Annotated in this window: 106 protein-coding genes and 1 pseudogene; 8 read left to right on the top strand and 99 right to left on the bottom strand. The window is 29.0% G+C overall.

The features are described 5' to 3' along the window. Positions 1 to 198: 198 nt before the first annotated feature. The 8 genes from ACTNAO_RS05150 to cdaA all read right to left on the bottom strand — a co-directional run bounded on the left by ACTNAO_RS05150 (position 199) and on the right by cdaA (position 9,940). Positions 199 to 942, bottom strand: a complete 744-nt coding sequence (locus ACTNAO_RS05150; protein ID WP_441026940.1) for an AIM24 family protein — start codon at positions 940 to 942, stop codon at positions 199 to 201. Between the two features lie 12 nt (positions 943 to 954). Continuing rightward, entirely contained in the window at positions 955 to 3,168 is a 2,214-nt protein-coding gene (locus ACTNAO_RS05145; protein ID WP_441026938.1) for a sensor histidine kinase, read from the bottom strand. Then, on the bottom strand, positions 3,143 to 3,853 hold the full coding sequence (locus tag ACTNAO_RS05140; protein WP_441026936.1) for a response regulator transcription factor: 711 nt from the start codon (positions 3,851 to 3,853) through the stop codon (positions 3,143 to 3,145). Before ACTNAO_RS05140 ends, ACTNAO_RS05145 begins: the two co-directional genes overlap by 26 nt. 217 nt (positions 3,854 to 4,070) lie before the next feature. Then, entirely contained in the window at positions 4,071 to 5,138 is a 1,068-nt protein-coding gene (buk, locus tag ACTNAO_RS05135) for a butyrate kinase (RefSeq protein ID WP_441026934.1), read from the bottom strand. Positions 5,139 to 5,167: 29 nt separating this feature from the next. Beyond that, the gene (gene ptb, locus ACTNAO_RS05130; RefSeq protein WP_441026932.1) at positions 5,168 to 6,079 is read right to left on the bottom strand and encodes a phosphate butyryltransferase; all 912 of its coding nucleotides are present in this window, start codon (positions 6,077 to 6,079) and stop codon (positions 5,168 to 5,170) included. A 181-nt stretch (positions 6,080 to 6,260) separates the two neighbouring features. Further along, positions 6,261 to 7,862: an NAD(P)/FAD-dependent oxidoreductase gene (locus ACTNAO_RS05125; protein ID WP_441026930.1), complete on the bottom strand. Its 1,602-nt coding sequence runs from the start codon at positions 7,860 to 7,862 to the stop codon at positions 6,261 to 6,263. Between the two features lie 27 nt (positions 7,863 to 7,889). Then, a complete protein-coding gene (locus ACTNAO_RS05120) occupies positions 7,890 to 9,116 on the bottom strand; it encodes a CdaR family protein (RefSeq protein ID WP_441026928.1) in 1,227 nt (408 codons plus the stop codon). Next, entirely contained in the window at positions 9,086 to 9,940 is an 855-nt protein-coding gene (gene cdaA, locus ACTNAO_RS05115; RefSeq protein ID WP_441026926.1) for a diadenylate cyclase CdaA, read from the bottom strand. The genes ACTNAO_RS05120 and cdaA overlap by 31 nt, the downstream gene beginning before the upstream one ends. A gap of 204 nt (positions 9,941 to 10,144) precedes the next feature. Here cdaA and ACTNAO_RS05110 point away from each other — a divergent pair, with 204 nt between their 5' ends. Both ACTNAO_RS05110 and ACTNAO_RS05105 read left to right on the top strand, forming a co-directional pair. Further along, positions 10,145 to 11,128, top strand: a complete 984-nt coding sequence (locus ACTNAO_RS05110) for a hypothetical protein (RefSeq protein WP_441026925.1) — start codon at positions 10,145 to 10,147, stop codon at positions 11,126 to 11,128. 72 nt (positions 11,129 to 11,200) lie between these two features. After that, on the top strand, positions 11,201 to 11,764 hold the full coding sequence (locus ACTNAO_RS05105) for a cell wall hydrolase (protein ID WP_441026923.1): 564 nt from the start codon (positions 11,201 to 11,203) through the stop codon (positions 11,762 to 11,764). Positions 11,765 to 12,058: 294 nt separating this feature from the next. On the opposite strand, the gene iadA is transcribed toward ACTNAO_RS05105, so the two are convergent. Then, the gene (gene iadA / locus ACTNAO_RS05100) at positions 12,059 to 13,195 is read right to left on the bottom strand and encodes a beta-aspartyl-peptidase (protein ID WP_441026921.1); all 1,137 of its coding nucleotides are present in this window, start codon (positions 13,193 to 13,195) and stop codon (positions 12,059 to 12,061) included. A 17-nt stretch (positions 13,196 to 13,212) separates the two neighbouring features. Next, complete coding sequence (locus tag ACTNAO_RS05095; RefSeq protein WP_441026919.1) at positions 13,213 to 14,499, bottom strand: tetratricopeptide repeat protein; 1,287 nt, start codon at positions 14,497 to 14,499, stop codon at positions 13,213 to 13,215. A 164-nt stretch (positions 14,500 to 14,663) separates the two neighbouring features. Between ACTNAO_RS05095 and ACTNAO_RS05090 the strand changes: the two genes are divergently transcribed. After that, positions 14,664 to 15,533: a DegV family protein gene (locus ACTNAO_RS05090; protein WP_441026917.1), complete on the top strand. Its 870-nt coding sequence runs from the start codon at positions 14,664 to 14,666 to the stop codon at positions 15,531 to 15,533. Positions 15,534 to 15,562: 29 nt separating this feature from the next. Here ACTNAO_RS05090 and ACTNAO_RS05085 read toward each other — a convergent pair whose 3' ends face one another. From ACTNAO_RS05085 to cwlD, 8 genes are all read right to left on the bottom strand, one after another. Then, positions 15,563 to 16,597, bottom strand: a complete 1,035-nt coding sequence (locus ACTNAO_RS05085; protein ID WP_441026915.1) for a ribonucleotide-diphosphate reductase subunit beta — start codon at positions 16,595 to 16,597, stop codon at positions 15,563 to 15,565. 10 nt (positions 16,598 to 16,607) lie between these two features. Then, a complete protein-coding gene (locus tag ACTNAO_RS05080) occupies positions 16,608 to 18,839 on the bottom strand; it encodes a ribonucleoside-diphosphate reductase subunit alpha (protein WP_441026913.1) in 2,232 nt (743 codons plus the stop codon). Positions 18,840 to 18,988: 149 nt separating this feature from the next. Beyond that, positions 18,989 to 20,338, bottom strand: a complete 1,350-nt coding sequence (locus tag ACTNAO_RS05075) for a sensor histidine kinase (protein WP_441026911.1) — start codon at positions 20,336 to 20,338, stop codon at positions 18,989 to 18,991. Then, the gene (locus tag ACTNAO_RS05070) at positions 20,316 to 20,999 is read right to left on the bottom strand and encodes a response regulator transcription factor (RefSeq protein ID WP_441026909.1); all 684 of its coding nucleotides are present in this window, start codon (positions 20,997 to 20,999) and stop codon (positions 20,316 to 20,318) included. Before ACTNAO_RS05070 ends, ACTNAO_RS05075 begins: the two co-directional genes overlap by 23 nt. 155 nt (positions 21,000 to 21,154) lie before the next feature. Further along, positions 21,155 to 21,865 carry a tetratricopeptide repeat protein gene (locus ACTNAO_RS05065; RefSeq protein WP_441026907.1) on the bottom strand — a complete coding sequence of 237 codons (711 nt, stop codon included), beginning with the start codon at positions 21,863 to 21,865 and terminating at the stop codon, positions 21,155 to 21,157. Positions 21,866 to 21,881: 16 nt separating this feature from the next. Then, positions 21,882 to 22,439, bottom strand: a complete 558-nt coding sequence (locus ACTNAO_RS05060; protein ID WP_441026905.1) for a Fe-S-containing hydro-lyase — start codon at positions 22,437 to 22,439, stop codon at positions 21,882 to 21,884. An 11-nt stretch (positions 22,440 to 22,450) separates the two neighbouring features. Then, positions 22,451 to 23,293 carry a fumarate hydratase gene (locus ACTNAO_RS05055; protein ID WP_441026903.1) on the bottom strand — a complete coding sequence of 281 codons (843 nt, stop codon included), beginning with the start codon at positions 23,291 to 23,293 and terminating at the stop codon, positions 22,451 to 22,453. Between the two features lie 262 nt (positions 23,294 to 23,555). Then, complete coding sequence (gene cwlD / locus ACTNAO_RS05050) at positions 23,556 to 24,209, bottom strand: N-acetylmuramoyl-L-alanine amidase CwlD (protein ID WP_441026946.1); 654 nt, start codon at positions 24,207 to 24,209, stop codon at positions 23,556 to 23,558. Positions 24,210 to 24,378: 169 nt separating this feature from the next. Between cwlD and ACTNAO_RS05045 the strand changes: the two genes are divergently transcribed. Further along, complete coding sequence (locus tag ACTNAO_RS05045; RefSeq protein WP_441026901.1) at positions 24,379 to 24,702, top strand: hypothetical protein; 324 nt, start codon at positions 24,379 to 24,381, stop codon at positions 24,700 to 24,702. 135 nt (positions 24,703 to 24,837) lie between these two features. On the opposite strand, the gene ACTNAO_RS05040 is transcribed toward ACTNAO_RS05045, so the two are convergent. The 4 genes from ACTNAO_RS05040 to ACTNAO_RS05025 all read right to left on the bottom strand — a co-directional run bounded on the left by ACTNAO_RS05040 (position 24,838) and on the right by ACTNAO_RS05025 (position 28,648). Then, positions 24,838 to 25,911 (bottom strand): 4Fe-4S dicluster domain-containing protein, encoded by a 1,074-nt coding sequence (locus ACTNAO_RS05040; protein ID WP_441026899.1) that lies wholly within the window; start codon positions 25,909 to 25,911, stop codon positions 24,838 to 24,840. Positions 25,912 to 25,936: 25 nt separating this feature from the next. Then, on the bottom strand, positions 25,937 to 26,296 hold the full coding sequence (locus ACTNAO_RS05035) for a hypothetical protein (protein WP_441026897.1): 360 nt from the start codon (positions 26,294 to 26,296) through the stop codon (positions 25,937 to 25,939). Further along, the gene (gene yjeM, locus ACTNAO_RS05030; protein WP_441026895.1) at positions 26,286 to 27,605 is read right to left on the bottom strand and encodes a glutamate/gamma-aminobutyrate family transporter YjeM; all 1,320 of its coding nucleotides are present in this window, start codon (positions 27,603 to 27,605) and stop codon (positions 26,286 to 26,288) included. Before yjeM ends, ACTNAO_RS05035 begins: the two co-directional genes overlap by 11 nt. 119 nt (positions 27,606 to 27,724) lie before the next feature. Continuing rightward, on the bottom strand, positions 27,725 to 28,648 hold the full coding sequence (locus tag ACTNAO_RS05025) for an exonuclease domain-containing protein (protein WP_441026893.1): 924 nt from the start codon (positions 28,646 to 28,648) through the stop codon (positions 27,725 to 27,727). A gap of 171 nt (positions 28,649 to 28,819) precedes the next feature. On the opposite strand from ACTNAO_RS05025, the gene ACTNAO_RS05020 reads away from it, so the two are divergent. After that, positions 28,820 to 29,134 carry a YbjQ family protein gene (locus ACTNAO_RS05020; protein WP_441026891.1) on the top strand — a complete coding sequence of 105 codons (315 nt, stop codon included), beginning with the start codon at positions 28,820 to 28,822 and terminating at the stop codon, positions 29,132 to 29,134. A gap of 11 nt (positions 29,135 to 29,145) precedes the next feature. Beyond that, complete coding sequence (locus ACTNAO_RS05015; RefSeq protein ID WP_441026889.1) at positions 29,146 to 29,289, top strand: hypothetical protein; 144 nt, start codon at positions 29,146 to 29,148, stop codon at positions 29,287 to 29,289. Between the two features lie 79 nt (positions 29,290 to 29,368). On the opposite strand, the gene argC is transcribed toward ACTNAO_RS05015, so the two are convergent. The 19 genes from argC to ACTNAO_RS04920 all read right to left on the bottom strand — a co-directional run bounded on the left by argC (position 29,369) and on the right by ACTNAO_RS04920 (position 49,692). Further along, on the bottom strand, positions 29,369 to 30,316 hold the full coding sequence (gene argC / locus ACTNAO_RS05010; RefSeq protein WP_441026887.1) for an N-acetyl-gamma-glutamyl-phosphate reductase: 948 nt from the start codon (positions 30,314 to 30,316) through the stop codon (positions 29,369 to 29,371). 99 nt (positions 30,317 to 30,415) lie between these two features. Then, positions 30,416 to 30,565, bottom strand: coding sequence for a FeoB-associated Cys-rich membrane protein (locus ACTNAO_RS05005; protein WP_441026885.1), 150 nt, complete (start codon positions 30,563 to 30,565; stop codon positions 30,416 to 30,418). A gap of 12 nt (positions 30,566 to 30,577) precedes the next feature. Beyond that, on the bottom strand, positions 30,578 to 32,941 hold the full coding sequence (gene feoB, locus ACTNAO_RS05000) for a ferrous iron transport protein B (RefSeq protein WP_441026883.1): 2,364 nt from the start codon (positions 32,939 to 32,941) through the stop codon (positions 30,578 to 30,580). 158 nt (positions 32,942 to 33,099) lie between these two features. Continuing rightward, a complete protein-coding gene (locus ACTNAO_RS04995; protein WP_441026881.1) occupies positions 33,100 to 33,717 on the bottom strand; it encodes a TetR/AcrR family transcriptional regulator in 618 nt (205 codons plus the stop codon). 14 nt (positions 33,718 to 33,731) lie between these two features. Next, positions 33,732 to 34,517 carry an ABC transporter permease subunit gene (locus ACTNAO_RS04990; RefSeq protein ID WP_441026879.1) on the bottom strand — a complete coding sequence of 262 codons (786 nt, stop codon included), beginning with the start codon at positions 34,515 to 34,517 and terminating at the stop codon, positions 33,732 to 33,734. Between the two features lies 1 nt (position 34,518). After that, positions 34,519 to 35,400, bottom strand: a complete 882-nt coding sequence (locus ACTNAO_RS04985; protein WP_441026876.1) for an ATP-binding cassette domain-containing protein — start codon at positions 35,398 to 35,400, stop codon at positions 34,519 to 34,521. Between the two features lie 222 nt (positions 35,401 to 35,622). After that, on the bottom strand, positions 35,623 to 36,117 hold the full coding sequence (locus tag ACTNAO_RS04980) for a GNAT family N-acetyltransferase (protein WP_441026874.1): 495 nt from the start codon (positions 36,115 to 36,117) through the stop codon (positions 35,623 to 35,625). A gap of 127 nt (positions 36,118 to 36,244) precedes the next feature. Further along, positions 36,245 to 37,717 (bottom strand): protein adenylyltransferase SelO, encoded by a 1,473-nt coding sequence (locus ACTNAO_RS04975; RefSeq protein ID WP_441026872.1) that lies wholly within the window; start codon positions 37,715 to 37,717, stop codon positions 36,245 to 36,247. 257 nt (positions 37,718 to 37,974) lie between these two features. Further along, positions 37,975 to 39,171: a metallophosphoesterase gene (locus ACTNAO_RS04970; RefSeq protein ID WP_441026870.1), complete on the bottom strand. Its 1,197-nt coding sequence runs from the start codon at positions 39,169 to 39,171 to the stop codon at positions 37,975 to 37,977. A 16-nt stretch (positions 39,172 to 39,187) separates the two neighbouring features. Next, entirely contained in the window at positions 39,188 to 40,990 is a 1,803-nt protein-coding gene (locus tag ACTNAO_RS04965) for a DUF975 family protein (protein WP_441026868.1), read from the bottom strand. Positions 40,991 to 41,073: 83 nt separating this feature from the next. After that, complete coding sequence (locus tag ACTNAO_RS04960) at positions 41,074 to 42,225, bottom strand: DHHW family protein (protein WP_441026866.1); 1,152 nt, start codon at positions 42,223 to 42,225, stop codon at positions 41,074 to 41,076. 10 nt (positions 42,226 to 42,235) lie between these two features. Further along, the gene (locus ACTNAO_RS04955; RefSeq protein ID WP_441026864.1) at positions 42,236 to 43,639 is read right to left on the bottom strand and encodes an MBOAT family O-acyltransferase; all 1,404 of its coding nucleotides are present in this window, start codon (positions 43,637 to 43,639) and stop codon (positions 42,236 to 42,238) included. 15 nt (positions 43,640 to 43,654) lie between these two features. Beyond that, on the bottom strand, positions 43,655 to 44,131 hold the full coding sequence (locus ACTNAO_RS04950) for a DUF4358 domain-containing protein (RefSeq protein WP_441026862.1): 477 nt from the start codon (positions 44,129 to 44,131) through the stop codon (positions 43,655 to 43,657). After that, a complete protein-coding gene (locus tag ACTNAO_RS04945; RefSeq protein ID WP_441026860.1) occupies positions 44,124 to 45,062 on the bottom strand; it encodes a GDSL-type esterase/lipase family protein in 939 nt (312 codons plus the stop codon). Before ACTNAO_RS04945 ends, ACTNAO_RS04950 begins: the two co-directional genes overlap by 8 nt. A 125-nt stretch (positions 45,063 to 45,187) precedes the next feature. Continuing rightward, positions 45,188 to 45,436, bottom strand: a complete 249-nt coding sequence (locus ACTNAO_RS04940; protein ID WP_441026858.1) for a hypothetical protein — start codon at positions 45,434 to 45,436, stop codon at positions 45,188 to 45,190. A gap of 58 nt (positions 45,437 to 45,494) precedes the next feature. Further along, positions 45,495 to 46,016, bottom strand: a complete 522-nt coding sequence (locus ACTNAO_RS04935; RefSeq protein WP_441026856.1) for an ABC transporter permease — start codon at positions 46,014 to 46,016, stop codon at positions 45,495 to 45,497. 400 nt (positions 46,017 to 46,416) lie between these two features. Then, the gene (locus ACTNAO_RS04930; protein ID WP_441026855.1) at positions 46,417 to 47,376 is read right to left on the bottom strand and encodes a helix-turn-helix transcriptional regulator; all 960 of its coding nucleotides are present in this window, start codon (positions 47,374 to 47,376) and stop codon (positions 46,417 to 46,419) included. Positions 47,377 to 48,198: 822 nt separating this feature from the next. Then, positions 48,199 to 48,720 (bottom strand): hypothetical protein, encoded by a 522-nt coding sequence (locus tag ACTNAO_RS04925; RefSeq protein ID WP_441026853.1) that lies wholly within the window; start codon positions 48,718 to 48,720, stop codon positions 48,199 to 48,201. Positions 48,721 to 48,837: 117 nt separating this feature from the next. Next, complete coding sequence (locus ACTNAO_RS04920) at positions 48,838 to 49,692, bottom strand: AraC family transcriptional regulator (protein WP_441026851.1); 855 nt, start codon at positions 49,690 to 49,692, stop codon at positions 48,838 to 48,840. A gap of 117 nt (positions 49,693 to 49,809) precedes the next feature. Here ACTNAO_RS04920 and dapF point away from each other — a divergent pair, with 117 nt between their 5' ends. Then, positions 49,810 to 50,679 (top strand): diaminopimelate epimerase, encoded by an 870-nt coding sequence (dapF, locus tag ACTNAO_RS04915; protein WP_441026849.1) that lies wholly within the window; start codon positions 49,810 to 49,812, stop codon positions 50,677 to 50,679. 28 nt (positions 50,680 to 50,707) lie between these two features. Here the strand turns inward: dapF and trpS are convergent, their stop codons facing one another. From trpS to ACTNAO_RS04885, 6 genes are all read right to left on the bottom strand, one after another. Continuing rightward, on the bottom strand, positions 50,708 to 51,766 hold the full coding sequence (gene trpS / locus ACTNAO_RS04910; protein WP_441026847.1) for a tryptophan--tRNA ligase: 1,059 nt from the start codon (positions 51,764 to 51,766) through the stop codon (positions 50,708 to 50,710). Between the two features lie 68 nt (positions 51,767 to 51,834). Continuing rightward, entirely contained in the window at positions 51,835 to 52,059 is a 225-nt protein-coding gene (locus tag ACTNAO_RS04905; protein ID WP_441026845.1) for a hypothetical protein, read from the bottom strand. Positions 52,060 to 52,180: 121 nt separating this feature from the next. Then, positions 52,181 to 53,803 carry a phosphoenolpyruvate--protein phosphotransferase gene (ptsP, locus tag ACTNAO_RS04900; RefSeq protein ID WP_441026843.1) on the bottom strand — a complete coding sequence of 541 codons (1,623 nt, stop codon included), beginning with the start codon at positions 53,801 to 53,803 and terminating at the stop codon, positions 52,181 to 52,183. Positions 53,804 to 53,964: 161 nt separating this feature from the next. After that, entirely contained in the window at positions 53,965 to 55,851 is a 1,887-nt protein-coding gene (locus ACTNAO_RS04895) for a PTS fructose transporter subunit IIABC (protein WP_441026842.1), read from the bottom strand. Positions 55,852 to 55,900: 49 nt separating this feature from the next. Beyond that, positions 55,901 to 56,806: a 1-phosphofructokinase gene (pfkB, locus tag ACTNAO_RS04890; RefSeq protein ID WP_441026841.1), complete on the bottom strand. Its 906-nt coding sequence runs from the start codon at positions 56,804 to 56,806 to the stop codon at positions 55,901 to 55,903. After that, the gene (locus ACTNAO_RS04885) at positions 56,784 to 57,560 is read right to left on the bottom strand and encodes a DeoR/GlpR family DNA-binding transcription regulator (RefSeq protein ID WP_441026839.1); all 777 of its coding nucleotides are present in this window, start codon (positions 57,558 to 57,560) and stop codon (positions 56,784 to 56,786) included. Before ACTNAO_RS04885 ends, pfkB begins: the two co-directional genes overlap by 23 nt. Positions 57,561 to 57,825: 265 nt before the next feature. On the opposite strand from ACTNAO_RS04885, the gene ACTNAO_RS04880 reads away from it, so the two are divergent. Continuing rightward, on the top strand, positions 57,826 to 59,325 hold the full coding sequence (locus ACTNAO_RS04880; RefSeq protein WP_441026837.1) for an aminotransferase class I/II-fold pyridoxal phosphate-dependent enzyme: 1,500 nt from the start codon (positions 57,826 to 57,828) through the stop codon (positions 59,323 to 59,325). 51 nt (positions 59,326 to 59,376) lie between these two features. On the opposite strand, the gene ACTNAO_RS04875 is transcribed toward ACTNAO_RS04880, so the two are convergent. The 52 genes and pseudogenes from ACTNAO_RS04875 to ACTNAO_RS04620 form a co-directional block, all read right to left on the bottom strand. After that, entirely contained in the window at positions 59,377 to 60,843 is a 1,467-nt protein-coding gene (locus ACTNAO_RS04875) for a sodium-dependent transporter (protein WP_441026836.1), read from the bottom strand. Between the two features lie 23 nt (positions 60,844 to 60,866). Further along, complete coding sequence (locus tag ACTNAO_RS04870) at positions 60,867 to 61,433, bottom strand: phosphatase PAP2 family protein (protein ID WP_441026834.1); 567 nt, start codon at positions 61,431 to 61,433, stop codon at positions 60,867 to 60,869. A gap of 129 nt (positions 61,434 to 61,562) precedes the next feature. Continuing rightward, a complete protein-coding gene (locus tag ACTNAO_RS04865; protein WP_441026833.1) occupies positions 61,563 to 63,314 on the bottom strand; it encodes a methyl-accepting chemotaxis protein in 1,752 nt (583 codons plus the stop codon). A gap of 10 nt (positions 63,315 to 63,324) precedes the next feature. After that, positions 63,325 to 64,569, bottom strand: a complete 1,245-nt coding sequence (locus ACTNAO_RS04860; RefSeq protein WP_441026831.1) for an extracellular solute-binding protein — start codon at positions 64,567 to 64,569, stop codon at positions 63,325 to 63,327. Positions 64,570 to 64,858: 289 nt separating this feature from the next. Further along, positions 64,859 to 66,049 carry an iron-containing alcohol dehydrogenase gene (locus ACTNAO_RS04855; protein ID WP_441026944.1) on the bottom strand — a complete coding sequence of 397 codons (1,191 nt, stop codon included), beginning with the start codon at positions 66,047 to 66,049 and terminating at the stop codon, positions 64,859 to 64,861. A 33-nt stretch (positions 66,050 to 66,082) separates the two neighbouring features. Further along, positions 66,083 to 67,504, bottom strand: a pseudogene (locus ACTNAO_RS04850) (APC family permease); the annotation flags it as partial. Between the two features lie 121 nt (positions 67,505 to 67,625). Further along, entirely contained in the window at positions 67,626 to 68,222 is a 597-nt protein-coding gene (locus ACTNAO_RS04845; RefSeq protein WP_441026829.1) for an AAA family ATPase, read from the bottom strand. Between the two features lie 20 nt (positions 68,223 to 68,242). Next, entirely contained in the window at positions 68,243 to 69,460 is a 1,218-nt protein-coding gene (locus tag ACTNAO_RS04840) for an aspartate aminotransferase family protein (protein WP_441026827.1), read from the bottom strand. A 280-nt stretch (positions 69,461 to 69,740) separates the two neighbouring features. Next, positions 69,741 to 70,295: a helix-turn-helix domain-containing protein gene (locus ACTNAO_RS04835; RefSeq protein ID WP_441026826.1), complete on the bottom strand. Its 555-nt coding sequence runs from the start codon at positions 70,293 to 70,295 to the stop codon at positions 69,741 to 69,743. A gap of 99 nt (positions 70,296 to 70,394) precedes the next feature. After that, the gene (locus ACTNAO_RS04830; RefSeq protein WP_441026824.1) at positions 70,395 to 71,216 is read right to left on the bottom strand and encodes a methyl-accepting chemotaxis protein; all 822 of its coding nucleotides are present in this window, start codon (positions 71,214 to 71,216) and stop codon (positions 70,395 to 70,397) included. A gap of 171 nt (positions 71,217 to 71,387) precedes the next feature. Further along, positions 71,388 to 71,753, bottom strand: coding sequence for a cupin domain-containing protein (locus ACTNAO_RS04825; protein ID WP_441026822.1), 366 nt, complete (start codon positions 71,751 to 71,753; stop codon positions 71,388 to 71,390). Between the two features lie 203 nt (positions 71,754 to 71,956). Next, positions 71,957 to 72,079, bottom strand: a complete 123-nt coding sequence (locus ACTNAO_RS04820) for a hypothetical protein (protein WP_441046079.1) — start codon at positions 72,077 to 72,079, stop codon at positions 71,957 to 71,959. A 619-nt stretch (positions 72,080 to 72,698) separates the two neighbouring features. Further along, a complete protein-coding gene (locus ACTNAO_RS04815; protein ID WP_441026818.1) occupies positions 72,699 to 73,190 on the bottom strand; it encodes a hypothetical protein in 492 nt (163 codons plus the stop codon). Between the two features lie 7 nt (positions 73,191 to 73,197). Further along, on the bottom strand, positions 73,198 to 73,611 hold the full coding sequence (locus ACTNAO_RS04810; RefSeq protein ID WP_441026816.1) for a hypothetical protein: 414 nt from the start codon (positions 73,609 to 73,611) through the stop codon (positions 73,198 to 73,200). Positions 73,612 to 74,105: 494 nt separating this feature from the next. Beyond that, positions 74,106 to 74,498 carry a 30S ribosomal protein S9 gene (gene rpsI / locus ACTNAO_RS04805; protein WP_441026815.1) on the bottom strand — a complete coding sequence of 131 codons (393 nt, stop codon included), beginning with the start codon at positions 74,496 to 74,498 and terminating at the stop codon, positions 74,106 to 74,108. Positions 74,499 to 74,523: 25 nt separating this feature from the next. Further along, positions 74,524 to 74,958, bottom strand: a complete 435-nt coding sequence (gene rplM, locus ACTNAO_RS04800; protein WP_441026813.1) for a 50S ribosomal protein L13 — start codon at positions 74,956 to 74,958, stop codon at positions 74,524 to 74,526. 180 nt (positions 74,959 to 75,138) lie between these two features. Next, positions 75,139 to 75,885, bottom strand: a complete 747-nt coding sequence (gene truA / locus ACTNAO_RS04795) for a tRNA pseudouridine(38-40) synthase TruA (protein WP_441026811.1) — start codon at positions 75,883 to 75,885, stop codon at positions 75,139 to 75,141. Between the two features lie 22 nt (positions 75,886 to 75,907). Further along, a complete protein-coding gene (locus ACTNAO_RS04790; protein WP_441026809.1) occupies positions 75,908 to 76,705 on the bottom strand; it encodes an energy-coupling factor transporter transmembrane component T family protein in 798 nt (265 codons plus the stop codon). Between the two features lie 4 nt (positions 76,706 to 76,709). Beyond that, positions 76,710 to 77,579: an energy-coupling factor transporter ATPase gene (locus ACTNAO_RS04785; RefSeq protein WP_441026808.1), complete on the bottom strand. Its 870-nt coding sequence runs from the start codon at positions 77,577 to 77,579 to the stop codon at positions 76,710 to 76,712. Beyond that, positions 77,564 to 78,454 (bottom strand): energy-coupling factor transporter ATPase, encoded by an 891-nt coding sequence (locus ACTNAO_RS04780; protein ID WP_441026806.1) that lies wholly within the window; start codon positions 78,452 to 78,454, stop codon positions 77,564 to 77,566. The genes ACTNAO_RS04785 and ACTNAO_RS04780 overlap by 16 nt, the downstream gene beginning before the upstream one ends. 150 nt (positions 78,455 to 78,604) lie before the next feature. After that, the gene (gene rplQ / locus ACTNAO_RS04775; RefSeq protein ID WP_441026804.1) at positions 78,605 to 78,946 is read right to left on the bottom strand and encodes a 50S ribosomal protein L17; all 342 of its coding nucleotides are present in this window, start codon (positions 78,944 to 78,946) and stop codon (positions 78,605 to 78,607) included. 12 nt (positions 78,947 to 78,958) lie between these two features. Then, the gene (locus ACTNAO_RS04770; protein ID WP_441026802.1) at positions 78,959 to 79,906 is read right to left on the bottom strand and encodes a DNA-directed RNA polymerase subunit alpha; all 948 of its coding nucleotides are present in this window, start codon (positions 79,904 to 79,906) and stop codon (positions 78,959 to 78,961) included. Positions 79,907 to 79,969: 63 nt separating this feature from the next. Continuing rightward, positions 79,970 to 80,590, bottom strand: coding sequence for a 30S ribosomal protein S4 (gene rpsD / locus ACTNAO_RS04765; protein ID WP_441026800.1), 621 nt, complete (start codon positions 80,588 to 80,590; stop codon positions 79,970 to 79,972). Positions 80,591 to 80,616: 26 nt separating this feature from the next. Beyond that, positions 80,617 to 81,012 carry a 30S ribosomal protein S11 gene (rpsK, locus tag ACTNAO_RS04760; protein WP_441026798.1) on the bottom strand — a complete coding sequence of 132 codons (396 nt, stop codon included), beginning with the start codon at positions 81,010 to 81,012 and terminating at the stop codon, positions 80,617 to 80,619. Between the two features lie 17 nt (positions 81,013 to 81,029). Further along, the gene (gene rpsM, locus ACTNAO_RS04755) at positions 81,030 to 81,395 is read right to left on the bottom strand and encodes a 30S ribosomal protein S13 (protein ID WP_441026797.1); all 366 of its coding nucleotides are present in this window, start codon (positions 81,393 to 81,395) and stop codon (positions 81,030 to 81,032) included. 228 nt (positions 81,396 to 81,623) lie between these two features. Then, positions 81,624 to 81,737 (bottom strand): 50S ribosomal protein L36, encoded by a 114-nt coding sequence (rpmJ, locus tag ACTNAO_RS04750; protein WP_003156543.1) that lies wholly within the window; start codon positions 81,735 to 81,737, stop codon positions 81,624 to 81,626. Positions 81,738 to 81,770: 33 nt separating this feature from the next. Next, positions 81,771 to 81,989, bottom strand: a complete 219-nt coding sequence (infA, locus tag ACTNAO_RS04745) for a translation initiation factor IF-1 (RefSeq protein WP_310939275.1) — start codon at positions 81,987 to 81,989, stop codon at positions 81,771 to 81,773. A gap of 7 nt (positions 81,990 to 81,996) precedes the next feature. Further along, positions 81,997 to 82,278: a hypothetical protein gene (locus tag ACTNAO_RS04740; protein WP_441026942.1), complete on the bottom strand. Its 282-nt coding sequence runs from the start codon at positions 82,276 to 82,278 to the stop codon at positions 81,997 to 81,999. A 217-nt stretch (positions 82,279 to 82,495) separates the two neighbouring features. Further along, positions 82,496 to 83,140: an adenylate kinase gene (locus ACTNAO_RS04735; RefSeq protein ID WP_441026793.1), complete on the bottom strand. Its 645-nt coding sequence runs from the start codon at positions 83,138 to 83,140 to the stop codon at positions 82,496 to 82,498. Between the two features lie 27 nt (positions 83,141 to 83,167). Beyond that, positions 83,168 to 84,445 (bottom strand): preprotein translocase subunit SecY, encoded by a 1,278-nt coding sequence (gene secY, locus ACTNAO_RS04730; RefSeq protein WP_441026792.1) that lies wholly within the window; start codon positions 84,443 to 84,445, stop codon positions 83,168 to 83,170. Between the two features lies 1 nt (position 84,446). After that, positions 84,447 to 84,887: a 50S ribosomal protein L15 gene (rplO, locus tag ACTNAO_RS04725; RefSeq protein ID WP_441026791.1), complete on the bottom strand. Its 441-nt coding sequence runs from the start codon at positions 84,885 to 84,887 to the stop codon at positions 84,447 to 84,449. 22 nt (positions 84,888 to 84,909) lie between these two features. Next, positions 84,910 to 85,089, bottom strand: a complete 180-nt coding sequence (gene rpmD / locus ACTNAO_RS04720; protein WP_441026789.1) for a 50S ribosomal protein L30 — start codon at positions 85,087 to 85,089, stop codon at positions 84,910 to 84,912. A gap of 11 nt (positions 85,090 to 85,100) precedes the next feature. Next, positions 85,101 to 85,598, bottom strand: coding sequence for a 30S ribosomal protein S5 (gene rpsE, locus ACTNAO_RS04715; RefSeq protein WP_441026788.1), 498 nt, complete (start codon positions 85,596 to 85,598; stop codon positions 85,101 to 85,103). A gap of 19 nt (positions 85,599 to 85,617) precedes the next feature. Continuing rightward, entirely contained in the window at positions 85,618 to 85,977 is a 360-nt protein-coding gene (gene rplR / locus ACTNAO_RS04710) for a 50S ribosomal protein L18 (RefSeq protein WP_441026787.1), read from the bottom strand. 19 nt (positions 85,978 to 85,996) lie between these two features. Next, on the bottom strand, positions 85,997 to 86,539 hold the full coding sequence (gene rplF / locus ACTNAO_RS04705; protein ID WP_441026785.1) for a 50S ribosomal protein L6: 543 nt from the start codon (positions 86,537 to 86,539) through the stop codon (positions 85,997 to 85,999). 54 nt (positions 86,540 to 86,593) lie between these two features. Next, the gene (gene rpsH, locus ACTNAO_RS04700) at positions 86,594 to 86,992 is read right to left on the bottom strand and encodes a 30S ribosomal protein S8 (protein WP_441026783.1); all 399 of its coding nucleotides are present in this window, start codon (positions 86,990 to 86,992) and stop codon (positions 86,594 to 86,596) included. A 30-nt stretch (positions 86,993 to 87,022) separates the two neighbouring features. Then, positions 87,023 to 87,208, bottom strand: coding sequence for a type Z 30S ribosomal protein S14 (locus ACTNAO_RS04695; RefSeq protein ID WP_441026781.1), 186 nt, complete (start codon positions 87,206 to 87,208; stop codon positions 87,023 to 87,025). 14 nt (positions 87,209 to 87,222) lie between these two features. Further along, on the bottom strand, positions 87,223 to 87,765 hold the full coding sequence (rplE, locus tag ACTNAO_RS04690) for a 50S ribosomal protein L5 (RefSeq protein ID WP_441026780.1): 543 nt from the start codon (positions 87,763 to 87,765) through the stop codon (positions 87,223 to 87,225). Positions 87,766 to 87,790: 25 nt separating this feature from the next. Then, positions 87,791 to 88,105 carry a 50S ribosomal protein L24 gene (gene rplX, locus ACTNAO_RS04685; RefSeq protein ID WP_441026778.1) on the bottom strand — a complete coding sequence of 105 codons (315 nt, stop codon included), beginning with the start codon at positions 88,103 to 88,105 and terminating at the stop codon, positions 87,791 to 87,793. A gap of 17 nt (positions 88,106 to 88,122) precedes the next feature. Continuing rightward, on the bottom strand, positions 88,123 to 88,491 hold the full coding sequence (gene rplN / locus ACTNAO_RS04680; protein ID WP_441026777.1) for a 50S ribosomal protein L14: 369 nt from the start codon (positions 88,489 to 88,491) through the stop codon (positions 88,123 to 88,125). A gap of 28 nt (positions 88,492 to 88,519) precedes the next feature. Continuing rightward, the gene (gene rpsQ, locus ACTNAO_RS04675; protein ID WP_441026775.1) at positions 88,520 to 88,774 is read right to left on the bottom strand and encodes a 30S ribosomal protein S17; all 255 of its coding nucleotides are present in this window, start codon (positions 88,772 to 88,774) and stop codon (positions 88,520 to 88,522) included. Positions 88,775 to 88,799: 25 nt separating this feature from the next. Next, entirely contained in the window at positions 88,800 to 89,009 is a 210-nt protein-coding gene (gene rpmC, locus ACTNAO_RS04670) for a 50S ribosomal protein L29 (protein ID WP_441026774.1), read from the bottom strand. Then, positions 89,009 to 89,443 (bottom strand): 50S ribosomal protein L16, encoded by a 435-nt coding sequence (rplP, locus tag ACTNAO_RS04665; RefSeq protein ID WP_441026773.1) that lies wholly within the window; start codon positions 89,441 to 89,443, stop codon positions 89,009 to 89,011. Before rplP ends, rpmC begins: the two co-directional genes overlap by 1 nt. Positions 89,444 to 89,467: 24 nt before the next feature. Then, positions 89,468 to 90,136, bottom strand: coding sequence for a 30S ribosomal protein S3 (gene rpsC / locus ACTNAO_RS04660; protein WP_441026772.1), 669 nt, complete (start codon positions 90,134 to 90,136; stop codon positions 89,468 to 89,470). A gap of 19 nt (positions 90,137 to 90,155) precedes the next feature. After that, a complete protein-coding gene (gene rplV / locus ACTNAO_RS04655; protein WP_441026771.1) occupies positions 90,156 to 90,491 on the bottom strand; it encodes a 50S ribosomal protein L22 in 336 nt (111 codons plus the stop codon). Positions 90,492 to 90,518: 27 nt separating this feature from the next. Beyond that, entirely contained in the window at positions 90,519 to 90,788 is a 270-nt protein-coding gene (gene rpsS / locus ACTNAO_RS04650) for a 30S ribosomal protein S19 (protein WP_441026770.1), read from the bottom strand. A gap of 63 nt (positions 90,789 to 90,851) precedes the next feature. Then, positions 90,852 to 91,685, bottom strand: coding sequence for a 50S ribosomal protein L2 (rplB, locus tag ACTNAO_RS04645; RefSeq protein WP_441026769.1), 834 nt, complete (start codon positions 91,683 to 91,685; stop codon positions 90,852 to 90,854). A 54-nt stretch (positions 91,686 to 91,739) separates the two neighbouring features. Continuing rightward, positions 91,740 to 92,039 carry a 50S ribosomal protein L23 gene (gene rplW / locus ACTNAO_RS04640; protein ID WP_441026767.1) on the bottom strand — a complete coding sequence of 100 codons (300 nt, stop codon included), beginning with the start codon at positions 92,037 to 92,039 and terminating at the stop codon, positions 91,740 to 91,742. Then, a complete protein-coding gene (rplD, locus tag ACTNAO_RS04635; protein WP_441026765.1) occupies positions 92,039 to 92,659 on the bottom strand; it encodes a 50S ribosomal protein L4 in 621 nt (206 codons plus the stop codon). Before rplD ends, rplW begins: the two co-directional genes overlap by 1 nt. 25 nt (positions 92,660 to 92,684) lie before the next feature. Then, positions 92,685 to 93,314: a 50S ribosomal protein L3 gene (rplC, locus tag ACTNAO_RS04630; protein ID WP_441026763.1), complete on the bottom strand. Its 630-nt coding sequence runs from the start codon at positions 93,312 to 93,314 to the stop codon at positions 92,685 to 92,687. 76 nt (positions 93,315 to 93,390) lie between these two features. After that, on the bottom strand, positions 93,391 to 93,699 hold the full coding sequence (rpsJ, locus tag ACTNAO_RS04625; protein WP_441026761.1) for a 30S ribosomal protein S10: 309 nt from the start codon (positions 93,697 to 93,699) through the stop codon (positions 93,391 to 93,393). Between the two features lie 372 nt (positions 93,700 to 94,071). Further along, a partial coding sequence (locus ACTNAO_RS04620) for an EF-Tu/IF-2/RF-3 family GTPase (protein WP_441048053.1) occupies positions 94,072 to 94,839 on the bottom strand: 768 nt, incomplete at its 5' end.

Here is a 94,839-nt window from a genome sequence, read left to right as displayed (position 1 = left end):
AATACTGATACATTTAAAAGTTCTGCAAATTCTTTTGGTTTATAATTTTTACTCAAATATAATCACCCCTAAATATATTATATTACATTTGATTATATTTGAATATATTTTCAATAACTATTAATAATCTCCTTAAATTACATTAAGTTCATTATAACCCAAAACTTTATTAGTTTACAACTTTATAATGATAAAGTGCTAAATTGATTTATAAACTTCTTTTGTAGGGAGCACCCATATTTCACCACTTCCTGAAAATACATTAAGCATTTTAGGATTTTCTTCATCTAGGCTATTCTTTGAAATTTCTGTAGAATATTCAATGGAGCTATTTCTTAGAACAACTAAACTTCCATCTGTTTTTAAGGTATTATTTGAAAGATTACACTTGAAAATTTCATGTTCAGGAACTGGCAATTCTAAAATTACTATGCCTGATCCTAATAGTTTATATACTTTCATTGAATTTTCTATACTTTCTTGAATTTCTATACTTCCCTCTGAACATACAAAATTATCACTAGCTACCACTATTTCTTCTTCTTCTAATTCTATTAGTGCATAATTCTTAAAATCAGGTTTCAAAAATATTTCTCCAGTACCTTCATATAAGGGTTTTATTATATCTTCATCCTCTTCTAAAAGCTTTCCTGTAAAAAATTTTTTACTAAAAGTCATAGGCTTAGCTTTTTTGTTAATAACTGAAATATCCCCAAAAAAGTAACTTATTTTATTATTTTCTATAGCCACTATACTGTCTTCTAAAATTATTCTAACTTGCCTAAGCCTTATGTTTTTTTCATTTATTTCTTGAGCCTTTATTAATGAAGCAGTATTTATACCACCATCTAGTTTTTCGAATTCTAATATTTGAAATTTTGCATCATTAGTCATTTGAGCTATCATAGTAAGCTTATTAGTTGTTTCTATATTACTTTTCACCATATCCCCCCACTATTTTCTAAATACAACAATAGCCTTAAAAAGATCTCCATCAATCTTAATATAAAACTTGCCATTTTGTATTTCTGTAAAACTTTTGACTATAGCAAGCCCTAGTCCTGATCCTTCTGTATTTCTTGATTCATCGCCTCTTACAAACCTTTCTGTAATTTCGCTTTCGGAAAAATTCATTTCTGATATAGATGTATTTTTCATGATTATTTCTACTCTATCAAAATAATTGTTTATATCAACATAAACCCTGGAATTTGGCATAGAATATTTGACTGCATTTCCTATTAAATTTGCAAATATTCTGTATGTTTTTTCTCCATCTATATTTATCATTATTCTTCCTTTGGGAAAATTATTTTTTATTGTAAGATTTGCTTTTTTTAAGCTATCTTCGTATTCTATTTCTGTTTGCTTTATTAATCCTATTATATCAATATTCATTTTATTAAGCTTTATATCTCCACTTGTGGCTTTACTTACATCAAATAAATCTTCTATAAGTTCTTTTAATCTTCTTGATTTTTTTTCTATAGTATCAATATATTTTTCTTGCTCTTCTAATGTAGGGTTTCCATACTTTAAAAGATCTGTATAAGTAATTATTGATGTAAGTGGAGTTTTTAAGTCATGAGATACATTTGAAATAAGTTCAGTTTTCATTCTTTCACTATGAACTTCTTTAGAAACTGCTTTTTTAAGCCCTATCTGTATTCTTTTTAATTCTTCTTTTAGGGGATTAAATATTCCTAAATCTTCATTTATGTTAACATTTAAATTGCCCTGTGCTATATGATTTGTTGCCTGTAACAAAACTTTATATTTATTTTTTAAATCTAAAATGTAATTTCTAAGAAGTATAAATACTACTATACTATATAAAAAAGCAGCTCCAATTCCAAAATACCATATCATAGATATTGCTGACAATACAATAAAGTTTATAAATACAAGTTTAAAAACACCTTTATCTAATTTATCATTAAAATCTAAACTTGAAATATTATTAAACAATTTTTTAAAGCCATTTTTTATACTTCTTCCTAAAATAAAAATTATGGAGTTTTCTTTAAAATATTTTATGAATCCAACCTTAAATATATGTTTTATGTATGTTATTCCTGTAAAAATAAAATTATATGCAAAGAATAAAAATACAACATCACATATTCCAATTACCACTGTTGCTGACTTTTGGTTAATATTATAGCTGTTTAGTAAGTATCTATAGGCATCACCATTAATAGAAACAGTCATTGTTGTATAAAAAAGCATACATACTATAAGAGTACCAAGAATAGCAATAATACAATTAATTTCTAATGGAACATTAAAAAGCATTCTTCCCTGAGTAACTTTTTTAGAATATTTGTAAGGTACTAATATTGATATAATCATAACTGCTATAATTATTGCACCCATTATAACAATAAGATTTTCATCATTGCCACTCATTGAATATTCTTCATTTGTAATAAACTTACTTATATTGTCATTGTACTTAAGTTCTTTTTTTACTCCATAAATAAACACCATATTTTTAATAGGTTTTATTTTAATTTTATCATTTTCTGAAACGTCCTGTGGAAAATAATTATAATATTTTTCATTTACTACATTATACAAATTGTACCTATTATTAAAAAAACATCCCCAATTTCCAATATAATTATCACTTATAATATTACCATCATTACCATACTCCACTATTTCATACCAATCATAATCTTTACTTAATTCTTGGATATTATTTTCTTTATAATAATTATACATATCATCTTGACAGTTACTTAGTATCTTATTGTAATTTTCGTCTAAAACAGTATAATCTATATTTTTGTAGTTTTTAGTTATATTCTTTTCCCATGAATCTATACTACTTTTTAATTCTTCTTCAGCCTGTTTGTTATATTCAGAATTAGATGAATATGATTCTATAAAAATATCTGAGTAATTGTTTATTTCAGGATTTTGCTCCATAACACATTTTTTATATAAAACATTAGAATATTCATTTAATATTCCAATATTTGATATGTTATATGAATATATTTCTGTATTATCCTTCTTTAAAATCTGCTTTATACTACCATAACCTGAGAATGTAACAATAGCTAATACAATTACTATTATTCCTGCTAGTAAATTTCTTAAATAACTATAATCATTTTCAGGTTCTAAATCATTTTTAAATTCTTTCGATTTTATATCCAATGCCCCACACCACCTTTAAATACTTTGGTTTCTTAGCATCAACCTCTATTTTTTCTCTTATATGGCGCACATGCACCATTACAGTATCTGTATTTATAGCTTCTTCATTCCATACCTTTTCATATATTTCATCAGCTGAAAAAACTCTTCCAGGGTTCTCCATAAGAAGTTTCAATATTTTAAATTCGATTGGTGTTATTTTTATTGGATTTCCATCTACTATAACTTCTTTTGTTACAAGATTAAGTTCTAAACCTCCAACAGATATTAATTCACTATTATTGTCCTCTCTAATGCCATTTTTCAAATTTAGAAATTTAGCATATCTTCTTATATGAGAATTAACTCTTGCGATTAATTCCATTGGATTAAATGGTTTTGTAACATAATCGTCTGCTCCAATATTAAGCCCAGTAATCTTGTCAATTTCTTCTGACTTAGCAGTAAGCATTATAACTGGAAATTCATATTTTTTTCTAAGTTCCATAACCATTTTGTCGCCACTCATTAAAGGCATCATAATGTCAACTAATGCTAGATGTATCTCTTCTTTTTCTATAATTTCTAAACCTTCTATTCCGTTTGAAGCCTTTAATACTCTATATCCTTGATTTTTCAAATATATCTCTAAAGCATCAGCTATCTCTTTTTCATCCTCTACTATTAGAACATTATACACATTCACTTTTCTGTCTCCTTAATATAAATTTTATAATTACTATAATATCATATATTCTTTCTTTTAAATAAATTATAAATTAAGCATATTAAGAATTAATTTATGTATTTCTTAAAAATTTCTAAATTTAATTAATTATTATATAATCTAATTAATTAAGAATTTAACAAAAAAGCCTGGTGCAAAAACATTTAGTTTAGCACCAGACTTACAAAAAACAATATTAATATTCTTTAGCCTTTTCTTCTCCATTAAGAACTCTTATTGCACCTTGAGCTAAAGCAAGAAGCTCATCTTCTCCACCATAAACCTTAAAGTCTGCAATCCATCCAGTTCTTTCTTTTAATGCATTATCAACAACATCAGAATAAGCAATTCCACCTGTTAAGATAATTTTATCAACCTTTCCTTTAAGAACAGTTGCCATAGCTCCAATATCCTTAGCTACTTGATATATAAATGCATCAAAAATTTCTTTAGCTTTTTTATCTCCATCAGCCATAAGCTTTAATACATCTCTCATATCATTAGTATGTGCATAAGCATTTAATCCACCATTACCAACTAATTTGCTGAAAACTTCTTTTTCTGTGTATTTGCCACTAAAACACATTTTAACTAAATCACCTGCTGGAACTCCTCCAGCTCTTTCTGGTGAAAATGCTCCATCACCATCTAATGCATTATTAACATCAACAACCTTACCATGATCATGAGCACCAACAGAAACTCCTCCACCCATGTGTACTACAATAAGGTTTAAATTTTCATATCCCTTTCCAGATTCTTTTCCATATCTCTTAGCAACAGCTTTTTGATTTAATGCATGGAATTTACTCTTTCTTGGAATTTCTGGCATTCCTGAATATCTTGCAATATTAGTTAATTCATCAACAACAACTGGATCTACTATAAATGATGGTACATTTAATTCATCTCCAATTTCCTTTGCAAGTATTCCACCTAAGTTTGAAGCATGTTGTCCTTGTACTCCAACTTTTAAATCTTCTACTAATTTATCTGATACAGCATATGTTCCACCAGGAATTGGTTTAAGCATTCCACCTCTACCTACTACAACATCTAATGTATTTATATCAAAATTCTTTTCCTTTAATACATTTAAGATAACTTCTTTTCTAAATTGTCTTTGATCATATATTGTTGCATATTTAGCAATTTCTTCAGTTGAATGTCTTAAAGTTTCTTCTAAAATTTCTTTTTCGTCTTCATATACTCCTATTTTTGTAGAAGTAGAACCTGGGTTTATTATTAATATTTTATAAGCCATAATATAAATCCTCCAAAATTAAATACTTATTATTTTCTTGCTTCAGCAACCACTGCAGCTAATGCTAATGAGTTAACCTTTGTTTCAAAGCTATCTGCTCTTGATGTTAAAATAACTGGTGCAGATGTTCCAACTAATATACCACCATTTCTAGAATCTGTAGTCTTAGTTAAGCACTTGTACATAATATTACCTGCATCAATATTTGGAAGCATTATTATATCTGCTTTTCCTGCAACTTCATTATTCTTGATTCCCTTATGCTTAGCAGCTTCTTCTGATAATGCAATATCAAGAGAGAATGGTCCATCAACTACGCAACCTTTTATTTGACCTCTATCACTCATTTTAGATAAAAGTGCAGCATCTAATGTTGCAGGCATATTAGGGTTTACAACTTCAACAGCACATACTGGTGCAACTTTAGGGCATTCAATACCACATGCTTTAGCAACAGTTACTGCATTGTTTATTATTTGAACTTTTTCTTTTAATTCAGGATAAGTATTAAAAGCAACATCTGTTAAGAATATTAATCTGTCAATCTTTTCTATGTCAAATACAGCAACGTGAGACATAACCTTTCCTGTTCTTAAACCTACTTCCTTGTTTAATACACTTCTTAAAAATGTAGCTGTGTCAACTAATCCTTTCATTAACATATCAGCTTTTCTGTCATGTACTAATTCAACAGCTTTTAATGCAGCTTTCTTAGTATCTGGTTCATGAACTATTTCATAATCAGATAAGTTCATTCCAATTCCTTTTGCAACTTCAGCTATTTTAGCTTCATCACCAACAAGTATAGCATCAGCTATTCCTCTTTCCTTAGCTTCTCTAATAGCTTCTAAAACTGGTTCATCCTGTGCAACTGCAACTGCAACTTTCTTTCTTCTACATTCCTTTACTTTTGATAATAAGTCATCAAAACTCTTACTCATCCTTTAAGCACCTCTTAAAAATTTATTTTATTTAATAGTTGTTAAATTTATAACAAATATAATTATATTTATCGCATTACTTCCTTATTATTGTAACAGAATTATCACTAATAAAAGTATTTTTCAGAATATTCTATACAATTTAATTATACATAAAATTTAAATATATTAAAATATAATTTTAAGGTCTTGCATATTTTTTCATAATACTTTCTGCAACCTTTATTCCATCTACAGCAGCTGATATTATACCTCCAGCAAAACCAGCTCCTTCTCCTGTTGGATAAAGACCAGATGCACTTATACTTTCTAGTTCTCTAGTTCTAGTTATTTTTACTGGTGCAGATGTTCTTGTTTCAACACCTGTAAGTACTGCATCATCCATTCCATAGCCTTTAATTTTTTGATCAAACTTTTGTATTCCTTCTTTTAACGCAAAACATACAGACTGTGGTAAACATTCTTTTAATTCTTTAAATTCATATCCAGGTTTATAGGATGGTTTAACACATCCAAGCTTATTTGACTTTCTATCGTGCATGAAATCTCCTAAAAGCTGAACAGGTGCTACATAATTACCACCACCTAGATTATATGCAAGTTCTTCATACTTTCTTTGAAATTCCATTCCCTTAATAGGTGTACTACCATCAAAATCCTTTTCTGATACTGTAACAACTAAAGCTGAATTTGAATTTTCATCATTTCTTGAATGATAACTCATTCCATTAGTTACAAGTCTATTTTTTTCAGATGCTGCACCCACTACAACTCCACCAGGGCACATACAAAATGAATATATACCTCTTTTTAGTTCTTGAGACTGATATGCAAGATTATAGCTAGCTGCCTTAAGCCTAGGATGATCTGCAAATTTGCCATATTGGCTTTCATTTATAAATCCACGTAAATGTTCTATTCGTACACCAATTGCAAAATCTTTTGGTTCCATAAATATACTATTTGAAAGAAGCATTTCATATGTATCTCTTGAACTATGTCCTATAGCAAGTATTAGTGTTTCGCAAGGTATCTTGTTATTATTTATACTTATTTCTTTTATTTTTCCATCCTTTATATAAATATTATCAAGCTTTGAATTAAAATAAACTTCACCACCTAAAGCTTTTATTTTTTCTCTTATATTTTTCACCACATCTTTTAATATATCTGTTCCCACATGAGGCTTTCCCTCATATATTATTTCTTTAGGTGCACCTTCTTTTACTAATTCCTTCAATACATAAGAACATCTTTTATCTTTTATTCTTGTTGTAAGTTTTCCATCAGAAAAAGCTCCAGCTCCACCTTCTCCAAATTGAACATTAGATTCTGGATTTAAATCTGATATACCATTCCAAAAATCCTGTACTGTTTTTGTCCTTGAATCTACATCTTGACCTCTTTCAAAAACAATTGGCCTATAACCATTTTGTGCAAGAGACAACGCAGCAAAAAGACCTGCAGGCCCAAGTCCAATAACTATAGGCCTAACATTAATCTTTTCCTTTCCAAAAACAAATTCTTCTTTATTATTGTCTTTTTCTAAAAATACATCTTTATCCTTTATCTTTGATAATACTTTCTTTTCATCACATAAATTAACTTCTACAGAATAATTAAACTTTATATTATCCTTTTTTCTTGCATCAATACTTTCTCTTAATATTTTAAAACTATTTATAGAATCCTTAGAAATTCTAAGTTTTTTGCAAATCTTTGTTTTTATATCACTTAAAGGTTCATCTAACTCTAAATTAATATTGTTAATTTTTAATGTCATAAGGGCCTCCTTTGTAAAAATATCACGTTAACTTATTGCTTTAACTTTCACAGAAATTTTTCCAGAATTAGAAACAATAGATGCATTATTTGATGTATTTAACTTAGCTGTCCAAGTAATATCATAATCACCTTCTGCAGATATTTCTTCTAATGATGCTGTAACTGAAATATTGCTACTAGTTATATTTTGAATTTCATCCTCAGTTCCTGAAATTACTATATCACATGTATTTTGCATTTCATATTTAAATTTTGATGTATCCATTCCTACAAAGTTTATCTTTACTCCATAAATAGTCTTATTTACTATTTTAGAATCTTTTATGTTAAGTGTTACTGTTACTTTATTGCTGCCATTTTGTATAGTTATGCCTTCTGGTATTTCTAATTGCGCTTCAATCTTTTGGCTTGCATTTATATTGTCTAAATTTATTTCAGAAGTATTTATAAAGTTAACTTTGTCTATTTTATCAGTATTACCACTTATGGTAATTTTACTTAAAGAAAGTTCACTACTTTGAAGGGTTAATCCTTCTTTTAAATTTCCAACAAAAGCTGCCTTAATTGGTACTTCTTTGCCTTTAACTACTTCTATTTCAAGGGTTGCAGAAGACTCACTTAATTCTAAATCATTAATCTCATTGCCCTTATCATCTAAAATTACTATATCATAATCCTGCTTTATATTTTGAGATACATTATCTATTTTTCCCTTTATTACAGCCTTACTAGCCTTTTCTACTAATGATTTTGGTCCTGATATATTAATAGATAAAGGTTCTATACTTAATGATTTTTCAGAAAAACCACTTTGATAATTTACGTCCACCATTGATTCAAGATTAATTTCTTTTTCAACACATGCTTCTATTTTTACTTTTACTGCAAGGGATTTTGTATTTTTAATATTTATTCCTTCAGGATAATCAACAACTTCTACTGGTATTGTATTTTCTCCTTGCTTTAGTGCATATTGTGATAAATCTACCTTTAACTTAAAATCATCTTTTGTAATTGTATATATCTGATTTGAAGGTCCTGATATATTAACATCGACAGTGTATTCTTCATCATCTACTAAAGATAAATTAGAATTTGTTAATGATTCAACATTAACAAATTCAACTGGAACATTTTTTATTGTAGATTCCTTTACTGGATTTTCCACATTATTTATGTATAACCATAAAGCAAAGGATAAAATAACACACACTAATTGTACTATGATTTTTTTATTTGATTTTTTATCCATAGTTTCACCTTTTCCTCTAATGACTTAACTTTTTTCGAATCTCTATTATCCATTATTCTTGTTAGTATATTTTTCAATTTTTGCTTATCGTAATTTCTTGTAAGTTTTCCATTAACAGCAAGTGATATGACTCCTGTTTCCTCTGATACAATTATAACAAGTGCATCTGAATTTTCTGAGATTCCAAGACCTGCTCTATGTCTTGTTCCAAGTTTTTTGTTTATTTTTGTGTTATTTGTTAAAGGCAACACACACCCCGATGCATGTATTCTTCCTTTTCTTATTATAGTTGCACCATCATGAAGGGGAGTATTTACAACAAAAATATTTTCTAATAAACTAGCAGATACCTTTGCATCAATAATTGTACCTGTACTAAGAATATCTGAAAGTCCAGTTCCCTGTTCCATTACAATCAAGGCTCCTGTCTTAGTTGCTGCTAAATTATCAACTGCTGTAGTAATTTCCTCTATAACTTCATTTCTGTTTTCTATTGGACGAGAAGAATGAATATCCTCAAAGGCACTTCTTCCTAAGTGTTCTAATGCCCTTCTTATTTCTGGCTGAAAGATAATAACCACAGAAAGTACTCCTATTGTAAGAGTCTTATTTAGTATAAAATTAAGCATATTTAACTTTAATATATCACTAATAGGAATTAATATAACTATTAAAACAAGACCTTTTAATAATTGTTCAGCTCTTGTTTCTTCTATAAGAACATATGCTTTATAAAAAATAAATGAAACAACTAAAATATCAAGAATAGAATTTATAGACATATTCTTTAATATATTAACTGTTAATTTATAAAAATTTTCCATCTTGAACCTCCTTCTCATCTAATTTTACTAACAATAATTATTAATAATTATATTATACCCCAAACACTTGAAAGTTTTAATTACAACTCTTAACTTTTTATTAATTTTCAATAAAGTTAATATACTTTAATAAAAGATATTATAATAAAAAACTTTTAATAATATACTCTAATAAATAATTTTTATATTTAAGGAGCATACTTTATGAATTTTGAAAAAATTAAAATAAATAAAACTTCATTTTTCATCTTCTTATTATCCTTTATTATTTTTTTATCCTATTTGATTATTTATAAATTGTCACCTGATAATAAAGATTTGAAAAACTTAAATGATATATGTAAAGTCATAGAAAAAAGTAACTATAATTTAAAAGATGCCATTAAAGACAATACTATTGATATTTCATGTGCAAACAATATTTTATGTGATAATCTTGTAATTTTAAATAGCTCTTTAGATGATTTAAATAGATTATCCTTAGAATCTTCAACTAACGATGATTTAAAAAATCAATTAACAGATACATTAAAATCAAATATAAAACTATTTGAACTAGCAAAAGAAATACTATCAAATGATTCTTCTAAAGACATCAGAAAAATCTTTAATGAATATAAATTAGAATTAGATGCTTTAAAAGAAAAATATGAGTCTTTAAAAAATTCCAAACTAAAAATTACTTTTCCAACAAAAGCAACTGATTTTTTTGATTGTGTAACTAATTATGCTAATACACTAATAAAAATTTCCAGAGATACTGATATATCTTTTGAACAAAAAAGATTATTTTGCCTTACTTTAAAAAAAACAATTGATTCCTTAGATTGTATATCAGATAATTTAGAACCAGTCATTACTGATATATATGCAAATAATAGATCTTTAGATTCATTAGCAAGTGACATTCAAAATAAAAAAAGCACATTAAATACAATAAAAAATGAAAGTTTTAAACTATCTATTCCAGAAGATTGCACTAAATATTATGAAAAACTCCAAGAAACTATAAATTCTTATGACAGTTATATATCTTCTCTTAGCAGTGCGTTTCTTATTCATAAGGCCTCCGTTAATAAATTTGACATGAGTGACATAAATTCAAATTATAAGGATGCTCTATCCAAATATAACGACTATAAAAATGTTTTTGCAGAATTTAAAGAAGATATAAATAGTATAACTTAATAAAATTTTATGTATAAAATAATTAATTGGTGGCACACTATTCTTTGACTGGGTTATAAAAGGAGGTTTTTTATGAAAAAAGTTTTTTTATTTTTCTTAACCCTTTCAATGATTTTTTCTGTTCCTTATACAGCCAATTGTAAAGAAATAGATATATTTAATAAGGATTATCCTTCCTTTACTAAATTTTCTTTTTCTAAAAGTACAAATGAATTAAACAATGAAGGTGAATATATAGAAGTATTTAATTATAATGAAAAAAAATTGTTAATAACCCAGTCAGATATAGACTTAATGGCAAAATTAGTATATGCAGAAAGTAGGGGTGAACCCTTTGATGGTAAGGTAGGTGTTGTTTCTGTAGTTCTTAACAGAGTGTTAGATGATAGTTTTCCCAATAGCATAAAGGACGTTATTTTTGAACCTAATGCTTTTTCATGTGTTAAAAACAAAAATATAAATGCATATCCTGATGAAAGTTGCTACAACGCTGTTTATTCTGCAATAAAAGGCAACGACCCTACTAATAAGGCTTTATTTTTCTATAATCCTAATTTAGCAACATCATCATGGATGATAAATACAGAAAAGCATAATAAAATTTCTATTGGTAATCATGTATTTTTCAGCAAATAATATATAAAAGTAAAAAAGGCAAATTTTTATTTTTGCCTTTTTTACTACCTTTTTCTACCCATTTAAATTTTACACCATAGTATAAAACCCATAAATCATAATACCTCATATACTCAATAAACATATCTTTTAAAATTAAACTAAAAATAGTCCTCATATTATTCTCAATACACAAGTAACATTTAGCATTATTAAAAGTTATTTTCTTAAGTACGAATACATAATATTCCAAATAGCATTTTTTGTCAATTGTTTTTAAGTTCTTTAGCAGAAGATTAACAATTTATTAATATTTTACCTTATTTTTTCTCCTTTACAAAAAACATTATCTATTTCTAAGGTTTCTTTATTTACAATAACAAAATCCGCATCATATCCCTGTTTTATATAGCCCTTAAATTCTAATTTTAATCTATCTGCAACATTAGAAGTTATGACTTTTATAACATCTTGAAGTTTAAATTTTTTATTTTTAACACACTTAATCACCTCTTCATATAAAGAAAACACACTACACCTTCCAACTTCAAGTAGTGTACCATCTTCATTAAATGATGGTATACTTCCATTACCGTCTGATGAAAAAGTAATATTTTCTATAGGCATGCCTTTTTTCAGATATATTTCAAGGGCATCACTTGCAAAAATTTCTTCATCTGTAAGGTTATTTATATCAGCACTTGTAGTAAGATCAATATATCCTCCAGCCTTTACATATTTTAGTCCTTCATAAAACAATGTTCTATTTCTGTTTATATGGGTTGGTAGAATATTTTCAAAGGGGATATCTGTTTCATCAATAGTTTTAAAAAGTAAATCTAATTTACCTTTGCCATCGCCAACATGTACATTACATATTCCAGCCTTTTTAGATAATAACCCTGCAACTCTTGTATCTGAAATACATCTAACAAATTCATTAAATGAAGGATTAGAACTTCTATTGTCAGAAATTGCAATTTCTCCAGTTCCAATAATATTATCAATCATCATTAAATCACTTTGAATATCTGAAGTTAATGTTGAAACAGGTATATGATATGATCCTGTATAAACATAACAATTTAGCCCTTCTTCCCTTAAAGCTTTTGATTTTGCTACAAGCCCTTTCATAGATCTTCCTATGCCATCTGTTCCAAGGCACCCTACAACAGTTGTTATACCAGCTTCTGATAATTCCTTAAAAGTTATTTCTGGTGTTCTTGTAGCAAATCCTCCTTCACCACCACCACCTAATATATGAACATGTGAGTCAATAAATCCTGGCAAAAGAATTTTCCCAGTTCCATCTATTTCATTAATATTAATATCTTTAGAATTTAAATCAAGATTATTATAAAGACCTTCTATTTTACCAAAGGCAAATAAAAGGTCTTTTTTTCCTAAATATTCTGGATTGTATATTTCTATATTTCTTATAATGTTTAACAAAATATCACACCCTAATATTAATTAAGTAGACTTTTGATATTTTCATTATTATACATAGATTCTGAATGGTTATTATTAAGCTCATTTGCATACATTTTAGCCTTAGATAAATCTTCACTTTTGTATAACATAGCTAAACCATATAAGACTTCACCAATATAATCACCATTTTTATATTTATTATAATATTCTTCATAAAGCTTAATAGCTTGATTATTATTTCCTTTTTTATCATTTATAGCACCATCAAAGAATAAAACCTCTGATGCAAGATAAGTTGTTTGTGAATATTTATACGCCTTTTCTATTTGTATAAGGGCATTATCATAATCCTTTGTATTATAATATTTCATAGCACTATTATAAAAATATTCACAGCCTTCCTTAATTAAAAGTTCTTGTGCTATTTTAGTAACAGCTTGCTCCTTACCTGATAGTTCATTAATATTAAGCTTATTAACTAAATTATAAAGTTCATCATAATTTTTAGAATCAATGCAACTTTGAATTTTCTCTACGTCTACCTTAATATTATTATCCCCATTTTCATCCTCATTATTCTTAGAATTTGTTACCTCTTCCTGTTCACTTTCAATATTTTCTTCATTACTAATTAAATTCTCATTTTCATTATTGTTAGTAGACAAAACATCTGTATCATTTGAATTAATAAATTTATTGATTATTTTATATCCACCAAATAATACTACAAAAATTGCCACAGCACATACTAAACCCATCAAAACTTTCATGGTATTTTCTGATGTACTCTTTAAAATTTCTAGTTTAGAATCAGAATATTTTTCAAATTCCTTTGCAATTTTCTTCCCTTGAGGATTATTCTTATCTATTGATAATGCCTTTGTTAAAGAAACTCCAGCATTTTCATAATCACCTTTTCTTAAATAGCATACTGAAAGCGCTAAATTTACTTTTATTGCATTAAAGTCACTTTCCTTACACATATTAAGTTTCTTTTCAGCCTCATTAATTGAAAGTCTAGTTAAAAGTACTTCTGCTTCTTTATATAATTTAATTTTATCTTTATCTCTTTTGCTATCTTCAATATAGTTTTTTGCAATGTCATCATCATTAAAATCAGCATTAATTTTCCATGTTGCTACTGCTCCTTTAAGATCTCCTTTTAAATACAATAAAAGACCTTTAAGGTTCAATGCTGCTGAATTTTTCAAATCCTCTGCAATGCTTTCTTCACATTTCTTTAAAGCTTTATCTATTTCGCCATTCTGATAAAATTTTGTTGCCATAATATATTTTTTATTCTTATTTCTCTTTTTACTCATATTCACCCTTGTCCTATAATTATTATCTTTGATACATTTATATTTATTATGCAATAATATTAATATTTTATCAATAATTTCTTTACTTTTTTTACCATATACTTTTTATAATTGCAACTTCTATGATATAATTATATAGTAACTTAAAAAAGAGAGGTTTATTTATGAAAGATTATATAATAATAGTTGATTCTGCTTCAGATATACCAAAAAATTTGCGCCATGAATATAATATTGAAGTTTTAGGTTTAAAATGTATTTTAAATAACAAGGAATATATAGAAGATGATAATATGGAACTTTCTTATGATGAATTTTATAAAGCTATACGTGAAGGTGCCATGCCTACTACATCTCAAGTTAATTTAAATACTTATTACGAAGTTTTTGAAAAACATGCAAAGGAAGGCAAAACAGTAATATATCCTGCTTTTTCTTCAGCCTTAAGCGGTTGCTATAATGCATCTCTTTTAGCAAGAGAAGATGTCTTAGAAAAATATCCAGAAGCTGATATAAGAATTTTTGACACAAAATGTGCATCCCTTGGATATGGCCTTTTAATTATAAAGGCTATGGAATATGCCAAAAAAGGAGCTTCCTGTGATGAAGTTTATAACTTTTTAACAGAAACTGCACCTAATATAAATCATATTGTTTTACTTGATGATTTATCATACTTAAAAAGAGGTGGAAGATTATCAGGAACTGCTGCTGTACTTGGAAGCCTTCTTATGATAAAACCCCTTGTCAAAATGAATGAAAATGGTGAGCTTATAAATTACTCAAAAGTTAAAGGAAGAAAAAAAGGTATTAACACACTTTTTGAAGAATTTGAAAATAAAGCAGTTGACATAAATAATCAAAAGGTTGTTGCAATATGTCACTCTGATTGTTTAGATGATGCTCAAAAACTTGCAAAAATGATTACAGACAAATACAATTTAAAGGTAATAATAGGATCTATAGGTTGCGTAATTGGAAGTCATACAGGTGCTTCTACTATGGCATTATTTTTTGTGGGTAACGGAAGATAGTAAAAGGTTGCATTAATTTGCAACCTTTTTTATAAATCATCAATTAAAGTTGATGCTTTTGCATAAGCAGTTGATTTTGCTTCAAAAAAATCAGTTTTTACAAGATTAGCATCACCAAATATATCTACCCATTTTGCAGGATTTTCATCTGAAATATCATAAAGTTTTGGCAAACCTATAGCACTTAGTCTTAAATTTCCTAAATACTTTATATAATCTTCTATAAGCTTTTTGTTTATTCCTTGAATGTTATCGCCTATAACATAGTGTCCCCATTCTATTTCATTTTCAACTCCCTGTTTCATCATAGATATAAGTTCATTTTTCATATTATCTGTAAAAAGCTCTGGCTCTTCATTTTGTAATTCTTTAATAATATTTCTAAAAAGCCAAAGATGAGTATTTTCATCTCTATTTATATATCTAATCTCCTGTGCAGAACCTGGCATTTTACCATTACGCTCTAAATTATAGAAAAACATAAATCCAGAATAAAAATATATACCTTCTAAAATGTAATTTGCCATTATAGTTTTTAATAAATTCTTTTTAGTTGGATTATTAATGAAATTATTATATAAATCGCCTATAAATTTATTTCTTTGAAGCAAAATTTTATCATCACGCCACTGATATAAAATATTATTTCTTTCTTCAGGTGAACATATACTGTCAAGCATATAACTGTAACTTTGAGAGTGTACTGCTTCCTGAAATGCTTGAATAGTAAGACATAAATTAACTTCACTTGCTGTTATATAGTTAGAAATATTTCCAATATTAGCAGTTTGAACCGAATCTAGAAATATAAGAAATGATAATATTTTATCATAAGCTGTTTTTTCTTCTTTTGATAATTTATTATAATCTTTTAAATCCTGTGACAAATTAATTTCTTCAGGAATCCAGAAATTATTCATTCCCTGCCTATACCAATCACTTACCCATGAATATTTCATATTGTTAAAATCATTAAGATTTGTTGTATTTCCATTAATCATTCTTCTTTTATTTACTTCAACATCACCATTTTCATTAAAGAGTGGTTTTCTTTTTATGTCCATATAATACCTCCTATGACGAACAACTATCACATTCATTTACTGTAAGTGATTTGCTTCTAACATAATATATTGATTTAACATTGCTTTTACATGCTTTTATATAAAGATTCATTATTTGCCTCATGGTATACTCAGTAGTTATATAAAGATTAAAAGATTGTCCTTGATCTATATGCCTTTGTCTTATACCATTTATTTCAACACATAGTGACTGATCAATATTATATGCTGAATTGTAATACCAAAAATTTTCAAAAGAAAGATTAGGTGCTGTTTTAGGAATTATACTTCCTTTCTTCTCTTCAAGATAAAATCTTGACATAATTGGATCAATACCTTCACTTGTTCCAGCAATAGTAGCTGTAGATCCATTTGGTGCTACCGCCATTAAATAGCCATTTCTCATACCATATTTTTTTACATCTTCACTAAGCTTTTGCCACTTTTTAGAATTATAGTTTCTAAACTTAAAATAATCACCATTTTCCCAATCTGATCCTTCAAATTCGTTATACTTTCCTTTTTCTTTTGCTATATTCATACTTGCTTTAATAGCATAATAATTTATTTTTTCATATACTTTATCTGCAAAATTTTTATGTGATTCTGCATTCCAATGTATTTTATTATTTGCAAGCATATGATGATAGCCACTTGTTCCAAGTCCAATACCTCTATATCTTTTATTAGTCACCTCTGCATAAGGAACAGAATAGTAATTTAAATCAATAACATTATCCATAGCTCTAATTTGTGTTTCAATAATATAGTCTAATTCTTCATCATCTAATACATTTATATTTCCCAAAACTATAGATGATAAATTACACACAACAAAATCTCCCGCTTTTGTTTTTTCTATTATTATTTTATCTCCGTTTTCATCTAAAACTTCATTTTGCATTATTTCAATTGAGCTCATATTTTGCATTATTTCAGTACATAAATTAGATGAATAAATCATACCTTTATGTTTATTAGGATTCATTTTATTTGCTACATCTCTATAAAAAGCAAATGGAGTTCCTGTTTCTGCTGCACTTTTTATTATTAATCTTACTATATCTCGTATTGTTATAGTCCTTTTTTCTATTCTTTCATCATTAACACAATCGTAATATCTCTTTTCCCATTCTGAGCCATAATAATCTTCTAAAGAATATCCCTTTATAAGCTTTATTTCATGGGGACACATCATATACCATATAGCATCTAAATTTTCTTCTGCAAGCTTCCAAAATAAATCCGGATAACATATTCCAGGAAATACATCATGGGCCTTCTTTCTATCATCACCATTATTAGTTCTTATTTGAAGAAATTCAGGAACATCTTTATGCCATGCATCAAGCCATATAGCAACAGATCCGCTTCTTACTCCAAGTTGATCTACAGCAATTGCAGTATCATTAAATAATTTTACCCATGGAATTATACCTCCAGATGCTCCCTTAAATCCTCTTATTGGAGAACCTAAAGCTCTTACCTTTCCTATATATATTCCCATGCCTCCACCAAATTTAGACACCTTCGCAAAATTATCTAATGACTTATATATACCATTTAAACTATCTGAAACAGTATCTATAAAACAAGAACTTAATTGATAAAATGGCTTTCTTGCATTTGAAATTGTAGGTGTAGCCATAGTAGCCTTAAGAGAGCTTAATACATCATAAAACCTTTTAGCCCACATTACCCTTTTGTGCTTCTTTTCTGGAATTGCAAGATGCATTGCTATTCCCATGAACATTTGCTGAGGAAGTTCTAAAATCTCTCTATTGTAATTTTGAACTAGGTATCTATCCTTTAGAAGTTTTATACCACTATATGTAAAAATAAAGTCTCTTTCTGGTTTTAACTCTTTTTCAAGCTCTAATATATCTTCTTTTGTATAGTTTTTTAATATGTATTCACCATACAACCCCTGACTTGTTAAATCTTGTATAAAACCATAAAAATTTTCATATAAATTTTGATCTTTTGGCAAGTTTCTATTTTTTCTAACATCACTATATAAATTATGCACAAATAATTTTGATGAAACATATTGCCATTTTGGTTCTTCAGCAGTTGTTAATTCTAATGCAACTTGTATAACTGCATTAATAAGTTCTGCTTCAGTCATATTATTTCGTACAATATGGTCTGCTTCTTTTATTAATTTTTCCTTAATATAAATTCCTTCATTATCCTTAATAGCTTCTATTCCAATATTACATATTTTATCTAAAGCATTCATAAATATCCTCCACAACATATAGTATATTCTAAGCTTTAAAATGCATATAAATACAACATTTAGTTTTGTACTAATAAGTATATTATATTTTTTATTATAAAACAATATATTTTAAGGAACAATATCAGTTAATTAATTATTATTATCCATTAGTTTTCTTCTAATGGTAAATAAATATATATTTTAAACATATCTCCTTCCCTTTTTATTCTTATATCACCCTGGTGTAATTCTACTATGCTCTTTGTAATTGCAAGGCCTAATCCTGATCCCTCTACTTTTGAATTTCTAGATTTATCACCTCTTGCAAATCTTTCAAAGATTTCATCATTATCAAAATCCATATAATAATTAGCTATATTTTTAAATGATATTTCTATCATTTTATTTTTACAATTTACTTCAATATATATGCGCGTATTTTTTAAAGAATACTTTAAAGCATTAATAACTACATTTTCAATTGCTCTAGATATCATCTTTCCATCTAGCATCATGTATATTTCTTCTTTAAAACTTTCTACATTAAAATTAATATTTTTTTCTTCATATAAACAAGAATATTCACCTATAGCCTGGTGAATTAAAGACATAATATCAATTCTTTCTTTATGCAATTCAATTTTTCCACTATTTATTTTAGACATTTCAAATAAATCATCAATTAAAACCTTAAGTTTTTTAGATTTTGAATCTAATATTTTTAAATATTCCTCTCTCTCTTCTTCAGTTATAGCTTTATCACTTAATATATTTACATAATTAATTATTGATGTAAGTGGAGTTCTAAGATCATGTGACACATTTGATATAAGTTCTGTTTTTAATCTCTCATTTTTTAATGTTTCATCTACTGCATTTTCATAACCAATTTTAATGGCAGAAATATTTTCTATTAATTGTACAACTTCATCACTTGTTTGAGAATTAATATCTTCCTTCAAACTGGAGCTTTCTATATTTGGAATTTTTTCATTAACTTTACTAATTTCAATATTCTTTTTTATAACATAAATAACAGCTATTGTTGGAACAATAAGTACAATTAGTATTCCCTTAATTGGATAAAGATAAAAGAATCTTGATAAAATATTATTACTAGAACTTTTCATTGCAATTACATAAAGATATATAATAAAAATAATTGTGTCTATAAGTATAACATTAAAGAGCATTTTCTTTGTATGCTTAAATTTAAGTCCATTTTTCCAAACATAAATAAAACTAAAAAGAAAATTTCCTCTTATCACTATATTTTTTTTATATTTAAAAAGGACTACAATAATTTTTACAAAAATTACGGCTGCTACCAAAGAAAATATAATTTCATACGTACGATACCAATCTTCACCCTTATAACCAAAAAACTCATTAGAATACTTCATATCTTCTGTAACATTAAAAATTAAGCACAGTATAAAAATAACCAAGTAAATTATTTCAATAAGCCATATATTATTAAAATACTTGTGTATTTTATCCATCAATTTTGTAGCCAATTCCCCACACCACCTTAATATACTCAGGTTCCTTAGTATTAAGTTCTATTTTTTCTCTTATTCTTCTAATATGTACTGTTACTGTATTTTCACTTTTATAAAAAGGTTCTTCCCATACATTTTCATAAATTTCTTTAATTGAAAAAATTCTTCCTGGATTGCTTACAAAAAGATGTAATATTTTATATTCTGTAGCTGTAACTTTAACATTTTCGCCTCTTACTGTTACTTTTTTATTAAAAGTATCTATAACAAGATCTCTTATTCTAATACATTCCTTATTTTCTACCTCTAATGGCTTTTCATATCTTCTAAGTTGTGATTTTACTCTTGCTACTAATTCTAAATGGTTGAAAGGCTTAGTAACATAATCATCAGCCCCCACATTAAGACCTAATATTTTATCTGAATCTTCACCTTTTGCAGAAAGCATTATTATAGGTATATTTTTACTTTCTCTTATTTTTAAACAAGTTCTTATTCCATCTAATCTTGGCATCATAATATCTAATAATATTAAATGTATTTGCCTTGATTCTAAAATTTCTAAAGCCTCTATACCATCAGAAGCTTGAATAACTTTAAGTCCTTCTCCCCTTAAGTAGATCTCTATAGCATCTCTTATTTCCTTTTCATCATCAACTATCAAAATATTATACATACAAATCTACCTCTCTTTTGCTAATAATAAAAATAGGCTATTTCAAAATAAATTACTAATTTTGAAATAGCCTTATAAATAATTTTTTGCTACATTAATAGACATAATTATTACTACGAATATTAGTGCAATAAAATGTATTTTTCATGTATATATTACTTTATAACATCTTGAAATTTTTTATCTCCACTTATAGGATCAAAATCCTGCTCATTTCTTGCATTTTCCTTTAAAGCATTTTTATCTGCATCAGTTGGTGCAGCTGAAAGGGCAAGATTTAAGTTATTTACAGCATCATCTACAGCTCCTTTTCTACCATAAATAGATGCTTTTCCATAATAACTCCACATATATTTTTCAACTTCAAGTGCCTTATCATACCATTGTAAAGCTTCATCAAATTTTTCATTTAATTCATATAATAGTGCCTTATTGAATCTTCCATATCCATAATCAGCCTTTATTCCAAGCGCCTTGTCAATATCTGCCATGCCAGCATCAAAATTACCAGCATAACCTTCTGATATTCCTTTTAATGTATATCCCTTATAACTATCACTAAATTCATTTATTAAATCATCAGCGGCCTTAATGGCTTCATCATACTGACCACTATGAAATAAATTATATGCATTATTATAAAGTTCTTCTTCTCTTTGTTTCTTTTGTCTTTCTTCTTCAGCTATTCTTGCTTCTTCCTCTTCTTTTGCAATTCTTTCTTGTTCCTGCTGCTCCTCTTGTGCTTTTAAATCTGCTGCCTTTTTATTGTCAATGGCAGTTTTACCTATTACTAATACTGCAATCACCACTAATATTGCTAAAATAAAAGTTTTAACCTTAGGTGACCCTGGAAGTTTAATTCTCATAACTTAAAAAACCTCTCTATTTATAATTTTCTAAATAATCTTTTTTACCTGTTTCGTATAAATTATTACCATTAGAATCTATAATAACAACTAATGGCATATCACAAACTTCAATTCTTCTTATAGCTTCTGCTCCTAAATCTTCATATGCAATAACTTCTGATTTCACTATACTTTTGCCTATTAGGGCTGCTGCACCGCCAATTGCTCCAAAGTATATTGCTTTATTTCTTACAATTGCATCAATTACTTCTTGATTTCTTGCACCTTTTCCTATCATTCCCTTTAAGCCTAAATCTAAAAGTCTAGGAGCATATGGATCCATTCTATAACTAGTAGTTGGCCCTGCTGAACCTATTACTTGTCCTGGTTTTGCTGGACTTGGGCCTACATAATATATAACTTGATCTTTTATTTCTAGTGGTAATTTTTCATTTTTATCTAAAAGTTCTATTAATCTTTTATGGGCTGCATCTCTTCCTGTATATAAAACTCCTGATAATAACACAGTATCACCAGATTTTAATTTTTTAACTTTATCTTCTGTTAAAGGTGTTGTAAGTTTAATTTCCATAAGTATACCCCCTATAATATTCTTTCCTTATGTCTAGTTGCATGGCAATTAATATTAACAGCAACTGGCAATCCTGCAATGTGTGTAGGATAAGTTTCAATATTTAATCCAAGGGCAGTAGTTTTACCACCAAATCCTTGTGGTCCTATTCCAAGTTCATTTATTTTTTGCAATAATTCTTCTTCAAGATTTTTATAAAATTCTTGTTTGTTGCTTGTATTAATAGGTCTAAGAAGCGCCTTCTTAGCTAAATATGCTGCTTTATCAAAAGTACCTCCTATTCCTACTCCCACTACCATTGGTGGACATGGATTAGGTCCTGCAAGCTTTACTGTTTCAATTATAAATTTTTTAACTCCTTCAAGTCCATCTGCTGGTTTAAGCATTCCTATTCTACTCATATTTTCTGAGCCAAATCCCTTAGGTGCTAATGTAATTTTTACTCTATCTCCTGCAACTATATCATAATAAATAATAGCTGGTGTATTATCTTTTGTATTTACTCTATCTATTGGATCCTTAACAACTGATTTTCTTAAATAACCTTCTGTATATCCCCTTCTAACACCTTCATTAATTGCATCTTCTAAAAGGCCACCTGTTATATGCACATCTTGACCTATTTCTAAAAATACACAAGCCATTCCTGTGTCTTGACACATTGGCATCTTCTCTTTCTCGGCAATTTCATCATTTAGTAATATTTTATCTAAAACATCTTCTGCTATTTTATAAGGTTCTTCTTCCTTTGATTTTTTAAGAGCCTCTTTTATATCGTTTCCAATGTAATAATTAGCTTCAATGCATAAATCCCTAACTGCATTTTCAATTTCTTTTACTTGTATTTCTCTCACTTAAAAAACCTCCAAGTATTATGTTAAGCATATTTAATTATGCTATACTTATAGTTTAAAATTTTTAAGTAATTTTTACAAGTAAAATTGTAAATTTTATCATACTTTTTTGTTAAGTAATTTATTCTCATATTTGGCTTAATTACTCAATGTAATCTTATACACTATTGCCTTATCATATTGGTGGGTACTAAAAGCCCCACCTTTGTAGTTATAATTTTGTTTTAGTAAAATACTAATTAAACCCATTTTTAAAATAAAATTATATTTCAAAGCCAAAATATTCATTAATTCCATTAACTATACCTTGAACAATTTTGTCTTGATAGTCATCATCTTTTAATTTTTGTTCCTCATTATAATTAGATATAAAGCCACATTCAAGTATAATTGCAGGTGCTTCATAACCATCTCTTAAAATTTTATATTGCTTTTTAGCAGCTTTAGGCACTCTTTTGTTGCCATTATCAATAACATCTTTTAAAGAATTTTGAATACACAAAGCAAATCTTTCACTATCTTTATAATCTGAATACCATGCTTGAGCACCAAAACACTTAGTATTTTGAAATTTATTTTGATGAATAGATATAAATGCATCACATTTAGTTTCCTTTTTCATATTGCATCGTGCTTCTAAGTCTGCTTTTTTATTAGGTTTTAATTCAGTGTCATCTTCACGAGTCATATATACCTTATATCCTTTATCTTGAAGCTTGTTTTTGAGTTTAAGACTTATACTTAAATTAATTTCTTTTTCATTTGTGCCAGATTTAGATTTTGCACCACCATCTGAACCACCATGACCTGGATCTATTAAAATTATTTTTTTATACGAATCACTATTTTCCTCTGCAAATGCCAATTTTGCATTTAATACAATAAATAAAATCATAGATAATAATATTTCTAACATAATAAAACTAATAATTTTGTTTTTATTTTTTAATAACACATATACCACATCCATAAAATTAGTCATAAATATTATGCATTATTTATTATTATTTTATACTTAATTATTTCTTTATTTTATATTTTAATGTATAATTTTATTAAATAAGTATAAAGGAGGAAATGCTATAATGAATAATAATCAATATGGTAATAACCCAAATAATTATCAAAATAATCAATTTAACACTCAAAATAATGGATATAATAATTATAATGTTCCACAATCAGCAGATCCAAAACCTTTAATTTTTGGAATATTGGCATTTTTAGGTATACTTATACCACTAGCTGGTTATGGCTTTGGAATAGCTGCCTTAGTAATATCAATAAAAGGTAAAAAAAATCCATATAATAAGTACAATACTGCAGGAATAGTTCTTTCTATTATTGCATTAATTATTTCTGTAATAAATCATATAATTGGTGCTATGATGATAGCTAACATTCTTTAATATTGCCAATATAACAAAATGTATTGCTATTTACACATGCAAATAGCAATACATCTTAATCTTTCATATGAAATGTTTTAACCGTCATTATATTTTTTAATTCCCTTTCTACTATATGAACTAAATTCAACAAATTTATCCTACACTTTGGATTATCCTCATTGTGTTTTTAGATGCTCTGCAAAAATAAGAACATGTACCACACATAATACAATTATCTATACTATATCTTTTTAAATCTTCTGCATTTCCACTATCAATAGCCTTTATTATTTCATGTACATCAACACCCATAGGGCATTTTCTAGTGCATCCACCACATCCTTTGCATTTTTCATCATCATTAAATATAGCTGCCTCTCCAAAAGCAATAAAATTATCTTCTAATGATATTTTTGTATTTAGTGATGCATCATGCGATTCCATAGCACCCATTCCTATATATATTTTTTCAGAGCTTTCATATGAAATATTAGTTTTTGATAATATTTCACCTACAGTTTGTCCAATTTCTACTTTAGCAACTTCACCCATTCCATTATTTAAATTACCTACAGTTATATATCTAGTTTTATTACTTTTTTCCTTATAAAATGCTTCATAAATTGAATATACTGTTTGAATGTTCATAACAAGTATGCCTTTATCTGCTGGTACTTCATCTTTACCTATATCTATTCCTAAAAGATATTTTATTAATATTTTTTCTGCCCCCATAGGATATTTTGAAGGTATATTTTCTTTTGATGCAATTATTACATTATTAAAATTAATGCACTTTTGTAAAACTTCAATTCCTTCTTTTACTTCTTTAATAAGATTTTTTAAAATATAGCTATCATGCAATAAACCTGGATCACAAGCTACTGCATTTACAATTAGGTATTTTTCATTTGCATTAGATTCTAATACACTTTTTATTTTATTAATTTCTGGGAATCCAGAACCACTAAGACCTCTTATATCTTTTGATGAAATTTTATCTAATATTTGTGCAGATGAATATTTATTTATATCAAACGAAATTTCTTTATCATCTTTAGTGGAACAATCAATGAACCTTTCATCATAATTTTCTAAAACTTTACCAAGCTTTGCTTTTGGATATTTTAATTTTATCTTTTTATTTGCTTTTAAATAATCTTTTTGAATTTTCTTTAATTGTTTATTCTTTCTTATAAATTTTTTTGAAATCAGTAGTTTACCCATAATAATTACCCCTTTCTAATATAAATTAATTTAAATATATTTTCATAAAATTTTTTGTATGTTCTTTTAATAATTTTTCATAATTATACTTATCTCTTACTGTATGTAACATAAAAAATGGTGAATATAATTCCATTGCCATAACAACTGCATTATTTCTTTTTATAATATTAGCTTCCATAAGATTTTCAAATACTTTTGCTTGATTATTAATTGGCATATCAATAAATAATTCTTTATAAATTTTACTTATTTCTGGATTTTTAAATTGTTCTATAATAAGCATCTGCCTAAACTTTACTACCCATTCATCCTCTGTTTGAAATTTAAACATAGACATGCACATATTTACAAAATTATCTTTTTCACATCTACTATAATCCACAAAAATAAGCAAAGGTTTTATTTTTAAAGATTATAAAAGGCTTATGTATTAAATCGTTTTTCTTAAAAAATATAAAAGAAGTTGCTAAGAACACAGTAGGAATAGTCATTGCTACATTACTCATCAAAATTAAATAATCCAAAAAAACCGCTGCAGTATCTCCACCAAATGAAGCAACAATAATTATAAGAACAACTAATACACACTGTATCCACATAGCATAAACAGGCATTTCATTTTCATTAGTCACTGTTAATTTATCTGGCCATATTTCCTTTGGTGTTCCTTCTATTAATTGCTTAAGTGGCGAATATATTAAAGTAAAAAATGCTCCAATTAAAGCTAAAAACATTGCTAGTCCAATGTACCTTGCAAACCATGTTCCAATAATAAGCGAAACTTCATTTGATGCTCCAAATACATTTCCAAGCTGTACTCCTAAATTCCTTATGACAACATAAGATACATTTGCCATACCCACATCCTTGGAACTTAAAACACTATCCCAATTAGTACATAATCCAACCATTAGAATTCCTATGGAATATCCAACAGCAATAACTAATGCAGATATTTTTATTCCTAGCGGGAAATTATGTTGTGAATTTTCAGTTTTATCAACAAGACCACCTACAGTTTCTAAGCCACCATAGGCAAATATTGCATAAACTAGAAATGCAAATATAGAGAGTAATGAGGTATATGAGATATTAGGAGAATTAAAGAATGACCTAAAGCTCATATTTTCCATAGGCTTAAATCCATTTAATAAAAACACTGTTAATGCCCCAACAATTAACACTACATTTGCACTTGTAACAAAGAATCCACCAACAGATGCAATTTTTGAAATACTCTTTAATCCTTGCATAGATAAGTATGTAATTGCAATAACAAGCATAGCTCCAAGAACGGCTAATGTTTTAGGAGCATTTAAACCCAAAAGACTCCATTCACTAGTTTTATCACTTCCAAAAATCAAATTAGATAATGGAATCCAAATTGATAATGATACAGAAACCATCCAAACTATGTAAGAAGAAAACCACATAAATGTTCCAACAAATGCAAACTTAGGATTCATGGATTTTTCCATCCATGCATATATTCCTTTTTCTTCTTTAAAGGCAGCTCCATATTCTGCCATCATAAATGCATAAGGAATAAAAAATCCAATTGCTCCAAATAAGTACCATGGAATTGCTGAATATCCCATTAAATAAAATGCTCTAGGTATATTATTAAAACCAAAAACAGAAGTAAATATCATTAAAATTAGCGCTGTTAATGTCATTTTTTTACTTTTCATATATTGTGCCTCACTATTTCATAATATTATTTATGATTATTGTGCACAATTTTATATAATATATTCAAAAAAGCTGTCATAATAATACATCCTTCATCAAATAGACAAAGGATGTATCATTATGGTAATCTTATTTTTTGTAAAAATTCGTCTTCATTTATTAACTTTATATTTTGTCCTCTTTCATTAAGAATAGTTGTACGCCTTAGCTTTGTGCTCATTTCATTTAAGTCAAGATTTAACCCTTTCATGTTAGTTACAAGAATAGTGGTCTTTTTAGTTACTGAACTTCCTACAATGCCACTTGCTTTTCTAACCATCATTATTGCTTCATCTCTTGACATACAAGAAAGCTTTCCTGTAAATACCACTACTTCATCCTTAAATGCACTTCCATTGATTTTGTAAGAATCTTCTGCATTATTCTTAAAAATCTTATTAGAGGTTTTATATATTCTACCCTTTGATGATGAAGGTTTATATCCTTGATTATTTACGTTTCCTATTGTTACACCTACAAGTTTTGAAATTTCATTTATGTCAGTAGTATTTAATTCCTTTGAAATATTAATAAGTATATTACCGCAAGCTAGTGCATCTGCCAAGGCATCATGATGATTAAACTTATATCCTAATAATTTATTAACTGTATTAAGCCTTGCATTATCAAGATTTTTATAAAAATTGCGTGAAAGCTTCATTGTACATATGTATGAAAAAGATGGCATTTCTATATTATAAGTGCTTAAAGTATTTCTAAGTACTGAAATATCAAATGATGCATTATGTGCTATAACAAGGGTATTATCAAAATACCTTTTGATTTTTTCCCAAACCTTATCAAACTCTAATTCATCCTTTACCATAGCAGGTCTTATGCCATGAATCCCTATATTTATAGGCGTAAATCGCATTTCCTTAGGCTTAATAAGGTGATAAATTTTTTCTATTACTTTGCCACCCTTTACAACCACTATTCCTATTGAACAAGGACTATTTCTTTTTTCATTTGCTGTTTCAAAATCTATCGCTATAAAATCCATATATTTCTCCTAACATATTTATAATTGAGTATTATATCACTTATAATTATCAACATAAATTAAATTTGTAAATATATTAATAATTAATTTGTAAATTATACATATAATTGTATTTTATTGATATAATAATTTTGTATATTATACAATATTTATTAGGGGGATGATTATTTTATGTTAGTACTTACAATTGATAATGTACCAGGTAAACAAATAAAAGAAGTTAAAGGATTAGTTAAAGGAAGCACAGTAAGATGTAAAAATGTTGGTAAAGATATTATGGCGGGCTTTAAAAATCTTGTAGGTGGAGAAATGGGAGCATATAATGATATGCTTATTGAAGCAAGGCAAATAGCCATTGGAAGAATGGTTGATGAAGCCCAAAGCTTAGGTGCAAATGCCATTATAGGCATGAGACTTGCATCTTCAGCTATTGCAGCAGGTGCCGCTGAAATAGTTGCTTATGGTACTGCTGTTGTTATAGAATAGAGGTTGATTTCATGGAAATTTTCGCAATACTTATTGGTTTATTCTACCTTATATGTTTTTTAGGCGCTATTATACTATTAATTTGGACAATTAATAAAAGGCGCAAGGAAAAGAAAAAAGAAAAAGAAGATTTCAAAGATTATGATAAATATTAACAAAACAGAATATCAAAGTATATAACAAATTTAAAAGCTTTCTATGAAAACAAATCATAGAAAGCTTTTTTATTAATTATTAAAGATTAAGACCTTTATCTTCTTCGCATCCAAGAACAATATTTAAACATTGAATAGCTGCACCAGATGCTCCTTTTCCTAAATTATCAAAACGAGATGACACAAGTATTCTATCTTCATTACCAGTTACAAATATTTGAAGACCATCCCAACCTGAACATCCATTTCCACCAAGGAAGTTTCTACTTTCTTCCTCTGCACCAAATGGCATTACCTTTATAAATTTTTCATCTTTGTAAAATTCAGTAAAGAATTTATGTATCTTTTCTGGTGTTTGTTTTCCCTTTAACATATTTGCATATAAAGGAAGTGAAACTACCATACCACTATAATAATCAGCAACTATTGGCGAAAATAGAGGTTCTTTAGAAAGTCCTGTTATTTTTTTCATTTCCTTAAGATGTTTATGTTTTTGACTTAAAGCATATTCTCTAGGTGATTTTAATTCTTCTATACGTTCATCTGCTTCGTATTCTGCAATCATATTTTTTCCACCACCACTATATCCAGTTAATGAAAAACTTGCTATAGGATAATCTTTAGGTAAGATATTTCCTGCTATCAATGGATAAACTAATGATATAAATCCAGTAGCATGACATCCAGGTACTGCTATACGTTTTCCATTTTTAATTGCATCTCTATGAGATTTTGAAAGTTCAGGGAATCCATATGCCCAGCCTTCTTCTGTTCTATGAGCTGTTGATGTGTCAATAATAGTAACATTATCATTTGTAACAAGTGAAACTGATTCTCTTGCAGCATCATCTGGCAAACAAAGAAATGTTATATCAGATTCATTAATAAGTCTCTTTCTTTCATTAATATCTTTTCTAAGTTCATCAGATATTTGCATTAATTCTATATCATCACGATTTTGAAATCTTTCATGTATCCTAAGTCCAGTTGTTCCTGCACTACCATCTATAAATATTTTTGTTTTCACAAATAAATCCCCCTTCTAGTATATTTATGTATAAAAATTCATCAAATTTTGTAATTATACATCAATTATACATCGTTATAAATATATGTCAAATTAAACCTACTTCTTCTTGCAACATTTTTTAGATGTGCAGCTACTACAACTATTGCAACAGCTACAACCATTTTTTTGCTTTTTAAAAATATGTTTAACAGCTATAATAAACCATAAAATAACTAATATAAGGATAAGTATACTTAAAAAATCCATAAATAAGTCTCCTTATGATATTCCTATCATTTTACCAATTACATTCACAAAAAATGCTACTATCCAAGCTATTATACACTGCATTAGTATAACATATACAGACCATTTTGCACCAAGTTCACGTCTTACTGATGCAATAGCTGCAACACATGGTGTATAAAGTAATGAAAATATTAAAAATACAAATGCACTAAATGGACTAAATAATGTTGATATAGATTCTGTTGATCCCCCAAGAAGTACTGCAAGAGTACTTACGACACTTTCCTTTGCTGTAAATCCTGTAATAAGAGCTGTTGATACTCTCCAATCTCCAAATCCAAGAGGAGAAAAAATTGGTGCTATAATACTTCCAAGAAGTGCAAGCAAACTATTTTCTGAATCAGCTACAGGATTAAGTCTTGTATCAAAACTTTGTAAGAACCATATAATAATTGATGCTACAAATATAATTGTAAATGCCTTTGATATAAAATCTTTTGCCTTGTCAATAATTAATTTGTATACACTCTTTGCACTTGGAAGACGATAATTAGGAAGTTCCATAACAAAAGGTACTGGTTCCCCTTTAAATTTAGTAAATTTAAGTATAAGTGCAAATAAAATAGCTACAATAATTCCTATAATATATAAACTTATCATTACAAGTGCTCCATGCTTTGGAAAAAATGCTGCAGTAAATAAAGCATATATAGGAAGCTTAGCCGAACAACTCATAAAGGGTGTAAGTATAATTGTCATTTTTCTATCTCTTTCAGATGGAAGTGTTCTTGTTGACATAATGGCAGGAACTGAACATCCAAAACCAATAAGCATAGGTACAAAACTACGTCCAGAAAGACCTATTTTTCTTAAAAGCTTATCCATAACAAAAGCAACTCTTGCCATATAACCACTATCTTCTAATATTGATAAGAAGAAAAACAAAACAACTATAATAGGTAAAAAGCTAAGTACACTACCTACACCAGAAAAAATACCATCAATAACAAGAGAATGAACTATTGGATTAATTCCATAAGCTGTAAGGGCCCTATCGCACAAATCTGTAAAACAACTTATTCCCACATCCATAACATCTGATAAAGCGCTTCCTATTACACCAAATGTTAAAAAGAATATAATAGCCATTATTCCTAAAAAGGCTGGAATTGCTGTGTATTTGCCTGTAAGTATTTTATCAATAGCCTGACTTCTTTTATGCTCTTTACTTTCATGAGGTTTCACAACAGTTTCATCACACAACTTTTCTATAAATGTAAATCTCATATCTGCAAGAGCAGCTTGTCTATCTTTGCCACTTTCCTGTTCCATTTGAATTATAATATGTTCTAATGTTTCTTTTTCATTCTCATCAAGCTTTAAGGCATCAAGAATCAATTCATCAGATTCTACAAGCTTTGTAGCTGCAAATCTTACTGGTATTTTTGCTCTTTTAGCATGATCTTCGATTAAATGGACAATTGCATGAATACAACGATGAATTGCTGCTGTATTTTCATCATTATCATCACAAAAATCAGTTCTGCCAGGACATTCTCTAAATTTTGCCACGTGAATAGCATGATCAATAAGTTCATCTATACCTTCATTTTTACCTGCTGATATAGGAATAACTGGTATTCCAAGCATAGCTTCAAGCTTATTAATCATAATAGTTCCACCATTTTCCCTAACTTCGTCCATCATATTAAGGGCAAGAACCATTGGAATATTTAATTCTATAAGCTGCATTGTAAGATACAAATTTCTTTCTATATTAGTTGCATCAATAATGTTTATTATTCCTTTAGGCCTATCTTTAATTAAAAACTCTCTAGTAACTATTTCTTCGCTTGTATAAGGAGATAATGAATATATTCCTGGCAAATCAGTAACATTTGTATTAGGGTTATTTATTATACTTCCATCCTTACGATCTACAGTAACTCCTGGAAAATTACCTACATGCTGATTCATACCTGTTAATCTGTTAAATAAAGTTGTCTTACCACAGTTTTGGTTTCCAGCAAGAGCAAAGGTAATCATCTCATCTTCTAAAATTTCATCTCCATGTCTTTTTACATGGTACTTCTTTGTAACTTCTCCCACTTTAGGATGGCTTGTCAAATCACTTTTACTCTTTCTTTCCTTTTCGTGAGATTCATCAAATATTTTAGATAAAGTTATACATTTAGCATCATCTTTTCTAAGAGTAAGCTCATAACCACGAACCCTTATTTCTAAAGGATCACCCATTGGTGCTACCTTTACTAATTTAACCTCTGTACCTGGAGTTAATCCCATATCTAAAATATGCTTTCTTAAAGATATTTCCTCACAATTTACTGATTCTATTATGGCACTTTTACCAATTGGTAATTGTGATAAATCCATTATTTTCTTCACCTCAATTAACTTATAGTTTACAACTGAATAACTTTTCTCATCCCGTTTATGGATTTATTATAACACCTATCACTATTCTTTGCAATTGAATATTATTTTCATTTAGTTTAATTAACTAAAAAATAATAAGGATAGCATAACTATCCTTATTTATACACAGCCTCACGAATAACATTAATATAACTAAGTGTATCATTATACACCCAATCAATATCATTAACCATAAGTTCAAAACTCCCTTTATATTTTCTTATATATTTATCTTGAAGTCCTTGAGAAATAAACATTAATGTTTCATATACTTTATTAATATCTGTTCCCTCTTTAAATTTTGAATAATCAATACCATCTGTAAAGATCTTTTGCATGATACCATAATAATATTGTATTTTATCATTTATATATTTTTTTATATTTTTATCTTCAATTTTCATACACTCTACTAAAACAGTACTTTCTCTTGTATATTTCATAGAAATTTCAGCCTTAACCTTTGTAAGTTGTGCTATTCTATCAAACATATCATTTGAAAGATCATCAATATTCTTAAATATATTTTTGTCTAATGTATCAATTGCTCTATCTACTACATAAATATATAAATTAGCTTTACTTTCAAAATACTTAAATAATGCCCCTTTAGAAATACCTGACTCTTTTACTATAGAATTAGTAGAACCAATTTCATATCCGTTTTTAGAAAATTCATTTAATGCAGATTCATATATTTTATCTTTTTTATTATCTGGTACTTTTATATCCATAATTCCACCTTAATTTAAAAATCCTTTTTGTTATAATAAATGCACCCAACTATTACTGATACTATCATTATAGCAAACATTATTATTAAATTGATAGGTTCAATATATTTATCCCCTGCCACAACATTTGTACTTACATAGTCAAAAAGACTTATTCTCTTTAAAAAGTCTAATTTATCACTTAATCCTCTAATAATTGAGATCATGTAAAATGCACAAACTATTCCAATAGAAAGGCTTACGGCCTGCCTGTTCTTTTTTATAAATGAAGCAATACCAAAGCATAATGAACCAAAAGTTAAATGCAATATACATGGTGCAAATGCCATAAGATAAATTGCCTTTGTGCTATAATTATCCTCTCCAAAAATTAATGCTCCTAAAATAGTAGCTGCTGCAATAAACATATTCATAATAAGTGTAATAATAATAAGTGCAATAAATTTTGAAAAGAATATTTCAAACCTGTTATAAGGCTTACACATTAAATATTCTATTGAACCTTCATCTTCTTCCCTTACTAAAGTGCTTGCACCAAGGTAAGCTATATACATGCTTCCCATTAATATAACTATAATATACCCTTCTGAATAAGTAGCTTCTAAACTTCCAATAGCAATTGAATTCATTCCAAAGGCTTTAAGCATACTCTCTGGCATAAGTTCTAAGGATTGTGACATTTCAGTTCCCATTGAATCAAATAAAAATGCCATAAAAAATATTGTTAATGAAAGAGCTAGTGTCCACATAACTAATCCCTTTATGTTATTTTTAATTACTCTCATAATTATATTAAACATATTACTCATCTCCCTCATAATATTTTAAGAATATTTCCTCTAAGGATGGATCTTCAATATTTATATCCTCAATATCAATTTCACTTAATTTTTTTACTAGCTCATTCATTTCACCACTAAATTTAAATGATATATTATTCTTATCTTTTTTATAATCATATACACCTTTAAAACTTTTAAGTTCATTAGATTTACTTATTAAATTTACTTTCTTTAAATTAATTTTATTAATACTATGAACATCTTCAATTTTAATAAGTTTTCCTTCCTTAACTATTCCAACTCTGTCGCATAACCTTTGCACTTCTGTTAATATATGTGCAGAATAGACTATTGTCTTACCCTTAGCCTTAAGCTCTTCTAATATTTTAAAAAATTCTTCCTGAACTAATGGATCAAGTCCACCTGTAGCTTCATCTAATATTAATAGTTCTCCTCCTGATATAATTGCATCAATTATTCCAACTTTCTTTTTGTTACCATAAGATAAATCTTCTATTCTCTTTTCTAAATCTAAATTAAGCCTATTTGCATATTCTACTATAGAAATATCATTACTTTTATAAAGCTTCTTTGAATAACTTAATAGATCTTTCACCTTCATATTGTTATAAAAATTACACTCTGATGGTAAGTATCCAATATAACTTTTTATCTCTTTCTCATTGTTATCAATAGATTTAGAAAGAACCTTTATATCACCACTTGTTTTTCTTACTATACCAAGTATAGATTTTATTGTAGTTGACTTACCCGCTCCGTTAGGTCCTATAAGTCCAAATACTTCTCCCTTTCTTACACTAAAGCTTATGTCATTTACTCCTCTGCTTTTTCCATAGTTTTTTACTAAATTTCTTACTTCAAGCACAACATCATTACCCATACAAATCACCCCTTACCTTTTTTGACCATATGGTCATTTAAATTATACTACTTTTATGACCAAGTGGTCAACATATTTATATTAACTTTTATAAAAATGTGGCTATGGCACTAAAAATTGTGTGATGTTTTTTCTATGCAAAAAAATAAATCCCATCCTTTAAAAAGAAATGAGATTTATAGTAAACTATTAATATGGAAAAAATTACCTTTCTTAAAATTACTAAACCATCTCTTTTTCAAGAATGTAATTTTCTTCATATTTATCCTTGGGATTTTCAATTCTTACAATTTTAAATCCACACTTATTAACATAGAAGTTATGATTTCTTTTAGAAAATCCAGGCGTATCTGTTGACCATTTTACTGTATCTGAATACATCTTTTCCACTAACCTCCAAACATACAATCCATATCCACAATTCTGGTATTCAGGATCAATAAATATATTTCCTAAATAATTTTCTTTGTTATCATTAATAAACACATTTAAACCACCAATTAATTTTCCATCTAGCAATATCTTAAATCCCTCAGCCCCGCCATTTAGATACCATTTTCTTATGAAATCACCATTATCATAACCTGGAGGCCCTCCAACTTCCTTACCTAAATGTATTCTTGTATCTTCATCAAAAGACCTTTTCATTATCTTTGTCATATCCAAAACGTCTTTATAACTTACTGGCACTAATGTAAGCTTAGTATTCTTATCCATATTTCTTCTCTCCTTTAAATATTTTACTATATAATTATTATCTTTTAAAAGAAAGAAACTGTACACCAACTTATATGTTCTATTAAAAAAACATGTGCAACTTAAAGTTGCGTAATATTATATATTTTTATGTTCCGCAATAAGTTTTATATCTACAGTCTGATTTTTTTGGAAGTTCTTTATAATATTCATGTTCTTTAGAATGCTCATATGGCTTTGAAAGTGCAGCTAAGAGTTTTTGCATAACACTATAATCATTATACTTTTCTGCAGCTTCTAATGCTTCTTCTACTCTATGGTTACGTGGAATTACCCAAGGATTACTATCTTTCATAAGCTTTATAGAATCCTCTTCTGATTCATCTTGCCTTTTTAATCTTTGTTTCCATAAATCATACCAGTTTTTAAAATCTTCTTTTTTAAATAACTCTAAATTCTTTATGGTATCAAAAGTTAAATCTATAAAAGTATTTGTATAATCTACTTTATATTTATTCATTAAATTTAAAAGCTTTTGAATTAAAGCTTCATCTTCATCTTCTTTGTTAAATATTCCAAGTTTTTTTCTCATTCCAGAAAGCCAATTTTCTTTAAAGATATCATAAAATTTTGAAACTTCACTATTTGCTATTCTTAAAGCTTCATCTTCATCCTCACTTAAAAGTGGCAAAAGAGTTTCAGCAAATCTTGCAAGGTTCCATGCTGCCATGTTTGGCTGATTACCATAAGCATATCTTCCCTCAGTATCTATAGAACTAAATACAGTTTCAGGATTATATGTATTCATAAATGCACAAGGTCCATAATCTATTGTTTCTCCGCAAATTGATACATTATCAGTATTCATTACACCATGAATAAAACCTACAAGTTGCCACTTTGATATGAGCTGTGCTTGATTTTTAATAACTTCTTTAAGTAAAAAAAGATATGGATTGTTTATATTATCTTTTTCAAAATGTCTTTCTAAAGTATAATCTGCTAACTTTTTTATATCTTTTACTGTACCCCAGTTTGCAATATATTCAAATGTTCCAACACGTATATGACTTTTAGCTACTCTAGTTAAAATTGCACCAGGCAAAAATTTATCACGCATTATTAATTCACCTGTAGTAACTACAGCAAGGCTTCTAGTTGTACTAATACCTAGCCCATGCATTGCCTCACTTATAATATATTCTCTTAGCATTGGTTTAAGCACAGCTTTCCCATCTCCACCTCTAGAATACAATGTTTTACCTGAACCTTTAAGCTGAATATCAAATCTTTTACCTTCCTTAGTTACATGTTCTCCAAGAAGTACTGCTCTTCCATCACCAAGCATTGTAAAATACCCAAATTGATGCCCTGCATAAGCCTCAGAAATTGGAATAGAACCCTCAGGAATCTTATTTCCTGAAAATATATCTACTCCAATCTTACCATTTAATTCTTTGGGATTTAAACCTAGAGATTTTATTAAAGGAAGATTTATAGCAACAATTTTAGGTGAAGGCACATTACTTGGATTCTGTTTAGAAAAAAATACCTTTGGAAGGCTTGCATAAGTATTTTCTATCTTAAAACTGGTCTTAACTACCTCTTTTATTTTACTCATTCCTTTTCATCTCCTAACTAATATAAATCTTTATTAGTTTATCTTTTTAAGTTTTTTCTATTCTGATTACAAATAAAGTTACAATACAAAAAGCACATCATTCTATAAACAATGACATGCTTTTTTATATTTATATATATCAAATTTTATCTGTTACTATATCCTAAATTATCTGCTTATATGTTAATATACCGCCATAAATAAATCATTCATAAGCGGTTTTTAACTGCTTATGCGACGCCCTTTAAATTTAGAATTTAATTAAATTCAACATTTATTATCATAACTTCACTATCAGTAAATAATCTCATATATGGACCATATATTCCTACTCCTGATGTTACAAAACTATACATGTTATTTTTCTTTAACATTCCATTATAATTTTCCCATGCTAATGGTTGAACTAAAGTAAGTGGGAAAAATTGTCCTGCATGAGTATGTCCACTTAACATTAAATCAACACCACTTTCTGATACTTCCTGAAGCTTAGCTGGTTCATGCTCAATTTCAATAATTGGTTTTGATTTATCTAAATCTTTTGTCATATCTTCTATAGACATTCTATTAGATGTACCATCCCCTGGTTTTTCTGCATCTAATCTACCTATAAGGTAAATAGAATCATTTGCTATTGTTGTAACATCATCAGTAAGAACTTTTATGTTGCTATCTAGTAAAAATTGTTCCATTCTATCATCTCTAAAAGCATTTTCTTTAGATGCTATTGAAAATCCTCCTACAAGGGATTCAGTTACATCATGATTACCAAATACAGCATATACACCATATTTACTATCAATAGAAGAAAGTAAACTTTTCAATTTTTCAGGATCATCTAGTGCATCATAATTATTGTCAAATATATCACCTGCAACAACTACTAAGTCAACATCATTCTCATTGATTATGTTAACCATTTTTTCTATCATTTCAGTTCCTATACTATATCCCATATGAAAGTCTGCTACAAGAGCAATTTTTAAAGAGCTTTGCTCTTCTACTTTTTTATTTACTGTAACATCATAAGATCTTGTAGTTACCTTTCTTGCATGAACAAAACCACATATACTAAATATAAAACTACATAAAATAACTACTGAACCTATTATATAATATCTCTTTTTTTGTTGCAAAATACTTATTTTTTTCTTTTTATTTATTAATTTTAAAATTAAAACTAATATATCTGCTAATAGCAAGAAGAAAATTATACATATAAATGTTCCAAGCCAATAATTGCTTATTTTCTTAATAAATATTTGTATTTCACTTCTAGGTAACAATGAACCTAAAAATATTGTACTTGATAATATTATGTATCCAAAAAATATTAATGCCTGAGTCCATAAGTGTTTAAAACAGGATGCTACACCTTTAAGCCAGTGTATTATTCTCCATAATACATATACACTTAATAAAATAAATGCTAACCCCATAAATGCAATGAACATATTTTATCACCCCTCTTTATATATTTTCAAAATACTGTATCTGTTCAATCTTTGCATAATCAGTAATTCCTTTTCCCTTATTAGGATGCTTTACTGAATATCCCATATCAACAAAAAATATAAGAGAAAGAACAATGCACAAAGTTATAATAACTTTACTGTTCATCTTTCTTATTAAATTATCAAGAAGGGGTGCTACTAAATATACAACTAGCATTCCACCTATTCCAAATATAAGTAATCCTTCTGCACATATTCTTCCATGTAAATTAAGGAAATAACCAGTATAATCCCACCACTTAGTTCCATTGTTTACTGTTTCTAAATAATAAGCAGTAAAATATTCAACAAATCCACATAATACAATAGCTGATATAAATTCTAAAAGTGGATATTTTCTTAATTTATTTAAAATGACTAAGATTAATGTGCCTCCAAATCCATAAATAGGTACGTATGGTCCATGCATTATACCTCTATTTACAAATTCTCCATCAGTAATTAGGTGAAAACTTACTTCCCATGTCCAACCAATAAATGAGAAAACAAAAAACATAAGTATTAAAGAAAACATGCTGTAATGACGCATATAATGTATAAGTTCTACTGTTTTTTTCTTATTACTTTTAGAAACTTCATATAATCTTTTAGGATATGCCCTTCCTTCTGCAGCAGCTTTTAATGTTCCTATTTTTATTTTCTTTTCCTCTACTGCTTCATATAATTTTTCCTTTTCATTATTAAATAAAGTTACTCCAAATAATTTAGTAAATATATTTGTTTCTTCAGGCTTAGGCATATTTTCTAATTCTTGAATTTCTTTAGTTATATCACCATAAGCATTATTTATTATTTCCTTGCTTGCTTTTTCAAATAAATATTTATCATTTAATAATTCACTATTTTTGATTTTTTTATCTTTAGCTTCATTTCTAAGCAATGCATAATATTCACTAATTGTAGCTATTTTATAAGGATTTGAAAATAATAAACCAGATAAGCCCATTGTTAAAATATCTAATATTCCCCATCCTATAAATGAAATTTCAAGTTTAAAGCATTCCCATTTGTGTCCATTCATCATATTTCTTGATAATGTAATAGCATCAAATGTATTAATATTAGGATTTTCAGCTATAATATATGGAACCATATAATACGAATATCTCTTTACAAATATTCCAACAATAGTAAAACACCATAATACATATAATATTTCTTCAACACACATAGTCCATGCTGTTTTTAGCCATTTTCTTGTTTTTTTAAGATACAAAACATTGTCAATAGACACACTTTCATAGGTTTTTCCTTCCATGAAAATTCTAGACATTATTACCGAATATGTGTTGGTAAATAAGAACCAAAACATAAAAGAAATAATCATACTTCCTGCAATTAATATTATATATGTAATATTAGGTGCACCAAATATAGAATTTAATCCAGCTGCTATTGTAATTAAATAAGACCTTGAAGTAACAGCATTTACAACTGATGCAAATACCCCTTCATCTCTAGCTAATATTTTGTTTTCACCTTTTTCAGAAGTGATTTTTTCTTCATTTTCTTGTTTTCCATTATTTGATGATTTTTGTAAAACTGATTGTATCATTTTTTCATTTACACCAATTAAACCAGTATAACCATCCTCATCAATAGATTCATCAGAAAAATTAGTAGGATTTTTAACAAAATCAAGTGATCCTATAAAATCTGTTCCTAAAACTCCAGCAATTAAACATATAGCTACAAAAATACCATAATGCTTTTTTACTGATTGCCTTGCACTTTTCTTTATCCCCTTTCTATCAAGCATATATAGCCCTCCCATATTTAATTATAATTACTTAATACTGTAGTCGATTGGAATAATGATGTTAATAAATTAGTCTCCCATATTTAATTATAATTACTTAATACCTCACATAAATTATTATCAGTTGCAAATGTATTATAATTATACAAAAATAATACATCAGCTTCTTTACCTGCTTCCTTCATTACATCATTAATGTTGTCACAATAATATCTTGGATCAACCATGTAAATTTTAGAATAATTTTGAGTTAAAAATGGCACAAAACTATTTGCATAAGAATCTTTAAATATAACAATACTTTTATTACCTTCTGCAACTGTACTTATTTTTATAAGAGGATGATTGCTTTTAAAAAATACACTGTATTTATCAGTTTTACTTAAATAAGATGTATCATAAAATGTTCCTGTAACCTCTTTTTCATCTACATATTCTACAATATTTTGCCTTTCATCTTCACCTTTAGGCAAGTAAATGTTTATTTTATCAGGTTCCTTTACACTATGTAAGCTTTTTGAAAAAAGCGTTCCATAAAAAGAATCTGTAACCTCTAAACAATCATAATTGTCCAATGTATAGGGTTCAATAGAAGCTTCACTACAAAAATCTGTATAACCTAAATATGCCCCTAAAGTTGTCCAGTGATGGTCTGTTTTATAATATATATATTGTTCACTATTTTTCACCAAAGAATCGTAAGGAGATATAAATTTAAGTTTTTCAGGCATCTTATCTTTTATTTCCTTTTCTGATAGTTGTTCATCTACTATTGGTGCATTATCAGGTAATTTATCTTTATAAATTGTAGCTGATGTAGGAACTAATTCAAAATAAAAGTTCATATCATTATATTGTTCCATAAATTTTTTAATAGAATCAATATTATTATTTACTCTTTCTTCATTTAGTTCACTAATCTTTTCAAAAAGGAAATCATCCTTTCCAAAATATATACCATTATTTTCTTTCTTTAATGTTACAGAATCACTTGATGATTTTAATTTAATGAAATTATCCCTAATAAAAAATTGATCATTAATATAGCTTTCTAATTTACTTTGATATCTACCACTTACTATATTATCTATATCAAATTTAGGTTTCTTTTTTAATGTCCTATTTTCAAGTTCTGATTTATCTGAATCACTTTTAAACATATTTATAGTAAAAAATGAAAATAAAATAACTAGAAAAATAAGTCCATTAATCTTATAATAATTTGTTTTCTTCATAATTTACCACCTAAAATCTAAAATAAAGAAATGGGTTATAGCTATCATTTAATAAATAAGCTGTAGAAATTATCATTATAATAATTTGTAATGCCATAATAACTGTATAGGATAATGTATTTTGCTTCTTTTTTATATTTTTCATAATCCTTGCAAATATAGGTGTAGATGCAATAATACATAATATTAATACAATTAAATTCGAAGAGAAATAATACTTAAAACTACTATCAATAAATGGATTTCCAAGTAACCCAAACATTCCTTTTATGTATAAAAATGCTTTACTAAAATCTACTGAAGCAAAAAATACCCATCCAATAATAACACAGAACATTGTATACATTCTTTTTACTATATTGGGCAGTTTTGCTAAAATATCTTTTAATACAAATTTTTCTATTAGCAAAAGAATACCATAATAAAATCCCCAAGCCATAAAATTAAAACTTGCTCCATGCCATAAACCTGTAAGTGTCCATACAATTAATATATTTCTACATTGTTTAGCTATACCATTTCTGTTACCTCCAAGGGGTATATATACATATTCCTTAAACCATGTGCTTAATGAAATGTGCCATCTTCTCCAAAACTCTGTTATACTCCTTGAAATGTATGGATAATTGAAATTCTTAGGAAATTTAAATCCAAACATATATCCAAGGCCTATTGCCATATCCGAATAACCACTAAAATCAAAATAAATTTGAAATGTATATGATATTATCCCAAGCCATAATAAAAGAACACTGCTGTTTTCATAACTTTGAGAACTTATAGTGTCCCATACAATTCCAATGTTATTTGCTAAAAGTACCTTTTTCCCAAGTCCAAAAATAAACTTTTCTACACCATAACCAAATTTACTTAAGGACTCTTTCCTTTTAATTATTTCCTTTTCCACATCATGATATTTAACTATTGGTCCTGCTATAAGCTGTGGGAACATTGTTACATAACATCCAAAGGTTATAATATTTTTTTGTACTTTCACCTTTTTTAAATATACATCTACCACATAAGATAATGTTTGAAATGTATAAAATGAAATACCTATAGGCAATGCCAATTTCTTATAAGATATATTTAAACCAAATATACTATTTAAGGTATCTAGAAAAAATCCTGAATATTTAAAATATCCAAGTATTGATAAGTTGGCCACAATGGCAAGTATCAAAATAAATCGTTTCTTTTTCTTTTCTTTATATTTATCAATTAATATTGCAAGAATATAATCCATTACTGTTGTAAATATCATTAAAAAAACGTATTTTACTTCTCCCCAAGCATAAAAAAACAAACTTGCAGCTAAAAGAATAAAATTTCGTATTTTTTTAGGACTAAAAAAATAAATTAAAATTGTTATAGGCAAAAAAACATACATAAATAATATGCTACTGAATATCATAAATAATAACTCCCCTTAATGTTGTTTTAAAATATCCTTAAAATTCTTTTTAATGCTTTCTGCATTTTTAGATATTACAAAAAATACAATGTTATCTTTTATGTATAATTCATAATCTTGAACAATAGAATACTGTTCAGGTGCATAATCTTTAAAAATATTTCCCTGATTTTCTACTCTTGCATCAATTGATTCTTCAAGAAGATCAATATCACTTTCATTTTTTACCTTAACAATCAATATTTCATTTACATCCATATTAGAATTAGGAAGCTTAAGAATAACCTGATCATAATCATTTATATTAAGCCCATAATATCTTTTAAATTCCTTGCTTGCCCCATCCTTAAATATTTCATCACTATCATTTTCCATAATACTTTTTACAGCTTCATTCAAATCTACATTTTGTATATCATTACTACAACTATAAATATTTAAAGATATGAAAAATAAAATAGCAACTGACAATAATCTTAAACTCTTATTCACTTTCATCTTCTCCTAAATCAAGTGATATAAGCCTATTTAACCATATAGGATAAAACTTAGCTACAGCATGTATACCATCTTGCTCGTAAAGGGAAGGATTATTATCATAAATATCTGTAATATCAACATATGTATAATCATTTGCCCTGCATATTTCTTTTATGTATCCATTAGCCTTAGAAACTCTGTCTCTGCTTAATGCAGGTGTTCTTGAAGATGCCTTACCATTTACATACATGGTAGACATTACATATATATTTGTATTTTCAAGCTTAGAAGATACAATTTTAAGAAGTTCTTCATAAGCCACTTTAAAATCTTTTACGTCACCAAAACATTCTAAATCATTCATTCCAAATAACAAATATAAATTTGTAGGATTTTTTGCAATTATAGTATTAATATCATCCTTTGCAAGCATAACATTTTTTCCTTTTACTGCTACAGTCTCATTATCACTTATAAAATCATATCCAACAAGTGCTTCTGAAAGAGAATCTCCCCAAAAAACTGAATCATTGAAATAAGTTTTATAATCACTGCTTGAAGAATCTAATATTTCTCTTCCAAGCTGTAACTTTTCTTCATCATTTTGTTTCTGCTTGTTCTTTGAAATTGTATGCTGAATAGCTGCAATATCTGCATTTTCTAAATTTGCAACTTTTTCTACATTGCTATTTATAATTTCCGCCTTTCCATCTTTTGCCAATCTATTATAAAAATGCAGTGAAGAAGTAGTTACAATAATTATTACAGCTACCCACATGCATTTTCTTATAATCATTTTCCTTTTATATTTTTTTCTTTTATATGCAGCCTTTACTTTTGCCTTACGTCTATTAACCTTGTTATAGTCATAAGCCCCATTATTTTCATAGGCTAAATTTTCATATAAAGAATTATCGTAATCTAATTTAATATTTTCCCTCATAATATCTCCTATGCTTATACTACTTTTAATAGTTACAGTAAAAAACACTATTTTACTACATTTAACATTATAATACTTTTTTCAAACATTTTAAACATAGGTTTGTAAGAAAATGAGCGAAAAATTTAATTAGCTGTTTTCTGTATAATTTTGCCGTCCACTATCTTATATACTTTATTACATTTTTGAGCTAAATTAATATCATGAGTTACAATAATTATTGTTTTTCCTTGTTTATTCAATAAAAAATCAACTTTGTTATCTTCTTCAATATATTTAACTAATTTTTCTTCTACATCATCAACTTTTTCTTCTTTCTGCAAATCAATATAATTATTCAATTTGATGCTAAATAATTGTTCACTGCTATACATATTCTTTAAATATCTTGAATCAGCATTAGATTGATCAAAACTGCTAACTAAAAATCAACTATCTCCTTATTGCTTTTACTAAAGAATTTATATTTATGTATACTATATCATCATATCCTGTTTTTCTTTTGTCATTACCCATTACACCAATAACTTTATATCTAACAGAATCAATGCTAATATATTTATCACCAGCTAATTCATATATATCTTTAATATTCTTTCCAATAATGCAATATGTTTCTTTAGTGTTTAATAATCTATTTATATCTCCATAAATCATAGGCACATTAACTTCTTCTGACGATGCTATAGCATACACATTCTCTTTACTATTAATTAGTGCTTGCACTATATATTTATCATTTATTTCTATGCAATCTAAAATATCCCTATTATAAAGTCCACCTGATGACTGAATTTTATATTTTTTACATTGGGGTGTTGTAATACCATAATTTTTTATATATTCAATTTTACTTTTTTCACTGTAGGTTGTAGCTAAAGCAAATAATAAAATTATTAAATAATAACCTAATATTACAAACCAATTTCGTCTAATAAATCTAATTATTTTCATTTTTATCTCCAAAAAATCTATACAAAAACATCTTTTTTTACCAGTAAGAATTAAATTTAGTTTAACTTTATCAAGTAATATTGGGTATGTCAAGAAAAAATGTTTTATATTTCATTTGTATGGTTAAACAGTACATATCTCAAGCTCAACTGCCAGAATAAAATTAAATAAATAAATAACACCCTCTTTTTCGAAGGTGTTATTGACATACATTTTTATATTCGTAAGCAAAAGCATAATAGGTCTTTCTTTTAAGACAAATAACTCAAATTATTATCATGAAAATTAATTTACAGGTAAAATTTCACAGCCTCTAATTTCTGTAATAATATTGGCAACAACAATTATTCTAAATTTATTTTTTATTAATTTTTTTGCTCAAAACAAATAATCCCTTATACTAATCCAGCATCTCAACCAAATCTCCCTGGCTCCTTATCCACATATCTATTCCCTTACCAAAAACCTCAGCACTTACTATGAACTTGCCATCTTCTTCAGATAAAATCCTTGCTGTAGGCAATCTATCAAGTATAGAATCTATATCATTACCAGAATATTTGAATTTAATTTTTTGTAATTTACCACCATACATAAATTGAATTCTTTTCCTAAACTCACCCTCTTCAAATCTACTACTGTATGGCATATGAAATCTTTCATCTAATACTTTTAATTTTTCAATTCTATCAACTCTATAAATTGTAGGAAATGAATCATCTAATGTTTCAAAATGTTGTCTTACTTTTTTATCTTCAATAAATGCTGTTAAATAAAAATAATATTCAGAAAACATAATAGCTACAGGCTTCAATTTTCTTTTAACAATTGTTTTATCTTTGGCTCTAAGATAATCAATCTCTATATATTTACATTTTTGAATTGCCTGACCTAAAGTCCATAATTTATCAATGAAGATTCTTCCATGATGTGGCTCACAATAATGAAATTCTTCATTTTTTATTAAATTTCTTATTAAATCCTTATTTTCTCTTGGAACACAACAATCAATTAATTTTGCAAGCATATCCTGCATTTCTTCTTTTGTAAATGCTCTACTATCCAACAAAATCTTACATATTGCAAGTATCTGACTATTTGTTAATTTTGAACTAGAACTTTCTTCTAAACGATATCCACCACACTTTCTATCATAAATAACATTAGTTAACAATGCTTGCTCATCAGTTTCTAATTCAAGATAATTTCTAATATCATCAATATCTCTTTGGATACTACGTTCATTTACACCATATTTATTTGCTTCTTCAATTTTATTAATCACATTACCATTTTTAAGTCTTGTATATATTCCCAGTGTTCTTTTTATTTTTCCTGTTTTATCATCTATTGTAACCACCTCCTTTGTTATATTATTAGTATACTAATTTACTTAGACATTTTCTGTCATGTTTATCCTTATAAATAAATAGTTAACACATTATTTAAAATTTGACAGTAAAGTATATTTTTATTACAAAAAAACTATAACCTTAATATTAAAAGTTATAGAATTTGTCATACCAAAAAGTATATATTTTATTTAATTATCATAAATATTTTTAATTACAATGTCTTTAGATATACTAATAATTATATATATTATCACCTATGGCAATTACTATTAAACAATTACTGTTAATACTTTGCATTATAGATACTAAAACACTTTCAGGAACACTTATGCAGCCATAAGTACCATTTCCTGTAGAACAATGAAAAAATATTGCTGATCCTAAACCTGGAATACATGAAGTATTATAATTTACAACTATACCATATGCATATTGGCTTTGATAAGATATTAAATGTTCTGCTGAATTCCAATCTTGAGGTGTATTACTAGTTAATCCACTAGCATTTGCTAATGAATCAGACTCTACAGATGTATTCTTTTGACTTTGTTGAGCCTGCTGTTGTTCTGATTCAAGTTTTGCCTGTGCTTCAGCTGCTAATTTAGCTTCTTCTTCTTGCTTTATTTTATTACCTATTTCTTCATTAACTTTTTACTGTACGTTTAATATATTTGATGCATATAATAAGGGTACTCCAATAATTAATACCAATATTAATGCTATAATTCCCTTTAATTATTTTGATTTTTTTATCTTCTGTAATAACTTTTCTTTAAATTTCACTCACCTAATCCCCCATATATTCACATTAATAAATACCCTTATATTTAATTATATACTGATTCAATGTAATATTTATCTTGATATTTTATTATGTCTACTAAATTACTTTTATCTAAAATCCAATTATCATTTCCATCTATTCCTGTACCAGCATTCCAAATATTACTGCAAGAACCTACTGATTTTTTTATATCATAAATAATATCTACTGTAAATTTATTTTTATCTGTAGATACTACTGACACATTTTTTATTTTAAAATCTTCAAATGTAAGTTTATTGCTATCTTTTATATCTCTTTCCTGATTATATTTCCAATTAGTTTCATTTATATGTATGTATTCTTGAAATAATTTTGTTGCAATTTTAATTTTTGTTTCATCGCCTATATCTATATTACTCACTTCTAATGGTAACTTTTGTTTTTGCTCATCTTCCTTCAAATTTGTTATAGTTTTCAAAGAAGAGTTTAATTCCTTAGTCTTATTATATGAGTATACACATAATACTAAATTAAATAAAATACTAACCACTAAAATAATTCTAATTATATTCTTTTTAAGCATATTGTTCTCCTTAACTTGTAACAAATAATTTTATCCATATTATTTCATAATATACTTTATATGTCAAATAAAGTATACTTTTAATTAGAAAATTTAATTACTTAATACAAATTAATATTAAAAATGCTCTAATAATGAAATATCTTTTGGTGATACATTAAATTTATTTTTGAAATTTCTAAAAAATGTAGAATAATTTTTAAAACCAGAATAAAAACAAGCATCAGTTAAAGAGTATCCTTTTAATATAAGAGACCTAGCTTTAAAAAGTCTCTTTTCTGTAATGTATTGTATTATGGTATATCCTGTTTCTTTTTTAAATAGATGCATAAGATAAGATCTATTTAAATAAAAACTTGCAGCTAAGTCATTTATATTAATATCAGAAGATAAATTATCATTTATGTATGATAATACTTCTAGCACTTTCTTATTTGAAATAGCTTTAGATGATATTTTTAAAAAATTATTTTTTATATATTTATTAAGAAGAACCATAAATTTTATAAATATAGCATCTCTATAAATATTATTTAAAACATCCGTATTTTCAAAAGAACTTTTAAGTTCATCAATTTCATAATATAAATTAGATATTCTATTATTATAATTAATTATATTGGCTTTATTCTTAGATGCATTAATAAAACAAAAAGATAAATCAAAATTCTTTTTATTACATGAATGAAAAAATTCTGGTGATATATAAATTACTATTCTTTCATAAGGAGTATCATCATGAATTACAGGTTTGTGAATTTCAGATGGGTTAACAAGCACAATATCATAAGCATTTAAATTATAAGATTTACCTTCAATGTGATAAGTTACATTTCCATTTATAAATATTAATATCTTAAAGAAGTCATGATAATGATATTTAAATATTTTTTTATGTTTGTCTATTATATGAAAAATTTTAAAATTACTATTTAAATAACCTGTTTTCTTATACAAATTTAAATCAGCCAAATTCCTCACTCCTCTTTTAAATTATAGCACTATTTACAATAAAATAAGCATAATTTATATATTTATTTAAAATTATCGCAAGTAAAATAAAGGTAAATTAAGTTTTGGAGGTATAATATGAATTTAAGATTTGAAAAATATAATGGGTTAGGAAATGATTACCTTGTTTATGATTGTAACAAAAATAGTAAAAAACTAAATACAGATGCAATAAAATTAATATGCAACAGAAATTTTGGTTTAGGTTCTGATGGAATTTTAATTGGCCCTATAATAAAAAATAATAAAATATCTGTTAAAATAGTTAATCCTGATGGAAGTATAGCAGAAAAAAGTGGCAATGGTGTTAGAATATTTGCAAAATATTTAAAAGATGCAGGTTATGTTAAAGAGAATGAATTTAACTTAAATACATTAGGTGGTTTAGTAAAAGTAAAATATTTAAATAATAAAGGAACATTAATGACTGTTTCTATGGGGAAATTATCATTTGATAGTAATGATGTAGGAACCATAAATACACCACAAAAAACTGTAAATATACCCCTAATTTTTGGAGATAAATCATATAAATGCACATGTGTTTCTATTGGAAATCCTCATTGTGTTATTCCAATGAAAGAAATATCAAAAGAAAAAGTATGCGAAATAGGAAGATTCTCTGAAACAGCAAAATATTTTCCAAATAGAATAAATACTCAAATAGTAAAAGTAATAGATAGAAATAATATAAGCATTGAAATATTTGAAAGGGGTGCAGGTTATACTCTTGCTTCAGGAAGTAGTAGCTGCGCAGCTGCAGGTGCAGTTTATAAACTAGGTCTTGTAGATAATGACATTACAGTTCATATGCCTGGAGGCAGTCTTAAAATTCAAATTGAAAAAGATATGAATGTTTTTATGACAGGCACTGTTTCTTATGTAGGAACAATGATTCTTAGTAATGAATTTTTTAACAATATAAAAAATATAGATAGATTTGCGTAAAAGCAAATCTACCTATATATTATATTTTCTATTTAAAATTCATTTCTTCGAAATAATTAATTTTCATAGCACGACGTACATCTGTTAATGTTTCTTCAGCTTTTTTCTTTGCAATTTCACTACCTGCTCTTAAAATTTCATACACTTCTGGAATGCGCTTTTCCCATTCATTACGTCTTTGTCTTATAGGCGCAAGTTCTTCTTGTATTATGCTATTTAAAAATTTCTTTACCTTAATATCACCAAGACCACCTTTTGTATAGTGTTCCTTTAATTCAGCTAAATTATTATACTCTGGTAAAAATTCTTGAAAATGTTCGTCACGACAAAAAGCATCAAGGTAAGTAAAAACAGGATTATTTTCAACATTGCCTGGATCTTGAACTCTTATATGATTTGGATCAGTAAACATTGACATAATCTTTTTCTTTATTTCTTCAGGCTCATCAGAAAGATATATACAATTTCCAATAGACTTACTCATTTTAGCTTTACCATCTATTCCTGGTAATCTTAAGCAAGCAGCATTATCTGGCAAAATAATACTAGGTTCTGTTAATGTTTCACCATATACTGAATTAAACTTATGAACTATTTCTTTACATTGTTCAATCATTGGCATTTGATCTTCTCCAACGGGTACAGTTGTTGCCTTAAAAGCTGTAATATCTGCTGCCTGACTTATAGGATAACAGAAAAATCCAACTGGAATACTTGCTTCAAAATTCTTTTGTTTAATTTCAGCTTTTACTGTAGGGTTTCTTTGAACTCTTGAAACAGTTACAAGATTCATATAATAAACTGTTAATTCTGTAAGTTCTGGAATCATTGATTGAATAAATATAGTTGATTTATTAGGATCAATTCCACAAGCCAAATAATCAAGTGCAACTTGAATTATATTTTTTCTTACTTTTTCTGGATTCTCTGCATTATCAGTAAGTGCCTGTGTATCAGCAATCATAATATAAATTTCATCATATATATTTGAATTTTGCAATTTGACACGTTCTTTAAGTGAACCAACATAATGTCCTACATGAAGTTTTCCTGTTGGACGATCACCTGTTAAAATTACTTTTTTCATAATCACCATTTCCTTTCATTGTCATTAAATTAAAATTAATGACATTTCACAAACATAATTTGATTATATTACTCCACTTTAACAGCGTCAACTTTTACCTCTTTCTTAATAAATTGCCTATAAAAAATAATACCTACTAAAGATGTTATAACTTCTGTTGTTGGAAATGTAAGCCAAAAATAGTTAAGTCCTAGTTTAGAAAAAATATAACCTAACGGAACAAAAAGAACTACTGTACGTATAATTGTAAGCATTGAACTTTTTAATGCATAACCTACAGATTGAGCAAACATAACAGGTGTGCAATTTTAAATAAAATTTTACTTATTCTTTCTGTACCAAAAAAATCCCCATTCACTTCCATATTTTCTCCTGTTTTTAAATAAGGACTGCTAAAAAGCAGTCCTTAACTTATTATTCTTGTTCTATTATAACCTTCTTAGCATTAAGTATTGATGTAGCACTCATTGAAAATTCATCTAAGCCATATTCTACTAATGTTGGAATTGCAGCTTCATCTCCTGCCATTTCTCCACACATTCCTACCCATTTGCCATGCTTATGCGCTCCATCTATTGTCATTTTTATAAGTCTTAAAACTGCTGGATGCATTGGATTATAAAGATATGATACCTTTTCACTCATTCTATCTGCAGCAAGTGTATATTGAATTAAATCATTTGTTCCTATTGAGAAGAAATCAACATGCTTTGCAAGTTCATCAGCCATTACTGCAGCAGCAGGTATCTCTACCATTATACCCCATTTTATTTCTTCTGAATACTTAATTCCTTCTGATTTAAGTTCTTCTTTACATTCTTCTACTACTTTCTTTGCATCTAAGAATTCTTGAAGTCCTGATATCATTGGAAACATTACACAAAGGTTACCATATACTGATGCTCTAAGTAATGCTCTAAGCTGTACTTTAAATAAATCCTTCTTATCTAAACATAATCTTATTGCTCTATATCCTAAAAATGGATTCATTTCTTCTGGTAATGGCATATATGGAAGCTTTTTATCTCCTCCAATGTCTAAAGTTCTTATTACAACTTGCTTGCCATTCATTTTTTCTAGCACATGCTTATAACTTTCAAATTGTTCCTCTTCTGTTGGAGCATTTTCTCTATCCATATATAAGAATTCTGTTCTGAATAAACCTACTCCATCTCCACCATTTGCTATTACTCCATCTACATCTTCTGGTTTTCCTATATTACCACATACTTCTATTCTCTTGCCAGATTTTGTAGTAGTTTTAACTTCTATAAGCTTCTTTAATTCTTCTTTTTCTTTATTAAAGTTTTCTTCTTTTTGCTTATATTCTTTTATTATATCCTCTGAAGGATTTATGAAAACATCTCCTGTTATTCCATCTACTATAACAGTATCACCATTTTTTACTGATGATGTTATATCTGAAAGACCAAGTACTGCAGGAATTTCAAGTGTTCTTGCCATTATTGCTGCATGTGATGTTCTTCCTCCTATATCAGTTATAAAACCTATAACCTTACTTCTGTCAAGTCCAGCTGTATCTGATGGTGTTAAATCATGAGCAACTACTACAGTGTTGCTATCAGAAATTTCCATTTCATCTCCACCCTTACCTGCAAGGTTTAAAATAATTCTTTTAGATACATCTTTTATATCTGCAGCTCTTTCCTTCATATATGCATCTTCCATTGAATCAAATATAGCGACAAATGTGTTTGTAACATTTTCTACTGCCTTAAGAGCATTCACTTTGTTATTTTCTATTTCAAGAGCCATTGCTCCAGTAAATTCAGGATCATCTAATAATGTTATATGAGCTTCAAAAACTGCTGCTTTTTCTTGGCCCATTTCCTTCATTGCTTTTTCTTTAACTTTTTCAAGCTGACTTTTTGAAGCAGCTAATGAATCTTCAAGTAATTTCTTTTCACTTTCAACATCTTCTACTGTGCTGTCTGTAATAATAATCTCTTCATTCTCTTTTAAAAACACTTTTCCTATAGCATATCCTCTTGAAGCCGCTATACCCTTTTTGTTCATAATCCTATTCCTCCTCGAAAATGTTAATATATTTATACTCGAATATTAGCATTAATACCACTATATTTGTGGTATTAATGCTATATAAATAAGTTAATTAATTTGTCTTTTATAGTCAAGTACTATTTGCTTTATTTTTTTATATTTAATTAAAAATGTTATTATTTTGCTGATTTTATTGGTTTTTTAAGCAATGCAAGGATAAACATACCAACTATTGAACCTAATGCTATTGATAATAAATAGTATAATGGATTACCAACAACTGCTACTACAAATATACCTCCATGAGGAGCTCTAAGTGTACAATCAAATGCCATTGATAATGCTCCTGCAACTGCTGAACCTGCAACACATGCTGGAATAACTCTTATAGGATCTGATGATGCAAATGGAATTGCACCTTCTGTTATAAATGATAATCCCATTACATAGTTAGTAATACCTGATTTTCTTTCACTTTCTGTAAATCTATTTTTGAAGAAAGTTGTGCAAAGTGCTATTGCAAGTGGTGGAACCATACCACCAGCCATTACTGCTGCCATTATGTCATAATTTCCTGAAGCAATGGAAGCTGTACCAAAAACATATGCTGCTTTATTTACAGGGCCACCCATATCAACTGACATCATACCACCAAGTATTATTCCAAGAAGTATTTTACTAGTACCACTCATAGCATTTAGTCCATTAGTCATCCAATCATTTATAGCTGCAACTGGTGGATTTATAATATAAGTCATGCATAAACCAATTAAAAGTATTCCAAAGAATGGATATAAAAGCACTGGTTTTAAACCATCTAAAGCATTTGGTAATTTATCAAATAATTTCTTTAATCCAAGAACTAAATATCCTGCTGCAAAACCTGCAATAAGTGCTCCTAAAAAGCCTGAGCCACCACTACTTGCAATTGCACCACCTACAAATCCTACTGCAAGAGCTGGTCTATCTGCTATACTCATTGCAATAAATCCAGCAAGTATAGGCAACATAAATCCAAAGGCTGTACCACCAGTTGTTTTAAAGAATGCTGCAACTGGAGTATTCATTCCAAAATTTGATGGATCAATTGAATAGTCATCTAAAAGAAATGCTAATGCTATTAATATTCCTCCACCAATTACAAATGGTAACATATGTGATACACCATTCATTAGGTGTTTATAAATAGTTCTTCCTATTCCTTCTTTTTCCTCATCTTCATTATCTGCTTCCTTCGAATTATTTCCAGAATGATAAACATGTGCATCACCATTTATGGCTTTTGTAATTAATTCCTCTGCTTTGTTTATACCATTTGAAACTTTAGTTTGAATAACCTTTTTTCCATCAAATCTATCCATTTCAACTTGCTTATCTGCTGCTACAATAATACATTCTGCCTCTTTAATTTCCTGCTTTGTTAAAACATTTTTAGCTCCACCAGAGCCATTTGTTTCAACCTTTATTGTAATGCCCATTTCCTTAGCCTTTTTTTCTAAACTTTCTTGAGCCATATATGTATGTGCAATTCCTGTTGGGCAAGCTGTTACAGCTAAAATTCTATAACCTTCCTGTGGTTTTTCTTTATTTTCTTCCTCTTGAAATTTTTCTTTTTCCTTATCATTAATTAGTTTTAAATATTCATCAACTGATTTTGCATTAATAAGTTGTTCTTTAAAATCTCCATCCATTAACATAGTAGAAAGTCTTGCAAGAACCTCTAAATGAAGATTATCAGCTTCCTTTGGTGCTGCTATCATAAAAAATAACTTAGCAGGTTCACCATCTAATGAATCATAATCAACACCATCTTTAACTACCATTGAACTAAGTCCAGCTCTAGTAACAGCTTCAGTTTTTCCATGTGGTATTGCAATTCCATCACCAATTCCAGTTGAGCTTAATTCCTCTCTATCAAGGACTGCTTTTTTGTATATTTCCTTATTTTTTAGATTACCAGACTTATCCATTAAGTCTACTAATGTGTCTACTGCTTCCTGTTTATTGGAAACCTTTACGTTAAGTGCAATTGAATCTTTTTTTAATAAATCAATAATACGCATAAAAATCACTCCTCTTTACCTTTAGTTTTTTTATAAAATCCCCTTATTATTATAATGTTTTGTATAAATTATAAGCTTCCTCTTTAGTTGCAAGCTTATCTGAAAATGCACTAGCACTTCCTGTAGCTACAGCCATTTTAAATGCTTTTGTCAATTCTTGACTATTTTCAATATATCCATGTATAAATCCAGCTACCATTGAGTCCCCAGCTCCTACTGAGTTTTTAACAATTCCTTTAGGTGCCTTACTTTGAATTATTTGACCATTTTCACCAACTAATATAGCTCCATCACCAGCCATTGAAATTAATACATTTCTAGCACCCAAATCTTGAAGCTTTTTAGCATATTTAATAATATCTTCATTTGTATTTATTTCTACTTTAAACATTTCAGCTAATTCATGATTATTTGGTTTTATTAAAAATGGATTATATTTAAGTACATTTAATAAAAGATCTTTAGTTGCATCAACTACTACTTTTATATTTTTTTCTTGAAGCATTTCTAAAATATTTTCATATATATTACTTGGAAGTGAACTTGGAATACTTCCAGCAAGCACGAGTATATCTCCTTCTTTAATTTCATTAATTTTTTTATAAAGTTTTTCTATGTCTTCATTTGAAATTTCAGGTCCTGCACCATTAATTTCACTTTCAATAGTTCCTCTAAGCTTTACATTTATCCTTGAAAGTCCTTTGTCTAACTTTATAAAATCACTTTGGCAACCTATTTCTTTTAATTGATCTTCTATTTGTTTTCCTGTAAAACCTGCTATAAACCCAAGAGCATTACTATCATTTCCTAAGTTTTTAAGTACCATGGAAACATTAATTCCTTTACCTCCAACAAAAATCTGTTCTTTTTCTGATCTATTAACAGATCCTTGTTTAAAGTTTTCTATATCCATCACATAGTCTAATGATGGATTAAATGTTACTGTATAAATCATCTTTTTCCACCTCCACTACATTTAAATTGTTTTTTAATTTAGAATTACTAAGTTTTGTTGTAATAATAGTTCCTGCATTTAATGATGCAAATGTTACAGAAAATACTTTTCCAAACTTGCTTTTATCTGCAAGTATATAAACATTTCTGCATTTACCTATTGCAGCTTCTTTTACAATTGATTCATTAACATCTGGTGTTGTAAATCCTGCTTTTTCACTAATTCCATTAGTTCCAAAAAAGCCTTTTGTAAAATTAAACTTATTTAAATTCATAACTGCCTCAGTTCCAACTAATGCTTCAGTAGATGATTTAAGTTCACCTCCTAAAATAAAAACTTTAAACCCTCTAGCAGAAAGTTTTTTAGCATGTTCTATTCCATTAGTTACAAAGATTGCTCCCTTTTCTGTTATGTAATTTATCATATATTCAGTAGATGTACCTGCATCAATATAAACAAAATCTTTATCCTTTATTAGCTTTGCCCCATATGAAGCAATTTTAATCTTTTCTTTTTTATTTAATTGATATTTTGATTTTACATCCTTCTCTTCAACTATTAATTCATTGTCTAATTCTAGTGCTGTAGCGCCACCAAATACTCTATTTAATTTTCCCATTTCATCGAGAGTTTTCAAATCTCTTCTAATGGTTGACTCTGATGTATTTAAAGCTTCTACAAGTTCAACTACAGTAACTGCTTTCTTTACATTTAAAATATTTAAAATTTTATTGAACCTTTCTTTTGATAACATTTACATCACCTCCTTGTCATTATAATATATCTTTTTTCTTTCAAAGTCAAGCATAAATAATCATTTTCTTTCGTTTTTTTGATTGTTTTTGATTTATTTTCAGAAGTTCATTTTTTATTTTTACTAAAATGAACTTTTGTTATATTTTTAAAATTGCATTATGATTATATTGAACTTTTTCTTATGAAGTGTTATTCTTATATTATTAAAAATGAACTTTTTTAAAATTGAAGTTAAAATAATTACTAAATAGGAGGTTTTCCTTATGGCTGATTCAGTATTTTCAAATAGACTTAAAGAAGCTATGAACAAAAAAGGAATGAAACAAGTTGATTTACTAAAAGCAGCAAATAAACAGGGAGTAAAGCTTGGTAAAAGCCAAATTAGTCAATATGTAAGTGGCAAAGCTATTCCTAGAGAAAACATTGGAAGCTTTTTAGCAAATACATTAAATGTTAGTGAACAATGGCTATATGGTAAAAATTCAAAGTCTTATATATGTGATATTTCAAGCGCAAAGGAAAATGCTATGGTTGAAGGGAGTTTAAATATGCGTAAATTTAATAAATCATCAAAATTAGATAATGTTTTATATGATGTAAGAGGTCCTGTTGTAGATGAAGCTGCAAGAATGGAAAAAAGCGGTACGCATGTACTAAAATTGAACATTGGGAATCCTGCGCCTTTTGGCTTTCGTACTCCAGATGAGGTTGTACATGATATGCAAAGTCAATTAACAGAGTGTGAAGGATATTCTGATTCTAAAGGTCTTTTTTCAGCTAGAAAAGCAATTATGCAATATGCTCAACTTAAAAATATTCCTAATGTTTCTATAGATGATATTTATACAGGAAATGGAGTTAGTGAACTTATCAATCTTAGTATGTCTGCATTACTTGATAATAGTGATGAAGTATTAGTTCCAGCTCCAGATTATCCTCTTTGGACTGCTTGCGTAACACTAGCAGGAGGAAAAGCAGTTCACTATATTTGTGATGAACAAGCTGAATGGTATCCAGATATGAATGATATAAAAAAGAAAATAACTGATAAAACAAAAGCAATTGTTATTATTAATCCAAACAACCCTACTGGCGCATTATATCCAAAAGAAGTTTTACAGGAAATTGTAAATATTGCAAGAGAAAATCAACTTATTATTTTCTCAGATGAAATATATGATCGCCTTGTTATGGATGAGGAAGAACATGTTTCTATAGCATCCTTAGCACCAGATTTATTCTGTGTAACATTTAGTGGATTGTCAAAATCTCATATGATTGCTGGTTTTAGAATTGGTTGGATGATACTTAGCGGAAACAAAAATTTAGCAAAGGATTATATTGAAGGAATAAATATGTTATCTAATATGAGACTTTGCTCAAATGTACCAGCTCAATCTATAGTTCAAACTGCATTAGGCGGACATCAAAGTGTAAATAATTATATTATCCCTGGAGGAAGAATATATGAACAACGTGAATTTATATACAAGGCTCTTAATGATATACCTGGAATAAGTGCTGTTAAACCTAAAGCTGCCTTTTATATTTTTCCTAAAATAGATACAAAGAAATTCAACATATTAGATGATGAAAAATTTGCACTAGATTTATTAAAAGAAAAGAAAATCCTTATTATTCATGGTGGAGGATTTAACTGGGAAAAGCCTGATCATTTCCGTGTTGTTTATTTACCTCGTATAGATGTTTTAGAAGATGCTACACAAAAGCTTAGTGAATTTCTTACTTACTATAGACAATAAAAATATTGCCTTAAAATGATTAAATATGATCATTTTAAGGCAACTTTTTTATTATTTAGTTTTCTTTTTAGGTAACATAAAACTAAAAGTTAATATTAATAATATTACAGAAATTATCATCCAAATTACTAATGTAACAGTGCTAGAATCCTTAAACTTATCATAATATCCCTTTAAATATACAACTACAATTATTGCTGGAAGCACATAATTCATATATTTTCTTGCAGATGTAGGAAATGAAATTCCTTTACCTTCATTAGCTTCTTTTATAAAATTATCAAAACCCCATCCATTTTTCCTTACACAAAATAGCACAAATATTAAGCTTCCAAGTGGAAGAATATTATAAGAAACAAGAAAATCCTCTAAATCCATAAGTGTACTTCCTGCTCCAAGTGGTGCTATGTCTGATAAAACATTATATCCAAGTATTGCAGGTAATGATAATATAATAAGTGCAACAATATTAATTGCTACTGATTTTTTACGACTAAAATTGCCAAGTTCCATTGTCATAGCAATTATATTTTCAAATACTGCAATAACAGTTGAGAGAGCAGCAAAAGACATGAAAATAAAAAAGCATGCACCCCATATATTACCACCAGACATGTTATTAAAAACATTAGGTAAAGTTATAAACAATAATGATGGTCCTGCATCAGGTTTAACATTATATGCAAAACATGCTGGAATAATAATTAACCCTGCAATTAATGCCACAACAGTATCAAGAATTACTATATTTATAGCTTCTCCAGTTAACCTTTCTGATTTTTTTAAATAGCTTCCAAATATCTCCATAGACCCTACACCAACACCTAATGTGAAAAATGCATGAGTCATAGCTGCAAACACCGCATTTCCAATGCCAGCTTCTTTAAGCCTATTAAAATCAGGCACAAGATAAAATTTAACTCCTTCTGATGCTCCTGAAAGCATAAGCGAATGTACTGCAAGTACAATCATTAATATTATTAAAAGTGTCATTATAACTTTTGTAATTTTTTCAACTCCATTTTGAAGACCTAAAGCACATATAAGAAATGATATAATAATAGCTATTACAGTCCAAAATATCATTGTATAAGGCTCAGATAACATTCCATTAAATGCTGATGCTACTCCATCTGGATCTAAGCCACTTAAACTACCTCTTAAGGCTTTATATGAATAATAAAGCATCCATCCTGATACCATAGTATAAAACATCATAAGAAGATAATTTCCTGCTACAGCAAACCATTTAAATCTGTGCCACTTTCCATCTTCACTTTGAAGAATATCAAAAGCCTTTACTATACTCTTATTACTTCCTCTTCCAATTGCAAATTCACATATTATAATAGGAAGCCCCAGTATTGCAAGAAATACTAAGTATATTAGTATAAATGCTGCTCCTCCATATTCACCGCAAATATAAGGAAATTTCCACACGTTTCCAAGACCTATGGCACATCCAGCAGAAACAAGTATGAATCCCAGTCTAGATTCAAAATTTTCTCTTTTGTCCAAAATTATTCCCTCCAAGCAAAAAATTAATTTAAAAATTTTATATTATCAAGTACACTATACTTTTTACCAATTTTCACAACAAAAATTGATATTAATGTTCCTGTTAATATCCCTGTTATAACATCTGTTGGATAATGAACTCCAACATAAAGCCTTGATAATGCTATTAAAGATGATAATGCTAACAATGCAATTCCATATGTTTTTTTATTTTTTGGTAAGCATTGATAAATTGTTGCTGCTACCGCAAAAGATATGGCAGCATGTCCAGATGGAAATGATAAATCCTTTGGCCTTGCAATCAAAATATTAAGTCCATTAACAACTTCATAAGGTCTTATTCTTGCAACAAGATTTTTTAAAATTAAATTATTTACAATAAAAGTTGCCAAAATTGCAACTATGCACAAAATACCCATTTTTCTAGTATTTCTAGAAATAAGTAACAATATACATATTGCAATCCAAAGCACTCCAGCATCTCCTAAGTGAGTTATAAATTTAAAAAAAGGTGTGCATATTGGATTTCTAACAAACTCTTGAATCCATAACAATATATTGCCATCTAAATTTCCTAAAAGTTCCACCATAAACCTCCTTTTACGTATTTTCTATTAATCATACTATAATATTCTATCACCTTTTCAAAAATTTATCATAAAAATATCTCCAGCATAATATTACAGCTGGAGATATTTTAATTTCTCACCTTTACTTATTTATAATTTATCAAATATTTCTGTCTCCTCTTTTAATTCACTTACTATTTGTTGATTAGTATTCATTTGATCTGTTATATCCTCTACATCCATAGCAAATTTTTGAGTGTTTTCTGCCATACCATTTACTCCATCAGCCCCTTCAGATATTGCCATTGCTATTAATTTAATTGATTCAGCTATTTCAGATGTAGATTTTTTTAATTCCTTAGTTTTTAATGTAAACTCATCCATTACACCATGAATATATGATGAATCTTCTTTATATTTACCACCAGCTTCAACAAATGATTCGAAATCAGGCAATATAATATCATTCATATATTTTACTAAATCACTTGCATGCTTTGATAAATTAGACACAGCTACTGTCACTACTTCATTTATTTCTTGTATATTATTTGCAGCTTTTTTACTTGATTCAGCAAGATTACTAATTTCATCTGCAACTACTGCAAAGCCTCTTCCTGCTTCTCCTGCTCTTGCAGCTTCAATTGAAGCATTAAGTGCTAAAAGATTTGTCTGACTTGATATATCTAATATATTTTCTGTAAGGCTATCTATTTGTTGTACACTTTTACTATCTTCAATAGATTTATTTAACACATCAAGAATTCCTTCTAATTTTTCATTTATAGTTTGCATATTAACTCTTGCTTTATGCTCTATATTATCTGCATTTTTCTTCATAACTACTGAATAATCATTTATTTCACCAGAACGTTTTGATATACTATCAACTTCACTTTTTACTTGTTCAGTATTTGAATTTATTAGTGAAGCATTTTCTGATACCTGTTGCATAGTTGCAGATAATTCTTCTGATAATGCAGAAAGATCAGATGTACCACCATTAAGTTTATTTACATTTTTCATAACTTCATTTACTATCTTATCCATGTTGTCTGAATTATTTACAATAACCTTTAATATCTCTTGAAGCTTAGAAATAAATATATTAATTCCATTAGCTAAACTTCCAACCTCATCTTTAGATGTAACAGATACCCTCTTAGTAAGATCTCCTTTTTCATCCTGCAAATCCTGTATTATAGAAGATAATTCTTTTTCTGCAGTAGTAACTGGTTTTACAATACGTTTTATAACTGTAATAAAAGCATATATTAATGCTATAACTGCAATAAATATACATATAATGTTTATAATTACTGCAACACTATGTACAGTATTTAAGCTTTGTTTTGCTTTATCTGTATCTGCATTAGTTGAATCTTCTAATCCTCCAATAATTGCTTGTATTTCATTACCATATGTAGCTAAATCATTATTTGCACATGCATAAGCTTCTTCTGTATCATTATTTGCACTATATGCTAATAAATTTGCAAGAGCATAATGAAATTTTTCATATGAATTCATAAGTTCATTAAGTTTTTCCTCATCATCAGCAGAAATATACTTTTTATATTCGCTAAAATCTTCATTTATTTGTTTGTCTTGTTCTTTTATAGATTCTGCCACAGAAATCATAGTATTATGATCTGTAGCTATAATATGTGACAAAGCAAGTTTATGAATATTTTGAGCTTTTTGCTTAATATCCCCAAGCTTAGATATGCTACTCATATAATTTTCCGAAATATTTGTGGCATTTCTATTAACATTTTGAATATTTACAAATGCTAATACATTAGACAAAATTGCTACTATTCCTAAAACAATAATAGGAAACATAATTGCAACTTTAATACTACTACCTATTTTTCCTTTAAGCTTTTCAAAATTCTCCATAATATCCCTCCTACTGTTTTATTATTGATGCTGTTATACCTTTTGTCAAATTATCTACTAATTTTTGTAATTCATTATCTGATAAACTTCCTGTACTTACTGCTTTTTGAAAGTTAACTATTGCATCCCAGTAATTAACACCAACTCTTTGTAAAGATGCAAATTGTGACTGACTTAAAAGTGCTTGAATAGCTAAAGATCTACTAACCTCATCTGAATTTGCCACATTAATATTAGAAGGTCCTTGACCTCTTTCTTCAAAACGTAACAATTGATTATCCTCATTTGTAATCCATTCTGCTAATTTATTAGCCCAATCTTTATTTTTTGAATAAGAATTTACACCAATAAGCTTATATCCTGAAAAGGAAGCCATTTGAACTTCTTTGCCGCCACAATTATATGTTGGTAGCTTAGTTGCTCCATAATCATCACCTAAAGCTTCTTTTACCCTTGATTCAAGCCACACACCACTTACACCTGCTATTATGCTTCCATCTTTCATTCCAGAAACTAATCCATCATCATCAGTATTAATAAAACTAGAACTAATTGCCATATTATTAATATATTTTGCCACCTCTAATCCTGATACTTCACCTTCATTCGTATTCCAATTACAATAATTTGTTACTCCATCATCATTTAAGCCCATCTTAAGACCGGTATTTCCAAAAAATGAATAAAGGTACCATCCATTCCAATCCATAGAAAATTTCTTATTATTTTGTGCTGCAACACTTAAAATTTTATCTAAAGATTTTGCATCTTCAGAAGATAAAAATTGCTTATTATAATACAAGAAATATCCATTATCAGCAGTCATTGGATATGCATATAATTTATCATTTATAGATACTGCATCAACTGCACCTTCTATATTATTTTCTTTAATATTGTCTGCATCTATTGCAGGTTCTAATACCCCAGAAGCACTTAATACAGACATTTGATCATCAGCAAACGTAAATACATCTGCTGCATTATTAACATCAGAAAAAATTTGCTCTTTACATGATGCTTCACTCACAGGTTCTATAACAATATCAAAATCAGCTTTATCTTTATATTCATTTTTGAAATTTTCTACTATTTCAGATAATAGTTCACTGTCTTCTTCAGCTCCCCACACCTTTAAAGATACTGCTCCATTTGTATTAGATTGTTCACTAGTTCCCTTACTATTAGAGCATCCAACCATTGAAACCATAAAAATACTAGCTAATAAAACAGCTAAAATTCCTCTACCCTTCATAAAAACACCTCGATATTATTATATTTTTTGTTCTATTCGTCATTATAGTCTACAATTCGACTACATTCAATTAACAAACTATTAATGTTTACTAAACTTTTTAAATGTTTATTAATATTTTATTCAATAAAAAAACACCATGTACATTGTTACATAATGCTTAATTTTTTAGTATTATTATATTTCAAGCTTTTCTTTAATTATAATTTTAATTTATTATATCAAAAATAAGGTGATGTCAAAAGTTTAACTTTTACATCACCCTGAAACAATTTTCATTATATTTTTGCTACATTGCTTTTCTATAAATTTCTGCAATTTCCTCTTCTGTAAATACTACCGGATTATTTTTAATGCTAGCTGCAGATACCTTAAGGCAATTCTTTGCCATCCAAGGAATATCTTCTTCCGTAAATCCAAAATCAGATAATTTACATTCTAAATCAAGTTTTTTAAGTAGTGTTCTAATTTTAGGAGCACAATCTTCTGCTGTAACTCCTCCAAATATTCTTGCAATCTTTGCAAATTTAAAATGCTCTCCTTTACAAGATGCTTCTATAACTGCTGGTGTTAATGCAGCCAAGCCTTGTCCATGAACAATATCCCTTAAGCCACTTGCAGGATGTTCCATGCCATGAGCTAAAGTAACTCCTGCAGTATTAATTACCATACCACCAATTGTACTTGCTAGTGTTATCTTTTCCCATGCTTCTTTGCTAGCTTTACCTTCATATACATCTACTAAATTATCAGCAATAAGTGATATTGCATATAAACTTAAAGCATCTGTAAATGGTTGTGCAATTTTTGAAGTATATGCTTCTATGCTATGACATAATGCATCAAATCCAACAGAAGCCAAAACCTTCTTTGGCATTGTCATCATACATTCAGGATCTACAATTGATACCTTAGCTACAATAGCATTTGTACGTAGTGATTTCTTATCGCCAGTTTCTGGATTTGTAAGTACAGCAAAGCCATTTCCTTCAGAACCAGTACCACAAGTTGTTGGAATAAGAACTAGTGGTAAAGCTTTATCACTTGTTGATTTATTAAATATATAATCATTTATATTGCCATTGTTAACACTTAAAAATGCAATAGCTTTAGCACAATCCATTATGCTGCCACCACCAATTGCAACAACAACATCACAATTATTTTCCTTTGCAAATAATGCACCTTCTTCTGCTGTTGTTGTTAATGGGTTTTGTTTTACCTTGTCAAAAAGAACTGTATCAATTCCTGCTGCCTTTAAACTATTGTTTACTTTATCATATAAACCAGATTTCTTGGCACTGCTTCTTCCTGTAACAATAATAGCCTTCTTACCATAAGGTTTTGTAAGTTCTCCTACCTTATTGACTTTGCCTGATCCAAATTGAATATTTATTGGAAGGAAATAAGAAAATTCTAATGGCTGTACAGCTTCTTCTTTTACTTCTTCCTTGGCTACTTCAAGAGCTTCTAATGCCATATCAATTTCATCTTTAGCTGAAGAATCCTCATCTATTTCAACATCAATATGTGAAGCAAATTTTTCTTTATATTTTAATTTACATGCAATACCAAAAACTATTCCAAGTATAGACCAACTACCTACAATAACCCATTCCTGCCATACAAGAGAACCTCCTGATTTTGGAATAATATACATTGCAACCATAAATCCTGACATAATAATTGCAATAGCACCTATTAATTTATAATTTTTAACTTTATATGGTCTTTTTAAATCTGGATCTTTCTTTCTTAAAATCATAAATGATATTGCAACCATACAATATGCAAGGCAACAACCAAAATTTCCAGCATCCATAACCCAAACAAGCATTTTACGACCACAAAGAGGTGCTAAAATTGATAAACCACCTATTAAATATAATGCATTAGTTGGTGTCTTATATTTCTTGTGTAATTTAACAAAGCATCTAGGAATCATATAAGATTCAGCCATAGAATACATGGCACGACTACCACCTATTAAAAATGAATTCCAGCTTGTAACTATACCACACATACCGCCAACAATAAGTACCTTTGCCATAATAGTACTATTAAACGCCTTAGCCATAGCATCTGCTGTAACAAGTCCTGAAGCTGCTTGAGATGCTACAATGTCAGCATGATTCATTCCATATCCTACAGCTATAATTATTAATGCATAAAATGAAACAGCTAAAATAATAGAAAGAATCATCATTTTTCCTATCTTTTTAAGAGGTACATTAATTTCCTCAGCTGCCTGTGGAATAACATCAAAACCAATAAAGAAAAATGGTGACATAACAGCTACGCTAAGTATATTTTTAAACATACTTCCTGAAGACTCCCCTACAAACAGCTGATCCTGCAAATTTGATACATCACCTGTAATTGCTGATGATACAATTAATAATATACCAACACCACCTATAATAGCAGTTAAAATAGTTTGAAGTATTGCTGCTGTTTTTGCCCCACGTATATTAATATATGTAATAATAATTGCCATTATAATAGCAACTGCAAGCCATGTTGCATAAATATCAAATCCTGCAACAGAATACAAATATCCTTTTAAAAATCCAGGGCAAATATATGTAATAATAGTTGGTAAAGCACAAGCTTCAAAGCATACAACTCCAACATATCCAAGTATTATTGCCCATGTACATATATATGATCCAATAGGTCCCATAGCCTTATAGCTAAATACATGTTCCCCTCCACACTGTGGCATTGCAGATGTAAGTTCAGCATAAGTTAACCCAACAAAAAATATCATTATGCCACCAATTGCAAATCCAACAACAGCTCCAATTACTCCACCTTTTTCTATCCAATCACCTGAGGATACAACCCATCCCCATCCAATCATTGCTCCAAAAGCAATTACAAGTATATCCCATGCACTAAATACTTTTTCAAATTCTGATTTTTTCTTATCCATTTTTTTCACCTTCCTATCGTAGTAACAAATATCTAGCAGAGTTAAATTAAAAAAGAAAAAGGTGCAAAAAACAAACTAAATCTTTGTTTCTTAACACCTTTGTTAAATATCTATATAAAAATTATTCTTCTTCGAATCTCAAATCTATTAATTGCATTATGTATTCTGCAGTTTTATAAATTCCAAGTACACTGCTATCTATTAGCATATGACGATTTTTTCTATCACCACGATAGGTACCTGTTACATATTTATAACGTGAATGAAGCATTTCATCATTATATTTTACCAATTCAGCTGCTTCTTTTTTTGATACATTATTTTTCTCCATAATATTTTGTATTCTAAAATCCTTTGGAGCATATATAAATATATTTAAGCAGTCCTTTCTATCCTTTAATATATAATCACTGCATCTACCAATAATTACACATGATGATTTTTTTGCGAATTTTTGAATTACCTCAAATTGAGTATATATAACTCTGTTAGTAAGATTAGCATACCTTGGACCAAGCTTTGTCTCAAAGCTATATTTTACATTATCCCCAGTATCCGCCTTTTCAACCAATTCCCTATTTACACCAAGCTTTTCTACAACTCCATCAACTAGATCTCTATCATAATATTTTATATTAAGAGAATCAGCAATTATTTTTCCTATTTCAGGGCCACCACTACCATATTCACAGCCAATTGTTATTACGAAATGCTTCATAAATATCGCTCCTCTCTGTATTATTTTATTAATGCCTCTACAGATTCCTTAATTATTTCAAATCCTTTATCACATTGTTCTTTTGTTACTATTAATGGTGGTATCATTCTTATAATATCATTTCCAATAGCTGTTATAAGCATTTTACGATGTAAACATTCATGTTTAACATCTACAGCATTAATACTACCATCAAATTCAACACCTACTAATAATCCTTGATGTCTTACTTCTTTTACATGTGGTAAGGTTGCTAATTTTTCACTAAAATAATCTCCCATTTTTTTAGCATTGCCAGCACAATCTCTATCTAATAATTCATTTACTTCTGCAAGAGCAGCTGCACAACATACAGGATGTCCTCCAAATGTTGTACCATGTGATCCCATTGTAAATGCTTTTGAAACATCTTCTCTAGCACAAATTGCTCCAATTGGCATTCCTCCTCCAAGAGCCTTTGCCATAGATACTATATCTGGTTTTATTCCATAATTCATATAAGACATAACCTTACCAGTTCTACACCATCCTGTTTGTACTTCATCTAGTAAAAGTAATATTCCTTTTTCATCACAAAATTCACGAAGACCCTTCATAAATTCTGGTGTTGCAGGATTTACTCCACCTTCACCTTGTACAGGTTCAATCATTATACCAATAGTGTTTTCTGTACATGCATCCTTAAAAGCTTGGAGATTATTATATTCTGCATAAGTAAATCCTGGAGTCATATCACCAAAGCCTATTTGACAAGCATTGTCAGGTTGGCCAGTAGCACTCATAGCACCAAATGTTCTACCATGGAATGATTTAGCAGCTGTTACTATATTATATTTATGTGGTCCATATTTTTCTACTCCATATTTACGAGCCATTTTAATCATAGCTTCATTTGCTTCTGTTCCTGAGTTTTGGAAGAATATTTTATCCATACCAATTGTAGTACATACCTTTTCCGCAAGTAATGCTTGTGGAATTGTGTATGGGTAATTAAATGTTTGCATAATATCTTGACACTGATCTATAATTGCTGCAACTACCTTTTCATTACAGTTACCTGTGCTGTTTACTGCAATACCTGCATAAAAATCTAAATAAGGAGTTCCTTTTTCATCATACATATACATATCTTTTGCAGTTTCTGCAAGAAAATCATATCTTTCATATGTTTCAATCATATATTTATTTACTTTATCCTTTATATCCTGTGCTGTTAATCCTAAATCTTTTAATTTCATAATAATCTCCTCCTAAAATAAAGATTTTGGCCAAAAAATCTAATAAATAAAAAAGAGCAAAGTAACTTACAATTTGTAAGCACCTTTGCTCTTTATGTCTCTTATATTGTACAAATATATATTATCACGCATTTTATTGCATGTCAACAATATTTTGTACTTTTATTATTTTTACTTATATATTAGTATTTTAGCCATTTTAGAGGGTTTTATTTCTATCTATCTATATATTACGAATAAATTTTTGTACATTATTTTAGACATCCTTTGTAAAAAAATATTAATTATAAGCTACAAAAAAACTCATAAAGCTTACTAAAGACTTAGTATTATTTATATACCTATGCATTTGGTCTGATTCAAATCTAAAAACATCTTTCTTTGTAACAATATTTATAGCACCCTGAGATTCAATTGTTACTTCTCCATCAAGTACTGATATATATTCACGAGTCTTTTCTCCATGACCGCCACTTACATATATGCCACCTGGTTCTATATCAATTCTATAAATTTCCACTGTTCTATTATCTTCATAAGGAAAACATGTCCATACCCTATATTGCCCTACAACTTCCTTTGTAGGCACTGTTTCCTCTACTGTTACCAGGCAAGAATCCATTGGTGGTGCTTCAATTAAGTCATTAAATTCTATTCTAAGACCACTTACAATTTTTCCAAGTACGCCAATGGATGGATTTGCACTGCCCCTTTCAATTTGAGCAAGCATACTTTTACTTACGCCTGTTTGTTCTGCAACTACATCAAGACTCATACCTTTGGAAGTTCTAATTCTTTTTAAATTAACAGAAATATTATGTGATAAATAATCCATTTAAATCCCTCCCTAATATATAAAAAATAAAATTGTCATTTTATTTTTTATATATTACATTTATATTTGAATCTTGTCAATAAACTTATTTATTAAAAACTACAAATTGTCAAATCCTTCTATCATTTGTTCTGACAAAGAAATAGTTTTTTCTAGTATATCATGAATAGAACTTATTTTTTCAACATGCGTTTCAGCCTCATTATTTGCATTCTTAATAGAATTCATTATTTCATCTAAATGTTTTACTATAGAATTTAATGTAGTTTTTATTTCAGCTGCTGATTCACTACTTTCATTTGCTAACTTTCTCATTTCAGAAGCAACAACAGAAAAACCACGTCCAGCTTCACCACTTCTAGCTGCTTCAATAGAAGCATTTAATGCTAAAATATTTGAACTAGATGCATTATGACTTACACCGTTAACAACATTAGAAGCATTCAAAACATCATTTTCTATCCTTGATGTCATATTTACCATATTTGATAGCATTGTTGCAAGATTTCCTATACCACTTATTGTATCTTGAATTGAGCTATTAACATCCTTTATTGAATTCTTAAATTGACAGGTAAGTTCTTGCATTTCAGTTTTTTTCTCAACACTATATGTAGCAATAATACATCCAACAACCTCATTACCATCCTTTATTGGTACAAGATTACCTTCCATAGGCTTTCCCACAACTTCTTTAGGTAATATATTGTGTTTTTTTATACCTTTAGAAATAACAATATCAAATGCACCAGTAGGATCATAAAATTTTTGACCAACTTCAACAGCTGGTGGAATTGTTGGTGGAATAGAATATCCTCTTACTATACTATCTGTATCCAAAACTGTTATTAATACATCCTTGTCATTTAAGTCTCTAACTAAATCAATATTCTCTATAACATTCTCCAATACCTTATTCATTACCATATACCCCCATTAATATTAAATATATCTCATAATAATGTTACCACACGTATTGCATAAAGTAAATTATACCTCGAAATATATACTTTTTATGCAAAAAACTAATTATTTTGGTGTTTTTTAAACTAAAAAAAGATACTGGCACTATGTCCAATACTTTATACCATCTTATTTTTTATCCTTATATGCATATCCAAAGTTAATTGGTGGCGCTGTAACGGATACATAAACAAATTCAGTATCCCCATCATTTAACAATCCATGTACATCGTTATCAGCAAAACGAACAACATCACCTGCCATAAACTCTTTCTCTGTTTCTTCTGCAAGTAATAATTTTCCCTTTCCTTTCGTTGCATACCATATCTGCTCTGATGCTTTATGTGTATGTCTTGGTTGACAAGCTCCAACTTCAAGATGTACCTCTGTAATTGTTACCCTTTCACTAGAAGAGTTTTCTGGATTTAGCAATTGTTTTGAAAACACTCCTGGATTTGATAACTCAACTATGTTTTGTCTATTAATAAATTCCATAAATTCTTATTCTCCTTTGCCTTAAAATTGTGTATTGACCAATTTAACAAATTCCAGTTTTTTATATTATGTCTAATTTAAGTAATTATACAATTGTTTTATATATTGTGTTTATGTTGTTTTATAACTTTATGGGAGTGTTTATATGAAGCATCACTCATAACATTCTATCACTGCCAATGTTCCTCCCAAGTACATTTTAACTAATAATGTACATACATTCTAGTCATTTCTGGCTCATTATCCCCTTGCACCATACATAAAAATTTCCAACAATATCTTTCATAAAAACCTGTATGATCTGTAACAAGGTACAAACCATCCATACTCTGTATCTTTGTTAAGATAAGCTTCCATACATTCTAAGTAAGCTTCCTTTGGTATTCCCCATTTAGAGCTAAACCAACTGGCTGCTGCCTCTTTTAGCTCTGGTTGTTCCATCAATGTAATAATATTTATAATTTTTCATTTTATTTTTTCTCCTATTTCATCATTATTTTATCTCAAAAACAATATCGTTGCCATGCAACCACCACAACGGTTAAATACTTTCACATTTCAAGTCTTTGTATTCAATATGTATCTAATATTTCTTTTATGCAAGTATTCCTTTGTGTCCGTCTGACTTCCCCATGTCCTTTTATCAACACTTGTCTTACGCACCTTTAAATTGGCATTAAAAAATACTTATGGTAATATTTTGCATCATAATACTATATTTGTCAAATAAAGTTTTCTAAGAATATCATCATAAATTAAAGAATATAAAAAGAAATCCCACAAACACAAGGTTTGTGGGATATAAAATACTGTATAAAAGTTTGAAAAACTATCTCTTTGAGAATTTGAAAGGACTGGTTTATGCGGTTTGTGTGGGGTTTGTTAGTTACATGTTAGTTATGGATATAATTTGATATCGCTTAATACAAGAAAATTAATATTGTACTAATTTTCTGAATCACCTATATACTTAATCCTAAAATCAAATATATTAGCCCCTAAATCAGAAAGGCTAAGATATTTAGCTGATTTATTTGTACTATCCTTTTTATAATACGCATATAAATCATAACTTTTAACATTAAACACATTTTCGTTATTATCTCCACAGCTTCCTTCTAATATGAATACTGCACTATCATATGCACTATAACTCAAATCAGATGGAAACTTTCCATTAAACGATACCTGTGGATATTTGCTTGCTCCACCAACAAATTTATATCCATCATATCCCATCATCACCCAGCCTCTATCGCAATCCCAATAAACATATATTTCCTTCATATCGTAATTTAATTGGATAATCTGATTTGTTTCCATTAATTCTATATTTTTAACTGTTTTTATAGGGAAAAATATATATATTAATACCCTCAAAATGAAAAATACTGATATAATTAATGATACAATAAAAATTTTTTTCTTTTTACTCATAATCAATCTACCTTCTTGGTGCTCCTTTATCAATTATAGTTATACTTCCATCTTCGTTCATCTCTTTCCAATAGACATCACTATTCTTATAAACAACATTACCATTTTGATCTACAACAGGTTTTTTATCAATTTTTGCATTTGCACTATAATCAATATCAGGATAATCACTACAACCATCCTCACAAAAATGTTTACCAATATTATAACCAGTTATATTTTCTATATATTTTTCCCCTTTGAATATAATATCTTTATTTTTATACATACCTTCAAAAGAAACCTGGCCACCTGCATTATCAACATCTCTTCCTACTCCTGGTACTGAATCAGGTGTTGGATCACATACAGCCTCAGCAGTTCCACCAATCTTTTTTACCCATTCTCCTGCAAAACTTCTACCTTCAGTGACTGTTCCCATATTTCAAGAACCAAAGAATGTATGAACATTTGAAAATGCATTTCTATTTATACTGCTACCTTTTATTTCTTTAGATAATATATTTATTGGATCATCACCTTGGTAATCTAAAATATACTTCTATACTTTGTAATTGTTTCTTGCACCACCGCATTATCTATTTTAAATTGCATTTTTATTCTCCACCCTTATTTTCATTTTTATGAAATTCTTCATCTTCAGATTTCATATTTTCAAATTCTTCTTGCAATTTTTCAAATTCCTCTTCAGTCATTTTTATATCATTACTCATTTATATCACCACTAAGTTTAATATATAATTTATTTTATAATTGCTTTTTTTTGCCTTATTGTAAATATTTTACACGCAAAGTGTTATACTTGTCAAATAAAATTAACCCAAGAATATCAAAATAATTATAGAAAAATATAAAAAGAAATCCCACAAACACAAGGTTTGTGGGATATAAAATACTGTATAAAAGTTTGAAAAACTATCTCTTTGAGAATTGAGGAGCTCTTCTTGCTTTCTTAAGACCGTATTTCTTTCTTTCTTTCATTCTTGGATCTCTTGTTAAGAATCCAGCTTTCTTTAATTCTGGCTTTAAAGCTTCATCAGCTTTTACTAAAGCTCTAGTTACACCATGTCTTATTGCTCCTGCTTGACCAGTGAATCCACCACCGTGTACATTAACAAGTACATCAAATTTATCCTTAGTTCCTGTTAAAACTAATGGTTGGTTAACTATAACTCTTAAAGTTTCTAAACCAAAATAGTTTTCTATATCTCTCTTATTTACAACAACTTTACCATTTCCAGGTACAAGTCTAACTCTTGCTATTGATTTTTTTCTTCTACCAGTTCCCATATATTGAACTTTTGCCATTTTTTATTCCTCCTCCCAAGTTTTATTAGTACTTTAACTCAAGTACTTCTGGTTTTTGTGCTTCATGATTATGTTCAGCACCTCTATTAACTTTTAACTTCTTAAGCATTTGTCTTCCTAAAACACCAGTTGGAAGCATTCTTCTAACTGCTTCTTCAAAAGCAAATTCAGGTTTCTTTTCTAAAAGTTCTTTGTAAGTAGTTTCTTTTAATCCACCTGGGTATAAGCTATGCTTTCTGTATAATTTTTGATTTAACTTGTTACCAGTTAATACAACTTGTTCTGCATTAATAACTATAACAAAATCTCCACAATCAACATTTGGTGTAAATGTTGGCTTATTTTTTCCTCTTAAAATTGAAGCAACTTGGCTAGCAACTCTTCCTAGTGGCTTACCAGCAGCGTCTACGATGTACCATTTTCTTTCAACTTCTTGTGCTTTCGCAATATATGATTTCATCAATTTCCCTCCCTAAGTTTTTGCTTTACTTATCTATATCCAGATCCGGGGCTAGTGGATCTTTATAACATAAATATTTCTAACAACTAGCTTATTATAATACACGCTTACGGGCGTGTCAAGACATTTTTTTAAATTAATTACTAATTATTTCTGTTTTTTATAATTTATTTATTAAAATTAATAATAAACTTTTAAAAGAGTAAGTCCAGATGCTGGTGCACAATGCCCCGCCTTATTCCTAGCACCACTTTTTATTATATCGCCAATAATACTTTCTTTAATCTTGCCTCTTCCTACATCAACTACTGTTCCTACAATTATTCTAACCATGTTATACAAAAAACCATCAGCTGTTATATAAAACATTATTTTAGTACCATATTCACTATTAAATGTTTCTATATGCAAATCAGATATAGTTCTAATTGAAGTTTTTACAGAACTTCCAGATGTCTTAAATGCTTTAAAATCATGTTTCCCAACAAAATACTCACAGGATTTTTTCATTAATTCTATATCTAATTTATCTTTAACATGATAAACATAATTTTTACTAATTGCTACTTTTTCTAATCTATTAATTATAGTATAGCAATAAGTCTTTCCTTTGCTATCATATCTTGCATGAAAATCCAATGGCACCTCTTCTGACTTTATTATTCCTATATCATCAGGCAATTTAGTATTTATTGCTTCTCTAAATTTTTCTGGAGGCACTTTACTTTCTGTTTTAAAATTTGCCACCATTCCTCTTGCATGAACCCCTGCATCAGTTCTAGAACTTCCAATTAAATTTATATCCTCATTTGTGATTTTAGATATAGCCTTTTGTATTTCCTCTTGAATGGTAGAATTGTTATTTTGCTTTTGCCAACCTCCATAATGTGTTCCATCATATTCTATGGTTAACTTTATATTCTTCATAAATACCTCTTTCAAAAAAAGTTTAAAATCTAATTCTTATATAAATAAAAACTGCTATTATACATCCATAAATTAAAAATGCTATAAAATCTCTTAAGGAAAAAGCTAATTTTTTCATTCTAGTCCTTCCTTCACCGCCTCTATAACATCTAGCCTCCATTGCCATGGCAAGTTCATCAGCTCTTCTAAATGAACTTATAAACAACGGAACAAGTATTGGTATTAAACTTTTTGCCCTATCCATTAAATTTCCTGTTTCAAAATTAGCACCTCTTGCCTTTTGTGCTTTCATTATTTTGTCAGTTTCCTCTGTTAATGTTGGAATAAATCTTAAGGCTATTGTCATCATCATAGCAAGTTCATGAGCCAAATTTTTTCCTATTGGTCTTAATAATTTTTCTATACCATCAGTAAGTTCAATAGGCGAAGTTGTGTATGTAAGCATTGATGTACCTATTATAAGAAATATAAGTCGTAATGCCATAAACCCAGCTATTCTCAATCCTTCTTCATATACTTTTAAGAAACCAAATTGAAATAATAAATTATCTCCAGAATTCATAAAAGCATTTAAAATAGCTGTCAATAAAATCAAGAAAAATATAGGCTTAAGACCCCTAAATATTAATTTTAATGGAATTTTGGCATTGTATATGCAAATTCCTAAAATAGCAAGAACTATAAGATACGCAAAAAATTTATTTATTAAAAATAATGACACTATATATAATAGTGTTATTAAAATTTTTGTTCGTGGATCAAGCTTATGTATAAATGATTCTCCTGGTATATATTGACCTATAGTAATATCCTTTAACATTAGTCTATAATCCCTCCCTACTATTTGTACTAAAAAGTTTTAAAAGTTCTTCTTTTGCCTGTTCAATTGTATATGCATCTTCAGAAACATTAAATCCCTTCTTTTTAAGGGCTTTCATCAAGTATGTCACCTGAGGCACACCAAGTCCAATGCTCTCAAGCAAATCAGATTGTTTAAACACTTCCTTTGGAGTTCCTTTTAATACAATTTCTCCATTATTCATTACAACTACTGTATTTGCAATTTTAGCTACATCCTCCATACTGTGACTTACAATAATAATAGTCATATTGTATTCATCATGAAGCTTTTTAATTTGATCTAAAATTTCATCTCTTCCCTTAGGATCTAATCCAGCTGTTGGTTCGTCTAAAATAAGTACATTAGGTTTCATTGCAATAACTCCTGCTATAGCAACTCTTCTTTTTTGACCGCCACTTAAATCAAAAGGAGATTTATCCTTAAACTTTTTATAATCTAGTTCAACCATTTCCATTGATGATTTTACTCTTTCATGAATTTCTTCCTCAGACAAATGTAAATTTTTAGGTCCAAAGGCTATATCTTTTTCAATTGTTTCTTCAAAAAGTTGATATTCAGGATATTGAAAAACAATCCCTACCTTTTTTCTTATTTCTATAAGGTTAGCTTTATCCTTATTAATATCAATATCATCAACCATAACACTACCACTTGTAGGTGTCATAAGGCCATTTATATGTTGAATTAATGTAGATTTACCAGAACCAGTGTGACCAATTACAGCCACAAAATCCCCCTTATCAATTGTTAAATTTATATTATTTAAAGCAACCTTTTCAAAAGGAGTCCCTGGCATATATATATGAGTTAAATTCTCTATCTTAATTGACATATCGCATTCACCATCTCATTAACATTTAAAATTTCATTAGTAATATTCACACCAGACTTTCTTAATTCATATGCAAGTTCTGTGACTTGTGGCACATCAAGACCAAGCTTCTTTACCAATTCCACTTGAGAAAACACCTTTCTTGGAGTTCCATCCATAAATATATTGCCATCATCAATTACTAATATTCTATCAGCTTCTGCTGCCTCATCCATATAATGAGTTATTAAAATTATAGTAATACCATAATTTTTATTTAAATCATTAATTGTATCCATTACTTCTTTTCTTCCCGATGGATCAAGCATAGCTGTAGGTTCATCAAAAATAATACATTTAGGATTCATAGCTAAAACACCTGCAATAGCAATCCTTTGCTTTTGTCCTCCAGACAATAAATGTGGTGCATATCTTTTATATTCATACATTCCAACCTTTTTTAAACTATCATCTACTCTTTTCCTTATTTCATCAGATGGAACACCAAGATTTTCTGGTCCAAAGGCAACATCTTCTTCAACAATAGTAGCAACAAGCTGATTATCTGGATTTTGAAATACCATTCCAGCAGTACTTCTAATATCCCATAACTTATCTTCATTTTTAGTATCAATATTATTAACAATTACAGTTCCATCTGTAGGAAGCAGTAAAGCATTAATAAGCTTAGCTATAGTAGACTTTCCAGAACCATTATGACCTAAAAGTGCAATAAATTCTCCTTGTTTAACATTAAAAGAAATATCATTAACAACATATTCATTTTTATTAAAATAACCATCTGTATTAGTAACACTCACTTCATCATTACTATCTTGACTATTTGTAGTGTATGTATATGATAAATTATTAATAGTAACCATATTATTATCCATAATATTACTCCTTGTTATTTTGTATATACTTTGCAAAATATAAAATTATATCTTCTAAATTATATACATAATATAAAAATTACACAATATACAATATAAGTATATAAAATTAGGGATTAAGTAAAAACTTAATCCCTTAATTACTAGAAATTACACTAATTCAAGTATAACAACTTCTGCTGCGTCTCCTCTTCTAGGACCTTTCTTATACATTCTTGTATAGCCACCATTTCTTTCAGCATACTTAGGAGCTACATTGTCAAAAAGGTTTTTAACTACAGCTTCTTCTTGAACATAAGATAAAACTTGTCTTCTTGCATGAAGATCTCCTCTTTTAGCAAGAGTAATCATTTTTTCAGCAATACTTCTAGTTTCTTTTGCTCTAGTTACAGTTGTTTCGATTTTACCATACTTTAAGAAGCTTGTTACAAGACCTCTAAGCATAGCTCTTCTTTGGTCTGTAGCAAGACCTAACTTACGATAACCTGCCATGGATTTACCTCCTTACTCATCGTTTAGTTTTAAACATAAGCCTAGTTCTTTTAATTTTCTTTCTACTTCTTCTAAAGACTTCTTTCCTAGATTTCTAACTTTCATCATATCGTCCATAGATCTTGTTGCAAGTTCTTGAACAGTATTGATTCCAGCTCTCTTTAAACAGTTATATGATCTAACAGATAAATCAAGTTCTTCAACTGTCATTTCTAGTACTTTTTCTTTCTTGTCTTCTTCTTTTTCAATCATTATTTCAACGTCATTAGTATTATCAGTTAATGACATAAATAACTTAAAATGTTCTATAAGGATTTTGGCTGATAAGCTAATAGCCTCATCAATCTTTATAGTACCATCTGTCCATATTTCTAAAGTCAACTTATCATAGTCAGTAATTTGACCTACTCTTGTATTATCAACAGTAAAGTTAACTCTTTTAACTGGTGTGTATATTGAATCAACAGCTATTGCAGATATTGGCAATTCATCACTTTTGTTCTTGTTCTGAGTAACATATCCTCTTCCCTTATTAACTGTTAACTCCATATAAAGTCTTCCATCATCATCTAAAGTTGCAATATGTAAATCCTTATTAACAACTTCAACATCACCATCTGTTTTTATATCGTTTCCTGTAACAACACCAGGTCCTTTTGCATCTATATATATAGTTTTAGGGCCTTCGCCATCCATTTTCAAGGCTAAAGCTTTAATGTTAAGAATTAATTCTGTAACATCTTCTTTAACTCCTGAAACAGTAGAAAATTCATGAAGGACTCCATCAATTTTAATTGATGTAGGAGCAACACCTGGTAAAGATGATAACAAAATTCTTCTAAGTGCATTACCTAAAGTAATTCCATATCCTCTTTCTAATGGTTCAACAACGTATTTACCATATGTTCCATCTTCATTAGATTCTATACATTCGATAACTGGCTTTTCAATTTCTAACATACACAAACCCTCCTTAATATTAAAATGGCAACCTTCTTCTGAGGGTAACTGATATTATAAACCTTACTTACTGTATAATTCGACAATAAGTGTTTCATTAACTGGTACGTCAATATCTTCTCTAGTTGGCTCAGCTACAACCTTTCCTTCAAAATTATCTGGGTTAGCTTCTAACCATTTAGGTAAAGCTTTTGGATTTTCTGCAAAAGTCTTAAACTTTTCAGTTCCTCTGCTCTTTTCACATACTGTTATAACATCATTTACAGAAACTTTGTATGAAGGGATATCTACTTTCTTACCATTTACTAAGAAATGTCCATGAGTAACTAATTGTCTAGCTTCATTTCTTGATGCTCCATAACCTAATTTGTATGCAACATTATCAAGTCTTACTTCTAATAACTTAAGTAAGTTTTCACCAGTAATTCCTTTCATATGTTCAGCTTTTTCGTAGTATGATCTGAATTGGCTTTCTAAAACACCGTATATTCTCTTAGCCTTTTGTTTTTCTCTTAATTGAACACCATAGTTAGACATTTTCTTCTTATCTGCTCCATGTTGTCCTGGTGCGTAACTTCTTCTAGCGAAAGCGCACTTATCTGTATAACATCTATCTCCCTTAAGGAATAATTTCATACCTTCTCTTCTACATAATCTACATGTAGCTCCAGTATATCTTGCCATTAATTACACCTCCTATATTCTTAAAATTAAACTCTTCTTCTTTTTGGTGGTCTACATCCATTATGAGGAATTGGAGTAACATCTTTAATTAAAGTTACTTCTAAACCTGCAGCTTGTAATGATCTTATAGCTGCTTCTCTACCTGAACCAGGTCCCTTAACGTATACTTCTATACTCTTTAATCCATGTTCCATAGCTGCTTGAGCTGCAGTTTCTGCTGCCATTTGTGCTGCATATGGAGTACTCTTTCTTGATCCTCTAAATCCAAGAGCACCTGCACTTGACCATGATAATGCATTACCTGCTGCATCTGTTAAAGTAACTATAGAGTTATTGAATGTTGACTTGATGTGTGCAGCACCATGCTCAACGTTTTTTCTTTCTTTTTTTCTTCTAGATTTTTTAACCTTTTGAGCTGCCATTATCTTACCTCCTTATATTACTTTTTCTTATTTGCTATAGTCTTTTTAGGACCTTTTCTTGTTCTAGCATTAGTCTTAGTTTTTTGACCTCTAACTGGAAGTCCTTTTTTGTGTCTAAGTCCTCTATAACATCCAATTTCTTTTAATCTTTTGATATTTAAAGCAACATCTCTTCTTAAATCACCTTCAACATTAAGCTCTTTAATAACATTTCTTATATTATTAACTTCGTCTTCTGTAAGGTCCTTTACTCTTGTATCTGGATTAACTCCAGTTTCAGCTAAAATCTTTTGAGAAGTAGCTAAACCAATACCAAATATATATGTTAAGCCTATTTCAACTCTCTTTTCTCTTGGTAAGTCTATACCTGCTATTCTTGCCATTAAAATTTACACCTCCTGGTAATTAAAATGTCTGTCTCAATTTAAAATGTATATAAATAAATTTTAGGCAGTAAAAAGAGAGCAAATCTCCCTCTACTGTCAGCCGCTCCTAAAACTTAATTATTAACTATGCCTATATTATAATAGGTGACTTTACTAAAAAAGTCAATATTTTTTACAATTTTAAATAATAATTTTTTAATTTATTTATATAAAATATTATTTTTATTAGCCTTGTTTTTGTTTGTGCTTAGGATTTTCACAGATAACCATTACTTTTCCTTTTCTTCTTATAACTTTGCACTTTTCACAAATAGGCTTAACTGATGGTCTTACTTTCATAGCTAACCCTCCTCTAATAATAATAGAATCTATCTATTTTGCTCTCCAAGTAATTCTACCTCTTGTTAGATCGTAAGGAGAAAGTTCAACAGTAACTTTATCTCCAGGTAAAATTCTTATGAAGTTCATTCTTAACTTTCCTGATATATGTGCTAAAATTGTATGCCCACTTTCAAGTTCAACTTGAAACATTGCATTCGGTAAAGATTCTAAGACCGTACCTTGCATTTCAATAACATCATCTTTTGACATAAGGTAATCAACCCTCCTTAACAATGCCTTCTTTTTTTAAAAATCTCTTAATTTTTAAATCAGTACTTTTATCTTTGTTAATGATAGCTTCTTTGACTTCATCATTTATAATATCATAAAAAGTCAAATGCTTAACTTTTTTCTTTTTTGGTTTATCAACATTTTTTGTAGATCCATTAGAAAGAAGAACATATTCTTCGTTTAGCTTCGCAATTACAACATACAAATGATTTCTATCTCTTCCTGCTTTTGAAAGTACCAACTTTCCAATCAAGTCATTGTTTTGCAAATCATTCACCTCTATGATTACCTTAGCATAAATTCTAAATATTTTAGCCTTTATAGCTAAGCAACACTTCTTATTTATAATTAGTGCCAATCTTTTTTGAACTACTATAAACATAAATAGTTATAGTTTCCTGGTCAATACTACTTTATAATTTAGCAGCAAGTTTACCCAAGCTATCAAGATTGTTCAAACCTCTCAACATACTGGTAAATAAATTTTACTTATTATCTAATAGTGTACAAATATCTTCAAAAACCATGTTAATGGCTTTAGTACCATCTACTGTTGATAATAAATCTATATTTTTATAGAAATCAATTAGTGGTTGAGTTTCTTTTTCATAAACATCTAGTCTTTCTTTAACAGTTTCAGCAGTATCATCCTTTCTTTGAACTACGCTGCTACCACATAATTCACATTTACCATCCTTAGCAGGATTGAACTTAATATGGTAACTAGCTCCACATGAAGGACAAACTCTTCTTCCAGTCATTCTTTCTAAAATGAATTCTTGAGGAACTTCAATACATAAAGCAGTATCTAATGTTTCTTTTCTTTCTGCTAAAAATGCTTGAAGTGCTTCTGCTTGACTTACTGTTCTTGGAAAACCATCTAATAAGTAACCATTTTTACAATCATCTTGTTTAAGTCTATCCTTAACCATGTTAATTGTAACTTCATCTGGCACCAATTGACCATTATCCATGTATTTTTTAGCCTCAATTCCAAGAGGTGTATTTTCAGAAATATTCTTTCTAAAAATATCACCAGTTGAAATATGTGGTATTGAATATCTATTACTAATTGATTTTGCCTGTGTACCCTTTCCAGCTCCTGGAGGGCCTAATAATACGATTCTCACTGGCATCATCTCCAAATTAATTTTATCTTATTTAAGGAATCCTTCATAATGACGCATAACCATTTGAGATTCCATTCTTCTTGTAAAATCTAGTGCAACTCCAATTAAAATTAGAATTGATGTAGCACCAAAAGAAACACCTTTTAATGCAGGACTAAACATTTCTATTAATACTGGTATTATTGCTAATAATGCAGCATATACACCACCAACCATAGATATTTTTAAAATGATCTTTTCAAAATATTCAACAGTTGCTTCACCTGGTCTTACACCTAAAACAAAACCAGCTGACTTATTTAAGTTTTCAGCCATTTCGTCTGGTTTTAATGTAATTTCATTATAGAACCAAGTAAAGAATAATGTTAATATTGCATATAAAGTTGGATACATCCAAGTACTTGTATTAAAAGGACTATATTTTCCAGTAACTAATGATTGAAGCCATCCAACATTTGGGAAAAATTGAGCAACTGCCTGTGGAAATCCCATTACTGACATTGCAAATATAATTGCTATAACAGCAGCACTTACTATACTTAATGGTATGTGTGTTGATTGTCCTTTAACAACATTTTTGCCCATTGCCTTACCTGCATATTGAACTGGAATTTTTCTTTCTGCCAAACTGAAGAATATAGCAGAAATTAATAGTATAGCAACACCTGCAATAAATAATGCAAGTTGTACTATTGATAAAGTATCAGCTTGTTTTAACTGATATAAGCTTGCAACTTGTGATGGGAATCTAGATACTATATTAACAAAAATAAGTATAGATGTACCATTACCAAAACCTCTAACAGTTATTTGGTCGCCAAGCCAAATACAGAATGTTGACCCAACAACTAATGATAATATTACAACACAATATTCAAACTTAGATAAATCAATACTTACTCCACTATTTTTCAATGTAGCTACAACCCCAATAGCTAATACAACTGATAAAACAATAGCTAAATAACGAGTAGCATTTTGGATTTTATTACGTCCTTCTTGCCCTTCTTTTTGCATTTGTTCTAAAGCTGGAATAGCAATTGTTAATAATTGCATAATTATAGATGCATTAATATATGGTGTAACACCAAGTGCAAGTATACTAAATCTACTAAAAGCACCACCTGATATTAAGTCATAAAATCCAAGCAAGCCAGATGATGTAATTTGCTTAAGATATTCCGTATCAAATCCAGAAGCAGGTATATGAGCACCTGCTCTGAATATTAATATCAAGAATACAGTCCAAAGTAACTTCTTCCTTAATTCCGGAACCTTCCAAGCATTACGTAGGGTTGATAGCATTTTATATCACCTCAACTTTTCCTCCAGCCGCTTCGATCTTCTCTGCTGCAGACTTAGATAATTTACATCCTTTAACTGTTAAACTTTTTTCTAAGTTTCCGTTACCTAAAATCTTTACTCCATCATTTACTTTACTTATAACTCTAGCTTCAAGTAATGATTCTGGAGTAACCTCAGCCCCATTTTCAAATCCATTTAATCTATCTACATTAATGCAAACAAATTTCTTTGAAAATATATTGTTAAATCCTCTCTTTGGAAGTCTTCTATATAAAGGCATTTGACCACCTTCGAAACCAGGTCTAACTCCACCGCCTGATCTTGCTTTTTGTCCTTTTTCACCTTTACCAGCATTTCTTCCTAAACCAGAACCTGTACCTCTACCAACTCTCTTTGGAGCTTTCTTACTACCAGCTGCTGGTTTTAATTCATGAAGTTTCATATTAGTAGTGCACCTCCTTGTATTATATTTCTTCTACTTTTAATAAGTAGTCTATTTTCTTAACCATACCTAAGATTTGAGGTGTAGCCTCGACTTCTACTGTTTTACCAATCTTCTTAAGTCCAAGGGCATTAGCAGTAGCGATATGTGAAGATTTTCTACCTATTAAACTCTTTGCAAGAGTAATTTGTAATTTTGCCATTGCACTCACCCCTATCCTAATATTTCTTCAACAGATTTTCCTCTTAATTTTGCTATATCTTCAGCAGTTCTTAAGTTTGCTAATCCGTTTATTGTTGCGTTAACCATATTTCTTGGGTTATTAGAACCTAATGATTTAGCTCTAACATCTTTAATTCCTGCTAATTCAAGTACTGATCTAGCTGGACCACCAGCAATAACTCCTGTACCTTCTTTAGCTGGCATAATAAGAACTTTACCAGTTCCAAACATACCATATATTTCATGAGGAATAGTAGTTCCAACCATTGCAACTTCAACTAAATTCTTCTTAGCATCTTCTATTCCTTTTCTGATTGCTACAGGAATTTCGATAGATTTTCCCATTCCAACACCCACATGTCCGTTTTCATCACCAACAACTACAAGTGCACTGAATCTAAAATTTCTACCACCTTTAACAACCTTAGTAACTCTGTTTATAAAAACAACTTTTTCCTTAAGTTCTAGTGTACTAGGATCGATTCTCATCTATGTCCCTCCTTATTTTTTAGAATTTTAATCCTGCTTCTCTAGCAGCTTCTGCTAATTGTTGTATTCTTCCGTGATATACATATCCACCTCTATCAAATACAACTTCATTTAATCCTTTATCTAAAGCTCTTTTAGCTATTAATTCACCAACAGCCTTAGCTCCTTCTTTATTTCCACCTTTAGCTGAAATATCTTTATCTAAGCTAGAAGCAGAAACTAATGTTACTGAATTAACATCATCTATAATTTGAGCATATATGTTCTTATCACTTCTATAAACAGAAAGTCTTGGTCTTTCAGTAGTTCCAAATACTTTCTTACGTATTCTAAGATGACGTTTTGCTCTAACTTGTTTCTTATCTGCCTTTTTGAACATGAGCCTCACTCCTTTCTAATTACTTCTTACCAGTCTTACCTTCTTTACGTCTGATATGTTCACCTTCAAATTTAATTCCCTTGCCCTTATATGGTTCAGGTTTTCTCCAACGTCTAATATCAGCTGCTTGTGCACCAACTACTTGCTTATCGATACCCTTAATTACAACTGTTGTAGCAGCTGGAGTTTCGAATGTAATACCATCCATTGGTTCAACTTCAACTGTATGTGAATACCCAAGGTTCATAACAAGTTTTTTACCTTGTAATTGAGCTCTATATCCAACACCTACTAATTCTAATGTTTTTTGGAATCCTTCTGAAACTCCAACTACCATATTGTGTATAAGTGCTCTTGTTAATCCGTGAAGAGCTCTATTTTCTTTTATATCATTAGGTCTAGTAACTAGCACTTCATTATTTTCAACTGCAATTGACATATCTTCATGCATAGCCTTAACTAATTCACCTTTAGGGCCTTTTACAGTAACTACGTTATTTTCATCAACTGTAACTGTAACACCTGCTGGAATAACTACAGGTAGTTTACCTATTCTTGACATAACTGTACCTCCTATTTAATTTAGCATATTAACATATGTTAAGGGATTCTTATACTACCAAACGTAGCAAAGAACTTCCCCACCTAATCCTGCTTTTCTTGCTTCTCTATCAACCATCATTCCTTGAGAAGTTGATATGATAGCTATTCCTAAACCATTAAGTACTTTAGGAGTTTCCTCTTTCTTACAGTAAACTCTTAAACCTGGCTTAGATATTCTCTTAATACCAGTTATAACTCTTTCTTTGTTTGATCCATATTTAAGAGATATTCTTAACATTGGAACAACACCATCGTTATATTCATCTATTTCCTTAATATATCCTTCTTTTAATAATATATTTGCAATTGCCTTCTTAACATTTGAAGAAGGTACTTCCACTACCTCATGTCTAACAGCATTAGCATTTCTAATACGAGTTAGTAAATCTGCTATTGGGTCTGTCATAACCATTTAATGTGCCTCCTTTCGATTTATAATTTCTTACCAGCTTGCTTTCTTACAGCCAGGTATTTCACCTTTGTATGCTAATTCTCTAAAACAAATACGACATATACCATATTTCTTTAATACAGAATGTGGTCTACCACATATTCTACATCTAGTATAAGCTCTTGTTTTAAACTTAGGAGTCTTACTCCACTTTTCGATCATTGCCTTACGTGCCATAGTGTACCTCCTTATTATTGAGCAAATGGCATTCCAAGGAATCTTAATAATTCTCTGGCTTCTTCGTCTGTCTTAGCAGATGTAACGAAGATAATATCCATTCCTCTTACTTTATCAACTTTATCGTACTCTATTTCTGGGAATATTAATTGTTCTTTAATTCCTAAAGAATAATTTCCTCTACCATCAAATGATTTGCTTGAAACACCTCTGAAATCTCTAACTCTAGGTAAAGCTATTGACATTAATTTATCAGCAAATTCATACATTCTTGCTCTTCTTAGTGTAACTTTACATCCGATTGGCATATTAGCTCTTATTTTAAAGTTAGCTACTGCTTTCTTAGTCTTAGTAATTACAGGTTTTTGACCAGCAATTAAAGTTAAATCATTTACTGCTGATTCTAAAACTTTTTGATTTTCCTTGGCTTCACCAACACCCATATTAATTATAATTTTTTCAAGTCTTGGTACTTCCATGATATTTTTATATTGGAATTTATCCATCATCGCTGACACGATTTCTTTTTCATACTTCTCTTGAAGTCTTGTTACCATTTAGTGCTACCTCCTTTCAGATAATTTAAAATGTTTCTCCGCACTTTTTACATACTCTTACTTTTGAACCATCTTCTAATAGCTTGTTGCTGATTCTTGTTGCATTTTTGCATTTTTTGCAATATAACATAACTTTTGAGCTATTAATAGGAGCTTCCTTTTCTATAATAGCGCTCTCAGCTTGTGTTCTAGATGCTTTTTGATGTTTCTTAACTATATTAACTCCTTGAACAAGAACTTTTCCTGTCTTTGGATATGCTTTTAAAACTTCGCCAGTCTTACCTTTATCTTTACCAGATATAACTACTACTGTATCGTTTTTTCTAACGTGTAACTTCAAGTTAGACACCTCCTCTATTATAGAACTTCTGGTGCTAATGATAATATTTTGTTGAATTCTTTATCTCTTAGCTCCCTAGCAACAGGTCCGAATACACGAGTTCCTCTTGGTTGCTTATCATCTTTTATTAAAACTGCAGCATTTTCATCAAATTTAATATATGAACCATCTGCTCTTCTTACTCCTTTTACAGATCTAACTATAACAGCCTTAACTACTTCACCTTTTTTGACAACTCCGCCTGGTGTTGCACTTTTAACGCTAGCTACTATAACATCACCGATGTTACCAAACTTTCTCTTAGATCCACCTAATACTCTAATGCACATAATTTCTTTTGCTCCAGAGTTATCTCCTACTTTAAGCACAGTTTGTTGTTGTATCATTGAATTATCCTCCTTTCAGTCTTAAAGCCTACTTAGCTTTTTCAACTATTTCAACAAGTCTCCATCTCTTATCTTTAGATAATGGTCTAGTTTCCATTATTAAAACTTTATCGTTAACTTTTGCTTCATTATTTTCATCATGAGCTTTAAACTTAGTTGTTCTATTAACAGTCTTACCATATAGTGGATGTCTAACCTTAGTTTCAACAGCAACTACTATAGTCTTATCCATTTTATCAGAAACAACTTTACCGATTCTCTTTTTTCTTAATCCTCTTTCCATTATTAAGGTCTACCTCCTTCCAGAATTATTGCTGAACCTTTAACTCTTCTTCTCTTAAGATGGTTTTTATTTGGGCTATAGATTTCTTAACTTCTCTTATTCTCATAGGATTTTGTAATTGTCCTGTAGCTAATTGAAATCTTAAATTGAATAATTCAGCTTTAAGGTCGTTTAACTTAACTCTTAAATCTTGAGGATCATTTGCTTTTAAATCTTTTAATTCTCTAGCTTTCATTATTCTTCACCACCTACTTTTTCGAAATCTCTTCTTGTAACAAATTTAGTTTTTACAGGAAGTTTGTGTGCAGCAAGTCTCATTGCTTCTCTAGCAACTTCTTCTGGAACACCAGATAATTCAAATAAAACTCTACCTGGTTTAACAACTGCAATCCAGTATTCAGGAGCTCCCTTACCTTTACCCATTCTTGTACCGATAGGCTTGCTTGATACTGGCTTATCTGGGAAAATCTTTATCCAAAGTTTTCCTCCTCTTTTTATATATCTATTGATAGCTATTCTTGATGCTTCAATTTGATTACTTTTAATCCATCCGCAAGTAGTAGCTTGAATTCCGTAATCACCATATGCAAGGAAATTTCCTCTTGTAGCTTTACCCTTCATTCTACCACGTTGTACCTTACGATGTTTTACTCTTTTAGGCATTAACATGATCTAATTCCTCCTTTCTGATTCTTATGCTTCTGCTTCTTGTTTTTCTTCAACCTTTTTTGTTGGAAGTACTTCACCATTGTAAACCCAAACTTTAACTCCGATCTTACCATATGTTGTATCTGCTTCTGCAAATCCATAATCAATATCTGCTCTTAAAGTTTGTAATGGAATTGTTCCTTCATGATATTGTTCAGTTCTTGCTATTTCAGCTCCACCAAGTCTACCAGAGCAAGCAGTTTTAACACCCTTAACTCCACGTTTCATAGCTCTTTGGATTGTTTGTTTCATAGCTCTTCTGAATGATATTCTCTTTTCTAATTGAGCTGCAATATTTTCAGCCATTAATTGAGCATCAGACTCAGAATTCTTAACTTCAACAATGTTTATTAAAACGTTGTTTTCCTTAATTATTTTAAGTACTTTAGCTTTTAATGCTTCAATTCCTGCTCCACCCTTACCGATAACTACACCTGGTTTTGCAGTATATATATTTAATTTAATTCTCTTTGAAGCTCTTTCTATTTCTACTTTTGAAATACCAGCTGCAAAAAGTTCTTTTTTAACAAATGTTCTTATTTTATTATCTTCAACTAAATTGTCAGCGAAATCACCTTTATTAGCATACCATTTTGAATTCCAATCTTTGATAACGCCTACTCTAAGTCCATGAGGATTAACCTTTTGACCCACTATAATTTCCCTCCTTCTTCTAAGCCCTCTCTTTAACTATTACAGTAATATGGCTTGTTTTTTTAAGTATTTTAAATGCTTTACCGTGATCCATAGGTCTGAATCTCTTTAATGTTGGTCCTTGACCTACAAATACATCTGATACATAAAGATTATCAGAATTTAGTGCAAAATTATTTTCTGCATTAGCAACTGCAGACTTTAATACTTTTTTAATCGCTACTGCTGCTTCTCTTGGAGTGTATTCTAAAATAGCAAAAGCTTCTTTTACATCTTTTCCTCTTATTAAATCAGTAACTGCTCCTACCTTTATTGGAGACATTCTTACGTATTTAGCTATAGCCTTACCTTCCATTTATGCTCCTCCTTCCTAAGAAATTAATTATTTACTCTTTTTATCGTCATGACCTTTATAAGTTCTAGTCATAGCAAATTCGCCTAGCTTATGACCAACCATATCTTCAGATATATATACAGGTACATGCTTTCTTCCATCATGAACTGCAATTGTGTGTCCAATCATTTGTGGAAAAATTGTTGAACTTCTTGACCAAGTTTTAACAACTTTCTTTTCACCGTTTGCATTCATTTCTTCAATTTTCTTTAATAATCCAGCATGGACAAATGGTCCTTTTTTAATTGATCTACTCACTAAATTAGCCTCCCTTCATCAATGGTAAATGCCAATCATGAAGAGACTTATTATCTCTTCACACTATTTAGCATTTCTTCCTTTAACAATAAATCTATCAGAATACTTCTTGTTTCTTCTTGTCTTGTATCCTAATGCTGGTTTACCCCAAGGAGTAACTGGACTTGGTCTACCTACTGGAGATTTACCTTCACCACCACCATGAGGGTGATCATTAGGGTTCATTACAGAACCTCTTACTGTTGGTCTCCAACCCATATGTCTCTTTCTACCAGCTTTACCAAGATTAACGATATCATTAGTTGAATTTGATACTGAACCGATTGTGGCTCTACATTCAATTCTTACATATCTCATTTCACCTGATGGTAATCTTAATGTAGCGTATTCGCCTTCTTTAGCCATTAATTGAGCAGAATTACCTGCTGATCTAACTAATTGGCCACCTTTTCCAACTTGTAATTCAATGTTGTGAACTACAGTACCAACTGGAATATTCTTTAATGGAAGAGTGTTTCCTGGTTTGATATCTGCATCTGGTCCAGATACTACAACATCTCCTACCTTTAATCCTTCTGGAGCAAGTATGTATCTCTTTTCTCCATCTTTATAAGCAACTAAAGCAATATATGCTGTTCTGTTTGGATCATATTCTATTGAAACAACCTTTGCTTCAATACCATCCTTATTTCTCTTAAAATCGATTATTCTATATTTTCTTTTAACTCCGCCGCCACGGTGTCTAACAGTTATTTTACCTTGACTATTTCTACCAGCTTTACTCTTTAATGATACAAGAAGTGACTTCTCTGGAGTACTTGTAGTAATTTCTTCAAATGTTTGCATTGTCATTTCTCTTCTTGATGGAGTAGTTGGTCTAAACTTTTTAACTGCCATTTAATTTCCCTCCTTCTTTAAGCTTATCTGGCTATCGCCAATAAATTGCTTTTATTATCCTTGTAATCCTTCAAAGAATTCTATTGTTTTACTATCTTTAGTTAATGTAACAATAGCTTTCTTATAATCTGCTCTTTTTCCTACATGCACGCCCATTCTCTTTGTCTTACCCATAGTTCTTGATGTTTGAACGTTTTGTACTTTAACATCAAATACTTCTTCTACTGCTCTCTTTATTTGAGATTTGTTAGAATCTATGTGAACTATGAAAGTGTACTTATTATCTGCCATTGCAGCCATAGTTTTTTCAGTTATAACAGGCTTTCTTATTATATCATGGCTTGTTAAGTTCATTATGCGTACACCTCCTCAATTTTTAATACAGCATCCTTTGTCATTACAACTTTGTTGTATTTAAGTAAATCATAAACATTAATATTGTTTACTGGCATAACACATACACCTTGAATATTTCTTGCTGATTTAAATACATTTTCATCAGACTCAGCTGTTATTACTAATGTTTTGTTTAATTCTAAAGCATTAAGAACAGCAACCATTTGCTTAGTCTTAATAGAATCAAACTTTAATTCATCAAGCACAACTAATTCGTTATCTGCAACTTTACTTGATAATGCAGATACCATAGCAACTTTTCTCATGCTCTTTGGCACTGACATTCTATAATCTCTTGGCTTTGGTGCGAAAACTATACCACCTTTGATCCATTGTGGAGCTCTTATAGAACCTTGTCTAGCTCTACCAGTTCCTTTTTGTCTCCAAGGCTTAATTCCGCCTCCTCTAACTTCAGCTCTTGTTTTAGCTGATTGAGTTCCTTGTCTCTTATTTGCAAGTTGAGCAACTACTACTTGGTGTACAGCGCTTTCATTAACTTCAGCTCCAAAAACAGCTTCATTTAATTCAATATCTCCAACTTGCTTTCCTTCTTTATTAAATAATCCTACTTTAGGCATTTCGTGCTTCCTCCTTTCTTAGAAATTAAGCTTTAACTGTATTTCTTATTACTACTTTACCCTTATTAGGTCCAGGTATTCCACCCTTTATTAGTATTAAGTTCTTTTCAGCTATTACTTTTACAACTTCTAGGTTTAATACGGTTCTATTTACTGCTCCCATGTGTCCTGGCATACGTTTGTTCTTGAATGTTCTTGATGGATCAGAACATGCACCCATTGAACCTGGTGCTCTTTTAAATTTAGAACCGTGTGTCATAGGTCCTCTTTGTTGATTCCATCTCTTAATAACACCTTGGAATCCCTTACCTTTTGAAACACCTGAAACATCAACTTTTTCTCCTGCTTCAAACACATCTGCTTTAATTTCTTGACCTACTTCATATTCAGCAGCATTTTCTAATCTGAATTCTTTTAAAACTCTTCTTAAAGTAACTCCTGCTTTTGCATAGTGTCCTTTAACTGGTTTGTTAGCAAGTTTTTCTCTTATTTCTTCAAAACCTACTTGTATAGCATCATATCCATCTTTGTCAGCTGTTTTCTTTTGAACAACAACACATGGACCTGCTTCTACTACTGTTACTGGAATTAACTTTCCATTTTCATTAAATATTTGAGTCATACCTATCTTTTTACCTATGATAGCTTTCTTCATTGTGTTTACACCTCCCAAACTGATTAGCGGATTGCATTGCAATCATAATAGTTCATGTATTAAAAACTATTCGCTATTAAAGCTTTATTTCTATATCTACACCTGCTGGTAGATTTAATCTCATTAATGCATCAACTGTTTTTGGTGATGGATTAACGATATCTATAAGTCTCTTATGAGTTCTTATTTCAAATTGTTCTCTAGAGTCCTTATATTTGTGAACTGCTCTTAAGATTGTTACAACATCTTTTTCAGTAGGTAATGGCACTGGACCAGCAACCTTTGCCCCTGTTGATTTAGCAGTTTCTACGATTTTTTCAGCTGATTGATCTATTATTTGATGATCAAAAGCTTTTAATCTGATTCTAATTTTTTGCTTTGACATTTCATTCCCTCCTTTTCTTGTACGCTTTACTTCGAACGTACAACAGCTATTGTCTGTAAACTCTGCCTGGCGTTTCCTCTTTTTACACCCAATTAACAGACCTCTGTCGTCGGATTCTAGATCCTGACATTACTCATCAAGAATTTCCCTGGAAGTCCAGCAACCTCTTGATTCATCGTTGTTAACCTGCAACTTCTTCATTATACTATCAAATATATTTTTTTTCAAGTTTTTTTAAACATATTATTAATTTTTCTTTTTATTTTTTTAGTAATGATGAATTTAGCATTTTTCTACTAAATTTAATATAAAATTCATAATAATATCCTTAAAAAAAGAGCAGGATAAAAATCCCGCTCTATATGACAAATATTATTCGTCTATGCTAGTAACAACTCCAGAACCTACTGTTCTTCCACCTTCTCTGATAGCGAATCTTAATCCTTCGTTCATTGCAACTTCTGTGATTAATTCAACTTTCATGTCTATGTGGTCTCCTGGCATTACCATTTCCATTCCTTCTGGTAACTTAATTGTTCCTGTTACGTCTGTTGTTCTGAAATAGAATTGTGGTCTGTATCCATCGAAGAATGGTGTATGTCTTCCTCCTTCTTCTTTCTTTAATACGTATACTTGACCTACGAATTTTTTATGTGGATGTACTGTTCCTGGTTGTGCTAATACTTGACCTCTTTCGATGTCTGTTCTTTGTATTCCTCTTAATAATGCTCCGATGTTATCTCCTGCTTCTGCTTCATCTAATAACTTTCTGAACATTTCTATTCCTGTTATTACTGTCTTTGTCTTTTCTTCACTTAATCCAACGATTTCTACTTCGTCTCCCATGTGAAGTACTCCTCTTTCTACTCTTCCTGTTGCAACTGTTCCTCTTCCTGTTATTGTGAATACATCTTCTACTGGCATTAAGAATGGCTTATCTGTTGCTCTTTCTGGTGTTGGAATGTAGCTATCTACTGCATCCATTAATTCCATTATGCATTTTGTTGCTTCTGGATCTGTTGGATTTTCTAATGCTTTTAATGCTGATCCTGTTATTACTGGAATGTCATCTCCTGGGAAGTTATATTCATTTAATAATTCTCTTACTTCCATTTCTACTAATTCTAATAATTCTGGATC

Origin of the sequence: Clostridium sp. HCP1S3_C6 (genome assembly GCF_052066735.1) — a bacterium.
Classification (GTDB): domain Bacteria; phylum Bacillota; class Clostridia; order Clostridiales; family Clostridiaceae; genus Clostridium.
This window is presented reverse-complemented; position numbering and strand designations above follow the sequence as displayed.

Excerpts from the sequence above, each read along its gene's own strand:
- ptsP (WP_441026843.1), bottom strand. The coding sequence starts at position 53,803 with ATGAACAAAAAGGGTATAGCGGCTTCAAGAGGATATGCTATAGGAAAA.
- rplM (WP_441026813.1), bottom strand. The coding sequence starts at position 74,958 with ATGAAATCATATATTGCGAAAGCACAAGAAGTTGAAAGAAAATGGTAC.
- ACTNAO_RS04845 (WP_441026829.1), bottom strand. The coding sequence starts at position 68,222 with ATGAAGCATTTCGTAATAACAATTGGCTGTGAATATGGTAGTGGTGGC.
- ACTNAO_RS04985 (WP_441026876.1), bottom strand. The coding sequence starts at position 35,400 with ATGGGTAATGATGTTGTGCTTGAAGTAAGAAATTTAGTAAAAAACTAT.
- ACTNAO_RS04945 (WP_441026860.1), bottom strand. The coding sequence starts at position 45,062 with ATGAGGGAAAATATTAAATTAGATTACGATAATTCTTTATATGAAAAT.
- ACTNAO_RS04980 (WP_441026874.1), bottom strand. The coding sequence starts at position 36,117 with ATGGATAAGAATACTAAGCTTACATTAGTGCCAGTAAGTTATAAAGAC.
- ACTNAO_RS04815 (WP_441026818.1), bottom strand. The coding sequence starts at position 73,190 with ATGAGTAAAAAGAAAAAAATTTTTATTGTATCATTAATTATATCAGTA.
- rpsE (WP_441026788.1), bottom strand. The coding sequence starts at position 85,598 with ATGAGAATCGATCCTAGTACACTAGAACTTAAGGAAAAAGTTGTTTTT.
- ACTNAO_RS04825 (WP_441026822.1), bottom strand. The coding sequence starts at position 71,753 with ATGGAATTTATTAATAGACAAAACATAGTTGAGTTATCAAATCCAGGA.
- ACTNAO_RS04965 (WP_441026868.1), bottom strand. The coding sequence starts at position 40,990 with ATGCTTGATAGAAAGGGGATAAAGAAAAGTGCAAGGCAATCAGTAAAA.
- ACTNAO_RS04780 (WP_441026806.1), bottom strand. The coding sequence starts at position 78,454 with ATGGATAATAATATGGTTACTATTAATAATTTATCATATACATACACT.
- ACTNAO_RS05020 (WP_441026891.1), top strand. The coding sequence starts at position 28,820 with ATGTTAGTACTTACAATTGATAATGTACCAGGTAAACAAATAAAAGAA.
- ACTNAO_RS04880 (WP_441026837.1), top strand. The coding sequence starts at position 57,826 with ATGGCTGATTCAGTATTTTCAAATAGACTTAAAGAAGCTATGAACAAA.
- ptb (WP_441026932.1), bottom strand. The coding sequence starts at position 6,079 with ATGAGTAAGAGTTTTGATGACTTATTATCAAAAGTAAAGGAATGTAGA.
- ACTNAO_RS04870 (WP_441026834.1), bottom strand. The coding sequence starts at position 61,433 with ATGGTGGAACTTTTAGGAAATTTAGATGGCAATATATTGTTATGGATT.
- ACTNAO_RS04790 (WP_441026809.1), bottom strand. The coding sequence starts at position 76,705 with ATGTTAAAGGATATTACTATAGGTCAATATATACCAGGAGAATCATTT.
- dapF (WP_441026849.1), top strand. The coding sequence starts at position 49,810 with ATGAATTTAAGATTTGAAAAATATAATGGGTTAGGAAATGATTACCTT.
- feoB (WP_441026883.1), bottom strand. The coding sequence starts at position 32,941 with ATGGATTTATCACAATTACCAATTGGTAAAAGTGCCATAATAGAATCA.
- ACTNAO_RS04970 (WP_441026870.1), bottom strand. The coding sequence starts at position 39,171 with ATGTTCATTGCATTTATGGGGTTAGCATTTATTTTATTAAGTGTATAT.
- ACTNAO_RS05125 (WP_441026930.1), bottom strand. The coding sequence starts at position 7,862 with ATGACATTAAAAATTAACAATATTAATTTAGAGTTAGATGAACCTTTA.
- rplV (WP_441026771.1), bottom strand. The coding sequence starts at position 90,491 with ATGGAAGGTAAGGCTATAGCTAAATACGTAAGAATGTCTCCAATAAAG.
- ACTNAO_RS04860 (WP_441026831.1), bottom strand. The coding sequence starts at position 64,569 with ATGAAGGGTAGAGGAATTTTAGCTGTTTTATTAGCTAGTATTTTTATG.
- ACTNAO_RS04835 (WP_441026826.1), bottom strand. The coding sequence starts at position 70,295 with ATGGATTATTTATCACATAATATTTCTGTTAATTTAAAAAGAATTAGA.
- ACTNAO_RS04940 (WP_441026858.1), bottom strand. The coding sequence starts at position 45,436 with ATGTATAGCAGTGAACAATTATTTAGCATCAAATTGAATAATTATATT.
- rplB (WP_441026769.1), bottom strand. The coding sequence starts at position 91,685 with ATGGCAGTTAAAAAGTTTAGACCAACTACTCCATCAAGAAGAGAAATG.
- ACTNAO_RS04840 (WP_441026827.1), bottom strand. The coding sequence starts at position 69,460 with ATGAAATTAAAAGATTTAGGATTAACAGCACAGGATATAAAGGATAAA.
- ACTNAO_RS04820 (WP_441046079.1), bottom strand. The coding sequence starts at position 72,079 with ATGGATGGTTTGTACCTTGTTACAGATCATACAGGTTTTTATGAAAGA.
- ACTNAO_RS05005 (WP_441026885.1), bottom strand. The coding sequence starts at position 30,565 with ATGGATTTTTTAAGTATACTTATCCTTATATTAGTTATTTTATGGTTT.
- rpsH (WP_441026783.1), bottom strand. The coding sequence starts at position 86,992 with ATGGTTATGACAGACCCAATAGCAGATTTACTAACTCGTATTAGAAAT.
- ACTNAO_RS05095 (WP_441026919.1), bottom strand. The coding sequence starts at position 14,499 with ATGAGTAAAAAGAGAAATAAGAATAAAAAATATATTATGGCAACAAAA.
- ACTNAO_RS05110 (WP_441026925.1), top strand. The coding sequence starts at position 10,145 with ATGAATTTTGAAAAAATTAAAATAAATAAAACTTCATTTTTCATCTTC.
- rpmD (WP_441026789.1), bottom strand. The coding sequence starts at position 85,089 with ATGGCAAAATTACAAATTACTCTTGCAAAGAGTTTAATAGGTAGAAAA.
- ACTNAO_RS04695 (WP_441026781.1), bottom strand. The coding sequence starts at position 87,208 with ATGGCACGTAAGGCAATGATCGAAAAGTGGAGTAAGACTCCTAAGTTT.
- rplW (WP_441026767.1), bottom strand. The coding sequence starts at position 92,039 with ATGAACTTAACAAGCCATGATATAATAAGAAAGCCTGTTATAACTGAA.
- ACTNAO_RS04885 (WP_441026839.1), bottom strand. The coding sequence starts at position 57,560 with ATGTTATCAAAAGAAAGGTTCAATAAAATTTTAAATATTTTAAATGTA.
- ACTNAO_RS05015 (WP_441026889.1), top strand. The coding sequence starts at position 29,146 with ATGGAAATTTTCGCAATACTTATTGGTTTATTCTACCTTATATGTTTT.
- rpsJ (WP_441026761.1), bottom strand. The coding sequence starts at position 93,699 with ATGTCAAAGCAAAAAATTAGAATCAGATTAAAAGCTTTTGATCATCAA.
- rpsD (WP_441026800.1), bottom strand. The coding sequence starts at position 80,590 with ATGGCAAGATATACTGGAGCTACATGTAGATTATGTAGAAGAGAAGGT.
- ACTNAO_RS05085 (WP_441026915.1), bottom strand. The coding sequence starts at position 16,597 with ATGGACATAAAAAGAAAACCACTCTTTAATGAAAATGGTGATGTTGAA.
- pfkB (WP_441026841.1), bottom strand. The coding sequence starts at position 56,806 with ATGATTTATACAGTAACATTTAATCCATCATTAGACTATGTGATGGAT.
- rpsM (WP_441026797.1), bottom strand. The coding sequence starts at position 81,395 with ATGGCAAGAATAGCAGGTATAGACTTACCAAGAGAAAAGAGAGTTGAA.
- cdaA (WP_441026926.1), bottom strand. The coding sequence starts at position 9,940 with ATGGAAAATTTTTATAAATTAACAGTTAATATATTAAAGAATATGTCT.
- rpsQ (WP_441026775.1), bottom strand. The coding sequence starts at position 88,774 with ATGGAAAGAGGATTAAGAAAAAAGAGAATCGGTAAAGTTGTTTCTGAT.
- rplQ (WP_441026804.1), bottom strand. The coding sequence starts at position 78,946 with ATGGCAGGTTATCGTAAGTTAGGTCTTGCTACAGACCAAAGAAGAGCT.
- ACTNAO_RS05090 (WP_441026917.1), top strand. The coding sequence starts at position 14,664 with ATGAAAGATTATATAATAATAGTTGATTCTGCTTCAGATATACCAAAA.
- ACTNAO_RS04785 (WP_441026808.1), bottom strand. The coding sequence starts at position 77,579 with ATGTCAATTAAGATAGAGAATTTAACTCATATATATATGCCAGGGACT.
- buk (WP_441026934.1), bottom strand. The coding sequence starts at position 5,138 with ATGGCTTATAAAATATTAATAATAAACCCAGGTTCTACTTCTACAAAA.
- ACTNAO_RS04995 (WP_441026881.1), bottom strand. The coding sequence starts at position 33,717 with ATGGATATAAAAGTACCAGATAATAAAAAAGATAAAATATATGAATCT.
- rplF (WP_441026785.1), bottom strand. The coding sequence starts at position 86,539 with ATGTCAAGAATAGGTAAACTACCTGTAGTTATTCCAGCAGGTGTTACA.
- rpmJ (WP_003156543.1), bottom strand. The coding sequence starts at position 81,737 with ATGAAAGTAAGACCATCAGTTAAGCCTATTTGTGAAAAGTGCAAAGTT.
- ACTNAO_RS04855 (WP_441026944.1), bottom strand. The coding sequence starts at position 66,049 with ATGGCATTAGAAGCTCTTGAAGTAGCCAAGGAAGAAGTAAAAGAAGAA.
- trpS (WP_441026847.1), bottom strand. The coding sequence starts at position 51,766 with ATGAAAAAAGTAATTTTAACAGGTGATCGTCCAACAGGAAAACTTCAT.
- truA (WP_441026811.1), bottom strand. The coding sequence starts at position 75,885 with ATGAAGAATATAAAGTTAACCATAGAATATGATGGAACACATTATGGA.
- ACTNAO_RS05040 (WP_441026899.1), bottom strand. The coding sequence starts at position 25,911 with ATGGGTAAACTACTGATTTCAAAAAAATTTATAAGAAAGAATAAACAA.
- ACTNAO_RS05105 (WP_441026923.1), top strand. The coding sequence starts at position 11,201 with ATGAAAAAAGTTTTTTTATTTTTCTTAACCCTTTCAATGATTTTTTCT.
- ACTNAO_RS05070 (WP_441026909.1), bottom strand. The coding sequence starts at position 20,999 with ATGTATAATATTTTGATAGTTGATGATGAAAAGGAAATAAGAGATGCT.
- rplN (WP_441026777.1), bottom strand. The coding sequence starts at position 88,491 with ATGATACAACAACAAACTGTGCTTAAAGTAGGAGATAACTCTGGAGCA.
- ACTNAO_RS04810 (WP_441026816.1), bottom strand. The coding sequence starts at position 73,611 with ATGGGAACAGTCACTGAAGGTAGAAGTTTTGCAGGAGAATGGGTAAAA.
- rplR (WP_441026787.1), bottom strand. The coding sequence starts at position 85,977 with ATGTTCAAAAAGGCAGATAAGAAACAAGTTAGAGCAAAACGTCATCTT.
- rplC (WP_441026763.1), bottom strand. The coding sequence starts at position 93,314 with ATGAAGAAAGCTATCATAGGTAAAAAGATAGGTATGACTCAAATATTT.
- ACTNAO_RS05060 (WP_441026905.1), bottom strand. The coding sequence starts at position 22,439 with ATGGAAATTAAACTTACAACACCTTTAACAGAAGATAAAGTTAAAAAA.
- ACTNAO_RS05025 (WP_441026893.1), bottom strand. The coding sequence starts at position 28,648 with ATGGATTTTATAGCGATAGATTTTGAAACAGCAAATGAAAAAAGAAAT.
- rplP (WP_441026773.1), bottom strand. The coding sequence starts at position 89,443 with ATGTTAATGCCTAAAAGAGTAAAACATCGTAAGGTACAACGTGGTAGA.
- rplE (WP_441026780.1), bottom strand. The coding sequence starts at position 87,765 with ATGGTAACAAGACTTCAAGAGAAGTATGAAAAAGAAATCGTGTCAGCG.
- ACTNAO_RS04865 (WP_441026833.1), bottom strand. The coding sequence starts at position 63,314 with ATGGAGAATTTTGAAAAGCTTAAAGGAAAAATAGGTAGTAGTATTAAA.
- ACTNAO_RS05120 (WP_441026928.1), bottom strand. The coding sequence starts at position 9,116 with ATGGATAAAAAATCAAATAAAAAAATCATAGTACAATTAGTGTGTGTT.
- secY (WP_441026792.1), bottom strand. The coding sequence starts at position 84,445 with ATGCTATCAACCCTACGTAATGCTTGGAAGGTTCCGGAATTAAGGAAG.
- ACTNAO_RS04960 (WP_441026866.1), bottom strand. The coding sequence starts at position 42,225 with ATGAAGAAAACAAATTATTATAAGATTAATGGACTTATTTTTCTAGTT.
- rpsK (WP_441026798.1), bottom strand. The coding sequence starts at position 81,012 with ATGGCAGCTCAAAAGGTTAAAAAATCTAGAAGAAAAAAAGAAAGAAAA.
- ACTNAO_RS05065 (WP_441026907.1), bottom strand. The coding sequence starts at position 21,865 with ATGAGAATTAAACTTCCAGGGTCACCTAAGGTTAAAACTTTTATTTTA.
- ACTNAO_RS04830 (WP_441026824.1), bottom strand. The coding sequence starts at position 71,216 with ATGAATAAGGTATTGGAGAATGTTATAGAGAATATTGATTTAGTTAGA.
- ACTNAO_RS04990 (WP_441026879.1), bottom strand. The coding sequence starts at position 34,517 with ATGTTTAATATAATTATGAGAGTAATTAAAAATAACATAAAGGGATTA.
- cwlD (WP_441026946.1), bottom strand. The coding sequence starts at position 24,209 with ATGTTAGAAATATTATTATCTATGATTTTATTTATTGTATTAAATGCA.
- rpsI (WP_441026815.1), bottom strand. The coding sequence starts at position 74,498 with ATGGCAAAAGTTCAATATATGGGAACTGGTAGAAGAAAAAAATCAATA.
- ACTNAO_RS04935 (WP_441026856.1), bottom strand. The coding sequence starts at position 46,016 with ATGAAAATAATTAGATTTATTAGACGAAATTGGTTTGTAATATTAGGT.
- ACTNAO_RS04895 (WP_441026842.1), bottom strand. The coding sequence starts at position 55,851 with ATGCGTATTATTGATTTATTAAAAAAAGATTCAATTGCACTTAACGTA.
- ACTNAO_RS04905 (WP_441026845.1), bottom strand. The coding sequence starts at position 52,059 with ATGTTTGCTCAATCTGTAGGTTATGCATTAAAAAGTTCAATGCTTACA.
- ACTNAO_RS04770 (WP_441026802.1), bottom strand. The coding sequence starts at position 79,906 with ATGTTAGAAATTGAAAAGCCAGTTATCGAATGTATAGAATCTAATGAA.
- yjeM (WP_441026895.1), bottom strand. The coding sequence starts at position 27,605 with ATGAAAAGTAAAAAAATGACATTAACAGCGCTAATTTTAATGATATTT.
- rpmC (WP_441026774.1), bottom strand. The coding sequence starts at position 89,009 with ATGAAAGCTAGAGAATTAAAAGATTTAAAAGCAAATGATCCTCAAGAT.
- ACTNAO_RS04975 (WP_441026872.1), bottom strand. The coding sequence starts at position 37,717 with ATGAGTAAAATAAAAGAGGTAGTTAAGACCAGTTTTAAGATAGAAAAT.
- ACTNAO_RS04925 (WP_441026853.1), bottom strand. The coding sequence starts at position 48,720 with ATGCTTAAAAAGAATATAATTAGAATTATTTTAGTGGTTAGTATTTTA.
- ACTNAO_RS04955 (WP_441026864.1), bottom strand. The coding sequence starts at position 43,639 with ATGATATTCAGTAGCATATTATTTATGTATGTTTTTTTGCCTATAACA.
- ACTNAO_RS05080 (WP_441026913.1), bottom strand. The coding sequence starts at position 18,839 with ATGAATGCTTTAGATAAAATATGTAATATTGGAATAGAAGCTATTAAG.
- infA (WP_310939275.1), bottom strand. The coding sequence starts at position 81,989 with ATGTCAAAAGATGATGTTATTGAAATGCAAGGTACGGTCTTAGAATCT.
- rplO (WP_441026791.1), bottom strand. The coding sequence starts at position 84,887 with ATGAAACTTCATGAATTAAAACCAGCAGCTGGTAGTAAGAAAGCTCCA.
- rplD (WP_441026765.1), bottom strand. The coding sequence starts at position 92,659 with ATGCCTAAAGTAGGATTATTTAATAAAGAAGGAAAGCAAGTTGGAGAT.
- ACTNAO_RS05045 (WP_441026901.1), top strand. The coding sequence starts at position 24,379 with ATGAATAATAATCAATATGGTAATAACCCAAATAATTATCAAAATAAT.